The following is a 96,198-nucleotide window of genomic DNA, read 5'->3' as shown; positions in this document are numbered from 1 at the left end:
TCCGGAATTCCTTGAAGATTATCTTCCTTGGAGTCTGGAGGTTCAGGAAGCCTGCAAATAGGGCAAAAACTCAGTTTACACTGGTTTTTGCTTTTTTTCTATACACTTTGTTATTTGGCGCTTACGGAGTAGCGGACTTTACAGGCCTTTCCCAGGGCCTCTTTAATACTGTCATCGGCACTCATATAAAAGATTTCTGTTCTTGGAACCATGACTTGGCGCACAACCTGATCTCCAAAATCAAAAACAGCTTCAATCAGACGTTTTTCTTCTTCAGGAAGGGTCCTGTGTTCCGTTATATAGAGTCGGATTTCCTCTTCTGTTATTTCTTTTTCCCGGTGCTGGGGGTTGCCTCCCAGCAACCTTACAACTATATTTGTGGAAAAAGTTAAGAAACGTGTTAACGGGGTGGTAACTTTGGCGATTAAATTTATTGGTCTGGCTGCTGTTAACGCTATTTTTTCGGACCACTGCATGGCCAGTCGCTTAGGCGCCAGTTCCCCAAAGACCAATGTGATATAAGAGATTATTATAGTAATGATTAATACTCCCAGAGTGTTGGATATACCTGCTGGAATACCCATTTCTCTAAATATGTGCGCGATGGCTGCTGACAAACCAACCGCGGCGGTAGCACTGGCTAAAAATCCGGCTAATGTTATACCGACCTGAATTGTTGCCAAAAAAAGGCTGGGGTTATCCATTAGTCCGATAAGTACTTGCGCCGATTTGTTTCCGTCATCCTTCAATCTTTCTATTTTTAACCGGCGGGAGGTTATTACCGCTATTTCACTTGCTGCGAAAAAGGCGTTAATTAAAACAAGTACAAGTATAATAAATATGCCTGTCCAATTAATTTCCAAAGTTAAACACCCTTCATAAAAAATTCTGGTCTTTTTGAGTAGCATGTATGTATTTATTGATACATATGCGAAGAAACGTGTTTTTCACAGTGTGCCCCGAACCCAAGTCAGCTGCAGTCAAATTCATCTTGTGGTCTGATGGGCAGGCCACTAACGAATATACCGTTCCACAGTATACATACAGTTCGTAACTATAACGGTTCATTACGCTTGCGAATCTCCGTTATCCTGCCTTTTTCCATCATGGCCAGCTCATCGGAGATTTCCAGGGCCTCATTAATGTCATGGGTCACATAAACCATGGTTATTTTTGTTTTTTCATGTATCCTTATTAATTCCTTCTGCAACTGCATCTTTAATCCCGGATCCAGGCTGGACAAAGGTTCATCTAATAAAAGCAGGTCCGGCTCCCTGATCAGCGCGCGGGCCAGGGCCACTCGCTGCTGCTGCCCGCCGCTCAGCTTATCGGGAAACCTGCTGCCATAACCGCTTAATTGGACCATGTCCAGCATCGACATGACTTTTTCCCGTATATACCGGGCCGAGTAACCGTACTGCCTGCGGACGACCTTTAAGGGAAAAGCGACATTCTCGTAAACATTAAAATGCGGCCAGAGGGCGCATGACTGAAAAACCATCCCGATACCTCGCTTGTTAGGGGGGATATTGATTTTCCCGCCGAAATGATACACAATCTGATCCCCGATGCGGATGTTTCCCCGGTCAGGGTTCTCCAGGCCTGCAATAAGCCGCAGTAATGTGGTCTTGCCGCAGCCGGAGGGGCCAAAAAGGGCCAGTACGCGACCCGGCCGGACCGTCAGGTTGATATTGTCAACAGTGTTGATACGGTCATTTCTCAGGATAAATTGTTTGCTAAGCCCTTCTATCAATAACATCTGCTCCACCACTCCTGTAATCAACCGCGCCGAACCCCGGTATGTCCAGTTTCCCGGCCAGAACGGCCAGTAAGAGAAGGATTATAATCAACAGGGACCCGAGCGCGCTGAGGGTGACATAACCCCCTGTATTCCAGAGGTCCCATACCGCCACGGACAAAACCTCGCTGCCCGGTTTATACAGCAGCAGGGCTATAGAAAGGTTGCGCATGGTCAGGACAACGATATAGAGAAAGCCGCTGACCAGGCTGGCCCTTAAAAGCGGCAGCGTGATTCTGCATACCTGCTGCAGTTTGGTGGCCCCGCACACCAGGGCGGCTTCTTCCAGTTCCGGGTGAATTTGGACCAGCGCGGCACTGGTATAACGGACGCCGTAGGGCAGCCCGTGGGTGACATAACCGATTAACAGCAGCAGGACTGTTCCGTAAACCGGCAGCGGCAGCCTCAGATAAACCAGGATGATGGCCGTCCCCAGGACAATTCCGGGAAAAATCATCGGCAGCGTTACCAGCCCGTCGAGCAAGTTGCGGCCCGGCAGCCTTGACCTGACCGTATACATGCCGGTCATAACGGACAGCGCTATCACGATGGCGCCCGCGGTTATGGAAAGCCAGAAACTGCGCAGGAAGGCGCCGCTTATGTTGGGATAACGAAACAGGGTGACATAGTTGGCAAAAGTGAGGTTTTTCAAGGACTCTGTCCCCGGCAGCCCGTAGTAAGGCTGCAGGGACGACCACAACAGAATTAAAAAAGGCATGACCGTGCTTACAAATAAATAAAGAAGGACAGCAATTAGAGCCAGGCGGGTCCGGAGGCCTCTCTCCCCGGCCTGCGGCCGGAAGCCCCCGCCTTTGATGGTGGCATAGCGCAGGGACTCTCTGAAAATGCCTTTATTTAACCAGACCGCCAGGATGATGATAATTACCAGCAGCATGGAGAAGGCGCTGGCCAACCCGTAATCCACTGGATAATTGCGCAGCAGCGTATAGATGTGGGAGGTAATGACCCGGTATCCCGCCGGGAGGCCGATCACAGCAGGGACGTCAAACTCGGTAAACCCCTTGATAAAAACCAGCAGCCAGGCTGAGAAAAGCGCCGGTTTGGCCAGGGGCAGGTTGATGAAATAAAACACCTGTCTTTTACTGGCGCCCGAGAGATACGCTGTTTCCTCCCAGGACCGGTTGAAGGCGGAGAATACTCCCTTCATTAGTAAGAAGACAAGCGGGGTATTGGTGAGCCCTTCCACCCAGATCATGCCGCCGAAGGAATAAATATTAAAAGGCGGGCCTGGCAGCCCGGCCGCTGACACCAGGAAATGGTTGATAATACCCGTTTTGGGGCTCAGCAAAAAGACCCAGGATATTGTAAAGAGAAGGCCGGGGACAACCAGGGGGATCAGGACCAGGGAAAAGATCAGGAACTTGTAGGGCAGGCCGGCCCTTTCATACAGCCACGCCAGGGTAATCCCGGTGGCACAGGCCAGGCAGGCTGAACCACAGGCGAAGAGCAGTGAATTTGCCAGGAGAGCAGTTATTTCAGGGTGGTGCAGCACCTGGATGTAGTTGCCCGGGGTCAATCCACCCGGGAAAAGAGCGCCGCCGGAATTTGTGAAACTATTTATGAACAGGTAGACGGGCGGCAGCAGCACTAAAAAAAACAGCCCCGCCGTCACGGCCGCCGGCAGGATGTATCCGGGTATTCTCTTCATCTGAAACCACTTTTGCTTCACTCCAGGCCCAACTGACCCCTGCGTATGCATTTGTGGCACTTTTGGCAGGGAGGATAGAGCGCGCAGGAATAGGTGTGTTTTAGTTCGTCGTGCCCAATTCCCAGCGAGGCCATAAAGCCCGCGGTGTCCTGCAGGCGAAAAACCGGGAGAAGCAATTCAAAGTGCCGGCCTGTGGTGATGTCCTCCCTTTTGGCCAGGCCGGCCTGGACGGCCTTATCGTTCTTTCCGTAATAATGGGCTTTAAAAAGAGTGTTTATGGCCTGGAAGTAGTCCTCTTCATAGTGATTTACTTTATCAAAGTACATGTGCCCGGAGGCGACGTACCGGCATCCTTTGTTATAGGCATAGGCCCCGGCAATGGCGTAATACATGGTTGAGCTGCAGCATGGCCTGTGGGGCAGCTTGTTGTATTCCCCAAACAGGCTGTCCCCTGCCAGGGGGAAAATAGTATGAGAAACGGCATGGATGCGGTCGGAGGTTTCCAGGGCGGCCTGCTCAACAAGGGGATTGTACACTGTTCCCCCGACAGTCCAGTGTATATAAAGGCTGTGGATTATGTAGCCGTTGGCGTCAAGCCATTTCCCGGCCAGAAAGCTGTCCAGCCCGCCGCTGTTTAACAGTACCGCCTTTTTCTCATCCATGAATAAATCTCCTTTATTCAAACCGGGGGACAACAGTTTTAAACCCTGTGTCAAGGGGAGATTCCAGATCCGTATCCACGGGTACGCCCTTCCCGGTTTCCAGGGCCAGGCGCTGTCCTTCTTCCGACAGGAGAAAATCAATAAATTTGCCGGCGTCCGGATTGCCGGTTAGGAGGGCGGCCTCCTCGGAACAGGCCACAACGGGCTCCAGGGCGACCCAGTCAACCGGGGCGCCCTTTGCTTTGGCCCGTTCCATATAATTGTTGCCCAGGTTTATGGCCATGGGGATCTCCCCGGAAACAACCATTTCGGACAGGAGGCTGCGGCCGTCCACCCCCCGTATTTCCCTTGTTATGAGCTTCTGGTGCAAAAGGGTAAAATAATCTTCACCAAGAATACCGGCCAGGCCGGTTTCCCACTCGGGCGTATCAATCTCAAGCGCTGTTTTGCCTGCGTATTCCGGGCTGAAGATATCCCAATAGGTTCTGGGCGGGTTTTTCACCTCGTTGGTGTTGTATGCCAGGGTAATCATCTCTATCAAATAAGGGTGCCTGGTTTTTTCATGGTAAGGGACCAGGATTCCTTCCTGGTCGGCTACCCACATCTTCCGGGCATTTAGCAGCACAACGTCCGCCTGGATTTTACCGGCCCGGCACTCTTCCAGGGCTCGTGTCAGCACTTCCGTAGCCGAGCCCTTCCAGATCAATGCTTTAACCCCGTACAGTTCTTCAAACCGTTCGGCATAGCAGGTAGCGTCTTTCAGGCTGACGGAAGAATAGATGCGGATGGTTGGTTTTGAGTCCCTGGCGCCGCAGCTGACCGCAAGAAAACAGGCCAGCACAATAAAAAGCCAGCATAGCAGACGTTTCATAATCGCCCGTCTTCTCATAAATGTCACCCCGTCACACGCGCAGTTATGTCTGCCATCGTAATTTATTCTATTCCTGAAAGATTTTCTTGTTACACCACAGTTTGGCCATTAGCCTCCCGGGATTCAGCTGGTTACAGCGGGTGCGGGTTTACCGCCACTTTTCATTTTTACCTGCCGGGCACTGGGGCGGGAATAAGTCCGGCGGGCAAACAAGGGGGGGAGCGGGTGAAACCTGCTCGCATAACTCCGGCGTGCAGAAACCGAAGCTGGGTACGAGTATTTTGACTATGGCCAGGGACTGGAATACCGTGCAGAGGTCGAAGGTGCAGCAGATTTGGGCGCCGAGGATCATGCAGGTACATGCGGAATTGACGACTGTGCAGTTGGTAAAGGTCCCTTCCGGCGCGCAAAGAGATATTGTTTTAGTAAAGCTGAAGATCAGGTCCCTGGCCCTGCAAACGACCTGGCCGGTGGTACTGACAACTTCAAGCGTATAGTTTATTGCAAAGGCGAAAGTAACGTCGGCCCGCCCCGCCGCATCCGGCTCGCCGCGGCTTACTTCGCTGCAGGTGGCGGAGTTGATGGTGCACCTTACCACGGCGCCCTCCGGAGGACTGCATTTGCCCAGGGGAGTACAGACGTTTTCGCGGGTATCGCGCTCAAAACAGAAATCATAGACTTTGGGCACTTCGATACAGATGGTTTCACACGCCTGTGACAGGGCAGTAAATTTTGCGCTCATTAAAACAGCCTCCATATATATGGTTTTGTATGTAGAATATGTTAGGCATCATACTTTTGTTACATATAATGGAAGGCCATGAAGTAAAAGCCGTAGAAGGGGAAGCAAGTGGAAACAAAAGGACGTTTTTTGCTTAATGGATAGTTTTCTGAAAAGAATTGGCATCTTGTGGTCTGATGGGCAGGCCAATGGTCAGGGGTTCTCTTGTGCTGGGATGGGTAATGCTGTAGAATGTGGTAATAGCGGAAGGGCTGTAAGGCTAAAGCCTCACCTACAGTTCTCAGGCCCCGTTCATTTTAAAAAAGTGACTTATCAGAAGTCTCGAATGTCCCCTGGATACTGCGGAGGAATTTAAATGGCCATACCATCTTTTGACCAGTTCGCTGACATGCTCGATCAAGCCGTAGACCGCATCCCGGATTGTTTCCTCCGGGACTTGACCGGCGGTTTTAACTTGCGGAAGGGCAATAAGCGTGAAGGCGAGTACTACATATTGGGTGAGTACATTGAGGACGGCATCGGTGGCTGTTTCATCATGTTTTATTATGGATCTTTTGTGGAACTGCTGGAAGATGAATCTGAAGAGTGCTGGGAAGCTGAGATTGTAGATACGGTGCTGCATGAAATGCAGCATCACCTGGAGTCGCTGGCCGGCTGTGACGATTTGGCACGAAAGGAAATGGAGGAATTGGCAAAAGCCCTTCAGGACAGATCATTATAAAAGGAGAAAATATGTCATTTGATAAACTGAATCTCATTTCACCTATTCGAGAGGCGTTAAAGACAGAAGGATATACGGAACCCACTCTCATCCAGGAACAGGCTATTCCGCCCTTGCTGGAAGGAAAAGACTTGATCGGGTGTGCTCAGACGGGGACCGGGAAGACAGCCGCGTTTGCCATTCCCATACTGCAGCTCCTTTCTGAAGAACAAAGGAATTTAAAGGCTCCAAGAATAATTAAGGCTTTAATAATCACTCCTACACGGGAATTGGCGATTCAAATCGGAGAAAGTTTTACGGCTTACGGGCAATATTTAGGCCTTAAAAATACTGTTATCTTTGGTGGTGTGACCCAAAAACCCCAGACGGATGCCTTGAAAGCGGGGGTGGATATTCTGGTTGCCACTCCGGGCAGGTTGCTTGACCTGATCAACCAGAAATTTATATGCCTCCGTCAAGTAAAGTTCTTTGTGCTTGATGAGGCGGACCGGATGCTTGATATGGGGTTTATAAACGACGTGAAAAAAATCATATCGCATTTGCCTAAAACAAGGCAAACGATGTTATTTTCTGCAACCATGCCGCCGGAGATTACAAAGCTGGTAAATTCAATTACAATAGATCCTGTAAGAGTGGCAGTCACTCCTATTTCATCTACCGTTGACATTATTGAGCAGGCAGTGTATTTTGTCGGGAAAAAAGATAAGAAACTGCTGCTTATTCACTTGCTGCAAGACAAGGCGATTGCTTCGGCGCTGGTGTTTTCAAGGACAAAGCATGGAGCCAATAAAATCATTAAAGACCTGGCCAAAGCAGATATACAGGCGGCAGCTATTCATGGGAATAAATCGCAGGGGGCCAGGCAGCTGGCCTTGAATAATTTCAAGGCTAAAAAGACCAGGGTCCTGGTAGCGACAGACATAGCTGCAAGAGGCATAGACGTGGAAGAATTGTCACATGTCATTAATTATGACCTGCCCAATATCCCGGAAACATACGTCCACCGGATTGGACGTACTGGAAGAGCCGGACTCGGAGGAGTGGCGCTTTCGTTTTGTGATACGGAAGAAAAGCCGTATCTGAAAGATATTCAAAAACTCATCGCCAAGTCAATACCTGTAATCGAAGATCATCCCTATCCCTTAATTGAGACAGAACCGGCAGATAGCAAGGCTGCAACAAAGAAAGCGCCTGTCGGAAAACCCGGTCCGGTTGGTTATTTCAGGCGAAGAACGAGACATTAGCCAGTTGTATTTTAAGGAAACTTACTGGAACCGTTCCCCCTGTGGAACGGGAATTTCACATTATAGTCCAGGGCATAAACCAGCCCTTGCTTGACTATAGTTCGACGTCTAACTATAATATAAGTATGAAAAAAGGAAACGCGCTTTCTTTAATAAGCAGAATAAGAGAAAAAGCAAACAAGTTTATCGTCAGGGAACTCGAAAACCACGGCATTAAAGGGATTGTTCCTTCTCATGGCGATATTTTAGTGGTCCTTTTTAAAGGGGATAAATACACTATGAGGGAGTTGGCTGACATGATCAACAGGACCAAGCCAACGGTTACTGTATTAGTAGACAAGCTTGTGGAGTACGGTTTTGTCGAAAGGGAAAAAAGCTGCACGGACAGCAGGGTAACTTATATAAAATTAACCGGTAAAGGAAACGAACTGAAACCGGTTTTTGATGATATTTCTAAAAAGATCGACGCATTGCTTTACGGTGATTTAACTGACGGCGAAGCAGAGGATTTCGAAATGTTATTGCACAAGGTAAACGCAAACCTGGATTAAAAAATAGGGAATGCCGGTGACATTTAATAATGTGTGTATAGAATTGCTAAAATCACTGTTCAAGGAGGCAAAAAAGATGATCAAATTAGAGATTACCAAAGAAGCCAGGGACTATATTCTAAGCAAGTTTGACGCCATAACCGTGGAGTCGGTAGGTATGGCCAGCTGCTGCGGCTACAGCAACGAGCCCCTTGTGTTTGAATATAAACCTTCCGAGCCAGAAAGTTATGAAGAAGTTGTTGTTGATGGGATTAAGGTCTACGTTTTTAAGGACGGAGCTGTCGTTGCTCCGGGTGGGGCCGTGATATGCCTGGCGGATAACAACTCCCCATACAAATCTCTGAATATAGAGGGGCTGAGATACAGAGATTTTTTCACTCCTAATTACGCCGGTCAGTAGGTAACAGAAACCACTCGATTGGATTCGAGTGGTTTTTCTTTTCCATGTCCGGCATTACTTAATATTGCCTGAGTATTTGACGATATTGAAATAGAGCCATTTTTGAATTTAAGAATAAGGTTGGAAGAGAGCGGCAGTGATGGATGTATTCTTAAGAGTAGACATAAACATTATGGCCATGGTTTTATTGGGTTTGGTATCTTTGAACGCTTATAAGCGTCTTGACAGGCAGGATTCATTAAACAGAGTCTTCTTAATAGTATCATTGATAATTATAGTCCAGCTTTTTTTTGAGACGGTAACATGCATTATCAATAAGCGTCCGGAGCAATGGCTGGTTCCAATGTCCGTTTTTTTGCATATATGCTTATTTGCAGTTGCTCCAATATTGACTTACTATTGGTATTTCCTTATAAAAAATTTGGTTGTCTCCGACGAAGCTGCCGTAAAAAAAAGCAATATTATATTGTTGGTTCCTGTTGTGATAAGCATTTTATTCACGCTGTTATCTCCGGTTTACAATTTTGTGTTTTTTATCGATAGTTCAAACGTATATCACCGGGGACCGTTTTTTAACATAAATGCGGCCATAACATATTTTTACATACTTTATGGCTTCATATTGATTGTTATAAACAGAAGTAAAATTGTAAAACAGGAGTTTGTTCCACTGTGTATGTTCAGCGTATTACCGTTAATTGGAGGACTTGTCCAAACGTTATTTTATGGTACTCTGCTTATGTGGAGCGGTACCGCGTATTCACTCGTTATCGTATATATTTTTTTGCAGCAGAGGATGGTGCATCTAGACGCTTTAACCGGCGTCTGGAACAGGGGCTCTTTTGATTACTATATTTCTCAAAGATTAAAACAGAAAAACAACGATAAATTTGGGGTTATTTATTTTGATATAGACGGGCTCAAAAATATTAACGATAGTTATGGTCATGTTGAAGGCGACCTGGCCATAAAAACCTCAATCGCAATAATTCAAAGGGTAATAAGGAAAAATGATATTATTGTCCGTATGGGCGGGGATGAATTTTTAATAATTTTGGATTGTGAGTCAAATGTAGACTTAGAAAAAACAATTAACAGAATAAACGCGTCTTTTTCGGAACACAACAAAAATTCCGGGAAAAGCTACAAACTTGAGTGCAGCTTTGGAGCTGATATTTATAGTTCGGAATATAGTAGTATAGAGCAGTTTTTACGCCACGTCGACAACCTCATGTATGAGAATAAAAGAGAAAAAATGCTCGCATCATGTTGAGACAGTTCAGGCATCTCCGTTCATAGGGAAGCATGGGGACGGTTCTCGTGCTTCCTTTGTCTGGTTCATAAAACCAGAGTCTTACCACTTTGAGTATAGATGCTGAACAACTGTCATGATGAAAAAGAGATGCCAGGAGGTTTTATAAAAAACCCTGGTCCTTTTATTTAACAAGCAATATAAAAACTGCTGGCCTGTTTTTGTTTCAATAAAAAGCGTGTCAAAAGAACCGTCCCCCTGACACGATCGTGTCAAGAGAACCGTCCCCCTGACACGGTTTAATGTTTAGGGACAGTAAAGTAAAACGTGCTGCCTTCCCCGGGTTTACTTGCGACGTCGATGGTGCCGCCGTGAGCTTCAACTATCTCTTTCACGATGGCCAGCCCCAGGCCTGTCCCCCCGCCCTTTCTGGCCCGGGATTTGTCGACTTTGTAAAAACGTTCCCATATTTGAGGCTGTTCCTCCAAAGGTATGCCGGGGCCGGTGTCGCTTACGGAAACCATCATTTTATCACCCAAGTCCTTAACCGATACCATTACTTTGCCCCCGTCAGGCGTATACCGTATGGCGTTGTCCAGCAAATTGATTAAAACCTGTTCCAACTGGTCCCGGTTGCCCCGGACTGTGGAATGGATAGCGGGATAGGTCTGGGAAACTAATATCTTTTTCTCTCCGGCCAGAGGCTGAAACTTTTCCACTACCTGCGCTGCAAGTTCATTCAGGGGAACTAAGCCCATCTCCATTTCACGGCCGCCCGCCTCTATCCGGCGCAGGTCAAGTATATCTGTAACCAGCCTGCGCAGGCGGAGGATCTCTTCATGGATATTCCCCAGGTACTTCCGCCTGTCGGCGTCAGAACCGGCCATTCCATCAATCAGGGCCTCGGTGTATCCCTGGATGATGGAAAGAGGCGTGCGCAGTTCGTGCGATACGTTGGCGACGAATTTGCGCCGGTTCCGGTCCAGCTGCTCAAGGGTTTCTATCTTTTTCTGAAGCTCTGTGGCCAGCGAGTTCAGTGATTCCGCCAGGACACCCACCTCGTCATTTGACCTTACCTCTACCCTGCGCGAGTAATCACCTTTAACCATCGCCCGGGCGGCCTGATTCATGTTAAGCAGGGGGCGGGAGAGTGTCCGGGATAACAGCAGGGCCAAAAATGTTGCCAGCACAATACCGACTATGCCGGCGTAGATTGTGATTTTTTGCAGCTCCGCTATCCGCTCCTCGACCGGGGCGAGCGGGGCGCTGAATATTACCGAGCCTTTTATTTGGCTGTTTTCATAGACGGGCACGGCTACGGTCAACACTTCAGTGTTCAGAAAATGATAGGGGCCCCTGCGGAAGATCTCATTCCCCTGCATCACAGATTGCAGGTCTCGCTCAACAAAAGGTATGTCGTGAAGCTCAAAGACATTTATTTTCTCTGCCTGGACACCCCTCAGGTCCATGCCCATTCCAATGCAGTGCTCAATATATAAATCAGCATTTGTTACCATTATATTGCTGTCGAGCGCGTCAGCCAGTACCGCCAGCAAGTGGGGATCGGGATTATTAAAAAGCTCTTCGCTGGCCGCCACATGCTGTGCTTCCTTTATCATCTGTGTCAGCTGCTGGTTGTAGTAGATATCTTTTAATTTGTGTGTTTGTACAAGGCCCGTTGAGTATAGGACCACTAAAAACAAGGCCACCATTACCAGCCAGAGTTTTACCAGTATGCTTTTATTGAGATAATTCATTTTTTACCTCAAACTTGTAGCCGACACCCCAAACCGTGGCAATAAAAGAGGTGCGGCCTGATATTTTCACCAGTTTGTCCCGCAGGCGGTTTATATGGGTATCAACGGTCCGGGCGTCCCCGAAATAGTCATAACCCCATACCGTACTGAGCAGTTCCTCCCTGGTAAAGGTCCGGTTGGGTGATTTGGCCAGCTGGTAGAGCAGTTCATATTCCTTGGGCGTAAGATATACTGACTTGCCGTCTACAAGCACCAGCCTGGAATCCGGATTAATGGACAATCCGGGATAGCTGAGAGACGCCTGGTCAGCTTCACCGGGATCCTTCTGTCCATCCCGGGTGCGGCGAAGGACGGCTTTCACCCTCGCTACCAGCTCCCTGGGGCTGAAAGGTTTAACCACATAGTCGTCGGCCCCCAGTTCCAGCCCGACGATGCGGTCCACCTCCGCATCCCTGGCGGTCAGCATTATTATAGGTAAAGACGCCGTTTTTCTGATCTCTCTGCATACCGCCCACCCGTCAACACCGGGCATCATTAAATCCAGCACTACCAGGTCCCATTTGCCGGCTGAGATTTTATTCAAGGCTTCCCGTCCGTCTGCCGCTTCCCCAACGGAAAAGCCCTCCTTTTCAAGATACATGCGCACAACTTCACGGATTTTATGTTCATCATCAACAACCAAAACGTCAGCTTTTTTCATTTGAATGCCTCTATTCTGTAATAATGTATATCCTTTCTTAAAAATAAAACTGCATACGGGGCCTGCCAATAATCCTGATCTGAAATTATAACTTTCTAATGTAACAAAATTGTTACAAAAGCCTTACAAAACCGTTAAGACACTTCATCTCCCTGTCCCTCGTTGACAAATATAAGTGCGATAAGATAGACTATAAAAAAAACAGCATTAATTTAGTAGGGATTATAGACAAGAAGTATGATAGGTTTAATTTATTTTAAATGAGGGGGTATATTGATTGAAATTTTCTACGCGGGCGCGGTACGGTCTGCGGGCCATGTTGGAACTTGCGTTGAACTATGATCCAAACGTACCGACACCTCTTTTTCAGATCGCGGAAAAGCAGTTAATCTCGGAAGGCTACCTGGAGCAGATGATGACCGTGCTGCGCAAAGGGGGATTGGTACGCAGCGTGCGGGGCGCCCAGGGCGGCTACCTGCTGAGCCGGGAACCCGCCAGGATCACAGCCGGTGAAATCGTCAGGTGCCTGGAGGGACCGCTTGGCCCCACAGATTGTGTAAGTGAAGAAGACCCGGAAAACTGTATAAGATCGGAATTTTGCGTCACGAGGACGATGTGGGGAAGAGTCAGGGAAGCGATTGCATCCGTATTGGACAACACCACCCTGGCGGACCTGTGCAAGGAAGATGAGAAGTTACGCCGCTCCAGGGACGCGGATATGTATTACATTTGATATAAAAGGTGGAGAAAAAGCATGCTGGAAGAGAACGATAAAATTGTTAAACTGCCGGTTTCATTCTACAAAAACGGGAGCTTCACGGAAGGTGAGGACGTTGTGGTCAGGGAAGCGCCCGTGACACTCTACCTGAACGACCAGGAATTTGTGACTCTCGTCTGCTCGCCGGGCGAACTCAAAGAACTGGCGGTGGGTTTCCTGTGTTCGGAGGGAGTGCTCCTCAAGCGGGAAAACCTGAAGAGCATACTGATAAACGAGGATGACGGGCTCATCTGGGTTGAAACAGCCGGTGAATCCACGTCGCAGGAGATGTTTTTAAAACGGTTTGTTACTTCCTGCTGCGGCAGGGGGCGGGCTTCTTTTTACTTTATAAACGATACCAGGGGGGTCGCCCAGGTAGATTCGGATTTACATATTGCCCCCCGGGATATTTTTTACTTAACAGACCAGCTTGAAAAGCTTTCCGGGGTGTTTAAAACAACCGGCGGCGCCCACAGCGCGGCTCTCTGCACCCGTGACGGTGTTGTCTTTTTTTATGAGGATATCGGGCGCCACAACGCCGTTGACAAAATATTCGGCAGGTGTTTTCTGGACGGTATTCCCTACGCTGATAAAATCTTAGTTTTCAGCGGCCGCATTTCTTCAGAGATACTAATAAAGGTCGCCAAAATGGGCATACCTGTAATTGTCTCCCGCTCAGCACCGACCGAGCTCGCGGTAAAACTGGCGGACCAGCTGGGAATAACCGTCGTCGGTTTTGCCCGGGAAGGCAGGCTCAGCTTATACACCCACCATAAACGTGTTGCAGATTAAAACAGCCTGCACATCCGGCTCACTCGAACCTTCACACGTGCTGACTGCAATGGGAGTGCCGCCCAAGGAAGCCCACGGCTCGCTGCGCATAACCCTGGGCAAAGATACAAGAAGTTTTATATTGCGTCAGAAAGCGCTTAAAATATTTATACCCGCGCACACACAGTAATTACGCCTAAAATTTTTGTTGACAAAGGGGATACCTTTAAATATAATTCTACTAAACCAATAAGATTAATATAAATAAATAATATTACTTTCTTATCCAGAGAAGGGGAGGGACGGACCCGATGAACCTTCGGCAACCTCAAGCGCAGCTTGAAAGGTGCCAATTTCCTCCGGAATACCGGATAGATAAGAAGAGAGTTTATAAACCTCTTCTTAGTGAAGGGGTTTTTAAATTTAAAGACATTTAAAAAAGGAGAGATGCAATCATGACAATTGGAGCAAAAGGATTTGAAACCCTGGCTGTTCACGCCGGCCAAAAAGCAGACCCGGCAACCGGCTCGCGGGCGGTGCCCATCTACCAGACGACATCTTATGTATTCAGGGATTCCGATCACGCGGCGAACCTTTTTGCGCTGCAGGAGAACGGAAATATTTATACCCGGATCATGAACCCGACCAACGATGTCCTGGAACAGCGGGTAGCTGCGCTGGAAAACGGTGTGGGCGCCCTGGCGACCGCCTCGGGACAGGCGGCGGAGTTTCTGGCTGTAGCCAACCTGGCCGGCGCGGGTGACCATATCGTGTCAGCCAACAGCCTGTACGGCGGCACTTATAACCTCTTCAAAGCAACACTGAGCCGTTTCGGGATCGATGTTTCGTTTGTAGAGCCGGAAGAACCGGATAATTTCCGCCGGGCGATTACGCCGCGCACAAAGGCGCTGTACGCCGAGACCAGCGGCAACCCGAAGCTGGATGTTATCGATTTTCAGGCGGTGGCGGACATAGCCCACGCAGCCGGCATCCCGTTTATCGTGGATAACACCGTAACCACGCCCTGCCTCTGCCGCCCGCTCGAGCACGGCGCGGATATTGTTATCCACTCTGCCACCAAGTTTATCGGCGGGCACGGCACTTCCATCGGCGGAATTATTGTGGACGGGGGTAAATTTGACTGGGGCAGCGGTAAGTTCCCGCAGTTTACCGAGCCCGACCCCACCTATCACGGCGTGGTCTATACCGAGGCCTTCGGGCCGGCGGCTTTTATAGGCAAGGCGAGGGTGCACCTGCTGCGTGACCTGGGTCCGTGCCTGAGCCCGTTTAACGCCTTCCTGCTGCTGCAGGGTCTGGAAACCCTGCCGCTAAGGATGGAGCGGCACAGCCGCAACGCGCTGGCCGTGGCAAAATTTTTGGAGCAGCACCCTCAGGTATCATGGGTAAATTATCCAGGCCTGCCCAGCCACCCGTCGCACAATCTGGCTAAAAAATACTACCGCGGCGGCTTCGGCGCGCTGCTGACCTTCGGGATCAAGGGAGGCCAGGGGCCGGCCAGGCGCTTTATCGACTCGCTGGAGATCTTCTCGCTGCTGGCGAATATCGGGGATGCCAAGTCGCTCGTCATTCACCCGGCCTCAACGACCCACCAGCAGCTGACAGCGGCAGAACAGCTGGAAACCGGTGTAACCGAGGATTTAATTCGCCTGTCCGTTGGGATTGAGACTATCGACGACTTGCTGGAAGATTTGGACCAGGCCCTGAAAAAAGCCTAAAAGGTTATCGTGCGACAACGGGGACGGTACTCTCTGTCGCAAAACGTTCGACAAGGCGGGAATCTCAGGGACGTACCTGGTGATTCCTTCAGGTGATCGAAGGTTGAAAATCAACGGAACGGTTCCGTGTCTGGGGGACGGTTTTCGTGACACGCCTCCGGTTGTAAAACAGTGTCATGGGAGCGTGTCTTGGGGACGGTTTTGTTGACACGATTACTTATATTGAATCTTAAGACAAAAGCGTGTCAACAGAACTGTCCTCATGACACGGTCCACGGAACACTCCCCTTGATACGATCCTGAGAAGAACCGTGTCAAGAGAACCGTCCCCTTGACACGCTTGAAATATGGAGGTAATAAAGATGAGTGATGCGCTCAACCTGCTCACAGAAAAAGCGCCAAAACATGTCGACGGCCCCGAGTCCCCTTTTTCCGTGGGCTATGTAGCCCCGCGGAAAGTCAGGCTTGCCGGTGAGGCAAACCCGCTTCCTCTTGAGTGCGGAAGGGAGATCTGGCCGGTCGAGGTTGAGTATGAAATTTACGGGGAGCTGAATGAGAATAAGGACAACGCCATCCTTATCCTCCACGCCCTTTCCGGCGACGCCCACGCGGCCGGCTGGTATCATGACGCTGAAGAATTGGGGAGACCCTGGCTGGCGAAGCGGCCCGGCTGGTGGGACAGCATGATCGGGCCGGGAAAGGCCTTTGACACGAAAAAATACTGTATCATTTGTTCAAATATACTGGGCGGCTGTTATGGCACCACCGGGCCTTCCTCAATTGATCCGGGAACAGGCGGGCCGTACGGCCTTCGTTTCCCTTTTGTTACGGTGGGGGACTGGGTGCGGCTGCAGGAGCGGCTGATCAGCCACCTGGGCATTGAGCGGCTGGTTGCCGTGGCCGGCGGTTCCCTGGGCGGGCAGCAGGCGCTGGAGTGGGCCCTGGCTTACCCTGACCGGGTGGCATCGGCCATCGTCATCGCTTCAACAGCGTGGCTTACCGACCAGGGTCTGGCCTTCAACGCCGTGTCTCGCAAGGCGATTACAGCAGACCCCGAATTTAGAGACGGCGACTATTATGACTGTGCCTCGCCCGACCAGGGGCTGGCGGTCGCCCGGATGCTGGCCCACATCACTTACCTGTCCGAGATCTCCATGCAACGCAAATTCGGCCGCAGGTTCCGCAGCGGCAGCGGGCCCGGGTTCCAGTTTGAAGCGGACTTCGAGGTCGAGGGCTACCTGCGGCACCAGGCGGAATCATTTGTGGAGCGCTTTGACGCTAACAGTTATTTATATATTACGAGGGCCGCCGACTATTTTGACGCGTCTGCCTGGGGCAGCGGAGACCTGGATAAAGCATGCGAAAGGATTAATAGCAAAATTTTACTGGTGTCATTTTCCTCAGACTGGCTTTACCTGCCGGAACACATGAAAAACCTGTCGCTGACCCTGGGCCGGAACAGAAAACAGGTGAGCTACGCCAATATTCAATCCTCGTACGGCCATGACGCCTTTCTGCTTGAGGTTGATAAGCTGACGCTTTTGGTGCGGAATTTCCTGGGGGGAGGTGGGCAGTTTGACAATAAATAAAAACTGCCGTTTTGACCATAAGGTTATTTGCGGCCTTGTCCCGGCAGGGAGCTCGGTGCTTGACCTCGGCTGCGGCAGCGGCGAACTCCTGTCTAAGCTGATTAATTATAAGGATGTGCAGGGGCTGGGCATTGAAAAGGAATTTGACCAGGTGGCTGAAACAATTGCCAGGGGTGTGCCGGTCATTCACGCCGACCTGGACGAGGGGCTGGCCGGTCTGCCCGACCGTTTTTTCGATTACGTTATCCTGGAGAAAACCCTGCAGGCGGTAAAAAGGCCGCTTTTCGTGCTGGAGGAGATGTTACGGGTAGGGTCCGCCGGCATTGTCAGCTTTCCTAATTTCGGGCACAGGCAGGTTGTTTTTTCGCTTTTATCAACGGGGAAGATGCCGGTGACATCAAACCTGCCCTATCAATGGTACGACACGCCCAATATCCACCTCTTCACGGCGAAAGACTTCCTGGAATGGGCCGATGCGAATAATGTCAGGATTGAAAAGGGGTTTTCCTGGACCGGCCGTGAGATTGTGCCGTTCAAGGAGGAGGAGTCGGCTTTCGCGCAGGAAATTCTGTTTGTCGTCTCAAAAATTAACGTAACGCCGCACACTGCCCCGATGATGAAGATGTAAGTTTATTTGCCCCGTATACAGAAAGCAAGAAGAAGACTGCCCGACATAAGTAGATGTGGGCAAATTTTTCTTGATCAAAGCGCCGGTTGACACCTGAATTAAACAGTGTCAGCACGCTCTTATTAAAGTGAAGTAAAGCGTGTCAAGAGAACCGTCCCCTTGACACGAAGTGAAGTAAAGCGTGTCAGGAGAACCGTCCCCTTGACACGCTGCGAAGACGCGGGACAAAGGCCGGTGTGGAAGCGGCGTAGAGCGCGTACTTTTCACCGAAACGCTCCAGTGATTCGCTTTCCTCACGCTGGGCGAGACTGCTGTAAATCGTCAACAGGATGGGGAACATTACCAGGGTTAGAACAGTGGGCCATTCCAGGACAAATCCAAACATAAAAACCATCAGCGCCGCGTACTGGGGGTGGCGCACAACCCCGTAAGGGCCGGTGTTGGCCAGACGGTTCTCTTTTTTAGCTTCGTGCAGCATTCTCGCTGAGTAATAGAGTATCAGCATGCCGGTGAAAATTACTATGCCGCTGAGTGAATGGAGCGGCTGCGCGAACGGATTAACCTGCAAGCCCAGCAAAGCGGACCAGATACCTCCCGATAGCTGTGAGAAAAAGTCCAATCCGGGGTAAAAAACGCCCGCCAGCCCTGAAACAAGGTAAGCAGTCAGGGGAAACCCGTACTTTTCCGTGAATAAAGCAATTAGAAACCCGACCAGGGCAGCAAAGGAAGCGCGCTCGCGCGTTGTGCGCGGACGGATCAGGATGAAACAGAAGGTGATTAACATTAAAGAATTAATCAAAACAAGCAGCCACAAGCCGTAGCTTGAAAGATTGAACATTTTGCCCCTCCTTCAAATATTATTCTAAAGCGGTTAATTGGCTGAGCGATCTGGTATTTTTTCAATAATTGTAAGGTTGAGGTTTTACGAAATCTTTACGGAAAACTAACAAATTTTTAAATTCGCATGACCCGCGCAAAGTCATGCCAACAAATTTGTGAACGTTTGACTTGAATGCCAAACAAAACACAAAAGAAAATCTGCTGTGAGGAAATATCTTGCAACAGATTTTTATTTTTCTCTAGAAAAAAATAACAGAATATAATTTATATTAAACCTATTGATTTAGTATTTATTTAAAGTATACTATAACTAACATGTTTCCTGTGAATTATGTAATTTCCCCGTACTGCGGGGGAGTAATTGTTCCAGGCGCCACAGCTGAGGCCTCTCTAATAAATAAATTATTTATATCCAATATGAAAGGGTGAGATAAGTGAGTAAGGCTGAAAAAGAAACCTTTAGTAAAAACCCGTTGCTTAAGAGTGAAGACTGGTGGGCCGTGTGGCTGGGGTTGTTTATTTTTGTTTTAGGGCTGGGACCTATTTTGGGTATTGACCTGTTGGGTTGGGTGGTAAAACAGAATGTTTGGGTAGACATATCCAAGTCAATTGCACCCATGTCAAAGGCTTATCAGGGTTTATCAGGCGTTGTTTCCGCACTTTTAACTTATCTTTTTTTGTTGGTCATTACTACCGCCGGTGCAAGGGCAATGGGATCTAACGTAAAAAAGTTTATTCTTGGTTTCACAATTATTTACTGGGTTACTTTCGGAAGCATAATTCTGGGCAATAACGCTTACATAGCCGCCACACCTGACAAACAAGCAGGTTTAAAAATACCCTGGTCTTTGAGCCTTGGCGAAATGGGGTTCGTTTTTGCCTTAATTATTGGGCTAATTATTGGAAACTTTTTCACCGGGTTGGCCAGGTTTCTGGAAGAGGCAGCTAAACCGGAATGGTTTATTAAAACAGGCATTGTTATCCTTGGCGCTGCTATTGCAATCAAGACTGTGGGTGCTTTGGGACTTGCAGGTACAGTAATAACCCGGGGAATTGCGGCAGTCCTTGAGGCTTATCTGATTTACTGGCCGGTAGTTTATTTTATATCCCGCAAATATTTTAAATTTACTCCGGAATGGGCGGCTCCCCTGGCGTCCGGCATCTCTATCTGTGGTGTTTCAGCAGCCATAGCCACCAGTGGGGCTATTCGATCCCGTCCGCATGTTCCGGCTGTTATCGCATCTGTAATTATTGTATTTGTGGCACTGGAGCTGCTCTTTTTACCCTGGCTTGCACAATCCATGCTTTTTCAGGAACCAATGGTAGCCGGAGCCTGGATGGGCCTGGCGGTTAAGAGTGACGGCGGGGCAATGGCTAGCGGTGCTATCACCGATTCACTGGTCAGGGCAAAAGCGCTTAAAGAACTGGGAATCAATTGGGAAGACGGGTGGATTTTAATGGCAACCACCACCGCAAAACTATTTATTGACATTTTTATTGGTATATGGGCCTTTATCCTGGCAGTAATATGGTCTGTCTTCCGAATCGACAAGCGCGGCGGCAGCAGCAATGAACCAAGTGCTAAGATTTCAATCAGAGAAATATGGGACCGCTTCCCCAAATTCATCATTGGTTTTGCTTTAACCTTCCTAATCCTCCTTGTAGTGGGCTTAATTAACCCGGGAGTTGTTAAAAGCGCCCAGGCGGGTTCGGATCAAGCCAACGTTTTGAGGACAATTTTCTTCGCCCTGTGTTTTTTCTCAATTGGGTTGATTACCAATGTCCGAAAGCTCCTGGCTGCAGGTATGGGACGTATTGTTTTGACGTATGCCGTAAGCCTGTTTTTCTTTATCCTTTGGGTTGGATTGTTTATCTCCTGGGTTTTCTACCACGGCGTTACACCACCGGTAATAGGCTAGGTTAGACTTTTAAGAAGGGGAGGAATTGATATGGCACAAGCCGGGTTTGGTACAACTGAAAATAAAATAATTAAACAACAGGCGGCACGGGAAGATGAATGGCAGGCGGTACAGGAGGATGAATGGTATGACCTGCTTCCAATCGAGAAAAAACTGATTTCCTATACATTGGGTTTAGGCGTATTCCTGCTGGTTATTTTTCTGTTTGTATTTGGCGTGAAATAATGTCAATAGTTATAATATGGGCGAGGAGCCAACAAAAGCACCTTGCCAAATTGAATCTGACAACATTATGCCTGAATGGAGATTATATTATGAAACTAAACGAATCCCAGATTGAGCGCTACAGCAGGCAGATCATTTTAAAGGAAGTTGGCGGAAAAGGCCAGGAAAAGCTGTTAAACGGCAGGGTTTTGATTATCGGAGCGGGCGGACTCGGTTCCCCCTGCGCGCTTTATCTGGCAGCGGCAGGCGTCGGCACTATCGGCATAGCCGACGGGGATAAAGCGGACCTTTCCAACCTGCAGAGACAGATAATCCACTTTACAGAAGATGTGGGAAGAGAAAAAGTAATTTCCGCCGGGGAAAAAATGGCTGCGCTGAATCCTGATATCAAAGTGGAAACATACCCTTACAGGGTTACGGCCGCCAATATCAGGGAATTAGTTGACCAGTACGATTTTATAGTTGACGGTACTGATAATTTTGCAGCCAAGTTTTTGATAAACGACGCCTGCGTACTTGCCAACAAGGCTTTCTCCCATGCGGGGATATTGAGGTTTAACGGGCAGACCCTGACCTATATACCCGGCAGCACCTGCTACAGGTGTATTATTGAGGCGCCTCCGCCTGCGGGAGCTGCTCCAACATGCAGCCAGGCGGGTATTCTGGGGTCAGTCGCCGGCGTTATGGGGACCATACAGGCCTCAGAAGCGTTAAAATATATCATGGGTATAGGAGATTTACTTACTGGAAAACTCCTGGTGTTTGATATTTTCACCATGAATTTTAGAGTGGTTGAGGTAAAAAGAAACGAAAGATGCGCAGTATGCGGCGACAACCGGACAATCACTGAACCACAGGATGAAAAGCAAATTATCTGCGACTTAAGGAGATAGGTGTATAATCAATATTGAAGCCTGAACGAGGGGTGTTATCCCTCTCAAATTTAACTTTTAACAGGGAGTAGTCTATGAATATCAACGAAATAAGTGATTTAAGCAAAATAGGTGTTATCAAACAAAAGCAGAAAGATTTTTATCTAATCCGTATCAAGACTGTCGCCGGGGATATGACCGCTGAGCGTTTAAAAGCTGTCGCGGTGATAGCTGAAATATATGCGGACGGGAAAGTCCATTTTACCGCCAGGCAGGGTATCGAAATACACAATATCCATGTAAATAAGGTTATAGAGGCCAGGGAGGAACTGGAGAGGGCGGGTATTGAGCTGGGGGCGTGCGGCCCGCGGGTAAGAGGCATTATGGCGTGCCCCGGCGCCAAAACCTGCCGGTACGGGATTATCGATACAAAGGAACTGGCAGGCGAGCTGGACCGGAAATATTTCGGGGAGAAGGCCCCGGGCAAGTTTAAAATTGGGGTTTCAGGATGTCCCAACGACTGTTCCAAGCCCATTGAAAATGATGTCGGTATAATGGGAGGCGTGTTGCCCGGTTGGGATAAGGAAAGATGCACTGATTGCGGCCTTTGTGTGAATATCTGCCCGACCGGGGCAATTACCAGTGATGCTGATGGTTCTTACTTTTTGCAGGTGGATGAATGTATATTATGCGGGATTTGCATTATCAATTGCAGCGGGGAAGCATGGAGGGTTGATAAAAAGGGTTATACCTTATACCTGGGCGGTACGATGGGCAAGAAACCCAGGTTGGGGACCAGGGCCAAAACGATGATCCAGAATAGTGAAGATCTTTTCAGATATATAGACAGGGCGCTTGAATTTTACAAAAAGAACGGGAGAAAAAAAGAAAGGTTCGGCTATACCATGGAAAGAGCGGGTGTTGCAAAATCCTTAAAGGAGATACTTGATGGAGATTAAAAAATCTATTGATTTGAGGGGAGTCTGCTGCCCCATTAATTTTGTAAAAGCAAAGCTGGCCCTGGAAGATATCGGGAATGGAGAAATCCTGGAGATCATACTGGATGAAGGTGAACCCATCCTTAATGTTCCACGCAGCTTAAAAGAAGAAGGACATGTTATAAAAAAGGTATTTCAGGCAGATAAATATTTTAGAGTCCATGTCGTCAAAGGATAAATCTATTATTCTTGGTGTAAAAAGCAGTAAGATAACATTGTGGTAAAAGGTAAAGGCCGGTTTTGTTTTCAGAAAACAAAACCGGCCTTTTTTTTACGTTACATTCTGTGCGCCATGGGCAGCGTGAACAGGTAGAGGTTTACGAAAGTCAGTACCAGGATCAGGCCGGCAACGGGCAACAGTGATGAGATAACCTTGTTGGCCGGGTTGTTTGAACGGGATAGCCTGTATGCCGTGTATATGGATATTATAGCGCCCAGGCAGACCAGAACAAACTGCAGGATTTGGATTGTTTCAGTATTTGTAATAGCCGCCGAATCTTGAATATTTGCGCCGAACAGGGCTAACCAGGTATATAGCACCGATTTGCCTTCCGCCAGAAGGTGGAACAGGTTATGCGCCATATGCCCGGCCAGGTCGAGGGGGATAAGCGCGTAGCCAAATCGTGTAAAGTTTACCACCGCGGACTTACCATTGGATATCCCCGCCAGCCAGCCGGTAAGAAAAAGCGCCGCTGCCGGTATCGTCATGGCAATGATAAAGGTAATTGTGAATGTAAGGGGGTAGCTGTTAATCCCGGTAATACTTTGAATAAAAGCCTGCAGCTTGGTCCCGACATCCAGCATGGTAATGTTCTGGACCAGCACTATACCCATGATCACAATTGCCAGGAAGGATTCTTCAAAGCGCGGGTTCTTGATAAACCACAACTCTCTTGAAGGCGGCCTTAATGACAGCCGGATCGAGTCATTGGGGCATGATTTTACACAGTTGCCGCAGAGATTGCACAAAGCGTTGCTGTCCATTTTTTTCGGTACTTCAAACATCGGGCAGCCCGCGGCCTTGTCACTGCCTTTATAACACGCCATGGTCCTGCACCTGGAGCATTTATCAGGAGTGGCTCGCAATTCCAGGATACCGGCACGGGAATAGTTACCGGAGAGCCCTCCGAGAAAGCAGAGGTACCGGCACCAGGCACGCCTTTCGAAGAAAGCCCCGGCGGCGATAACACCTGTCGTCAGAAACAGCAGCAAAAAGGCTGAACCACGAGGTGATTCGACGACGCCCCAGATATGGTCCCCCCAGGTGATCAGGATAAAAAGGGCATCTATGATCCAGATCCCGTATTTCTTCAGGAAAACCGGTACAGGACGGTTGTTGCCGACCCATTTCTGGATTATGTCGCTAAGTGTCGCAAATGGGCAGACTGCACACCAGAAACGTCCCAACAGCAAAAACACCAGTGGTATTAAAGGCCACCAAAGGACCCAGGTCATGGCGCTGCCGAAATTTTTTCCCGGTGACAGAGGGCCAAAAAGAAGCTCGTAGATGATCAGCGCAAAGACAAGCGCGGTAGGATACTGAAAAACCCCGGGAAACCATTTCTTGGCCATAACACTTTTAATGATATTACTTTTGAACTGTTTATCTTTCATTCCTGCCGCCTCCTTCAACAGGTGCTGCTTTCTTTCTCAAGAAGACGGCTGACATAATAATTAGCCCGTTGAGAAGACCGAAGCCACCCAACAGGCCCGCGCGATTAACTTCGGTCTTTTCAGAACCGGTGCCGGAATTACTGTTTGCGTGACCGCCGTGACCTGGTTCTTCGATACCTGCGCCCGGGGTGTCACTATCTGGCTTGGGCTCAGCCGGCATATCCATATTGTGTCCGGACATATCGGGCATCTCAGGGGTAGTCGTTTCATCCATGTTGTGATCAGTCATATCCATACTGTGGTTGTGCCCGGCAGACCCGGACATGTGTAAAGGATCATGGTTATTACCGGCTGCAAACGATGTGGCCGGTGGGAAAATTAAAGCCGACATAGTAAAAGCGAACAAAAGAAATAGCTTAATTTTCATCATATCCTCCATTCATATTAGATTTTTACAAAAACTCAAAGCAAAACAAAAAAGTATAGGTTATATGTCTTAACAGACTAATAACATTTTTTATCATATAAAAAATAGTTTACAAAACTATTGCAAACATATTACAAATATATCTCAGCCCGGCAGGGGGTCTGCCATTAGTTCCCTAAAATTTGATCCTTACCAGGCTTGACCGTAAGTAGGCTTACTTATATAATCATAGTAAGTTAATTAAATTACTATGCTTTAAATTTAAGGAGGCGTATATAATGAGCCTGGAAAAAAAATACGACCGTTTAATTAAAAATTTGAAGGATTGTGAAAGTGTTATCGTCGCGTTTTCAGGCGGGGTCGACAGCACTTTTTTACTTAAAGCGGCGTTTGAAGCATTAAAGGGAAAAGCGTTAGCTGTGACCATTACCGGGGAGTTATACCCGCCCGGTGAAATGGAGGAAGCTATTAAACTGGCCAATTCCATCGGCGCAGAGCATATAATGGTTGAAAACCAGGATCTGGACAACCCTGTTTTTGCCAGCAATCCCCCTAACCGCTGCTACCACTGCAAGAAAAATGAATACGGAGAAATACTCGAGGTGGCCCGTGCCCGGGGTATTAAAGTCGTTGTAGACGGACTTAACGCCGATGACCTCAGCGATTACAGGCCAGGCATCCGTGCCGGCGAGGAACTGGGTGTTCGGAGCCCCCTGAAAGATGTAGGCCTGACCAAAGATGAGATAAGGTCTCTTTCGAGAGAATTCGGGCTGCCCACTGCTGATAAGCCGGCCAACCCATGCCTGGCCTCACGCTTTCCCTACGGGACAAAGATAACCTTGGAAGGCTTAAAACAGGTGGGAGCGGCGGAAGAAGTGATCCGGAAGGCCGGGGTGCCGCTGGTAAGGGTAAGGCATCACGGTAACCTGGCCAGAATTGAAGTGCCGGCGGAGTACATCCGACTGGTAATGGAAAAATCTGCTGAGATTGAAAAAAGTATCAGAGACATAGGGTACAATTATATCACCCTTGATCTGCGCGGTTACCGCATGGGAAGCATGAATGAAACTCTGGAACTATAGGAAAAATATTAGCAATACTTACCTTTAATAAGAAACCTCTCAGGAAAGTGCACCCCAAATGGTTAGACTGATCTAACCTTTGGGGTTGCACTTTTTATGGCTGAAGTATGCATTTTTTATTTTTTATATTGACAAAATAATTACTGAAATATAATATTTAATAAACCAATTGATTTAGTATGTTTTAAAGTAATGCATAGATACTGTCCTATGTTCGGAGGGAGGGTTTTAAAATAAGCAGCTTTGCATGTCAGGCTTATTAAAAGAGAAGATAATGGAAAGTATTTATTAGACTTTAATTTAACAAAAACCAGGGAGGTAATACCAATGGCCAAAATTGCAGACAACCTTACTGACTTAATCGGAAAAACTCCTCTGCTTAAATTGAACCGGGTAACAGAGGGATTGGAAGCGGAGGTTGTTGCCAAACTTGAATCCTTCAACCCCGCCGGCAGTGTTAAAGACCGGATTGGCTACAGTATGATCAAGGAGGCGGAAGAGAAGGGGCTGCTTAATAAGGACAGTGTCATTATTGAGCCAACAAGCGGCAATACCGGCATCGCCCTGTCTTTCGTGGCCGCGGCCAGGGGTTACAAGCTGATCCTGACCATGCCCGACACCATGAGTGTTGAGCGCCGGAACCTTTTAAAAGCTTATGGCGCCGAACTTGTGTTAACTCCGGGCGCTGATGGAATGAAAGGCGCCATCCGGAAAGCGGAAGAAATGGTATCTCAGATTCCCAATGCCTTTTTGCCCCAGCAGTTTAAAAACCCGGCCAACCCGGAGATACACAGGCTCACAACTGCTGAAGAGATCTGGTCGGATACCGACGGCAGGGTGGATATTGTGGTAGGCGGTGTCGGTACCGGCGGCACTATTACTGGTATTAGTGAAGTAATCAAGAAACGCAAACCGGAATTTAAGGCAATAGCCGTGGAGCCGCTGGATTCCCCGGTGCTGTCCGGAGGCAAGCCAGGCCCCCACAAAATCCAGGGTATTGGCGCCGGCTTTGTGCCTGACGTGCTGAACATGGGCATAGTCGACGAGATTTTCAAAGTTAAAAATGAAGAGGCTTTTGAAACCGGGCGGAGGCTGGCCAGGGAGGAAGGCCTGTTGGTGGGTATTTCATCCGGAGCGGCGGCGTTTGCTGCACTGCAGGTCGCCAGGCGGCTCGAAAACAAAGGCAAACTGATCGTAGTGATACTCCCGGATACCGGGGAAAGATATTTAAGCACTGCATTGTTCCAGGAACTGAAATAATCCGCTGACATCAGCCTCTCAGGAAGTGCACCCCAAATAGTTAGATACGTCTAACTTTTGAGGTGCACTTTTTATTGATAAATATCGGATGTTATAAAGAATCATAACTTGACTAAGACTATACTAATAAAGGCAAGGGGGTATTGAAATAGCATATATCTTCCTATTAATTTCAATTGTAGTTTTTAATCTTATTGCGTTTCTAACCCCCAAAAAAATGACGAATCACGAAATTTACACTACCTCAATCTTTGCTGTACTCCTTAACTTGCTTACTGACTTGTATTTAGACGTGAAATATGATTGGTATAGTTACTTTGAAAAGGGGGTTCAGTGGGTATATATCCCCTTAATATTTGGTATCTTCCCTGCCCTATCCATCATTTTCCTCAGCTACTATCCTTTTTCGAGGAAAATACGTTACAAGGTTTATTACATTTTGGCTTGGACATTATTTGGAGTTATTTATGAGTGGGCTTCAATCAAAACAGGAATGCTTTATTATAATGGGTGGGGATTTTGGTATTCTGGAATAGCATACCCGATTATTTTCATAATACTTGTATATAATTTACAAATTATAAGAAGATTTAAAGGGTAGAAAAGCGTGTCAAAAGAGCCGTCCCCTTGACGCGTTTCCTTAGAATGCATAATTAGTTATATCCTGGGCAAAATTAAAATAAAATTCGTTAAGAGAGGGGTCTTTATGTCTAAGAGAGGTGTGGGGTTTGGGTTTATTGCTTTGGCTGTTGTAACATTCTGCGTCAGGTATCTAAGCGCGGCGATCTTTGTCTCAGAAACTGAAATAGAAACTTTAAGCGGTATGCAGAATCTAGTACAGGATTCATTAAAATTTGTAAACACGCCTCTGACTGAAATCAGTTTATCTCTGGGTGTGATTGGTCTGGTCTATTTGTTTTGGTCTGAAGTAGAGCAGCGCCAGCAGAAGAAAGCGTAAAAAAGGGGCGAAAAAGCGTGTCAAGAGAACCGTCCCCTTGACACGATCCAGGCCGTTCTCTTGTGTGAACATGAGTAATACGGTAGAATGTGGTAAAGGCAGAAGGCCTGGTGATATAAATCTTTCGGATAAAGGTGTTATAAATGGGAAACGCATGGCCGGAGACTGTAGTATTATGGGGAGCGGGTGCTACAAAAAGCGCCGGCCTTCTTACCAACAGCGACATTGCCCGGGCACTGACTCATATTTTAGAGCAGCCATACCCGGACTTCAGGTTGGATTACTCCAGGCTTTTCCCGGGAATTTCTGTTTCAGACCGGCTTAAGGAAGGGTTCAATAAGCTGTTGTCTCAATTATGCAGCGATGATAAGTTATACAGGGCCTATGATCTTGAAGCGCTCAGGTATATCGCAAAAAGCAGCCCAAAGTCCCTGGATCTTGTTACCGGCCTTAAGGCCAACTTAAAACTGCAGGAATTGTTTACGCTGATTGACCAGCTGATTGATAACAACCTTGGGATTGAAACACTCAATGATAAAGGAGAAGAATTCTTCATCGAGCAGCCCAGGATCAGTGCGGCGAAAAACTGCCTGAAATTATTGACGGAAGAATTACAAAGAGTGGCCGTCCAGGGCGATACCCAGGCCAGGATCAGTAAAGCTCAGTTTTATCATGACTTTGCCGATACTCTTTCGGAATTGATGATCAGGGAAGCATGCGAGTATGAGAAAATGGGTTTTAAAGAAGACACGCGGGATTTTTACCTTTTTTCCTACGCCATAGTTTCATTCAACTGGGATCCTTTGATCATATGGGCCCTGTTCAACGCCCACAAAAACAGAAATGATAACCCTCCATATATACGAAACCTGCCTCTGCGCCTGTTTATGGACCTGGGGACAACAATTGCCACCCGTAAAATTGATAAAAACAACAATATAATTTTGTATTCCGCCAATGAGACCCAAGCTATAAAAATAAACGACAGCGACTATCCATCAAGGATCATGAGGATGGGCAAGCTGCTTTATCCACACGGTATTTTCGGTTCGAGGCAGTGTCCTCAATGCGGAAAGCTGGTAATTTCATTCGGGCATGTATGGGACAGGCACTCTGCTCTTGTTTTCGGCCCCTCGCTAATTAAAGAATTGCAGCAGGGCTGGCATTATAACGAGGGTGAGGAAAACGACCCGGGAGTAATAAAATGCCCGTTTTGTGATCAAAAGACCCATCCCTACGATATGCCGCTGGAATTGCAAACTGTAATAAAAAAGAGACCCATAGCTCCGCTCGAGGAGATTAAAAAGGAAATGGGCCTTTTAATAAAGCATGCGAAGCATATAATATTCGCCGGTTACAGCATGCCCATGGACGATATCTCTGAAAAAGTGTTTATTGCTTCGTCGCTTTCCGGTAAAAAAATCGAAGAGAAGAAATGTACAATTATTGAATACGACCCGCATTATTACACGGAGCTGGATTGGCTGGAAGGGGCCGACATACTGGCATATCTAAGGACCCGGACAGATTGTAAAACGGTAAGAGCAGTCAACAATATTTTGTCAATATTTGATTTGAGCCAAACCAGGCTTACGTTAAAAGGTATACCCGAGATTTTCAACTGTTATGGAAATATGGAACAGGCTGTAATTGAAATTTTTTACGGGGGTAATTTCCCCCCGGTGCGCACAGGGGGACAGTTCTCGTGTGCGCAGAATAGTTAACATATTGACTACAGGTTATTTCCCCATATGTGAAAGCGGCTGATGCCAGCCGCTTCACTGCATAAAAAGCGTGTCAAAAGAACCGTCCCCCTGACACGATCGTGTCAAGAGAACCGTCCCCTTGACACGCTTTTGGCGGCAAAAAACTTTTTCAGGTTATCCGGCAGTTCTGCCGGGCGGGGTGGCGCCGGGGCATCTTCACCCGGTTCCTTGTACACTTCCCGCAGGATCGCCTCGATGATCAGCCCCTTGGGGGGCACAGAGTATTCCTTGCCGCGGTAAACCCAGACGCGGCAGTCCACGTCGTCACCGCAGAGGTCGCCGCAGGACTCGCACAAACTTTCCCTTACCTCAAGCTGTATATCGCGGCCGTTTATGCGGATGGTGGGGGAACTGACAAAACCCAGCGCCAGGGCTTGCTCCTCAGTCTGCACGTGAATTTTTTGCACATTAACCTCGATGCCGGTTGCTTCCAGGACACTTGAGACCTCCGCGACGGCTTCCTCGATGCTGGAGTCTGTACCCCGGCAGGGGACGCAGACGTTAAGGTCCAGAAACAAAAATTCAATGTCCAGATGCCTTTTTTCAGACCCGGCTGCCGGTGACACCGCACTCTGGGGAGTGCAGCAGGACGATTGGGCACCGGTCACCTGGGGAGTGCAGCAGGTCGATTGGGCGCCGGTCACCCGGGGAGCGCAGCAGATTGTATCAGTTTTGATAACCTCGAATTTTGAGGGTGGAGGGCAGCAACTGCTGCTGTTGCAGCCGCAGCCTGCATTTTGCGCCGGCGCTTTTGCTTCCTCTATGCCGAGCGCTTTGAACGCCGCCTGGCGGATGGCCTTGGCGGGGATATCTTCGTACTCGCTGCCTTCAAATATAACCGTACGGCAGTAAGTATCGGTACCCAGCAAATTTGTACAGGAATCACAGTAGTTCTCTGACACCTCGATATTCAAAATATCTTCGATGGGGATCCCGTTAAAGAGGATGGTATTTGATTGAGGAATGCTGGTGTCATCAAGCTTGGTCTCGGTCAGCTCTACATTGATGCCGCGCGGCTGCAGAGCCCTGTTCAGTCTTTTAACTTCATTGGCGAGGTTTTCCCCCGTGTCGTAACAGCGGTCGCAGGTATCACCTGCCACATCGAGGTGTCTCCATTCAATTTTTAGCGTTCTCACTGACTAGTCCCCCTTGGTTTTAGAGATCTTTATACTTTACCTATAAAGACGGAGGTTTTGCAAAAAGGACGCAAAAATTTAAAATTAATCTGCCTCGCAGTGGGGGCAGTTTTTTCTTTTATGCCGGTAGTCAAGTATGTTGCCCAACCGGTCAAACTCAAACTGGCAGCAGTCCGTAAGGAGCCCTTTCAGCTCTTTCCTGGCTCTCTGGACCCTTGATTTTGCGCCGGACAGCGACAGGCCGAGTTTTTCGGCCAGTTCACGCTGAGTCAGGCCCTCGAATTCGGACAGCATAATGGCCTGCCTGTATTTATCGGGCAGGTAATTAATCATGGAGCGAAGGCACTTAACAATATCATGGTCCCCGTCAGTTATCTCCGCGGGTTCATGCATTATATCCCCGGGAATCAAGGATACCTGAGAGCCGGATTTGCGTCGGCGGTAATAGTCTGCTACTGAGTTGCGGGCAATTTGAAATATCCAGGATTGTAATTTGTCCTCGTCTTTAAGACTGCCGATATGGCTGTGAATTTTAAAAAATATTTCCTGCAGGATATCTTCCGCGTCGTACTCGTTTTGGACGCGGCCGGCGATAAAATGCTTCAATGGTTCTTTAAAATCTTCCCAGATTTTACTTATGCTAACCAATTTTTCTCACCACCGTTTCAGGCCTTCGTGTGTTTCTTGCTCTTATTTCTATTGATCAACCGCGCGATAATTGGATGGTGCAATTGTAACATGCAATATTTTGATAATACAACTATGCTTTTACACATAAGTACTTCCCTTAAATAAAAGCAAACGGTCATAAAACTATAAAAAACAATTCTATAAAAACTATTTACATAAGCTTGCTCTACGTCTTATAATTTATATGCACATATGTGAATATGTGAAACCGGCGATTGACTGTTCTTTCAGATAAAAAATGTTTATAAATACAAGCGTTTGATTTAAAAAATTAAGAAGGAGGAGAAAAAATTAATGAGAATGCTGGCGGAATTTTTCCCGGAGTTTGCAGAGAAGCTGGATGAACTGGATGCTCTATACCAGGAGAAAAGGTTTATTGATGAAAAGACTTACCAGTTTATCTGCTTTGCCCTCTCCATTAAAGGCAGGTCCAAACCTTGTGTCCTCAAGCATTTTAAGGGGGCACTGGAGGCCGGCGCCACCGTGCAGGAGTTAACCTACATCCTGGCGCTGACCATGCGTGAGGCAGCAGGCGCTGACGACTGCTGGACTCATGACGTAATAGCCGATTGGAAGGATATCCTGGCAGGCAATGTCTCCTGCGATTGCCAGAAGTAGCAACTAAAGGGCCAGCTTTATGCTGGCCCCTGCTCTTTATTAATTAATTAGTATGTTATATTGAAAACGTCCTAACACAAAATTTTTAGGCTAAATTACCATTTTATATAAAACCAATTTAATTTAGAACAAGAATATTATCGAGTCATAGATTTCAAATGAGGAGAGTCTGTAATGGATACTTTCACAGCCCTTATACAAAGCGGTCTGGGTAATTTGGCGTCCTATCTTGCCGCACATGTCCTGTTATGTCTGCTGCCGGCCTTTTTTATCGCCGGCGCAATGACAGCGCTGATTCCCAAAGAATCCATAACGCGATTTCTCGGGCGAAACAGCCCCAAATATGTTTCCTATCCGGCGGCAGTGGCCTCAGGCTCATTATTGGCAGTCTGTTCATGTACCATTGTGCCTCTGTTTGCCGGGATTTATAAAAAAGGCGCCGGCATCGGCCCGGCGATTGCATTTTTGTTCTTTGCGCCGGCAGCCAATATCCTTGCCTTAATTTACACAGGTGGCATCATCGGGACTGATTTGGCTTTCGCCAGGTTTTTCCTTTCTCTGCTGTTTGGTATCGGCATTGGCATGATTATGGCGCTTATTTTCCGCAAAGAAGATATTGCCCATGATGAAGCAACGGACGAAATGTTTTCAGGCATGGGTGTTATGAGCAATGCGGCGAAGGTCTTTTTAGGCATATTAGTTGCCCTGCTGCTCTCAGGCACGCTTAAAATCGGGCTTCTTACCAATACTTACGCCACTTTAACGTTGCCAATCTCCGGAGTTGAGCATTTTCAGGAGTTTCTATTCCAGCTTATACCTTTTGATGCGGCAAAAGGAGAGGAGGGCGTCTCCGTCCAGGGCGCTGTTTTGATCTTCTTTTTACTGCTTATCGGGGGGGCCGCATGGAAGGGGTTTGAAAACATTTTTGACGGGATCAGCCGCTGGACCTATATCTGCCTGTCCCTTGTCGCCCTTACGCTCCTTGTTGCCGCCGTAGGTATGGCGCCGCATGCCAACGGGCTGGACATTCTGATTAACGGTAAATTTATAGGCGTTGCTATTTGTCTGGCCATTGTTTTCTGGTTGCTTAAAAAACGTTTTACAGAAGATGAAACAATCAACTTTCTCTGGGAGTCCTGGAAATTTGTAAAACAAATTTTCCCTCTTCTTGTCATTGGTGTATTTGCGGTAGGAGTAATCAGGGAGTTGATAAGGCCGGAATGGATTGAAGCGATTGCTGGTGAAAACTCTCTGCTGGGAAACCTGGCCGGTGTTGTTTTCGGCATATTCATGTATTTCCCAACGTTGGTGGAAGTGCCTATTGCCAAGATGTTCCTCAGCCTTGGAATGCACAAAGGACCGTTGCTTGCCTACCTGATGGCAGACCCGGAGCTTAGCTTGCAGAGCGTTCTTATTACCGCGACAATTATCGGGCGGCTGAGGACGATGGTCTATGTTGTGTTTGTAGCTATTTTCAGCACTATTTCCGGCTTAATTTACGGTATGTGGATAGACGGCGCAGGCGTAGCAATGCTGATATTGTTTTTGCTGGCAGCGCTTGCAGTACTGGCGGCTGTACTTTGGTTTATAAATCGCTGCACGGGTACTTGTTCGAAATGATATAATAAAACTTAACGCAGGGGGATGTTTAACTGCAATTGAATCTAGTGTTGTATACATTCGGCACCGGAAAGGGAGGCGGTTATGAACCAGTCGATCAAAATTTTTAAAATATTATCTGATGAAACAAGACTGAGGGTCGTTATACTTCTGGCGCAGCAAGAACTTTGTGTTTGTCAGCTTAGCGGCATCATGGACGTTTTGCAGCCGAAGGTTTCTCAAATTCTGGCCAAACTAAGAGATACCGGCCTTGTTATGGATAAGAGAAAAGAAAAGTTTGTCTTCTATTCACTGAAGAATGAAAATAAATTGTTAATGAGCATTATCAACAACATTTTAGAAAATCTAGATGATTATCCGCTGTTGTGTAAAGATCAAAACGGAATTGCTGACAAAGAAAAGTATTTGAGGCAATGCCGTGTAAACTGCAGTTGAATAAAAATTAAAAGGAGGGTCCCCAATGCATATTAAAGTATTAGGTCCAGGCTGTGCGAATTGCAGGAAGTTGGAAGCCAATGTAAAAACCGCCTTAAAGGAATTAAATATCGAAGCAACAGTGGAAAAGGTTGAAAATGTTAAGGATATTATATCCTATGGTGTGATGAAGACGCCCACCCTGGTTGTCGACGATCAGGTTAAAGTCGTGGGCAGGGTAATGGGAGTTGAAGAAATAAAGAAGTATTTAGTGTAGCCGGCAGTCGGTTCGAATAGTTTGACAGGTAAATTGTGTGTATGAACAACAAAAGATTATTAAAATGCTAACCCATCTTGGTGTAAAAACAAGATGGGTTATTTTCATCACGGATAGCAGGGGTTTAGCCCTTTTTCTCAGGCATCTTTGGCAGCTGCTTTAGTAAGCAAGGCAACCAGGTCCTGTACTTTCGGCACTCTGCCGCTGGCAACTACCCGGCTGCCAATTTTTATAGCAGGCGTCGAGATTATGCCGGCTCTCGCTATTTCGGCAAAATCCTTCACAGCCTCAACCTGTGCGTTGATCCCGGACAAGCGGACGGCTTCATTAACTGTGTCCAGGACCTTGTCTCCTCCGCAGCACGACATGAACACTTTTACCAGCATGCTATACCTCCTCAACATGATTTTTAAGAAGACCTCATTTTTTTATATTAATGCGTTAAACACATAACCGACTACCACGCTGCCCAGTGCCACAATAGCAATAAAGATCAAAATGAGCGGGAATTTAATAACCTTCCGAAGCATCACCAGCTCCGGTATGGAGATGCCGATAACGGACATCATGAAAGCGAGTGTGGTTCCAAGGGCGGCTCCTTTAATCATAAATGCCTGTATAATGGGAATGACGCCAACGGCACTGGCGTAAAGCGGTACACCTAGCAGCACTGCCACAGGCACATTCCACCACGCTCCTTTGCCCATGTACTCACTTACAAAATCGACGGGCATATAGCCATAAATAGCCGCTCCAAGCGCGATGCCGCCGACCAGGTAATGCCATACGCCGGCAAGTATCTCGCGCACAGCCTTAAAGCCGTCAGCTATCCTGTCTCCCCATGTCAGGGCCGATAGCTCGCTATAGCCTTCATCCAACCCGTTATTTGACTCTTCGGCCAGAAGTTTTGCCACCCATGGTTCCAGGTAGCGTTCGGGGTGAATTCTGGCTATAACTAACCCTCCGATTACCGCCTTCACCATTCCCAGCAAACCATAGAGAACAGCGATCTTCCAACCGTACAGGCCAAAGAGAAGGGCCAGCGCCACCTCATTGACCACAGGACAGGAGATCAGGAAGGCCATCGCAACGCCGATCGGTATTCCTGACTGTAGAAAGCCCAGAAACAGGGGAATTGCAGAACAGGAACAAAACGGCGTTGGAATGCCGACGAGCGCAGCGAGAATACTGCCAATGACCTCTCCCCGCCCGGATAATATCGATCGTATGCGCTCAGGCGAGAGATAGGTGCGGATAATCCCAACGATAAACGTGATCAGGATCAGAAGTATCAAAACCTTGGGGGCGTCAGCTATAAAGAAGGCAATGGCGCCTCCCAGGTGGCTGCCGCTGGGAAAGCCAAGCAATTCATAGGCAAACCAGTTGGCAAACCGGTCTAATTGGCTGTAGACCAAACAGAAAAGCAAACCGTACAACAATGCTCTGACAGGCAGCGCAAAACTGTTTGATTGTTTTTCGGGTATTTCCGGCGCCGGACCATTTTTTTCAACATTCATTTATATTCCATATCTCCAATCAATTAATTGATGTTTTCTAAAACTTGTTCAAGCGTTATTGTTTTTTTATAGCTCTCAAAATATGATCCGCCACTTCGCCCCAGGCCTGGGAAGCCACCTGCCAGGCTTCCTCCCCTTTGGGGGTGAGGGTGTATACCTTGCGCTCCCGTCCGGACACAACTTCGGCCAGCAGGCTTACCAGCCCGGCGTCCGTAAATTCCTTTAATACCGGGTAAAGGCTGCCTTCCGTCGGAGCGCAGCAGCCATTTGTAAGCCCTGCCACCTGTTTGGCGATTTCATAGCCGTGCAGGGGCTGCCTGTGCAGGACATGAAGGATAAAAAAACGGGAAAGGCTCATTTTAATCAAGCCGGCCCAGTATTCTTGCGATTCGTACTTTATTATTGAAACTCCCTCCCATCAACACATAGAAGTTATATACATAGACCATATATACATTATATGGCTATATATAAATTATGTCAATTGATGAAATTACTTATAATAAGTATGTATAAATCAATGTCAATAAATTTATTGACAAATAAAATTTTCATACACTATCATATATTTAAGTATTTAAATATGTATAGAAGAAGAGGCGTATCGTTTTAAATGAAAAGAATAGTAAATCTCATTTCTTCTTTCGGTTCATCTTGTCCATATACAATGTTGTTTAAAAAAGCAATCCGTCTGCTTCGGGGTGAGCCGGTCATTGACAAGGCGAGACTGAGCGATCGGGAGCGTGATTTACTATTCCGGATTAAGCTTGGGCAAAGTATTGTGCTCGTCGGTCTCTTTTGTCCGATTTTCTGGATTTCTTTCTTTTCAGGCGCAAGGGGTGAGGTATTGTATTATAACGCCTTCCACTCCGGTCTTGTGATTTTGTTTGGGCTGGGGTTTATATTAAAATACCGTATCCACCTGGATAAAGAGAGGAGCAAAAATAACGTAAAAAACGTGTAAAACTTAAGAATAAAGACCCAATCTGCGGAGAAAGGAGATTGCCATGATAAACAGCTTAAGAGCACTGGGAGACTTGCAAAGGCAAAGTATACTAAGGCTGTTGGCCAGCCAGGAAATGGGGGCCTGCGAGATTATCCAGGCTATCGGCCTGTCGCAGCCTGCCATCGCGTACCATTTAAAAATCCTGGTGAATGCAAAACTTATAAACAGCCATAAGGAGGGGAAAAATGTATTTTACACCTTGAATAAGGAAGGATTAAAAGAATGTTTAAATCAAATGAACAACTTCCTTGAGGACCTTTCTTGTTTTTCCTGTTCTTCGCCAAAACCTTCCCGGCTCAGGCAAAATCCTAACCTTTGCGCGGAACTGGGTTGCGCGCCTGAAATTTGCGAAACGGAAATTCATGAAAAGAAATTTTAAATTTTACTGGAGGTTTTTGAGTAAATGTCAGAAAAAGCTTCGGCTAAATTGTCCCTTCTTGACCGCTACTTGACGTTATGGATCTTTTTGGCCATGTTTTTTGGCGTGGGGCTGGGCTATGTTGTTCCGGAAGTAGCCGACCTCCTAAAAAGATTCCAGGTAGGGACCACCTCGATCCCCATTGCCATCGGCCTGATCGTGATGATGTACCCGCCGCTGGCCAGGGTCAAGTATGAAGAGATCGGCAAGGTTTTCAGAAACGTCAAGGTCCTGGTGCTCTCCCTGGTCCAGAACTGGATTATCGGACCTGTTTTAATGTTCTTTCTGGCTATAGCACTTTTACAAAATTACCCCGAATATATGGTGGGCATAATTATCATCGGCCTGGCCCGCTGCATCGCCATGGTCATAGTATGGAACTCCCTGGCCAAAGGAGACTCGGAATACGCGGCGGCGCTGGTGGCCCTGAACTCAATTTTCCAGGTGCTCTTCTTTTCAGTATACGCCTACTTTTTTGTCACCCTCTTTCCCCAGTGGCTGGGCATGAAGTCGATGGCCATCCATATCTCCATGGCTGAAGTGGCTAAAAGCGTGGCCATTTACCTGGGCATTCCCTTCCTTGCCGGTATTATCACCAGGTTTACCCTGATGCCGGCCAGGGGCAGAGAGTGGTATGAAAAAAAATTCATCCCCAAGATCAGCCCCCTCGCGCTGGTCGCCCTTTTATTCACCATCGTCGTGATGTTCTCCTTAAAAGGCAATTATATTATCGCCCTGCCGGGTGACGTGGTCAGGATCGCCATACCGCTGCTGATATACTTTGTAATCATGTTCTTCCTGTCCTTCTTCCTCAGCAAGTCGTTCGGCGTCAATTACGGCCAGAGCACGACGCTCGCTTTCACCGCCGCCAGCAACAACTTCGAGCTGGCCATCGCGGTGGCCGTGGCGGTATTCGGTATTGAGTCTGGCCAGGCCTTCGCCGCGGTAATCGGTCCCCTGATCGAAGTGCCGGTGATGATCGGCCTTGTCAACGTGGCCCTGAGCTTCAAGCGAAAATATTTTAACCATGAATTGCAGGGAGCCGGCTGATAAGCACATTTGAAAAAATATGGCATATTTATTGCAAGATAAAAAATTCAAGTCTTAAATATAACGCTAATAGAACAGCAGCTTAATGGGGTGTTAATAGTGAAAGAAAAATTGCGCAATTTAGCCACAAACCTTTTTGACGCCGGGGAAAAACTCAAGGTTTCCAAAGACGGCCGTGTCAAACTGCCTGTTTCTTTTGACCATGAGCAGGAAGTCTTATTCTTCAATACGGAAAACGGGTATAAAATGGTCCCCCTGGTACCGGATGTAAAAAAAGTATACCTGGAGGTCACTACACAATGTAATTTTTCATGTGTTACCTGTATCAGAAATTCCTGGAACGAGGACCTCGGACAAATGGAGTGGGGGACTTTTGAGAAATTTCTGGACAGTCTGCGGGGGCTGCCGTACCTGGAGACAGTACACTTCGGAGGGTTTGGCGAGCCTTTCAGCCACCTGAAGATACTGGACATGCTCAAGGCAGTTAAGGGCCGGGGACTCAGGGTGGAAATCATCACTAACGGATCTTTATTGACTGACGATGTGATTAAAGAACTAATCAGTTTGGGGCTTGACAGAATTTATGTGTCATTGGACGGGCCGGATGAAGAAGAATACAATGAAATACGCCAGGGGGCTGATTTTAATAGTGTCTTAGGCAATGTACAAAGCTTGAACAGGATTAAGAAAGAGCTCGGTGTGAAGAAACCGGAGCTGGGCATAGAATTTGTAGCCATGAAGAGCAATTTTCATAAATTGCCCAAACTGGTCAGGATGGCCTGGGAAATGAAAGTGCGCAAGGTGATTGTCACAAACCTACTGCCTTACCACGAGTCGCTTAAGGATGAAATTGTTTATGATATTGACGATACGGGAAATATTTTTGACACTGAGTTATTGCTGATGAACCTGCAGGCCCAGATGCCTTTTATGAAGCTCAGGACCGAACGGTACTGTAAATTTATTGAGGATAAATCCTTCAGCGTTAATTTTAATGGCAATGTCAGTCCCTGTTACGCCCTTATGCACTCGTACCGGTGTTTCATATACGGCAGGGAGAAAGAAATGATCCCCTGTTACCTTGGCAACATAAACGACAAAACTTTAAAAGATATATGGGCAGATTCAGGCTATATTAGTTTCAGCCATGCTGTTAAGAATTTTAAATTTCCGTCCTGTACCGATTGCAAGTTCCTGGAAGGTTGTACAATGGCCGACAGCAATGAAATGGACTGCTGGGGGAACAGCCCTTCCTGTGCCGAATGCCTGTGGTCCAGGTCAATCGTTGCCTGCCCATAGACCTTTTTCTGAGACGTTTGTTACTTTTACGGTGTGGGCGGGTGATCTTCACCCGCCTGATTATTGTTCCAAGAAGCGTAAAACGGCTACCTGTTAGTCCTATTCACATAGGACCTGAGAACTATGGACATAGCCAGGACAAAAGTTTAAAGGAAAAAGGCTGCTAATTGTCGTATTTACACCAATAGAGGCTAGTATTGCCAATTATTCCCTAATGAGCGTTTTAGTAAAGGCACAGGGGGAATTAAGCCGGATGACAAAAATACACAAAGGTTTCTACCTTGGATCATGGACTGCCGGCGGCGCCTTAATTATTATCATGCTGTTTTCCGGCTGGGTCGCTCTTTTAAAAGGCAACCGGGATTTGTCGGCAGATTTATATATTTACGCCATAATTCCTTATACTTATTTAGGTATTGTTTGGCTCGTCCTTCTCTATAAGGCATGGGCGGCCATCCAGGATGGTCATGCTTCAGTCACCCCTGTAAAAGCAGTGGTGTTTATGTTAATACCTTTCTATAGATATTATTGGATCTTTCGAACTTTCCGGAATTATGCGGGAGAGTTCAACGCCTATATCGCCCGTCACTGTCTTGCAGTCCCTAACCTATCAGATGGCCTTTTCACGGCCTTCTCCATCTTATGGATTACCTATGGAATACTGCAAAGCGCTCTTAAAGGAACTGGCCTGCAGGTCTTATTGGCGGGGGCCTACCTTGTCATTGGAGCCATGACCCTTAATACCCTCTGCAACGGCTTGATCGGGCTTGCCGGCGCACTACGGGACAAAGGGTAATAGGCTGAGGGTGGTGTTATATTTTGCGAAAGGCAGCGTTATTAACGTTATTAACTCTGATCATACCGGCAGCCTTTATATCATTGCTTGTTTCAGGTTATTTTGCGCATTACGGCCTGACCAGCCAATCCCTCAACAGGCTCGACCAATATACCGCGCTTTATAACCCTGTTATATGCGGGGAGATCTCATATCTCCACGACCAACTGGCGATGTATCTTACTGATACAATCAAAACCGGAACTCTTTCAGAGCAAGCCGGCCTCGAAGGGAACCAGGACAATAGAGCAAATGAAGACATAAACAACTTCAACCCGCCCGCTTTAAAAAACAGCTCCCGGTTTGCCGAAATAGCTTACTTCTATCTCGCCGACGACGACATTAATATTGTTCTGTGCGGTTTCAGATCAGGAAAATAGGGCAGCCGGATCATAAGCTTTAGAAAACTACCGCAGATTCCTGTTATGGCAATTATTTTCAAGTACCTGAGGTGATCTGATGTCCTATAAAGTAAATTGTTACAAGGAAAGAAGCAAAAAATATTTCGATAAAAAGGCGTCAAACTTTTTTGATACTTTTGACGGAAAATTCTGCAGGTTAATGTATGAAGGAGTGATGCAAAGAATTAAAATGCAGCCGTTCAGGTCAATACTGGATATCGGCTGCGGGACTGGCGCCATGCTTTCGCTGGTGATCAGTGAATATAAAGATATTCAGGCCTGTGGAATAGATCTCTCAGAGAATATGATAGAGAAAGCCGCTGGACTATTGGACAGTCGTGTTCAACTTGTTGTCGGGGATTCTGATTATTTGCCATGGGCGGATAATTCCTTTGACCTGGCGGTATGTAACTCATCTTTCCACCATTTTCCTGAGCCAACCAAGGTGCTTAATGAGATCAGGCGTGTTTTAACGCCGGGTGGAAGAATGATAATCGCTGACCCGTGGTGGCCAAATCCAAAAAGGTATTTCATAAATCTGTTTTTAGACTCCCCCTTAAATTATTTAGGAGATGTAAGGATTTATTCAGAAACAGAAACTCGCGAAATTCTGGCAGAGTGTGGCTTTATAACCGCGAACTGGGAGATAGTTAATAAAAAGTATAGTATTGCTATTGCGGTAGTCAAAAATTAGAACAATGGGCGATGATCATTGTCAGAAATTATGATATACTCGTTTTTCAAGCGGGGTATATTTTTTTATACATAAGCCATGGCAAATAATGTAAATGCGTGAAATATATATTTTGATACTTAAGAATGCAGGAATTCTTTCTATCTATATGAAATAATACCAATATCTATTAGCAGGTGTATAATATGATTTTTATAATTACCGGCTGCCTGGCATTTATATTTTTTTACATTTTCGACCTTAATAAAGCTAAGTTTCGAAAGAAAGGTCTTAACCTAAGTTTTGCCGCCGGCATTGCTTTTTTGTCTGCCTCCACAGCGGGTATTTTGCTGGGAGATTATGAGGGTTTTGAACCTACAATCACTCTAAAAGTCCTTTTTGGATTGCTGTCGGTTGCATCGCTTTTTATGCTCCTCTATTCATTATTTGCCGCACTGCCCTTTGGTGAAACTTACAGGGAGGCTGAACGGGGAAACACTGTTGTTGACCGGGGGCTATACGCTCTCTGCCGGCATCCGGGTGTGATCTGGTTTTTCTTTTTCTATCTTTTTCTCTGGCTTGCGTGTGGTAAAGCCATAATGATGTGGGCGGGAATCGTCTGGACGATCATGGATATAATTTACGTTTATGTTGAGGACCGCTGGTTTTTCCCCTCGGCTATTAATGGATATGAACAGTATAAAAGCAAGGTCCCGTTTCTAATTCCCAACCCTGCCAGTATTAAAAAGTGCTTCACCTTTAAACAGGGGGATCTGCGATGACTTTGGAGCAAAAGTTTCGTAAAAAACAATACGATCAGATCTGGCAGCGGTATTGCGGGTTTTTAGATCTTTCAGTGCCTGAATTCATGGAAATCCAAAACCGTCTTATGCTGGAGCAGCTTGAGCTGTATGCCGGTTGTGAACTTGGCAGGCGTATTATGAAAGGCAAAAGACCAGCCAGTGTGGCTGAATACAGGCAGGTGGTCCCCCTTACCGGGTATGAAGACTACGCTGATATTTTACTGCCCAAAGTGGATTCGGCTTTACCGTCAAAGCCCGTGCTGTGGATAGAGACCACCTGGGAAGGCGGCAAAAAACCGGTAAAAGTGGCTCCATATACCGAGAATATGCTAAAAACCCACAAGGTCAACACTATAGCATGTATGATCCTGGCCACCAGTAATAAAAAAGGCCGCTTTACGTTAAGGGGAGGAGAGAATTTTCTCTACGGCATGGCCCAGCTGCCTTACCTTACAGGCTTGGTGCCCCATCTCATATCCAGTGAAATGTGGATGAACTTCATGCCGCCAACCAAAGACGCGGCGGCCATGAGATTTTCACAGAGAAATAAAATTGGTTTTAAAATGGGCCTGCAGAAAGGTGTCGACCTTTTTTTCGGCCTTAGCAGCGTTATCGCAAAAATTAGCGATACCTTCACATTGGGAAGCGGCTCCGGTGAAAAATTTAATATTTTAAAGGTTACTCCTAAAATGAGTTACCGCTTGTTGAAAGCCTGGATAAACAGCAAACAGAATAAAGTCCCAATCATGCCAAAGGATATCTGGACTCTTAAAGGGCTGATTTGCGCGGGCACTGATACCGCGGCCATAAGAAAAAAGATAGAAAACTACTGGGGGGTCAGGCCCCTGGAGATCTTCGGCGGCACGGAACCCACCTGTATTGCCACGGAAACGTGGAGTAAGGACGGCATGGTCTTTTTCCCCGATGCCTGTTTTTATGAGTTTATTCCAAAGTCAGAGTTGGAAAAGAATATCGACGATGAATCTTATGTCCCCAATACGTACCTCTTGGATGAATTGGTGGCGGGGAATGAATATGAGCTGGTGATTTCAAGTTTTAAAGGGGGAGCGTTTGCCCGTTACAGGATGGGTGATATTTTTAAGTGCCTGTCGCTGAGTAAAGAAGATGACGGTGTTAACCTGCCGCACTTCGCCTATGTTGACCGCCACCCGGGTATTATAGATTTGGCAGGCTTCACCCGTATTACGGAGGGAACCATAAACGAGGCTTTAACTCTCTCCAAACTTGATATTGCTGATTGGTTTGCATTAAAAGAATTTGATGAGTGTAACAGAGCTTTTTTGCACCTTTATGTCGAGGTGGGTTTTAACGGACTGCACAGCGCTGTGGCCAAAGACATTATCAAAGAGCACCTTTCAATATATTTCCGGTATGTTGACACCGATTATAATGATTTAAAATACCTGCTGGGTATCGACCCCCTGGTTATAACCATCATACCTGCCGGCACAATCAGCAGGTTTGCTGACACATTTGGCCGGAGATTAAGAAAAATGAACCCTTCGCATTTTGATGTGATAGAGGTATTAAAAATCGCACGCGGCGAAAATGGAAATGGGCAAGGTGTGTTTTAGTGCCGTTTTTAGAAATATTCTTCTGGGCAGTGCCAATAATATCGTTAACCAGCTACTGTATATTGATGCTGTTTTTATCCCTTTCCAAGAAGGATAAATTCATCCGCTTATTTATGCTGGTATTAGCCGCTCTGATTTTATGGACAGCTGCTTCATTGTTTATGGGGCTGCAGCTTTACCCTGGAGTGCTGTTTTGGGACAGGGTCATGGTTATGGGCATGATTGCTGTTCCGTTTTTGCTGTACTACTTTATTTCAGTATTTACAAACTCTCTCAATCTTTTTCAAATGGTTTTCTGGGGTATCCTGACAGTTACCGCAATCATATTAAACTTGTTGGGCTATGTAGTCATAGACGCCAGCGTGATTACAACAACCGTGACCTATAACGGCAGACAGTACACGTCCATCGAATATTACTACGTGTTAGGCAAGATGGCGACACCTATCTACGTATTTACATCCATCCTCATTACTTCCATGATCTTAAAAGCGCGCAAAAATGTAAGCGAGGGGAAAACTACCTACGGACGTGTCGGCCCTATTATTGCCGGCATATCGGTCCTGTTCATAGGTGTACTTTTAAATATTTTTTCAGCTGTAGGAAAGTACCCGGTGGACATACTGGCATGTTTCATTAACGCCGTCCTCATTATGTACGCCATTTACAAACACCGTATGCTGGAATTGCGTTTAATGGTGACAAAGGGCATTGTTTATTCAGTGTTTGCTATACTCCTTACCTGTGTATATGTCTACGCAGTATTTTTTGTTGAAAGGAAATTGGGTAATTCATACCAGAATATCACACCATATTTTGTTACTTTATCAGCCCTGTTAGTGGCTGTCGTTTTCCAGCCGTTGTACAGGTTCACCTGCAGCCTGGTAGATAAGATGTTTTATAAAGCCGAGTATTCCAAGCGGCAGGCGCTGAAAAATTTCAGTCTCAGCATTTCAAATAAGCTGGACCTGCAGGATATGGCCTCAGAGTTAATCGAGGCTGTTCAGCTTGCTATCCACGCGAGAGAAATACTCCTTATGTTAAAACATGAGGAAAAATCCCATTATTACGTATTCAGCACGTCTTCTCAAATATTCAAGCCCGATTTTGTAATCTCTTTTGACAACCCAATTGCTAAATGGCTCATATGCAATAACACCAGCCTTTCCAGGGAAGAGCTGTATTTCCATCCTTCTTTTAAATCCATGTGGGACAAAGAGAGAAAAGTTATCAGTGATCTGGATATTGAAGTGATCATACCGATTAAGAGCAGAAACGATTTAATCGGTATGCTGATGCTAACCAGGAAGAATAATAGTACAGCGTACACGCTGGACGACCTGGATTTGCTCACCTATCTGGGCGTCTCCAGCGCTGTTGCATTCGATAACGCCAGGCTTTTCAGCCGCGCCCAGTCAGAAGCGCTGACCGACAGCCTGACCAAGCTTTATAACCACAGGTATTTCCGCAAGGCGTTGTCGGAGCAGGTGAAAAAAGTCGGTTCGGCGGAGCTGTCCCTGCTGCTGCTTGATTTGGATTTGTTCAAGCTTTATAACGACCTGTACGGTCATTTGGAAGGGGATAAAGCGCTGGAGATGGTTGCCGCCATCATGATGAGAATTGTAGGCCAAAAGGGCACTGTCTGCCGTTACGGCGGTGAGGAATTTGCCATTCTACTGCCTTATTATGATTCGAAAAGGGCTTTTGACATGGCTGAAACCATACGGATTGAGATACAGAGGACCTTTTTTAACACTACTGACGTTACCCAGCGGTTCTTAACGGCCAGCATTGGTGTATGCACCTATCCCCATGCAGCCGCCAATGCCGAAGAACTTCTAAAACGTGTTGACCTGGCTATGTATACCGCGAAAAGAAACGGTAAGAACCAGACTGTTATATATACTCCGAACTACGCTTCGGCCGGTAACTTATTTGGTGATGACAATGATTCAGCTTCCAATAAACATGCTTTCTCCGCAACCATATACGCGCTGACGGCGGCAATTGACGCCAAGGACCATTATACCTTCGGCCACTCTCAAAGAGTTGCTGATTACGCCACTGTCCTGGCAGGCGCGCTGGGACTGGACAAATCGCACCTGGAGATTGTCAGGGAGGCAGCCCTGCTGCATGACGTCGGTAAAATAGGCATACCGGAAAATATATTGACCAAGAGAGGCAGGCTGACTAACGAGGAATATGACATAGTTAAAAAACATGTGGAAATGTCCATAACCATTATCAAGCACCTGCCCTCCATGAACCATGTGATACCTGCTGTTATCGGTCACCATGAAAGATGGGACGGAGAAGGATATCCAAGAGGACTGAGAGGTGAAAATATTCCCCTGCTGGCGAGGTGCCTGGCGATTACCGACGCGTTTGACGCTATGACTTCCAACCGCCCGTATAAAGCCAGCTTAAGTGTTATTTCAGCTCTGAACGAGATAGACAGTAACGCCGGGACACAATTCGACCCCGCCATCGCCCACCTGTTTATCAAACTGGTACGGGAAGGCGCCATCGAAATCGACCAGAACCTGAAGATGAAAAATGTTTTATAGTGGTACCGGGTACCTAAGTTATTAAGTTATTGAAAATTTTGCGCCAACCGAGAACCTCCCTCTGCAGCAAATGTACTAAGTTTAGAACCACCTTGCCGGGTGGTTTAGTGTTTTTATGAAAAGTTTATATTTTAAAATTAATTTTTAATAGTTTGTTAATAGTTTAGAAAATATTTGCCGGTATTATATGAACTAATGATAACGCTTTAAAATAGAGGTGATGTTCATGTTGGAAATCAAGGGCCTCAGAGTATCCCTGGAAGGGAAAAACGGGACGGTTGAAATCCTGCGAGATATCAATTTAAAATTGGAAGACCATAAACTGTATGTTTTAACGGGGCCGAACGGCGGCGGCAAGTCAACCCTGGCCAAGGCGATCATGGGCATTTACCCGGCTGCTTCCGGCGAGGTCCTGTTGAACGGCCGGGATATATCATCACACAGTATTACCGAGCGGGCTCTTGCGGGTATAGGCTACGCGTTTCAGCAGCCGCCCCGTTTCAAAGGCCTGACTGTGGGTAAAATGCTTGAAATAGCGTCCGGAAAAGACAGGACATGCAACGACTGCAATTTCCTTTACAAAGTGGGGCTTTGTCCCCAGGATTATATCGCCAGGGAAGTCGACACCAGCCTTTCCGGCGGCGAGGTGAAGAGGATAGAGATTGCCACGCTTTTGGCCAGGGACCTGAAGGTCGCCATCTACGACGAGCCAGAGGCAGGCATCGACCTGTGGAGCTTCAGCAGGCTGATCGAGACTTTCAACGACCTGCACGAGCAGTATGACACAACCATTATTTTAATATCCCACCAGGAGAGGATCATTAACCTGGCAGACGAGATTATCCTGGTTGCCGACGGTGTTATAAAGCATAAGGGCACAAAGGATGAGATCTGGCCCCTGATTATGCAGGATTCGGCATGCTCATGCCGCACGGGCTGCGACGAAAGGGTGGTTGAAAATGCTTAACAGTATCGACAAACACATATTAGAAATGGTCGCTGACATGCACGGCACTCCGAAAGGGGCTTATAATATCCGTAAAAACGGGGTCGGTGTTGACCGCAGCGTCACTCCCAATATCGAGATCAGGACAAAAATAGACAAGCCCGGGATCGATATTATTGTCAAGCCCGGCACCAAAGGGGAGAGCGTGCACATCCCGGTGATCCTGACAGCTGAAGGACTGCACGACCTTGTTTATAATACCTTTGATATCGGTGAGGGCGCGGATGTAACCATTATCGCCGGATGCGGCATCCATAACCCGGGTGATAAAAACGCCCAGCACGATGGCGTGCATAATTTCATCGTCCGTAAGGGCGCCAGGATGCGTTACGTGGAAAAGCACTATGGCGAGGGGAAAGGCGGCGGCAAAAAAATCCTTAACCCCAGGACCATAGTTGAAGTTGAAGAAGACGGCCACGCTGAGATGGAGCTGGTCCAGATCAGCGGTGTGGACAATACGATGCGCGAAACAGAGGCGAGGGTGCACGATAACGGTCACCTGTATGTAACCGAGCGGATGCTTACCGACGGGGACCAGTTTGCCGAGTCTAGAATAACGGTTGAACTGGCGGGACTGGATGCCTCCACGCAGATTATATCCCGCTCGGTGGCCAGGGATAATTCACAGCAGATTTTCTACCCGCGGGTAATCGGGCTGAACCGCTGCCGCGGCCATGTGCAGTGCGACGCGATTATCATGCAGGAGGCTAAAATCCGCTCCATCCCGGAAATATCGGCTCAGCATGCCGATTCCCAGCTGGTGCATGAGGCCGCCATCGGTAAAATCGCCGGTGAACAGCTGATCAAGCTGATGACGATGGGCCTTTCAGAAAAAGAAGCCGAGGACACCATTTTAGAGGGCTTTTTGAAATAAGATAATTTTATTTGCCGTACCCGGTACCAAAGTTATTAAGTTATTGACAATAACTTAATAACTTTGGTACCGGGTACATTATTATTATAAAGCTTCACCGATTCAGGCATACTTCTAGTATATCCGGAGGTTGCATTATGAAGGAATATGTTACATTGGTAGATGAAAATGATAATGCGGTCGGGGCGGCTGAAAAAATTGACGCCCACAGGGATGCGAAGCTGCACCGGGCGTTTTCAATCTTTATTTTCAACTCCAGGGGTGAGCTGTTAATACAGCAGCGTGCCAAGGGGAAGTATCATTGTCCGGGGCTGTGGGCGAACACCTGCTGCGGCCACCCGCGACCGGGCGAATCCCTGGAGGAAGCCGCGCACAGAAGGCTGTGGGAAGAAATGGGCTTCGATACCAGGATGGTGGAAGCTTTTTCATTTATCTATAAATGCGAGTTTGAAAATGGCTTAACAGAAAATGAATATGACCATGTTTTCGTAGGTAAATGGGATGGGGAACCCCAAAAGAATGCGGATGAGGCAGCTGATTACAGGTGGGTCTCAAAAGATATTTTAGAGAAAGACATGAAGGAAAATCCGGATATCTATACGGTATGGTTTAAGATTGCCTGGGAAAAGTTAAAAGCAAATTCTTAATTGAAAGGAGCAAAGCTCGATGTCCAAAGTTATTAGTCCCGAAAAGGCCGCCGAGCTGATTCCGGACGGCGCGTGTGTGGCTTGGACTACAGCAGGCTTGTGCGGCTTTGCCGAAGAAATGGCCATAGCCATGCAGAAGCGCTTTCTGGAAACCGGGCATCCAAGGGATTTATTTATCACGCACAGCTGCGGCTGCGGCGACCACAAGGAGAGGGGTTTCAACCATTTTGCCCATGAGGGTATGGTCAGAAAGCACATCGGGGGACATATAGGCGAGTCTCCCAAGTACGGCAAACTTGTGCTTGAAAATAAAATTGAGTGCCACCTGTTTCCCCAGGGAGTTTTGACCCATTTATGGCGGCAGATGGCCGGGAAAAAAATAGGCGTGATCACCAAAGTGGGGTTGGGCACATATGCCGACCCGCGTTTGGAGGGCGGCAAAGTCAATGAAATCACCAAGGACGATATGGTGAAAGTGATTGAATTTGAAGGGGAAGAGTACTTGTATTACAAAACGTTCCCCATCGATGTAGCCGTTATCCGGGGCACCACCTGCGACGAAAACGGCTATTTTACAATGGATAAGGAGTGTTTGTTCCTGGAAGCGCTGCAACTGGCCACGGCGGTAAAAAACAACGGCGGTTTTGTCATTGCCCAGGTACAATATGTGAGCAAACCCGGCACACTTCATCCGAAGAGTGTGAAAGTGCCGGGAGTCCTGGTGGATTACGTTGTCGTCGCCAAACCTGAAAACCACCTGCAAACGAAAGTAACCTACCTCAACCCCGCCCTCTCCGGCGATATCAGGACGCCCCTGGGCAGCGTACCTCCCCTGCCTCTTGACGAGCGCAAGATTATCGGCCGCAGGGCGGCTATGGAGCTGCGCCCCGGCGCGGTGGTGAACATGGGCATCGGCATGCCTGACGGAGTGGCCAGTGTTGCCGCCGAGGAAGGCGTGACCGAAATGATGACACTCACCACAGAGTTAGGCAACTTTGGCGGCATGCCGGCCAAAGGACCTGATTTCCCGGCTACCTGGAACTCGGAATGTACAATTGAGCACCCGAGCATGTTTGACTTTTATGACGGCGGCGGGCTTGACATATGTTTTCTGGGAACCGCCCAGATTGATCAGGAAGGCAACACCAACGTCAGTAAGTTTGGCACCAGGGTTGTAGGGCCTGGCGGCTATGTCAATATCTCCTCGACCGCCAAGAAGGTGGTCTTTGTCGGCACCATGACCGCCGGCGCGGAATACGAGGTGAAAGACGGCCAGATCCATATTTTGAAAGAGGGCGATATTAAAAAATTCGTGCAGAAAGTGACCCAGGTTACCTTCAGCGGCAAGAATTCTCAGAAAAACCGGCAGAAAGTATTCTATGTCACCGAGCGCGCCGTCTTCACCCTGGAAAACGGAGAGGTGACTCTAATCGAGATCGCGCCTGGCCTCGACCTGGAAAAAGACGTCCTGGCTGTTATGGATTTCAAACCCAGGATTTCTCCCAATTTAAAAGAAATGCAGAAGGAAATATTTGAGCCGAAATGGGGAAAACTCAGGCAAATTGTTCAATCGCATTAGCATTGCATTAGGTACCCGGTACCTAAGTTATTAAGTTATTGCGGTGTATTAAAGGAGGATTGCTAGTGCCGGTAATCACTTTTGAAGCAGGCAAGATGGATAAAAATCAGAAGGAGGCCCTTATAGCGGAGTTTACCAGGGTCGCCAGTGATATTTTGAAAATCTCTCCTGACGCTTTTGTTGTTTACCTGAAAGAAAACCAGTTTGACAACATTGGCGTCGGGGGGAAATCATTGAGCAAGTCTATTGGTGGTAAAGATTAAACAGCCAGGCAAGGGCAAACAAAGGACGTCCTTATTGTTTCCAAGGGAAACAGGGTGACGTCCTTTTTTCTTCACCATTTTTGCCCAACTCCGCAAAATACTACACTGTGTTAATAGTAAATAAATGTTTACTATCGAGCTTATTCATAATATACTATTTCTATTGGTAAAAGTACATGTCAGGGAGGTGTTAAAATTAGCGACTTAGAAAACGTTGCCGGCAGTTTTTTTACGCTTCTGGCTTATATGAGGGACAAATTTTTCAGGCCGTTGGAACAGAAAACACGCTCCCACCTGAGCCATGTTCAACATTTTGCGGTTTCAACCTTGTACCGTAAGGGCTCCCTGTCGATGTCGGAGCTGGCTCATGAGATGCAGATATCAAAACAGCAGCTGACTCCCCTTGTTAATAAACTGATCAACCAGGGCCTGCTGGCCAAAAAAGAGGATGAAAACGACCGGCGCATTGTGCGTATAGAGGTAACTGAACAGGGCAGAAACATGCTTAGAGAAATATTTGCGGAAATAAGAATTGACCTGATGGAAAAGCTCAGGCTGCTTCCGGACGGAGAACTGGCAGAGCTGGATTACATGCTGAGAAGAATTATCGAGATCTTAAAAAATGCAGAGTAGGTGCGACTTCAGTCGCATATGGTCGGCTGAAGCCGACCCTACAAGGGGACTGACATGGGGGGCGGTCCTATTGTCCCCACCTCAAACAGCAGTGTCCGAAAAGGCTTGACTCGCCGGGCCGGGCGTTTATCCGGAGCGAACGGAGCACTGGGTGCGGTTTATAGCGCGTGCAGGCATGCAGAAAAGCTTAAATAGCCGCGTATGCAACGTATGGCAGTCTGCTGCAGCGGTGGATAAAAGTACGCTTTTTCGGCAGCATGAAAATTGCGAAGAGAGCGGAGGAAAAACCCGGGCCAACTACCCCAAATGCTTTTCGGACACGGTCGTACTTTATCTGCAACCTGAGTAAATCTGTAGAACAAAAGGTGGTCAATGTATGAAAAACCTGAAAAAAATTCTCATTATACTGGCCGTAATCGTCCTCGCCGGCGGAGCGGCCGGGCTCTCGTACTACGTTTATGAAAGTATCAACTATTTCTCCACAGAAAACGCCCAGATCACATCAGACTACATCACGCTGACCCCGGAGGTAACGGGCAAAATTAAAAACTGGGACGTCAGGGAGGGGGACTACGTCAAGATCGGGCAGGTGCTTGGAAAGCAGGACGTCAGCATGATGGTGACCAGCACCGCCATGAACCCCCAGGCGCTGGCCAGCTCGGCTGACGCCATCATCTCAAAGGCAGACATCAAATCACCGATCGACGGCAAAGTCATACTTTCAAATGTGGTCCAGGGCCAGGTGGTTTCGCCGGGTATGGAGATCGCGACTATAGCTGATACCTCCCATATATACATCAAGGCCAACATCGAAGAGACCGATATTATCAAGATCAAGCCGGGCCAGGAAGTAAATATCAAAATTGACGCGTACTCCAACAAACACTTCACAGGTTATGTCGAGAGCATCGGGCAGGCCACGCAGTCGGCATTCAGCCAGTTTCCGTCACTCAACACCAGCGGGACTTACTCCAAGGTCACCCAGCTGATCCCGGTGAAAATTGCCATCACCGGCGCCGACAACCTGACCCTCATGCTCGGCATGAACGCGACCGTGAAAATCCATATCAATCAGTGAAAGAAGGTTTGTATATGAGTAAGCGAACAAAAAAAATCCTGGCGTCGCTCCTGGCTGTAATCCTATTGTTATCCGCCGCCGGCTGCGGCCGGAACGGGGGCGGGGCGGTGGCGGTGACAGCGGCAGCCGCCGAAAACCAGGAACTTGAAACAACGCTGGAACTGAGCGGTGTCCTGGTGCCGGTCCATTCTGTCGACATTGCAAGTAAAATATCGGGCAAAGTGGTCAGCCTGGGCTTCAGTGTCGGCAGCGCGGTAAAGGCCGGCGACATCCTCATGCAGCTGGATACTGATACACTGAGCGCCCAGCTGGCGCAGGCCGAAGCCGGCTTGCAGTCGGCCGGGGCGGCGGCGGAGGCGGCTGTCAACCAGGCTTCACTGGCCGGAATAAACCTGGACGCGGCCCAGAAACTATATGACCGGACCAAGGTCCTCTACGAGTCCGGCGCGGTATCGCAAAGCCAGATGGACGATATCACGGATAAGCTGAATATCGCGCGGAACCAGTATGAAAACGCTTCCGGCCCTGCTCAGGCCCAGGCCCAGGCCGCGATCAGCACCGCCAGGGCCAACATCAGAAACATCCAGGTGCAGATCGACAACGCTGCGGTCAGGAGCCCTTTAGACGGGATCGTGACCGTCCAGAACGTGAACGCCGGCCAGGTGGTTACGCCAAACGTTGCAGTGATTTCAATTGTCGACACTTCGACCCTGAAATTAAAAAGCACTGTCTCACAGGACCTGCTGCCGCTTTTGTCGGTCGGCCGGGAAATGGACGTTACCATTGACAGCTACCCGGACAGCAGGCTCAAAGGGACCATATCCGGCATCGGGCCTATCGCGGTCAGCACCGGCGAGGTGTTCCCCCTGGAAATCGCCGTTAACAACAGCGGCGGCCTTACAGCCGGGTTGTCTGCCCGCGCCGCGACGAGTATTAAGGTAAAAGGAATTGTGGTCCCGGCGTCAGCGGTAGTGCAGGGCGGCGGGGAAAGCTGCGTGTTTGTGATTAACAGCGATACCGCTGTAAAGCGGGTTGTCAAAGTAGGGCTGAAGAATGATCAGAACGCCCAAATTTTAAACGGGCTGAGCGCGGGTGAGAAAGTCGCGGTAACCAATGTGGGCGCTCTTTCCGACAATAAGCCGGTTGTTATCAACTAGTTGAACTAAGCGGAGATTGATATAGATGGTAAAATTATTCCGGTTTTTACGGCCATATCTCTGGCCATTGTTCTGGGTCATGCTGGTCCTTTTCGCCCAGTCCATAGCGGAACTGTACCTTCCCACGCTGATGGGGGAAGTCGTCAACAACGGCATGATGAAGGGCGATACCGGCTACATCTGGAAATACGGGAGCTACATGCTGATAGTGGCGCTGGTGAGCAGCATTTGCTCCATTATCGGCAGCTACCTGTCTTCAATAATAGGGATGGGCTTCGGCAGGGATATCCGCGACGGTGTTTTTTCACGCGTGGAGAGCTATTCCCTGCATGAATTCGACAAGATTGGGACCGCTTCCCTGATCACCAGGACCACCAACGACATTATCCAGGTGCAGACCCTGGTGATCATGGGGCTGCGCTTTATGGTTTTTGCCCCGATTATGTGCGTGGGCGGCATCATCATGGCCTATTCCAAGGACACTCAGCTGACTATTATCCTGGCCGTGGTGCTGCCGGTCATGCTGCTCCTGATCGGCGGCCTGGCCACGGTTATCGTCCCCCTGTTTAAAGCAATGCAGGTCAAGCTGGACAAGGTTAACCTGGTCTTGCGCGAAAACCTTACCGGGATCAGGGTGATCCGGGCTTTCAACAGGCTGGCGAGCGAGAACAAACGGTTTGAGGCGGCCAACCGCGACCTCACCGACAACGCTATCAGGGTCAACAAAATAATGGCTCTGGTCCAGCCGGTGATGATGGTCATTATGAATTTAACCACTGTCGCCATCATCTGGTTTGGCGGCCACCGCATCAGCCAGAACATGATGCAGGTGGGGGACATGATGGCGTTTATGCAGTACGCGATGCAGGTCATGTTCTCCATCATCATGGTGACGATTATGTTTGTCATGGTGCCGCGGGCCCAGGCCTCGGCTGCCCGGGTGAACGAAGTGCTGGACATGGTGCCGGGCATAGCCGACCCGCCGCGGAGTATGGAAAGCAGCGGGAAGAAAGGTTACGTTGAGTTTCAGGACGTCACCTTCAGCTATCCCGGCGCCGAGCTGCCCGCCATCAGCAATATATCTTTCGCCGCATCACCGGGAGAGGTGACCGCCATCATTGGCGGCACTGGCTCGGGCAAGTCCACCCTGATTAACCTGATCCCCCGCTTTTATGATGTTGACAGCGGCGCAGTCCTGGTAGACGGCGTGGATGTCCGGCAGGTAAGCCAAAAAGAGCTCAGGGCCAAGATCGGGTTTGTGCCCCAGACGCCGGTCCTTTTCAGCGGGACCGTGTCAGAAAACATCCGCTACGGCAAGGCTGACGCGACACCTGAAGAGATCGCCCGCGCGGCGGAGATCGCCCAGGCCAGCGAATTCATTGCCGGGATGAAGGATGGATACGAATCTGAAGTCGCCCAGGGCGGGACAAATTTATCCGGGGGGCAGAAGCAGCGGCTTTCCATCGCCCGCGCCCTGGTCCGGAAGCCCGGGATATATATTCTGGACGACAGTTTTTCAGCCCTCGACTTTAAGACTGACGCCAGGCTGCGCGCCGCGCTCAGAAAAGAGACCGCCGCTTCCACCGTAATTATTGTCGCCCAGAGGGTGGGAACGGTGATGGACGCCGACCGGATTATCGTACTGGACGAAGGGCGGGTTGCAGGCATGGGCAAACACAGGGAACTTATGGATTCATGCCTGGTTTACCGTGAAATTGTATCCTCCCAGCTGTCAGAAGAGGAGATTGCGTGACGCTATGAGCGAACAAAATACACAAAGGCCCGCCCGCCGGGGTCCGGGAGGACCAAGGGGACCTGGCGGCCACATGATGGGGCCGGTACAAAAAGCGAAGGATTTCAAGGGCACCCTGAAGAGGCTGGCCGAGTACCTGAAGCCTGAAAAGTACAGCTTTATCACAGTATTTTTCCTGGCTGTCGCCAGCACCATTTTTTCGATTGTCGGCCCCAAAATTTTGGGGAAGGCCACGACCAAGCTGGCTGACGGGGTGCTGGCCAAGTATGCCTATTTCATGCGGCTCTATACCGCTATGCAGGAAAATATGCCGCCCGCGGTGATCAACAACCTGAAAAAGCAGCCCATCCCTGGGTTTGATTTTGAGTACGTAGGGAAGATCCTCCTCCTGCTGGTGGCGCTCTATATTATCAGCGCCCTGTGCAGCTACGTGATGGGCTACATCATGTCCAGCGTGTCCCAGAACACTGTTTACAGGATGCGCAACGACGTCAAGGACAAGCTGGACCGGCTGCCGCTTAAATATTTCGACCAACGCGCCTACGGCGAGATCCTGAGCAGGGTCACCAACGACATGGACAACATTGCGACGACGCTGCAGCAGAGCCTGACTCAGCTGATCACTTCTTTGGTCACTGTGATCGGGATCCTGGTCATGATGCTGTCCATCAGTCCCCTGATGACCCTGATCGCTCTGGTTTCACTGCCCCTGAGCATGCTGATAACCGTGCAGATCACGAAGCGGTCCCAGAAGTATTTCGCGGAACAGCAGAAATGCGTCGGGGAGATTAACGGCCACGTCGAGGAGATGTACGCCGGGCATAAAATAGTCAAGGCATTCGGCCAGGAGGAAGAATCCATAGAAAAGTTCAGGGAGATCAACGAAAGGCTGTACAAGGTGGGCTGGAAAGCGCAGTTTATGTCCGGCGTCATCTTCCCGGCGCTGAACTTTGTCAGCAATATCGGGTACGTTTTAATCTGCGTCGTGGGCGGCTTGCTGGTGGCGCAGAAGAAAATCGAAATCGGCGATATCCAGGCCTTTATCCAGTACACCAGGCAATTTACCCACCCGATTATCCAGGTGGCCAACATAGCCAACGTGCTGCAGTCTACCGTCGCCTCCGCGGAGCGGGTATTCGAGGTCCTGGACGAGGAGGAGCAGGAACCGGACAGGGAAGACGCACAGGTGATCGAGTTCCCGCGGGGCAGGGTCAGGTTCCAACATGTGAAATTCGGCTACAAAGAGGGCGAACCTCTCATGGAAGACCTCAGTATAGATGTTAAGGAAGGAAACACCATCGCTATTGTCGGCCCCACCGGAGCGGGCAAGACCACCCTGGTCAACCTGATTATGCGCTTCTACGAGGTGCAGGGCGGCCGTATTACAGTCGACGGCGTGGATATAAGGGATATGAAGCGCGGGGACCTGCGCACGATGTTCGGCATGGTGCTGCAGGACACCTGGCTGTTCAACGGGACCATCAGGGACAACATCGCTTACGGCCGGGAAGGGGCGTCAGAGGAGGAGGTTATCAGCGCGGCTAAAGCCGCCAACGCCGACCACTTCATCAGGGCGCTGCCGGACGGCTACGACACCGTCCTGAACGAGGAGGCCTCCAATATATCACAGGGCCAGAAGCAGCTTCTGACCATTGCCCGGGCCATCCTGGCCGACCCGGCCATCCTGATCCTGGACGAGGCTACCAGCAACATCGACACCAGGACCGAGATACTGATCAAGAGGGCAATGATAAACCTGATGAAAGGCAGGACCAGTTTTGTGATCGCCCACAGGCTTTCCACGATCCGCGACGCCGACCTGATCCTGGTGATGAACCACGGGGCCATCATCGAGCAGGGAACCCACAGCGAGCTCCTGGCCAGGGGCGGCTTCTACGCCGAGCTCTACAACAGCCAGTTTGCGGACGCCAGCGCCTGATAAAAAATTTTACAGGATTTACAAGATTATTAAGATTTACAGGATTAAAGAATTGAAATAATTGTTTTAATTTATTCTAAATCCTGTTAATCATGTGATATGTTTAATTCTTATAATGGGCGCCGGCTTATGGAACAGCCGGCGCCTGGTATTTTCCGTTAAGCCATTTGTACATATCTTCGTAAATGGAACGTATTTTGTAATTATCGCTGCGCCAGGCGCGTACCAGGATTTTTGAACCCGCGTAGTAGGCAATGGACATCTCTTTATCCATATTTAGCTGTTTCGCTTTGTTGAGCTGCTTGTAAAAAAGGTTGTAGTATTTAGAGTTATAAAAAAGTATGCCCTCGTCGCATTCTATCTCAAGGCCAAGGTTATAACGTTTTGCCAGTTCGGCGGCATTATCCATGCGCTCGTCCGGAGGGACATTGCCGGCGTAATAATTGGGCTGCAAAAAAGCATGGTTAAAACCGTATGATTTCCAAACGTCATAGCCCTGCGCTCCAAAGAACGGGATCCAGAAAAATTTCAGGCCGTCGTTGCGCACAAGCCGGGCAGTGTCCTGCACCAGTTCGACGTCACCGGGTGTGGTCGGGTCCATATTCTCCCTGTACCAGTAAATGCCGGCTAGGTTGAGGTGTTTAAATCCCGCCCGGTCCCAACTGTCCATCAGGTTGTTGTAAAACCAGCGTACAGCCAGCAGGCGATCTTCGGCCGCCTTAACCTTGCCGGCTTTCTTTTCACTGAAACAAAGATTGCTGCCGCCGCTTTCCAGGATGCCGAAGCTTTCCTGCTGCCCGTCGGGATAGGGAACGGTAAGAATGACGTTTACTTTACCCTGGTATTCAGGTATTTTATTCAAACGGGCCATGGTTTCCTCCAAGGCTGACAGCTGCGCTCCGGGGGCGAAGAGATCTTCCGCGTAGGCGTCCCAACCTTCCCTGGTGCAGGCCAGGTCGGGATAGGGGAGAAAGAGTATGGTGTCAAACATTTTTCCCTCTATGCTGTAACTCTTGTCAACGTAGGCCAGCATGGGCAAAAAATCCCCGGAGGTCCATGTGCCCAGGTCACCGTGGCTGCCTGAAAAAGCCAGTAAAATGTGTTTGATGTCCGGTATCTGCAAGTAGGTGTCGGCGCTCGGCCCGGGCTGTTTTTCACGGGCCAGGACCTCCGGTTTTTGCGGCTGGCCTTGTACTCCTCCTATGGCCAGGTGCCTGGCGAATACAAAGACGTCCACTGGAAAGCTTAGCTTAACGTAGCGGGCGGTCACCGGCGGAAAGGCCAGGGTGAATTCCTTGATTTGGACTGCCGGTTCGGCCGGGGAGACGCTGTGAGCGACCCGCCCCAGGTGGTACCACGCCCTGCCGTCCGCCGACAGCGAACAGTCCATATATTGGGGAAGGTATATGCCGGACCCGGCTTCCTGCATAAAATCCAGAGAGATTTTTGTAACAGCGCAGGGCTTCTTTAAATCAACCAAAATATCCCGCCCCTGCTGGCGATAAAAGCCCGTCCATGTTTCTTCCCGGGAAGTGAGGCCTCCTTCTGGCCCCGGGTAACCCTTTTCTTCAGCTTGCCGGAATCCCTGGTCGGGCGAATGCGCTTCCACCAAGTAGGTTGCCCTTTTGGTCAGGTCTTCTTCGGGCAAACTAACAGGAGCAACAGGATTTGTTTTTCCTGACCTGCCGGCGGAAGTAATACTGGTATGGACCAGGTAAGAGTTGTATCCCGCGTTAACCGTGATGGCGGCTTTGCCGGGTTCCGGACCGGCCGAAAAAGCGCCGTCCGGGGAAATGGAGCCGGCAGTCGGGTCGTCAAGCCCGTACACTGTTGTGAAAGGCAGTGGATTTTGGGACTGGTCCGTTTCAATTTTCCTGGTTTCTCCAGTTCTTATCTGCATCTGCCGGGAGGATACAACCGGTAAAGCGGTCAGGGCTTGTCCTTTCCTGATCTTCAATAAACGGCCGGCGATCACGGCTGCTTCCGCCCTGGTCAACTCCTCCCGCGGGTGAAAAAGGTTGTCGCTGCCGTTCATCAGGTACTTCAGGGTTACATAAGCCACGCTTTTTACTGCATATGGGGAAATCTGGCTGTCATCAAGGTACCTGCCGCTTGGCAAAGGCGTCTCAATATTCTCCCCCGGCAGCACGCGGGTCAGCAAAACAGCCGCATCCTGACGTTTGATCGGATCATCCGCCCCCATGATCTTGTTTCCGGTACCCGCTAACAGGCCGAGTTTGACCATGGCTTCCACGTATCCGGATTCCGGCGCCGAAAGGGGCAGGTCTGAAAAGGCAGGCGCGTCCGGATAATAGGGCTGGACTCCAAGCACCCTGGCCACAAGAACAACAAAATGGCCGCGGCTGATATCCTGTTCGGGGCCAAATTCACCTGGTCCCAGTCCGCTTATGATTCCCTGCCCAGTCAAATTAAGAATAGCGTCTTTGGCAAAAGAGCCTTCAATATCCTGAAAGGCAGGCGGATCAGGAGCGGCCTGAGCGCCCGCTGTAAACATTAAAAGTACAATTAGGGCAAACACCAAATACTTTGCTTTCATTTTTTACCTCAACATTTTTTATAAAAATGCGACAGTGGGGACGGTTCTCCGCTGTCGCATACCGAATACAATAACTTAATAACTTAGGTACCGGGTACCAATGTGTCCTTTACATATCGATTGCTGGAGCAGTGATTGTAACTGGCTTGCCGACGTTGAAATAATCGATATCGCCAGTTGCGTTAATGTCGAAATTAGTTTGAAGGTCCGGTATGGTACCGCTCATTTCTGCCTGGACCTGTTGTTTAACAATATGGTCCTGATCGTCAATGTAAATTATTATGAGGTAATCTATTGCCGATATGGATGGCAGGTTATTCATCGTGTTGAACTGACCGCTTGCTGAAAACAGATTGTTAATAACCGAGGTCAGCAGTTCTTCATCTGTTTTTAACGTATACTTCGTGGTTGACTTTCCGTTTATTGAAACATTGTTTTCCTGTTTTACTGCGCTTTCCTTGAGGATTTCTGTGAGCATGGCCTCTGAAAGCAACTCATAGTCCAGGGTGGCCTGGGACAAATCTATACTTGAAGTGGTCCAGGGAGTATCGCCTATCTTCATATAGATATTTCCGCCTTTTATGATCAGCTCCATCGCCATTGTGCCGCCCAGCTCCGGCATGGAAAGGTTTAATTTGATATGCCCGTCGTTATTATTTACTTCCCCGCTGCCTGAACCGGTGGCGTTTAAGGTCTGGCCCATCAGTGATATATTTTCTTTGATCGTGAATTTAAATTCAGCCTGCCGGGAACTCATGAATGCGTTATACAATTTTTTATAGTCTATGGATTTGGCGCCTGCGTCCCGGATGAGCACGGTGGAGCTGCCGCTGTCCCAGCCAACCGTGGCCCCGAGACTTTCCGAAATGAACCTTACCGGTACCAGGGTGCTGCCGTTCACGATTTTAGCGGGGACATCCAGCGGTATCACCTGGTCATTAACATAAGCGTTGGCATTGCCAATCTGCAGCTTCACTTGCGTGTCGCCCCTGGTGGCCAGGACTGTGCTTGTTTGCGCAATCCACTGCACGTCAGCGCCCAGATTTTCAAAGATACCGCGAACAGGTACCAGGGTCCTGCCGTTGTCGATGATGGGGTTGACATCAAAGTAAAGGACCTGATCATTGATTTTTACCTTAATATTGCTTTGATCTGCCGCAAAAGCGCCAAGGGGGAGAATCAGGAGCGCCAGGATAACGGCCAGGGGTAACAGAAATTTTCTCATGTTCTAAATCACCTCATTAAAAATTGTTACTCTGATTGAAACCATACTTGAGGAGTGCTGGATGTCCTCCTTCCATATTTTAATTAGTCAACGGATGACAAAAACCAGTAAATAAAGTATTTGCCAGCAATATTTTTAATCCTCCACATATCCATAATTTTTTAAAAATGTATACTTTGGTCCCCTGTGGGTGTATACTTTGGTGGTGTCAGGGGGGCGGGGTTGTTGACGCCCTCCGCTGCCACTGAATTAAGTGTTTTATTTTTCATACAAAGTAATTGTAATTTGCCGTGTTTAGTTATATAATACCTGCTAAATTTAAAGTGCAGTTGCTTTCATGGACAGAGGGGGTTTTTAGTTTTATGGCGAGAGTAAACGAGAATTATCTTAAACTGCCCGGAAGTTACCTCTTTTCGGAAATAGCCCGGAGAGTCAACCATTTCAAAAAGGATAACCCGGACGTGGATATTATCAGGCTGGGCATAGGTGATGTCACCCAACCCCTGCCGCCTGCCGTGATAGAGGCCATGAAAAAGGCCGTGGAGGAGATGGGCCGGCAGGAAACCTTCAGGGGTTACGGACCGGAGCAGGGGTACGAGTTCCTGAGCGAAAAAATAATAGAAAACGACTTCAGGCCGAGGGGAGTCGAACTGGCGGTTGACGAGGTGTTTATAAGCGACGGCGCTAAAAGCGACACTGCCAACTTCCAGGAGATTTTCGGCATCGATAACGTGCTGGCGGTAAGCGACCCGGTCTATCCGGTTTATGTCGACAGCAACGTCATGGCCGGGCGGACCGGCACGGTAAACGGCCAGGGGCAGTTTGAGAAAATAGTATACCTGCCCTGTACCGAGGAAAACGGCATGAAGCCGCCCCTCCCCGGCGCCAGGGTGGATATGATCTACCTCTGCTTCCCCAACAACCCCACCGGGATGACCATTTCCAGGGATGAACTGAAGGTCTGGGTGGATTACGCCAGGGAAAACAGGTCGGTCATACTGTTCGACGCCGCCTACGAGGCCTACATACGGGAAGATGGGGTGCCGCACAGCATCTTTGAAATCGAGGGCGCCCGCGAGGTGGCGGTGGAGTTCAGGAGCTTTTCCAAGACCGCAGGTTTTACCGGCACCAGGTGCGCTTACACCATAGTGCCCAAAGAGGTAAAGGCATATGACGGCAGCGGCCGGGCGCACAGCCTCAACCCCCTGTGGCTGAGAAGGCAGACCACCAAGTTTAACGGGGTTTCCTACCCCGTGCAGGCCGGCGCGGCCGCAGTCTTTACAGACGAGGGCAAAAAACAGGTCCGGGAAACCATCGACTACTACATGGAAAACGCCAGGATTATCAGGAAGGGACTGGAAGAAGCCGGCTACAAGGTATTCGGCGGAGTAAACGCCCCCTACATCTGGCTTAAGACCCCCGGCAATATGAAGTCCTGGGATTTCTTTGACAAGCTCATGCGGGAAGTTAACGTGGTCGGTACCCCCGGCGCCGGTTTCGGTAGCCACGGCGAGGGATATTTCAGGCTGACCGCTTTCGCCACCAGGGCTAACACGGAAAGGGCCATCGAACGGATCAGGACCGGGTTGTAGCCTGCATCTTTAAACATATTGACAGGATTAACATGATTTAAATCGTTTTACAGATTTTTTTATAGCTTGTTTATATATCTCATATCAAGCACGATTGGGAGTATAAACAAGTTTTTATTTTATAAATAAGCCATGTGAAAATTTTTTATGCTTTATCCTGTAAATCCCTTTTATCTAAAGTCTTGGGTATACCTAAGAAATAGCCCTGAGCACAATCAACTTTAAGTTTTAGCAAGGTCTCTAAAACATTTTCATTCTCCACATACTCCGCAATCGTCTTTTTTCCCAGAGTATGGGCTACGGTGTTCATAGCCTTTACCAGAGCGCGGTGGGATGGATCCTTGTCCAGGTTAACAATAAACGCACCGTCGATTTTTATATAATCAACCGGAAGCATTTGAAGGTATGAAAAAGATGAAAAACCTATCCCAAAGTCATCAAGTGCAAACCGGCACCCTATTTTTTTCAGCCTTTCGATCCAGCGACGGGCTAATGACATATCCTTCACAGCCGCTGTTTCTGTTATCTCGAAACCTATTCTCGAAGGTTCCATACCGCACTGCGTGATCATTTCTTCGATGTATCCCAGCAAGGATTCATCGCTCAAACTTAACCCCGATATGTTGACAAATAAACATAGACCTGGGTTTTGCCGCATGATATTCAATGATTCGCCGACCACCCAGCGGTCAATTTGAGGCATCAAACCGAATCGTTCGGCTACCGGTATAAAATCCCCTGGTGAAATCAATTTATCTTCTTCTCCCAGCAAACGCAGGAGAGCCTCGTGGTACAGAGTTTTTCCATTGTCCACCTGTACCACCGGCTGAAAGTGCAGCACGAATTTATCTTCCTTGATAGCCATATTAACCTGGGCGACCAATTGGTTGATTGCCGATAACCTGGTGGTTGTTTCCTCGTTTGGATCCAGCAAGACTATCCGGTTGCGGCCTTTTTCCTTGGCCGCATAGAGTGCGGTGTCCGCAAGAGTTAAAAGCTTCTGAGAATTCAGGGACCCGTCTATCATTACAATACCGATACAGATGCTCAGGTTAAAGCATCCGTAATTAGTGAAACAAAAATCGTTGTCCTCTACTTTTTTGCGAAGTTTTTCTGCTACGAGCCTGGCCTCATCAACGGTTGTCTCTTCCAACAGCACGCCGAACTCGTCTCCTCCCAGACGCGCCAGGGTATCGCTTTTGCGGATGTTTTCCTTGATAATCCTGGCTGCATTGATTAATAAATGGTCTCCAGCGATATGGCCCTTTGTATCGTTGACCAGCTTGAAATTATCAATATCTATAAAAAGGAGGGAACCATCCTTGCCGCACTTTGCTTTTGCCACGGTGTTCTTCAGGGATTCCTCGAAAGAAAACCTGTTGGGTATTCCGGTTAAATAGTCATGTGTGGCTAGATGTTTCAGCTGAGCTTCGGCCTGCTTGCGCTCGGCAATTTCCTGTTGAAGTTGTTCGTTAGCGGTTTTTAGTTCGGTTGTGCGTTCATCCACTATTTCCTCAAGGTGGTCCCGGTGTTCCCTTAATTCATCTTCCATCTGTTTGCGTCCGCTAATATCCACCAAGACACCGGTAAGTCCTACCAGTTGGTTTTCTATCAATAACGGGCGGCTGGAAGTACGGACGAAGTGAACTTCGCCGTTCTTATCAATTACGCGAAACTCGCTTGGCAATGCATCTCCGGCCAAAACACGTTCGAGTCTGCTTAGAACCAGGGTCAGGTCGTCGGGGTGTATGAAGAAATCGAAAGGCTTGCCTGTGACTTCGTCAGCCTTGTATAGGAACAGCTTCTCAATAGCAGTACTGACGTACGTAATGGTGCCCTGCGTATTTAAGGTGAAAATTACGTCGTTGATATTCTCCACCAGGTTGCGATATCTTTTTTCGGATTCCCGAAGCATCTTCTCAGCCTGTTCACGTTCAGCAATTTCTTGTTTAAGCTGCTCGTTGATAACTTTCAAACTTTCTTGAAATTCAATTTTTAAACTTTGTTTTTCTAGCTGTGTTAAGTACTCTCCCGCCTTTTTATGTTCTTTTTTGTAACTGTTAAGAACCAAGGAAAACAACAATGTGTTGGTCACAATAACAACTGTTAATCCACCTAAAATGTCAATAAATCTATATAAGTCCGCACTGAAGCCTCTGATTAAATCAGGATGGTTGTACTCGAAAATAATAAGCACAATAGTTACTATTATTAGGCAACATATAAAGATAACTCTCCTCGAACCTGAGAGCAAGATTGCTATTGCAGAAGATAATAATATTATGAAATATGGATAGCTGCCCTGGGTTCCTGCAACAACAAACCACATAATTGGATTAATAACAAATATAAATATGGGCAAGCCCAGGAACAGTGGTATAACGTATTGTTGTTTGACAATAGATAAATAATAAAGATATGCGAATACAATGCCGCTAAAAATTGCAATTGTTGTATTTAAACTAATGAAGTAATTAACAAAGCCGCTTAGAAAGCAAATAACAGAGCTAAATAACAAAGTTATATTAAGGATCCTGTGTTCCAATGGAAACCTTGATTCATCCCCGATTATCGCATTAATATTAAGAAACAAATCAGTAACCTTCTCTCAATAAAGAGTTTTATAATAATTTTGTTTATTATGTATTTTTCGACAATATTCAGCAAAACCCTTCCACGGAGGCATTATTACGGTTGCATGTAAATTAATGTAAAACATTTGGTGCCGGCAGTATAGAAATTATTCATGAGCTATTGTCGATATCATTTTAATTACGCATGGGCATTTCCACATCGCTTGTAAGACCTCCGATGCAGAAACCATAATCTAAAAACTGGCCATACCGGAAAGGCGGCTGGTGATCCTTTGAAAGCTAATTTACTGCGGGCATTGACTGCTGTGATAAAATAAATCAGGAAGACCTCAATACAGGAGGTGATCGGAAACCATGACTCCAGCTTTAGTCAATTGGCTGGCCTTTCTTGCGTTATTGCTGGGTATAATAGCATTTGTGCTGGAAGCTCTCGTTTTCACCGGTTTTGGGGTGGCCGGTATCGTTGGGCTCATCCTGGTGGGCTGGGGGGTGCTGCTGCTCGCGGTGGACGTCACCCAGGCAACGGCGGCCCTCGTCCTGGCTCTCATAGCGACTATCGTTATTTTTATTCTGGGGCTGCGTTTGATGTCCCGCTATAACATGTGGTACAAGTTAACTCTGCAAAACAAGCAGGATAGCAAAGAGGGGTATGTGGCCCCCGCGCCGGAACTGAGGCTTTTTGCCGGAAAGGAAGGTATTGCTGTAACCCCTCTCAGGCCCGCGGGTTCAGCGGATATAGAAGGAAGCCGCCTGGATGTGGTCACTGAAGGTGAATTTATCAGCACCGGCAAGCGGGTAAAGGTGATCAAGGTGGAGGGCACGCGGGTTGTGGTGAAGGAGATAGCTGCTTTTGAATAACCCGACTAATAAAAATTTAAAGGAGTGATGTAAGTGGGTGCTGGAGCCATTGCAACCCTATTAATGATTTTTTTGGTCCTGATCGGCGTTGTTGTAATTTTTAGCTTTATTCCTGTAGGTTTGTGGATTTCAGCCCTGGCAGCCGGGGTCAGGGTGGGCATAATTACCCTTATCGGCATGCGCTTGCGGAGGGTGCCGCCGGCCAGGATCGTCAACCCGCTGATTAAATCGATCAAGGCCGGTCTTAATATCAGTGTGAACGAGCTTGAGGCTCATTACCTGGCCGGAGGCAATGTGGACAGGGTGGTCAACGCTCTGATTGCCGCTGAGCGGGCGGCTATACCATTGCTTTTCGAGCGGGCGGCGGCTATAGACCTGGCCGGCAGAGAAGTATTTCAGGCCGTGCAGATGAGCGTGAATCCCAAGGTGATTGAGACCCCGTTGGTATCGGCGGTGGCCAAAGACGGTATCGAGGTCAAAGTTATCGCCAGGGTGACCGTAAGGGCCAATATCGACCGTCTGGTCGGCGGCGCAGGGGAAGAAACTATACTGGCCAGGGTTGGCGAGGGCGTGGTCACGACCGTGGGAAGCGCGGAAAGCCACAAGCACGTTCTGGAGAATCCCGACTTGATTTCCCGGACTGTTTTGAGCAAAGGCCTTGACGCCGGAACAGCCTTTGAGATCCTGTCAATCGATATCGCGGACGTAGACGTTGGGCGCAATATCGGGGCGCAGCTTCAAACCGACCAGGCTGAGGCAGACAAGCAAATCGCCCAGGCCAAGGCTGAGGAAAGAAGAGCTATGGCGGTGGCCAGGGAGCAGGAGATGAAAGCGTCCGTTCAGGAAATGCGCGCCAAGGTGGTTGAAGCGGAAGCCCAGGTACCACTGGCCATGGCCGATGCCCTGCGCGAGGGCAAGCTTGGAGTGATGGATTATTACAACCTGCAAAACATCCTGGCGGACACCCAGATGCGCGACTCGCTTTCGAAGATGGGCCAGGGCAAGGGAGAAAGCAGCCCGTTAATGCCTGACAATAAAAAGTAATACTAAGGTCGTGTTGCTGTGAAATATATATGGCTGATTATTATGGTGGTAATTATTCTAAGGAGCGTCGGGCGCCTGATGGAGCGTTCAGGATACCGGGGCAAGTTTGAGTTGCCCCGGAAGGAACTGCCCTACGACGAGGATGACCTGTTTCTGGAAAGTGCTCCCGCCGGCGAGCCGGGCGAAGGCGGGTCGGAGGCGGACCTGCCGGGATTTCCGGCCGGACGCGGCGGTGGCGGTGATTTAACTGCGGCGGGCGATGTTCCCAGAACTGTAGGAATGCTGAAAGAGCCGGCCGGGCAGAGCCCACCCGAGCGCGGCAGGGACGTTGGCTCCCGCCGGGAGCTTGACGGGCGCTGCGGCGCGGCGGAACTGTTTGAAGGTGGGATAAGCCAGCGGGAATTTATCAAGGGAATGGTCTGGTCTCAAATCCTGGGACCCCGCGGCGGGATACAGGCAAGCAAACGATTTAAGTATAGATAATAATTCGGGGAGATAACTTAGTAACCGGTACCTGGTACCGAGTTACTAAGTTATTTTTTTGATGTTACGACAGGCGGGACGCCGCTTCCGCCAGCATCCGCCGTATGGGCAGGTCATAAGGGCACTTTGCTTCACACTCGCCGCAGTCGTTGCACGCGTCCACTTTGGTTTTTAAGCCCTGGTAGCGGTCCCTGGCCCAGTCCTGCAAATTATACCTGGTATAATAGCCGTCCAGCAAAAATACCGTCGGGATGTCGATCCGCTCGCTGCAGGGCTTGCAGTATTCACAGCGCCTGCAGAATTCCCCGCCGAGGGTATTGACTTCCACGTCCAGTGTTTTCTTTTCGTCCGTGGTCAGTGCCAGCGGGCCGCTTCCCGCCCCGGCGTTTTCTCCCACCTGTTTCAGCGAGTCCATACCCGGTATCACAGTAGTCACTGTATGATCCAGGATGTACCGCAGGGCGAGGCTGCTGTTTCTTAAAGCGCCCCCGGCCAGGGGTTTCATCACAATGACGCCCGTCCCTTTTTCCGCGGCCCGTTCCAGCAGCGCCGGCACACCCATGGTTTCCACCGCGTTGAAAGGGAACTGTACCGTTTCAATTTCTTCCACTTGCAGCGTTTCCGCCAAAAAATCTTTGAGGTGCCCCGTGATGCCGATGTGCCCGACCAGCCCTTCTTTTTTTGCCTCTAACAGAGCGGCCAGCGCGCCGTCCGGGCTTAAAATTCTGTCCATCTCTTTTTTGCTCTTTACATTGTGCAGTTGGTACAGGTCGATGTATTCCAGGCCCATCGTTTCAAGGCTTTTATTGATGTCCGCGGCCATTGCCTCCCTGGTCCTGGCCATGGACTTTGTGGCGACCACGGCCTCGCCTCTCCTCAGTTTTATAACGGCGCCCAGTTTTTCTTCGCTGTCATTATATCCCCGGGCAGTGTCAAAAAAATTGATGCCCAGGTCCAGGGCCTTGTTTACAATGGCAGCGGCTTCACCGGCTGAAACCCGCTGGATAGGTATGCCGCCGAACCCGACCACGGAGACCTTCAACCCTGTTTTCCCCAGTGTCCTGTACCGCATATGTTCCTCCTGTATGAAAAAAGCTCCGATCCAGGTTATTTTACCAGTTTCGCAGCCAAAAGAGAAACACATGGAAGTATTTGCTGAAAAAATAATTATCAGATGAGATGTTATATTTTATTAAAACACGTCATCGCTTGATTCCTTCAGTTTGGTAAAAAACTAGCCGGGCTCTTTTTTGTTTAAACAATCCCCGCTGCCCTGATTTCCTCCATCAAGGCGCGAAACCGTCGGTATTCCGTCATTATTTTACTGTGAAAAGCTGTCCAAGTTTCCTCGTTTCCGGATAACCCGCATACTTCTCTTAAATCCTTCATCCACCTGGCTGCCCTGGCGTATGCCGAGCGGTTCTTGTTGCTGATATTATTTAACGCTAACTCACGGTAAACAGGAATCAGCTTTGCCGGCGCATCGCTTTTCATCGTCTTGAAAAGTTTGAGTATTACCGGCTCGTCCACCCGGAGCAAGACCTTGTGTTTGAGATATACGGACCAGGCTTTATCGATGTCAACCAGGTGGTTAAGATAAATACTGATTAAAAGTATAAATTCTCTGTTTTGCTCCAAATGTTCCAGCCATCTTTGGATTTTAGCTTCTTTATCAGCGTCATTTTCTATGAGAGCGACGCTTTGTTTAAACAGGTCAAAGTTGGGGTAGGACAGGAACCATTTTTCGTACCAGTCTTTCATTCCCTGGGCGTTGCCGGTTTTTTCATACAAACGGATAATCCGCTGGTAATCGTGGGGATTAATCTTGGAGCCAGTATTCAAAATGGTTTGCATTGCCACAATCGCCTCTGGCCAGCGTTCTAATCCTTCATAATATCGTATAAAACTATACGCTATGGAAGCCTCAGACTGGGATGAGCCTTCCAGAATGCCCGCAGTTTGTTTCGCCTCTTCTTCCAGCCCCAAGGATAAACACAATTCCACCCACCAGGATACTAGAATACTGCGATGCTTTTCATCATCAAGGCGGGCGCTCTGTAAGAAATCCCTGTCGAGCTTAATGATCCTTTCCTTTAGATGCCAGAGATACCTATTATCCGGGATGCAATTATTCAAAACTGAGGTCCAGACAGGTAAATCGTCCAGCTTTTTGCATTGAAGCATAACCCAATCTATGAGTTCCTTTAAGAATGTTTGAGCTTGCCGGTCATGAAGCTGGTAATCACGCACGCGTTCCAGCGCTTCCCAAAGGTAATCCTCAAATTCCGAACAGAAATCTACAAGATCGCTTTCGCCATATTCATCTTCGTAGTTGGCGCTCCAATCTTCGAGCTCAGTCACCGCGGCCAGCAGTCCCATAATGCCGGGTATGTAATGTTCTGCGGTAACCATTTTCAATAATTCCTGACCATAACGGTGCAAAATCTCTAAACCTTTGGTAAAGTCCCATACGGTTATATAATCATAGTCATCATCACAGTATCCATATCTGTCGAAGCTGTCTTCATCCGCAGTGTCAATTTTGGTAAACAGGGACTCACACTCTTTTAAAATGGATGGAAATCTTTTTTGATGGTAAGCGAGTGAGCTATACAGACCCAACTGGCGAACCTTATCAGAATGCAAATCTGCGTTCCGTTCACGCTCAGTGAGGATAAGACGAAGTGTTTCTTCTGTTGATGGCTCGATTTCCACCAACCTGGTTATGGTTTCTAGTAAGTAGTCTTTATCCATGTCTTTCAGGTGTTGTTGAAGATCGTTGCCTGGTTGACGGACTGGCTGTTGTTCAAGGGTTTCGGAAGTGCCTGCCTTATCGGATGCTCCCGCACGGGAAAACACGGCAGGTTCATTGCGAGCCGGCTGATCAGCGTATCCACGGGTAACGTAAAAAACAACTGCCGCCATATGTTTGCAGTAATCATCATAAGGGCAGCCGCACCGGCTTTTGCTGAAATCGGTCATATGAACCTGAACTTCATAATCCCCGTAATTGCCCAGGACGGTGGCATGAATCCATGGTTCCTTGATTCGCACATTTTCAACCAGCCCTTGTTCATAATATGCGAGCCCACGGTCTGCTATGTAATCACGGATATACTTGTTCATTTCGTTCAATAGCAGCTTGAAATCATGGTATTCTTTCATCATTCTTCATCCTCGTCTTCCTCTGGCCATTCCGGATCGATTCCCATGTTACGCAACCACTTTTTCTCCCGGCAGGACTCACACCGTTTTGGTTCCTGCCAGCCCCGCTTTGCAAAAAATTTTTGCTCCGAAGCTTCAAAAATGAATCTATTCCCACATTCCCGGCAGATCAAGCGGATCGCTTCATAAGATTTGACTTGAGATTTTCTCAAGTTTAGTTCCCTGCGCCAGGAGAGCAGGATGCTCTCTTCATTCCTGCTCCAAAGAATCTGCAATTGGGGGGAAAGAAACAGCGCCGGCTTAAAACGAAACCCCCGTACATTGTGCAAATGAGGAATTTTACCACAATCGGGTGCATCGCAATACCGCAGTCCCGGACATTCCCGTTTATGACATATTCGACCCAGGTACTCCCGGCCGGTATTGAACACAAATACCTCCCATGCGTGAGTGACGGAAGAAATTTGCCTGCAAAACCTGGCCAGTTGTGAAAGCTCGTGCAAACCATCTAAAACGACAGCCAAATCGATGTCCAGCGGATATGGATCGTCACTGGCCATGGAGCCGCACAGAACAACCTCCTGTACTGACGCTAAATTTTTTGCTTTATTGGTAAAGTTTTGGGCAGCCTGACAAAAACGGATTTTCTGTTGACGGCCTCTTATCGTATCATCCAAATTAATTTATCCCTCTCCTGTTTAATACATAGTGAGTGGAGTACTTTTCTTCCACAGAAGGGTTTCTGTACTTGGAAAAGCGCAACCTCTGCTTCGGTCCTTTACCCCATGACATATAAGCGGTTAAAGATGGTTTCAGTTCCGCAGACCGGGCAAATTCCCGAAGGGCCAGCAAAATCGTATTCATCTTGCTTAAATTGCCTTTGGCTACACGCTCTAGATACGGGATGCGCCGGAAACGCCAGTCTTCCACTTGTTGCGGCGTTAACCGTTCCATTCTTACCAGAAGGTCTACCGGGCTGACGTACCCTTTTTCCGCTATTAGCTCACCCGCCCGTACCCATACTTTTTTGCGAAGATCATACCGGTTCACACTATTCCCCACCATATTAAACTGATTAATGTATATATTTCTTTTACAATAAAAAATAACCCTTCACTAATGAAAGGTTATTTGTCGGTTACTTTACTTTTTTTCTATAGACTTCGCAGGGATAAAGGTCAACGTGTGACGCTACTTTTTCGTACAATAATATTGAATGGCATCATTATAATACGAGGCCAGGCCGGGGGCAAACTTATCGTAATACGCGGCAAACCTTTCGTCGGTAACATACATCTGTCCCATACATCTGAAAGCTTCCGGCGGACAATCATAAAAATTATCGCTGATGAATTTCCTTGACCTGTCGACTACTTCCTGTACCCGCGGGTCGTCATGAGGCACTTTTGCGTTGTACAGTTCGCAAAGGTCTTTGAGGTTCTGCATTTGCACCTCGTTTATCCGTTCCCAGTCTTCTTTGGTGTACTTTGCGGTTTTTGCCATCGACTCTTTATACGCGTCAGTATTTCCCCAGCGCTCTTTTACTTCGTCCTCGTACTGCTTTTGCTCCTCCAGCATCTGATCATAGTCAAAGCCTTTGAACATATCCTTTTTATTCATTTTATTACCTCCTTCTAAATTGCTTAATGTTTCTCTGGCAAGCTGAGATAATTTGAGGTACCTGGCCGCTCTCTTTTCCAGGTAATCAGACTGCATTTTCAAAGCATCCCGCCTGTCAAACAGGGGATTATCCAGTATTTCACGGATCCTGGCCAGGGGGAAATCAAGTTCCTTGAAAAAGAGGACCTGCTGAAGCTTATCCACATCTTCCTGAGAATAAATTCTGTAACCCGCTTCCGTCCGTGTATGCGGGGTTAACAGCCCGATTTTGTCGTAGTAACGCAAAGTCCTAAGCGTTACGCCTGCCAGTTTTGCGACCTGGTTAACCGTATAACCCACGGGCTCGCCTCCCTTCATAGTCCATCATAAACCATTACCCAAGGTCAAGGTCAAGCAGCGGTTTGTTGTTTTTTATTCCCAGGGTAAGAAGCAGGGGGACAGTATTAATATAGACATATTGATTAAAATTTTACAGGTGTACTATAATAATTTTATCCAGCCAGAAATATTTTCTGAGAATATTTGATAAGCATGTCAGACCATAGTCTTTGCCGGACGTTTAATTAATTTTCAGGTATATAGCCGAACGGTCAGATTGGAGGTTAATACATGAAGACAATCGGGTTGATAGGCGGGATGAGCTGGGAGTCGTCAGCCTTATATTACCGGATTATCAATGAAGAAGTTAAGGCCAGGCTGGGCGAACTGCATTCCGCAGAATGCATCCTTTACAGTGTAGACTTTGAGGAAATAGAGAATTTTCAAAGGAACAGCGAGTGGGAAAAGGCGGGAAACGTTCTGGTTCAGGCAGCCCGTGGCCTTGAAGCGGCCGGAGCGGACTTTATCCTGCTCTGCACCAACACAATGCACAAAACCGCCGGACAGATCGAGGCAAACATTGGCATCCCGTTACTGCACATTGCGGATATTACTGCGGCTGAGGTGTTGGCAAGGGGGATTAAAACCGCGGGGCTCCTGGGGACAAGGTACACTATGGAGCAGGAGTTTTATAAATCCCGCCTGGAGAGAAGAGGGATCAGGGTCCTGGTTCCCGGCAGTGAAGACAGGGAATTTGTCAACAGGGTAATTTACCGGGAGCTGTGCCTTGGACGCATCAAGCAGGATTCCAGGGACCGCTATAAAAATATAATTCAGAGTTTAACAAAAGCCGGGGCGGAGGGAATTATCCTGGGTTGTACCGAAATCGGTCTGCTGGTAAGGCAAGAGGATTCAGCTGTTCCGCTCTTTGATACCACGGTAATCCATGCCAAAGGGGCTGTTGAACGTGCCCTTGAGTGATTTTGGGCGTTTCTTGGCCAGTCGTCGCCTCACGGTGCAATACCGTTTGCTTTACTCAAGGATCTCCACAAAGCCCCGGGTGCCGTCCACTCGTATCAACTGCCCGTCCCGGATTTTACGGGTCGCGTTGTCCAGCCCCACCACCGCCGGAATGCCGTATTCCCTCGCCACCACCGCGCCGTGGGTCATCAGGCCGCCGACTTCCGTCACCAGGCCGGCCGCCAGCGGGAACAGCGGCGTCCAGGCCGGGTCGGTGTAAGGCGCTACCAGTATATCTCCTTTTTCCATTTTAGCCTCTGCCAGTTTTAGTATCACCCGGGCCCGGCCCTCAGCCTTTCCTGCCGAAACCGGGCTCCCGCTCAGCGTGCCCGGCGGCACGTGGGCCCCTGGTTTGGCTGTGATGATTTCTCCCTCGCTGGTTATAGCCCGGGGAGGGGCAAGTTTCTCATCGCGCTGGAATTTTTCTTTACGCCGGTTGATTAAATCGCGGTCCAGCCGCCGTGTTTCTAACACTTCTTTAATTTCCTGCAGCGACAGCCAGAAAACATCTTCCGGCTGTTCAAGGACTCCGGCCGCGGCCAGGCCGTCGCCCTCCTGCAAAATAGCCTGCTTGATCAGATCGAAATTCTGCACAATGAAATACTTGGGATGTTCCCTGATCCCGATCAGAGAGCGGTGGACCTTAATCAGCCGCCGCATGATCCTGCCCTTGATGAAGCCCAAAGGTTTTTTTCTCAGTCGTTCCAGCAGCCTTTCGACAGCAAGATCAGCTTCCTTTTTACCCGCCAGAAAATCAAGGCGGTGCTGCCCGGGCCTGACACCTCTAATATGGCCCATTATAGCGGGGACCAGCTGGGTCGGGACCTCGCGCCAACGCGGGCGGGTCACGTCTATTTCCCCCGTCCCCCGCATCCCGTAACGTTCGAAGAATCCCAGAAAAACCGGCAGGACCTCTTCTCCGCCGGGAACAGCCTTTAAATTCTCAAAAAAGCTTTCATCAGACGCATGCTCCAGGTATTCGATCACTGCCGGATGGCTTCTCACCGCGTCGGCTACATCCCCCAGCGCCAGCCCCATTTCAGTTGTCACATTACCCGGCGGGGATTTGCTGATGCCGCCCATCTCGGCCGTGTCGCCGAGCCACCGGCGGGACAGGTTTTCAATGAGCTTGTACGTGATAAGCGCGGTCGGCAAATATTGGGCTACTTTGGCAACAGCCATCGACAGTATCGTGTTCAGCATTTCCTGTATCCGTGTGATCCTGGCCGAGCCGGATACTTCCAGCAGCAGTTTCCTGTTTTCATCGACTTTTTCGGCGATAAACCGGTTCATCATATCAATAGCCTGGTCATTTTCCCGGTGCAGGATATTTTTTAGGATGGCGAGCACCGTGGGGAAGGCCTTTCTTACCAAAGTGAATTTGATTCTTTTACCGGGCCGCGCCGCTGCCTGAAACTCTTCTCTTTCTATGAATTCCCGCACCGCCCGGCTGAACATTTCATCGACGTTGAGCAGTAATTCGGGCAGCCGCTTCTTTAAAAACGGATATTCAAGCAGCCGGGTGATCACGTCTGAATACAGCCTGCTGCCGGCTTCCACCAGGAGGTCGCTCTCTCCCGGCGGCGAACTTTTGCCCAGGGGAATAAAAGTCCGCAGAACCGATATCCCCAGGGGCTTGATGGCCTCGGTCATCATTTGCACGTGGCCGAATGACAGGAAAAGGCGGACTTGATTATCTTCAGCCGGCGGAACGGGGTAGAGCGTGGTAATAGGCCGGCTCTGCAAAACATATATTTCACCGTCAGACAGGCACCACTCGATATCCTGCGGGCTGCCGAAATGTCCTTCGATGCTTCGTCCCATCAAGGCCAGCTTGACCGCCTGTTCTTCAGACAAAGACGGGGCTGTTTGCATTTCTTCCGCCAGTTCCACGTTGTCCGTGCCGCCCTCGGGCCTGGCATAGATGGCGATTTCTTTTCTGGCGATCTTCTTTTTGATCAATTTCTCCGCTTTGACCTGGTATAAATCGGCTGAGACGATGCCCGAGACCAGCGCTTCCCCCAGGCCGAAGCTCGCGTCAATGGACACGACCCTCCGGTTGCCGGTTACCGGGTCGGCCGTAAACATGATCCCCGACACTTCGGGAAAGACCATTTGCTGTACGACAACAGACAAAAAAACGTCCCGGTGGTCAAATCCGTTCCGGGCTCGGTATGCAATAGCCCGGTCGGTAAACAGAGAAGCCCAGCATTTTTGTACGGCCTTCAGCAATTGATCGGGGCCTTTCACATTCAAATAGGTCTCCTGCTGGCCGGCAAAGGAAGCCGTGGGCAGGTCCTCCGCCGTGGCGCTGGACCGGACGGCAAACTCCCGGTTTTCCCCGTACTTCTGCCACCCTTCGATAACTGCCGATTTAACCGTTTCGGGGACGGCAACTGACATCAGGTGGTCCCGGATCCGCTGCCCCAGCCTGCCGATTTCGTCCAGTTGATCCGGCTGCAGCCGGTCCAGCGAATCCAGCAGCCCGTCCATCTCAGTGCTGGCCGCGATAAACTCCTTATAAGCGCGTGTGCTAATGCAAAATCCCCGGGGAACTGGAAATCCTGCTCTGCTCATTTCACCCAGGTTGGCGCCTTTGCCTCCCACATCAGGCAAACGGGTGTTGTCTATCTGATCAAAGTAAAATACGTATGGGTTCATATGACCCACCCCTTTGGAGAATATGATATGTTACATTTCATATGTTTTCTTAATAGGCGAACTATATTCTTTGGAATTCTCTAACGCACCGTTAATTTTTTAACCGTCCAATTCCCGCGCTTCATTTTACTTTTTATGGTATAATTTTACTATATCTACAGTGAGTAAGAGTCTCATATAATATCAGGCTCAATTAACAGGAAGCAGTTGCTTTTTCCCGTAAAAAACCGGTGACTTTAAACAACTAATCTATATAAGGGAGTTTTTTATTTGTTACCAAGACAAATTAACCTAATTTTTGTAATTTTAGGTTCTTTGTGGTTACTGTGGGTGTTTTTCACCAGATATAGTTCTGCGTGGACAACATCTGATTGGGTATATATCGGTTTTATTGGTTTTATTGTTATTGTCTCGGCATATGGTTTAATAAAAGAAAAAAAGGGCTAAAAGAGGAAGCAATTAAGGGGGGTAAGGGAAAAATGAAAAAGGTAATAATCATCGGTGCGGGTATAGGCGGTCTGATTGCCGGCAACCTCCTGGCAAAGAAAGGACATAAAGTAACCATATTTGAGTCCCACAGCATGCCTGGCGGATATACTGCCGGGTTTTACAGGAAGGGTTATTATTTTGAGAGCGGCACCCTTACCTTTGAAGCTTCATCATCTGTATTCAAGGCAATGAAGGACATCGGAGTATTGGAAAAGATAGACTTTGTAAAAATGAGAGTGCGGTTCGTTTCAGAGCATTACGACGGAACTCCGGATAATTACGATGATTATAAAAAAATGATTTACTCAGGTTTTCCGTCCGACAAAGAAAAGCTGGACAAGGCTTTTTCAGAGCTGGACAAAATACTCGCCGCAATGAAGTACGTGGATGAACCCATGCCCTTTTTATACAGTGGTTTGGCAATGTTAAAATCAATGCTTCCCTATATCCTGAGCGCCCCCAGGCAAATGAAAATATCAAAGCAGTATGGCGACATGACGTCATCGGAGTTTGCCGCCAGGTTTTTCGAGAAAGACTCAAAGCTGTTCCATCTGTTCAGCGAAATCAGTTATCCGGATATGCCGGCCATGGTCGTAGGAGCCGCATTGGTAACGATGTTTACCGACCTTTGGACTGTGAAAAGCGGTATGCAGTCCTGGGCTGACGTCCTCGCGGAAAATTTCAGGAAACTGGGCGGGGATTTGAAGCTGTTATCCTATGTCGATAAAATAATCACCAAAAACGGGGCCGCGGTTGGAGTCTCCTGCAATAATACCGTTTATAAGGCGGATTATGTTATTTCTGCCGGGGATTATAAGAAAACGTTCCAGAAGCTTTTAGACGACAAGAGCCTTATTCCTAAAACGCTCCAGGATAATATCAACAGTGCTGCTGTTTCTGAGGGGTTCTTCACTGTATATCTGGGGTTGGATATGTCCAACGAAGAAATTGGCAAATATATGAAGGTCCCTCATGTGTTTCCTCTTGGCTATAAACCCGGTTACGACATTTACAATTCCGGAGACGGAGAGTTTTTCAGCAAGACATCTGTCTCACTTTATTCGCCGTCAATGCTTAATCCCAAACTTGCTCCCGCGGGGAAATCCTCGTTGATGCTGCAGACCATGGTGCCTTACCGCTGGATGAACAACTGGGGCGGCGGAGACAAGGGGGTATATGGACAATTAAAGGAAAAAGCGATGGAAGCCATGATAGACAGCGCGTCCAGGATGATTCCCGGCTTGCGGGGATATATTGAATACAAAGACGCCGCCACGCCGCTGACTTATGAAAGGTACACCCATAACACGGATGGAGCTACCTCCGCATGGAGTTGGAACCCCAGGAAGAAGTTTTATAAAAGCCCAATGAGCGTGAATGTGGAAACACCGGTGAAAAACCTTTATATCGGCTCCTGCTGGGCGATGCAGATCGGCGGTGTGCCCGGCGCCCTGGCAGCGGCTTACCAGTGTGCCGGTAATATAAAGTGAACCGTATTCATTAATAAAGTTAGGAGCAAGAGTATCTCAAACTCTTGCTCCTTTTGTATTTATGCTTATAAGTTAAACCCACCTGCGTCCAAACAGGTGGGTTTTATATGGTAAAAGCACAATTAAAACAACAGATCTTTTACAGCCTTTCGCCGCATTCCGGGCAAAACTTTGCTTTCGTCGTGATCTTAGAGCCGCAACCGGGGCAATTACTTGCAGTCTTGAGTTTTGCGCCGCATTCCGGGCAGAATTTTGCATTATTGGCCAGTGGCGCTTCGCACTCGGGGCAAGAAGCCCGCACGGTCTCTCTCCAATTGCTTTCGCTTAATTTTTTATCTTCTTCCGACATTTTGGCATGTGCCCAGACTTCTTCAACAGAACGGCTTGCTTGCGCCGCGGACATCTCCACACCTAAATCCGGAGCGCATTCCTTGCAGAGCCCCCGCTTGGTGTTCCAGCAGCTTTTTCGGCAGACCCAGGAAGAGCAGCGCGGGCATTGAATGAAGTCCGGCTTTAATTCATTAACGGCCTCCTCAAAAGCCCCATCGTGCGCTTTCTCCCAAGCCGCCGAATGAACACGATCGCTGAGGTTAGAGGCCCTACCCAGTATGCCGCCAAAAAGACTACCGGCCGCATCAATAGCACTGGATATAGTACCGGTAACCGAGGCCTTAAAGCGGGTGCGGTACCCGGTTCCACACCTGTCACAACAAAACTCGAATTGGAAACCCTTGTCGGTACTTAAATCATTATAGTTTCTGACAAACTCAATCTTATTGGACATAGAAAATCCCCCCGAGAAATATTATCCGTTTTATATAAATTCTACAAAATCTGTAGTATCCCCTCTCTATAATTTAGAAATCTGTGAAAGGAAGGCATAAAATTATTTTAAAATGAGTCAATGAACAATATTCTTGTGTAAAAAATTTCCGTGTGATTGTCAGGGATTTTAATGTAAACTTTAAATAGTACATAAAGCACAACTATTCATATAGTTGCAAGGAGAAATGAATATATGGACAAGCAAGACTTAATAAAAGCTGCAGAGTACTTTGTTGAAAATTCAGAAGAAAATTATATAACCAGGGAAATAGCCATTTCGGAAAACGTTGTTGAATTGAAAATTTACGAGGCGCCAATCTTTGCCTTTGGCGCTGCAGATGATGAGTGCTTTGCATTATTGAAACAGCAGTCAGTAATCGGGGAACATTTCCTGCTTCCAAAAGAATGGCTGCCACAAGCGAAAACTGTTATATCCTTTTTCCTGCCGTTTACCGAAGCGGTCAAAAAAGGGAATAAAAGGGATATGGCATGGCCTTCCGAAGAATGGCTTCATGGACGTATTGAAGGGCAGGTTTTTATAAACAAGTTATGTGCTCATCTGAATTCTGAATTATTGAAGGCGGGATATAAAAGTCTTGTGCCTGCACTGGACGAAAGGTTCTGGTGCAATACCGAATCATCTTATACAAGCAACTGGTCGGAAAGACATGTTGCATTTGTATGTGGACTTGGGACATTCAGTCTTTCCAAAGGGTTAATAACACAAAAAGGAATGGCCGGGAGAATTGGCAGTTTAATCACGGAATTATATTTAACACCTGACAGGAGAGAGTACGAAGACTTAAATGAGTACTGCTCAATGTGCGGCAAATGTGTAAAAAATTGTCCAGTCGGGGCAATATCATTGGAAAACGGAAAAGATCACAGTATATGCTCTAAATTTATAGATAAAACAGCTGTTATGTACAAGCCAAGGTACGGTTGTGGAAAATGTCAGGTCAGTGTGCCCTGTGAATCAAAGATACCAAAGAAAACAAAATAAGCGGAACATATCGCAGGGTCGATCATCCGCCAGATTTGTAATAAATATAATATTCTTGTTTTAAATTTTATCCCTTCTCGTCGATTGTATCAGCGATAAAAGCGTTTGCTTCCGGCAGCAGCTGCTTCCTCGTCTCCATGAAGAGCAGGACCGCCTGTAACCCCGACCAGTCGGGTGGCAGCAGCTGCAGCGGCAGTTGGGGGTCTTCCTGCATGATGCCAAAAATCTGCAGACCGTACTTGTGCAAAAACGGAAGGACCGCGCCACCCCTGGGAGGTCCTGTATCCAATTCACCGACAGCATGCTTTAGGCCGGCAATATAATCTTTATACTTCTTGTTCAACTCCTCAACCGGCCACATTTCCGTGACAATTTCCGCCAACCGCCTGCCGCCGGCCAGTTCGCCCAGGAACAGGTACAGGGATTCGGCCATCCCAATTTCCGCCGCCAGAGCTGATACCTGACCGGAAGCGTCATACGGGGAAATCCACATGTGCCTTTCAACAGATCCGTAGCCGAGCTTCCTTAGAGATAGTGCCAGTTCTTCCGCGGCGCCGGCAGGAAAATATACGGCATTCCATTTGCCGTTCCACTCCTCACGCTGCAGGGCAGCTCTCTGCTGAAATATCCGTATTGTATTCCACCAGTACCGGAGGGCATTTCGGCCCTGGTCCGTCAGCCGGTAATATACCTCATTTTCTTTCTTGAAATTGATCAGAAGTCCGTTTTGAACTCCTCTCGACAGCCCCATCCTGACCGCGGTTTCATTTTTATTGAAGGGCGCCAGTATTCTTAATATTGTTTTCAGAGGCAATTCATCAACCTGTTTTTCAGTTAAGAAAGCATTAAAAATAAATAACAGGATGCTGGTAATGCCTTCATTTCTCCTAACCTTCAAATACATCTTTAACATACACCGCTTCTTGAAGGGCCATCTTTACCATGATTTCCAGGCAAGCCGGCTCTTTTTTTAATTAGCAGCATTATTGAACCCAGGATTCCTGCCGCCAGGAGTCCCGTATCCTCCAAAATGCCAAGGCTGAACGCCGCGCTAAAGCCAAACAGCGACCAGAGCAAGGGTATTATTATTATTCCCCTGGGCAGTGTTTTAACCGCCAGCAGCATCATCCCAAAGGTAAAAATAGTAGTGGGGCAGGGGGCAAGGCCGAAAGAAGGAGAAAAGGGATAGCCGTGGCCCAGCCAATAGCCCGCCAAAGGGTAAATCAGCATGGCGTACAGAATAAACAGGATGCCCGTTACAGAGACGACGCTTGGGGTGAATTCGTATGAGATTTTATTTTTTAACATACCCGCCACAATAAACAGCAACCCCTGTATCACAAAAAATGACCCAAAAACGTAAGCTGCTTTATTGATGGAGCTAAAATAGGTGATATGGTAAAGCGCGCCGTTCCAGACCCAAAATATCCCCAGGATAAGATTAACCAGCCGGTCTGAATAGGACCTTTTCCTAATGACACAAAAAACCGCCGCCAAGCCTAAAGTGTACGCAACCAGGTGAGCCGGCCACATGGCGAGGTTGTAATTTTGAAAGACGCCTAAAAACTGGTCGACGGTAAAGGGTAAAGCCATCTAAAACACTCCTTCTAATGGTTTTAATTTTTATCAGTCAATCAGCAAGCCGGTACAATGCGGCCCTCCTCCCGTATAACGTATGATTTTGTATATTATTATTATGTTATAACACATATATTATGTCAATATGATTTTTGTTATAACATAATAAAAGCGACAAGGGATCATCCCTTGCCGCGTTGTTTTTACTGCCACCAATCGTTATCAGTTACGCCGGGGTCTTCGCCAAAATAAAACAGCGGCAAATCTTCCGGGTCCATGGCCACGTCGCATCTCCTGATACCCTCCATAAGGTGCGGGTCATCATTTTTAGAAATTTTTATTTTGAACACCTCCTTAGGATTTATCATGGCCAAAACAGCCGCAAGCTAAATAACCTATTGCTGGATTATTTAAAACAAGCATTTTTCAGGACGGGATGGGTAAGGAATCACTATGAGAAGAGAAAATATAATTTTAATGGGGCTTCAAAAGGTATTGAGATAAAAAATGCAGAACATACGAATAATAAATTCATTTTACAGGGCAGGATTTTTTTATAATAAAGCCTGATGCTTTCCAACTGCAAGGCAATGTTACAGCCTCAGAGTAAGAGAGATCGGAGGACAGCTTTTTGGCTAATTTAACCGGTAAAGAGGGTAAAACGAAGTACGTTCAGGAAACGTTTAATTCCATAGCGAAGAGCTACGACTTGATGAATACGCTTATGACTTTTGGTCTGGACAAGTCCTGGCGCAGGCTGGCAGTGAAACGCTCGGAACTAAAAGAAGGCGGGACAGGGCTGGATGTCTGCTGCGGCACCGGGATGCTGACCATGGAGCAGGCGCGGGCGGCAGGGCAGGCGGGCAGAATAACCGGGCTGGACTTTTCGGAAAACATGATCGACGTGGCGCGGCAGAACATAAGGGACTTTGAATTTAAGGACAATATACGGCTGGTCCAGGGAGACGCCATGGACCTGCCCTTTGAAAATAACGTGTTTGACTGTGCCACCGTGGGGTGGGGGTTGCGCAATGTCCCTGACATTTTTAAAGTAGTCCGGGAGATGGCGCGTGTTGTTAAACCGGGAGGAAAGGTTGTATCTCTGGACATGGCCCAGCCGGTGACACCGGTTTTCAAGGAACTGTACTGGCTGTGTTTCGATAGGGCGATTCCCGCTATGGGGAAGCTGTTTTCCGGCAATAAAAAGGCATACAAGTACTTATACAGCTCAGCAAAGGGTTTTGTGCACCAAAAAGACCTGGCTGAAATATTTGCGCAAGCCGGATTAGTCGAAACCCGTTATCTTAACTTGTGCGGCGGAGTAGTGGCGATAGTGGAAGGCAGAAAACCTTAATAATTTTCCTTGCAGGAGGCCGTTTATGGCCAATGATATTAAGCTTTTTTACGACCTGACAGCGCAAGAAACAGCTGATCAGTGGTATGGGGAAGAGATATTAAAACCCACGGTTCTGGATTTTGTCTCTCTGCTTCCGGCGAAACCAAGGGTACTCGACCTTGGCTGCGGCCCCGGGCATGAAAGCATGCGGATTGCTCAAACGGGCGCGGAAGTCCTTGGGGTGGATTTTAGCGGGGAGTGTATTTCCATAGCCCGGGCCAGGTGCCCCCAGTGCCGGTTTGAGGTGATGGATTTTCGGGACCTTGATGGGAGGTACGGCAGTTTTGACGGTGTATTTGCCGCCGGATCGATGCCGCACCTGGCTCCTGGCGAGATCGGCACGGTCCTTAAAAAAATCAGGAGTATTCTGACCGGGAACGGTTATGCCGCAATCATAGTCGTTGACGGTGAAGGAATAAGTGAAAAATTCAGCAACCTTGAGGTGGACGGCAGAGTCCTTAACCGGACGTTTTACCTGTATACAAGAAAATACATAACTGAAGAAGCAAAAAAAGCCGGGCTTAAATTTGTGCGGGAAGGGTATTTGGACCCCATTTTTCACAAATACGGCTGGAGGAATTATATCTTCAGGTAAGCACACGAGAACCGTCCCCGTGTGCTAATTTTTGAAAAGAAAGAGGGAAGGCCATGTTCCAGGTAGTTCTGACACCGGCGGCGGGCAAAAGGTTAATCGCCAGGGCGGTGGCTGCTCACCCCGCGGTCCAGGTGGCTCTCCGCTCCGGTACCATTGTCATCATCGCGGGAACCACCAACGGCTTTGTCGCCGAGGAGGTTCTGGCGCAAGCCGGACAAGCAAAAGAATTCAGCCGGAGGCGGTTTTTTCGCGGCATAACCCTTCCTCCCCACATGCCGGCGACTGAAACAGGCAGGCTTCCGGACGAAACCGGGTTTCCCGGCGACGTGGTCATAGTTAAGGGTGAATGGCGGCAGGGGAAGACCATTTTCGATGTTGTCGACGATCTAAGGGAAGGCGACATTATTTTGAAAGGCGCCAATTCTTTAGACCTGTCGCAAAAGAGGGCTGCCGTCCTCATCGGTGACCGCCGGGCCGGCACAATTGGAGCTTCTTTGCAGGCTGTTGCCGGAAGGAGGGTGCGTTTGCTGCTGCCGGTTGGATTGGAGAAGCGGATTTCCGGCAACCTTGACCAGCTGGCCGCGAAACTCAATGCGCCCGGTGCTCACGGGGCAAGGCTGCTGCCGGTTCCGGGCGAAGTTATCAGCGAAATCGAGGCTGTTTCCATCCTTTCCGGCGCGGCCGCCGAGCTTGTCGCGGCAGGCGGCGTTTGTGGGGCGGAAGGCTCGGTGTGGCTCGCTGTCAGTGGGAGACCAGAGGAGGAAAAACTGGCCGGGGAGATTATCGCGTCAGTGGCAAAAGAACCTCCTTTTACATTTTAGGGAGGTAACATATATGTACGGGCTGCTTGAACTGGAAACAGATCGGTTTACCCTTCGAAAAATAGAAGATGGCGACCTCGAAACGCTGCACAGTTATTGGTCGGATGAAGTGGTAACAGAATACATGAATGCTACTTTTAAAAGTATCGAAGAAACTCAGCAAATGGTTGAATTATTAAACATTCTTCCGGAAATAGGGGAGGGCAGGCGCTGGGCCATTGTAGATAAAAGAAGCGGGTCTGTTCTGGGAACCTGTGGTTACCACAATATGAAAGCGGAACACCGGCGTGCTGAGATTGGATTTGAGTTAGGCCGGGAATATTGGGGACGGGGTATCATGCAGGAAGTAATGAATATAGTTATTCCTCATTGCTTCGAGGACCTTGGCCTTAACCGGATTGAAGCCTTTGTTACAGTGGGTAACTACAGGTCCCTTAAAGCTCTTGAGAAATTAGGCTTCAAACAGGAAGGGGTACTGAGAGAATATGAATTTACCCAGGGGAACTTCCGTGACCAGGTGGTCCTGGCCATACTGAGGAGTGATTGGGGCAACCAAATTTAGAATTTTCCAAAACTTAGGTACCCGGTACCAAAGTTATTGAATATTCCATAACTTAGGTACCGGGTACCTAAGTTATTACTTTACTCTCCCAGATAGGCCTTTCTGACTTCGGGGTTGTTAGCCATATCCCCGGCGGGGCCTGAGAGCGCTATTTCCCCTGTTTCCAGCACGTAAGCGCTGTCGGCGACGGAGAGGGCCATATGGGCATTTTGTTCGACCAGCAGTATGGTTGTCCCGGTGTTGTTTATTTCCCTGATGATCGAGAATATCTCTTCCACCAGCATAGGGGCCAGGCCCATGGACGGTTCGTCCATCAGGAGCAGCTGCGGCCTCGACATCAGCGCCCGGCCCATGGCCAGCATCTGCTGTTCGCCGCCGCTAAGAGTCCCGGCAAGCTGGCTCTTTCTTTCCTGGAGCCGGGGAAATCTCTTGAAAACGTTTGCCAGGGATTCTTTGACCTCCTGGGAACTGCTGCGGGAATAAGCCCCCATTTCCAGGTTTTCCAGCACGGTCAGCCTGGTAAACACCCTCCGCCCTTCGGGGACCAGGGAAATCCCCATGCTTACGATTTTGTAAGGGGGTACTTTGTTGATAACAGCCCCTTTGTATTCAATCCGTCCGTCCTGAGGGCGCACCAGGCCGCAGACGGTCCTCAGGGTGGTGCTCTTGCCGGCCCCGTTGGCGCCGATCAGGGCGACAATTTTCCCTTCCGCGACTTCGAATGAAATACCTTTTAAAGCCCGGATGCCGCCATAAGAGACATGCAGGTTTTCAACCGCCAAAAGCATGATCAGACCACTTCCTTCCCGAGGTAGGCAGTGATAACCGCCGGGTCCCGCTGTACCACCGCGGGGGTGCCCGAAGCGATTTTACACCCGTAATCAAGGACGTCAACACAGTCGGAAATGTTCATGACAAACTTCATATCGTGTTCCACAAGCAAGATGGTCACGCCGGTTTGCCTGATATTTAAGATCATCTGCATCAGGGTTTGTTTTTCCTGCGGGTTCATGCCGGCGGCCGGTTCGTCCAGGAGTAAAAGCACCGGCTCCGCGGCAAGCGCCCTGGCTATTTCCAGGCGCCTTTGCTCTCCGTAGGCCAGGTTCCTGGCCAGCTCGTTCTTTTTTGAGGCAAGCCCGACCAGGTCAAGGGCGGCAATGGACTTTTCCACTATTGATTTTTCCTCCCGCTTTACCCCCGGATGGCGGGTCAGCGCCCCGAAAATACCGGCGCCGGCGCGGCTGTGGCGTCCGATCCTGACATTATCAAGCACCGAAAGGTTTTTAAACAATCGTATGTTCTGAAAGGTCCGCGCGATGCCCTGGGATGTGATCGCGTATGGCTTCAGGCCGGTTATATTTTTGCCTTTAAAGGTAACCGTGCCCTGGGTGGGAGTGTAAATACCGGTGATAACGTTAAAAACCGTGCTCTTGCCGGCGCCGTTGGGCCCTATCAGTGACCCGATTTTTCCTTCTTCCACTTTCATGTTTAACTCACTAACCGCGGTCAGGCCGCCAAATCTGATTGTCATCTGATCAAGTTCAAGCAAAACAGGCATATGCACACCTCTGGTTATTGTTTGTCACCGGATACAGTACCTTTGCCGGTCCTGCGCAGCCAGATATTTTTGAAGAGCCGCACCAGGTCAACATTGCCCAGCAAACCGTACGGGCGGAAAATCATCATCAGGATCATCAGGGCGCCGTAGATCAGCATGCGGTATTCCTTGACGAAGCGCAGAAATTCGGGCGCCAGGCTGAGCACCGCTGTGCCCAGGATGGTCCCGGGGATACTGCCAAGGCCGCCCAGCACCACGAAGTTCAATATGTCAAATGACCTGGCGAAGCCGAAGTCTGAAGGGTTTAGGTACTGCATCATGTGGGCGAAAAGAGCCCCGCTGACCCCGGCAAAAAAGGTGCCTACCGCGAAAGCCTTGATTTTGTACCAGTAAACGTTGATGCCCATGGTCTCGGCCGCAATTTCGTCCTCCCGGATTGCCACCAGCGCCCGGCCAAAACGTGAATTTTGGATACGGTAAAGGCTGAAGACTGTCAGTACGACCAGGAGGTAAACAAGGGCGATATTGGTTTCTTTGGGTATGCCCCCAAGACCCATGGCACCGCCGGTAATTTTCGTGTTTATAAAAACAATTCTTACGATTTCACCAAAACCGAGGGTAGTAATGCCCAAATAGTCCCCCGTCAGGCGCATGCTCGGGATCCCCAGCAAAATTCCAAAAAGGGCGGCCATCAGACCTCCCGCGAGCATGTTCAGGAGAAACGGGGTGTGCAGGTAGATGCTCATTAAGGCGGAAGAATAAGCTCCGATACTCAGAAATGCTGCGTGGCCGAAGGAAAACTGACCTGTAACACCGGTAATAAGGTGCAGACCCAAAGCGGCAATAAGGAAAATTCCCATCGTGGTCAGGACCTGGTTGTAATAAGGGTTGGTAAAAATGCTTAAAATACCTTCCATTTGCCTACACCTTCCTCTGAATGGGATGCCCCAGAAGGCCGGTAGGCCTGAAAAGTAGAACAATAATCAAGAGGCCGAAAGAGATTGCTTCCTTGTATGTGTCAAATCCCAGGGCCACGCCGAAAACCTCCGCTATACCCAACAGCAGGCCACCCAGCATCGCCCCGGGGATGCTGCCGATCCCCCCTACAACCGCAGCGCAAAAAGATTTAAGGCCTACGCTGACACCCATAAAAGGGTTGATGGAATTAAAATACATGCCCACCAGCACCCCGCCGGCTGCAGCCAGGGCGGCGCCCGCGGCAAAGGTGAAAGACACCACGTGGTTAACGTTGATGCCCATCAAGTTCGCGGTTTCATAGTCCTCGGAGGTAGCCCGCATGGCTTTGCCGATTTTAGTGTACTTGATTGTGACCTCGAGAAAAACCATCATCAGGCTGGCGACGACAAGTATTATAACCTGGACCAGGGAAAACTTGACCGGGCCAAGGGTATAGAGTGTATCCTGGATCACTTGGGGGAAGCCCAGCGGGTTGGGGTCCCCTTTGATCAGGGTGACCAGGGTTTGCAGGAATATGGAAACGCCCAGGGCGGAGATAAGGGGAGCGAGCCTGGGGGAGTTCCGGAGCGGGCGGTAGGCCACCCTTTCTATCAGCACCGCCAGGGGAACACAGACCGCCATTGCCGCCAGCAGGGCAATAAAGAAATTGACTTTATATACGGCAACCATGATCAGGCCCACAAAAGCGCCTATCATGTAGACTTCACCGTGGGCAAAATTTATCAGCTGGATGATGCCGTAGACCATGGTGTAACCCAGGGCGATCAGGGCATAAGTAGAGCCGAGGGTTACCCCGTTTACTAACTGCTGAAAAAACATTTATAAACCTCCTGATTTAAGCCGCAGCAAGCGGCAGAGGACGTAAAAAAGGCGCCGGTAAAGCGGGCGAAAGCCCGGACAACAGGTTTTTTGCTTGTCAACAGGTACCCGGGCAGCCTTTGGCAGGCTGCCCGGCTCTGAATCAGACTAAATACGAAAACTAGGCTGTCGGTATCACAGTTTTAACAATGAATTGCGAGTCTTTAACTTCCTGCAGGTAGACAGGGCTCTTGATCGGTTCGCGGTTAGCGTCAAAAGTGATCGTGCCTGTCACGCCTTTAAAATCTTTGGTCTTGGCCAGCGCTTCTTTAAACACGGCCGGGTCGCTGCTGTTGGCCTTCTTCATGGCCTCGGCCAGCATCAGCACGGCGTCGTAGCCCTGGGCCGCGAACATATCCGGTTTGTTGTTGTTGTTCTGGGCCTGGTACTTTTCAATAAACTCCTTGGTGATACCGGCGGTGTTTTTGGGGTCTACCGCAAAACCGGCGTAAACCATGCTGCCTTCAACAGCTTTATCTCCTAATTCATAAAGTTCCTTGCCGAGGAGCCCGTCACCGCCGGCCATAACCTGGTTCAGGCCCTGCTTGCGCATTTCTTTCATGAACAACGCGCCCTCATTGTAGTAACCGGTAAATATAACACCGTCAAAACTCTTCTGGCTCAGTGAGGTAACCTGGGCGCTGAAGTTGGTGTCCTTTTCCATAATGCTTTGTTCCGCCACAATTTCAACGCCGTATTTAGCCAGCGCCGGTTTGAAAATAGCAGTCAGGCTTTCGCTGTAGGACAGGCCGGTGGTGGTTACCAGGGCCACCTTTTTCCACCCGAGTTCTTCTGTCAGGTACTTGGTGACAGCCGGGGCTGCTACAGCGTCCAGCAGCGTGTCACGGTAAATATAGTCGCCGATTTCAACAACACCGGTGCCAACGGCTCCCGCTGAAAGGAGCACCACCTTGGCCGGCTGGCAGATTTGTGCTGCCGTCTTGGTTATGCCTGTGGTCGGGTCGCCTACTATGGCGGAAACTTTCTGGGTAATCATTTTCTGGGTTACATTGGCGGCCTCGCTGCTGTTGCTGCCGTGGTCGCCTTCAACAATTTCCAGTTTTTTGCCCAGGACACCGCCGGCTTTGTTGATATCCTCCACCGCCATCTGCATACCCTTGAGGGTCTCAATGCCGTAGTGGGCGTGGGCGCCGGTTTTTCCTCCCAGGAAACCTATCTTGATAGTGTCTCCCCCCGCGGCATTGGGAGCGTCTTTAGAGCCTCCGCAGCCAACTGCCAGCAGCGCCACTGCCAGCAGCGCGACCAGCGCGAACAAGTAAATCCTTTTCCTCAATTCTCCGATCTCCTCCTTTATTAAAATTGTTAATAAAATTAGTTACAATTTCGACATTTTTACCGGCAATACCTTTTTTTCAACATAAGGAGAAACCTTGTTTTAAGAACCGAACTAATCGAACCTACTGTTCATCCTTAGTGGTGTTGCTTTTAGCGGTCTGAGGATCTAAAACCTGATTTTTCACAGAGGAAATGAAGAGGCAAAGGCCGAAAATAACGGTAATGCCGCCGGCCATCTGCAGCAAGCCGGGTATCTCCCGAAAAATAAAATATGCCAGCACGGTCGCCCCCACCGGCTCGCCGAGTATACTGACCGAAACAACCGCGGCTTTGACATAGCGGAGCGCCCAGTTAAAAACGGTATGGCCAAAAATTGTAGGCACTACGGCCAGGGCGAAAAACCAGAGCCAGTCCAAAGCGGGGTAGGGGTAAAGCCGGGTCCCGGATGCCAGGTTGAATATGAGCAGGACGGCCGCGGCAGAGCCGAATACCACAAAAACATAAGGAAAAAGTGAGAGCCCTGACCTCAGTTTGCGGCCGATCATCATGTACACGGCCACAAAAAAAGCCCCGCTGAAAGCCAGTATGTCTCCTTTCAATGCCGTGCCGCCCAACTGGAAATCGTTGATGCCGATCAATACGCTGCCGGCCAGGGCTATGGCTGCTCCCGCCATCCCTCTCGCGCTGATCTTCTCCTGCAAAAATAAAACCCCGCCTGTGAAGACGAAGAGGGGCTGCATCGTAACCAGCACTGTGGAACTGGCAACGGAAGTATAATTAAGGGATGTTATCCAAACTGAAAAATGCAGGGCCAAAAAAGCGCCGGCAAGGACTGCCATACCGAGATCGCTCCTCTTGATGACCCTTAGTTCCCGGCGGCCGGCGGAATTTAAAGCCAGCGGGGTAAGCAGGCCAACCGTGAAGGCCAGCCTGTAAAACGCTATCACCAGCGGAGGGGCGGTGGCGAGCTTGGTAAAAATGGAGGAAAACGCGACGGCCGCCACACCCAGTAAGACAGCCGCAAGAGGGTTAAATAATGTGTCTTTTCTTTCCACAGATATCTCCGTTTATCGTTTTATTATCAAATTCTCTGCCTGCCGGCCGGTTTCCTTTAGAAAATCCTGGTGGAAACATAAACCCGGCTCAAAGGTAAACATATTGACAGGATTTACAGGATTAATAAAGATTTACAAGATTAAATAATTCTTTTTAGTTAAAACAAAATAAATTTATTTTAAATCCTGTTAATCCTATTTAAATCTTGTTAATCCTGTCTATTTGTTTTTATCTTTTCCATTTATCGGCGCCGCGTCAGCGGTATGGATGTCTAATAAATAAAAACGTTTAAAAATTTAATAATAACCGGGGGGTTTTCATGAAAGCATTAATTAATGATGTGTTATGCAAAACAATATCAGAAAACGGGAGGCAAGGCCTCTACCGCGACCCGCTTATTGGATTTGCCCGGGCGGACGACTCTCTTTTCGGTGAATTAAAAAGGGCGGTCGGGACCAGCCACCTGCTGCCTTCAGACATCCTCGCCGGAGCGAAATCGGTGGCGGCCTTTTTCATACCATTCAGCAAAGAGCTGGTCGAGGTAAATAAAAAGCACCCCTACGTCGCCAGGGAATGGGCGGGGGCGTATATTGAAACGAACCGGCTGATCAGCCTTTGTTGTGAGAGGCTGGCCGAAGCGCTAACGTCTGAGGGAGTAAAGGCAAACTGGCAGCAGCCCACACATAACTTTGACCCGGATAAGCTCGTCTCTTTCTGGTCCCACAAGCATGTGGCCTATATCTGCGGCCTGGGCACCTTCGGCCTGCACCACATGCTGATAACGGCCGCCGGCTGCGCGGGACGCGTCGGCAGCATCGTCCTGGACCGGGCGCTTGACCCGACGCCCCGCCCGGAAACGCAAAAATGCCTTTTTCACAGCGCCGGCAAATGCCTCGCCTGCGTCCGGAACTGTCCCACCGGCGCCCTGACGCGGGACGGGCTGGACAAGCATAAATGCTATGGGCGCTGCCTGGAAGTGGACGCTTATTACAGCGACCTGGGCCTCTGCGACGTCTGCGGCAAATGCGCCACCGGGCCGTGCGCCGTAAGAGAACTGTAGGTTTTTTATACATCAAAACTTCAAAACTTAGGTACCCGGTACCTAAGTTTTGTAATTTTCTAAAACTTAATAACTTAGGTACCCGGTACAGGCACATAACTCGACTTGTTCCAGACCATATTAAGGGCATGGATACAAAAACAAAAGCCGGCCTTTCAGCCTGGCAGCTGACAATGCTGGCTCTCGGAACGGTGGTGGGAGGTTCCTTTTTTCTAGGGTCTTCCATTGCGATCAGGGCGGCCGGCCCGGCCATATTTCTGGCATTTATTTTGGGAGGCGTCCTCGTCTATTTTATTCTGTCCGCCCTTTCCGAGATGGCGGTGGCAAACCCGCGCCCCGGCTCTTTTCAGGCGTACTCCCAGGAGGCCTTTGGCCCGTGGCTGGGGTTTGTTGTCGGCTGGGTCTACTGGACCGGGCTTGTGCTGGCCATGTCCAGTGAGGCAACGGCTGCTTCAGTATTTATACAGGCATGGATACCCCGCGTGTCGCTGCCGGCGCTGGCAACGATCATTGTGGCCGGGGTTACCCTCCTCAACCTGCTCGGGGCCAGGACTTTAAGCCACCTGGAAAGCAGCCTGGCCGCTGTGAAACTGGCAGCCCTGGCAGGCTTTGCCGGACTGGCCCTGGCTCTGATCATAGGGATCTTTCCGGGAAAAGCGCCGGTGGGGTTGGGAGCGCTGGCATTAGAACCGGTTTTCCCCGGGGGCATCAGGGGTGTTGCCGGGAGCATGCTGATCGTCCTGTTCAGTTACGCCGGTTTTGAAATAATCGGCCTGGCCTCTTCTGAAGCGCGGGACCCCCATAAAACAATCCCGAGAGCAATTATTTACACGGTAATAGTGCTTATAGGGCTGTACTGTTCTGTGATTGCGGTCCTGCTGCCTCTCGTCCCGACAGCCGGCCTGTCCCAGGAAGTCAGCCCGCTGGTGGCGGCGTTGACCAGCGGAGGGCTGAGCCGCGCGGCCGGCTCCATTAATGTTATTATGATCACGGCGATCATTTCTACCATGCTGGCGGCCACCTTCGGCCTGGGCAGGATGGTCCGTTCCCTGGCGGACGCCGGGCATGCTCCTGCTTTTTTAGTGGATAAGGGGGATGTCCCCCTGCGCGGCATCCTCTTCTCGGGAGCCGCCATGCTGGCCTCGGTGAGTTTAGGGTACCTGCTGCCCAGGCAGATATACCTGTTTCTGGTCAGTTCCGGCGGATTTTCCCTGCTTTTTGTTTACGCCATCATTCTAATCACCCATAACAAACACAGAAGAATATATGGCTGTCCTCCCAAAGGCCACTGCCAGCTCGCGGGCTTTCCGTACACTTCCTGGTTCGCCATTGCCGGACTGGTCGCCGTCATCGCAACCATGCCGTTAATCCCAGGCCAGGGATCGGGCCTGTACGTGGGCCTGTTGCTGACAGGTTTCTACCTGATGGTTTATACCATTTTTAAAAGTAACCCGCGCAGGCTTTTCAGCAGGGGTTTGGCACTGGCCAAACCCTTACCTCCCAATTTATTGAATACAAAAGAACACCCAAATCAAATTAACAAAGAACCAGGGCGCAAGTAGCATGTTGTCTCCATGGTGTTGAGCCCCTTGGCATTTGAGCCGTGGGACATGAGTGGTGAGTCGTGGGTACATTCTGCATTTCGGAGCTCCTTTTTCGATGTAGGGTTGGCAACTAATATTTCGCACTTATTAAACTTTAATGCCTTAAAATATCTAGTTCTTTTACTTATGAATAGAAAAACCACCCTTTTGTTCTGGTAAAATAGAAGGTGAACAAAGCCATAAAAACCAGGAAGAAAAGATGCTTCTGTGGCTTCTATTTGCTATTTGAGAGCAATATTATGTTTTCCATAGTTAAGTAGGTAACTTAGACATCAATGCCCACTAACGCGGTACCAGCAGTAAGGAATTAAAGAAAAGCGAAGTATGCACAAGGGAGTGGTATCAATGGAGGAAAACAGCCTGCGGGGATTTTTGGAGAAACTGGAGAAAGCGGGGCAGCTGGTGCATTATACTGATGAGGTTATGCCCGAGCCGGACATACGGCGTATTTGCAGGGCGGCTTTGGATATAGCGGCGGGAAATACAGGCCCGGCTGTGCTGCTCGAAAATATCAAGGGCTATAAGGGCAAGCGCCTTGTGGTGAATGTACTTGGCACATGGGCAAACAATGCCGTCATGCTGGGGATGGACAAGGACACTCCGCTCAAAGATCAGTTTTTTGAATTTGTAAAACGCTGGGCGGGCGGCAGCGACGGCGAGCTTCAATGGGTTAAGGAAGCACCCTGCCAGGAAGTAAAAATCACCAAAGACATTAATCTTTATGAAATTTTGCCTTTATTCCGTATCAATAAATATGACGGCGGCTTTTACCTTTCCAAGGCTTCAATAGTTACCAGGGACCCGGAGGATCCCGACAGTGTGGATAAACAGAACGTGGGGATATACCGTGTCCAGATCCAGGGCCCCGACACCCTGGGAATACAGGTGCTGCCGTTCCATGACGGCGGAATCCACCTGCGCAAGGCTGAAGAAATGGGAAAAGCGCTCCCTGTCGCGATATGCCTGGGAGTACACCCTGTGGTCAGCCTTATGGCCAGCGCGCCCCTGCAATACGACCAGTCTGAGTACAAATACGCGGCATCCTTCATGGGGGCGCCCCTGGTTTTGGCCAAAGCACTCACATCTGGTTTGGATGTCCCGGCCTATACCGAGGTCGTGCTCGAGGGTGAGTTCGTACCAAGGCAGCGCTTCGTTGAAGGACCCTTTGGCGAATTTCCGGGGAGCTATTCAGGATCCCAGCGCCAGTTCCGGATCAAGTTGAATACCGTTACCACCCGGAAGGACCCGATCTTTGAAAATCTGTATATTGGCCGTCCGTGGACGGAGAATGATACCCTGCTCGGGCTTAACACCAGCACGACCCTCTACTTCCAACTAAGGGAAACCATGCCGGAGGTAAAAGCCGTCAATGCGATTTATCAGCACGGCCTTACCGTCATCGTCGCCACAGACAACCGTTTTGGCGGTTATGCCAAGACGGTGGCCATGAGGCTGGCTTCGACCCCGCATGGCACTAATTATGCCAAGAATATCATCCTGGTGGACGGGGATGTGGACCCCTTTAACCTGGTGCAGGTGATGTGGGCGTTGTCTACACGGGTACGGCCTCAAAAAGACGTAATTATAATTCCCAACACACCGGGGATGCCTCTGGACCCGTGCTCCGAACCTCCGGGCATGGGCGGCAAGCTGATCATTGACGCGACTACCCCGGCCGCTCCGGAAACCGCCAGGGAGGTACGGATGGTGGAGCGGATGCCCGAGGCGGACCCGTATCAAAAGATCTTGTTGGACTTGCAGAAGGCTGCCAGATAGGCGTGAAAGGAGATTCTCACAATGAAATGTGTTCGCTGTTTAAAAGATAACGCCGCCAAAGTGGCGGAAGCGCCGGACGGGAGCAAGGCCTGGGAGGTATACGTCTGCGGCGGGTGTAATTTTGTGTGGCGGTCAACCGAAGAACCTGAAGTCATTGATCCTGAAAAGAGGGATCCCTGGTTCCAGATGGCCGGCGTGGATGTTGAAAATATCCCGGTGTTTTCACCGGTCCCTCCTCTCAGGAAGTAACAGGTGTGTCAGGGGGGTGTCAGGGGGACGGGGTTGTTGACACTTTTTTTTGGTGTCAACAACCCCGTCCCCCTGACACACAGATTATACTTCAGTAAGTTCTCCTGGCATGGTTTTAGCCAGGAGAACAAAAAACCGCCCGCTATGCGGGTGGGATTCAATGCTTAAGCAAAGCAACACCCTTCTGCTTTCTGTTAAAATGATGAGTGT

At 48.8% G+C, this 96,198-nt stretch carries 95 protein-coding genes and 1 riboswitch; of the genes, 60 read left to right on the top strand and 35 right to left on the bottom strand.

Annotated elements, in window-relative coordinates; genetic code table 11:
* Positions 1–110: 110 nt before the first annotated feature.
* From ACOBQJ_RS15245 to ACOBQJ_RS15220, 6 genes are all read right to left on the bottom strand, one after another.
* On the bottom strand, positions 111–863 hold the full coding sequence (locus ACOBQJ_RS15245) for a hemolysin family protein (protein WP_421072626.1): 753 nt from the start codon (positions 861–863) through the stop codon (positions 111–113).
* Positions 864–1,054: 191 nt separating this feature from the next.
* Entirely contained in the window at positions 1,055–1,759 is a 705-nt protein-coding gene (locus tag ACOBQJ_RS15240; RefSeq protein WP_421072625.1) for an ABC transporter ATP-binding protein, read from the bottom strand.
* Positions 1,737–3,488 carry an ABC transporter permease gene (locus ACOBQJ_RS15235; RefSeq protein WP_421072624.1) on the bottom strand — a complete coding sequence of 584 codons (1,752 nt, stop codon included), beginning with the start codon at positions 3,486–3,488 and terminating at the stop codon, positions 1,737–1,739. Before ACOBQJ_RS15235 ends, ACOBQJ_RS15240 begins: the two co-directional genes overlap by 23 nt.
* Positions 3,485–4,129, bottom strand: a complete 645-nt coding sequence (locus ACOBQJ_RS15230) for a 7-cyano-7-deazaguanine synthase (RefSeq protein ID WP_421072623.1) — start codon at positions 4,127–4,129, stop codon at positions 3,485–3,487. Before ACOBQJ_RS15230 ends, ACOBQJ_RS15235 begins: the two co-directional genes overlap by 4 nt.
* Positions 4,130–4,142: 13 nt before the next feature.
* Entirely contained in the window at positions 4,143–5,000 is an 858-nt protein-coding gene (locus ACOBQJ_RS15225) for an ABC transporter substrate-binding protein (RefSeq protein WP_421072622.1), read from the bottom strand.
* Positions 5,001–5,148: 148 nt separating this feature from the next.
* A complete protein-coding gene (locus ACOBQJ_RS15220) occupies positions 5,149–5,742 on the bottom strand; it encodes a hypothetical protein (RefSeq protein ID WP_421072621.1) in 594 nt (197 codons plus the stop codon).
* 355 nt (positions 5,743–6,097) lie between these two features.
* On the opposite strand from ACOBQJ_RS15220, the gene ACOBQJ_RS15215 reads away from it, so the two are divergent.
* From ACOBQJ_RS15215 to ACOBQJ_RS15195, 5 genes are all read left to right on the top strand, one after another.
* Positions 6,098–6,463 (top strand): metallopeptidase family protein, encoded by a 366-nt coding sequence (locus tag ACOBQJ_RS15215; protein ID WP_421072620.1) that lies wholly within the window; start codon positions 6,098–6,100, stop codon positions 6,461–6,463.
* Between the two features lie 11 nt (positions 6,464–6,474).
* Complete coding sequence (locus ACOBQJ_RS15210) at positions 6,475–7,707, top strand: DEAD/DEAH box helicase (RefSeq protein ID WP_421072619.1); 1,233 nt, start codon at positions 6,475–6,477, stop codon at positions 7,705–7,707.
* A gap of 41 nt (positions 7,708–7,748) precedes the next feature.
* Complete coding sequence (locus ACOBQJ_RS15205) at positions 7,749–8,258, top strand: MarR family winged helix-turn-helix transcriptional regulator (RefSeq protein ID WP_421072618.1); 510 nt, start codon at positions 7,749–7,751, stop codon at positions 8,256–8,258.
* Positions 8,259–8,334: 76 nt separating this feature from the next.
* Entirely contained in the window at positions 8,335–8,658 is a 324-nt protein-coding gene (locus ACOBQJ_RS15200; RefSeq protein WP_421072617.1) for a CC/Se motif family (seleno)protein, read from the top strand.
* A 139-nt stretch (positions 8,659–8,797) separates the two neighbouring features.
* Positions 8,798–9,931 carry a diguanylate cyclase domain-containing protein gene (locus tag ACOBQJ_RS15195; protein ID WP_421072629.1) on the top strand — a complete coding sequence of 378 codons (1,134 nt, stop codon included), beginning with the start codon at positions 8,798–8,800 and terminating at the stop codon, positions 9,929–9,931.
* A 278-nt stretch (positions 9,932–10,209) separates the two neighbouring features.
* Here the strand turns inward: ACOBQJ_RS15195 and ACOBQJ_RS15190 are convergent, their stop codons facing one another.
* Both ACOBQJ_RS15190 and ACOBQJ_RS15185 read right to left on the bottom strand, forming a co-directional pair.
* Positions 10,210–11,667 (bottom strand): ATP-binding protein, encoded by a 1,458-nt coding sequence (locus ACOBQJ_RS15190; RefSeq protein ID WP_421072616.1) that lies wholly within the window; start codon positions 11,665–11,667, stop codon positions 10,210–10,212.
* Entirely contained in the window at positions 11,651–12,367 is a 717-nt protein-coding gene (locus ACOBQJ_RS15185) for a response regulator transcription factor (RefSeq protein ID WP_421072615.1), read from the bottom strand. The genes ACOBQJ_RS15190 and ACOBQJ_RS15185 overlap by 17 nt, the downstream gene beginning before the upstream one ends.
* A gap of 277 nt (positions 12,368–12,644) precedes the next feature.
* On the opposite strand from ACOBQJ_RS15185, the gene ACOBQJ_RS15180 reads away from it, so the two are divergent.
* The 6 genes from ACOBQJ_RS15180 (at position 12,645) to metW (ending at position 17,848) form a co-directional block, all read left to right on the top strand.
* Positions 12,645–13,100 carry an RrF2 family transcriptional regulator gene (locus ACOBQJ_RS15180; RefSeq protein WP_421072614.1) on the top strand — a complete coding sequence of 152 codons (456 nt, stop codon included), beginning with the start codon at positions 12,645–12,647 and terminating at the stop codon, positions 13,098–13,100.
* Between the two features lie 21 nt (positions 13,101–13,121).
* Positions 13,122–13,916, top strand: coding sequence for a formate dehydrogenase accessory sulfurtransferase FdhD (fdhD, locus tag ACOBQJ_RS15175; RefSeq protein WP_421072613.1), 795 nt, complete (start codon positions 13,122–13,124; stop codon positions 13,914–13,916).
* On the top strand, positions 13,903–14,085 hold the full coding sequence (locus tag ACOBQJ_RS15170) for a hypothetical protein (protein ID WP_421072630.1): 183 nt from the start codon (positions 13,903–13,905) through the stop codon (positions 14,083–14,085). The genes fdhD and ACOBQJ_RS15170 overlap by 14 nt, the downstream gene beginning before the upstream one ends.
* Positions 14,086–14,174: 89 nt before the next feature.
* Positions 14,175–14,277: riboswitch (SAM riboswitch) on the top strand.
* A 73-nt stretch (positions 14,278–14,350) separates the two neighbouring features.
* The gene (locus ACOBQJ_RS15165) at positions 14,351–15,631 is read left to right on the top strand and encodes a homocysteine synthase (RefSeq protein WP_421072612.1); all 1,281 of its coding nucleotides are present in this window, start codon (positions 14,351–14,353) and stop codon (positions 15,629–15,631) included.
* 362 nt (positions 15,632–15,993) lie between these two features.
* A complete protein-coding gene (metX, locus tag ACOBQJ_RS15160; protein WP_421072611.1) occupies positions 15,994–17,220 on the top strand; it encodes a homoserine O-acetyltransferase MetX in 1,227 nt (408 codons plus the stop codon).
* Complete coding sequence (metW, locus tag ACOBQJ_RS15155; RefSeq protein WP_421072610.1) at positions 17,207–17,848, top strand: methionine biosynthesis protein MetW; 642 nt, start codon at positions 17,207–17,209, stop codon at positions 17,846–17,848. The genes metX and metW overlap by 14 nt, the downstream gene beginning before the upstream one ends.
* A 184-nt stretch (positions 17,849–18,032) precedes the next feature.
* Here the strand turns inward: metW and ACOBQJ_RS15150 are convergent, their stop codons facing one another.
* Positions 18,033–18,686, bottom strand: a complete 654-nt coding sequence (locus tag ACOBQJ_RS15150; RefSeq protein WP_421072609.1) for a methyltransferase family protein — start codon at positions 18,684–18,686, stop codon at positions 18,033–18,035.
* Between the two features lie 436 nt (positions 18,687–19,122).
* On the opposite strand from ACOBQJ_RS15150, the gene ACOBQJ_RS15145 reads away from it, so the two are divergent.
* The 5 genes from ACOBQJ_RS15145 to ACOBQJ_RS15125 all read left to right on the top strand — a co-directional run bounded on the left by ACOBQJ_RS15145 (position 19,123) and on the right by ACOBQJ_RS15125 (position 22,880).
* Positions 19,123–20,607, top strand: coding sequence for a putative sulfate exporter family transporter (locus ACOBQJ_RS15145; RefSeq protein ID WP_421072608.1), 1,485 nt, complete (start codon positions 19,123–19,125; stop codon positions 20,605–20,607).
* Between the two features lie 30 nt (positions 20,608–20,637).
* Positions 20,638–20,832 (top strand): hypothetical protein, encoded by a 195-nt coding sequence (locus tag ACOBQJ_RS15140; RefSeq protein WP_421072607.1) that lies wholly within the window; start codon positions 20,638–20,640, stop codon positions 20,830–20,832.
* A gap of 89 nt (positions 20,833–20,921) precedes the next feature.
* Positions 20,922–21,725, top strand: coding sequence for a HesA/MoeB/ThiF family protein (locus ACOBQJ_RS15135; RefSeq protein WP_421072606.1), 804 nt, complete (start codon positions 20,922–20,924; stop codon positions 21,723–21,725).
* Between the two features lie 74 nt (positions 21,726–21,799).
* Positions 21,800–22,663, top strand: a complete 864-nt coding sequence (locus tag ACOBQJ_RS15130; protein WP_421072605.1) for a 4Fe-4S binding protein — start codon at positions 21,800–21,802, stop codon at positions 22,661–22,663.
* Positions 22,653–22,880: a sulfurtransferase TusA family protein gene (locus ACOBQJ_RS15125; protein WP_421072604.1), complete on the top strand. Its 228-nt coding sequence runs from the start codon at positions 22,653–22,655 to the stop codon at positions 22,878–22,880. The genes ACOBQJ_RS15130 and ACOBQJ_RS15125 overlap by 11 nt, the downstream gene beginning before the upstream one ends.
* Positions 22,881–22,978: 98 nt before the next feature.
* On the opposite strand, the gene ACOBQJ_RS15120 is transcribed toward ACOBQJ_RS15125, so the two are convergent.
* Positions 22,979–24,316: a 4Fe-4S binding protein gene (locus ACOBQJ_RS15120; RefSeq protein WP_421072603.1), complete on the bottom strand. Its 1,338-nt coding sequence runs from the start codon at positions 24,314–24,316 to the stop codon at positions 22,979–22,981.
* Positions 24,306–24,722 carry a hypothetical protein gene (locus ACOBQJ_RS15115; RefSeq protein WP_421072602.1) on the bottom strand — a complete coding sequence of 139 codons (417 nt, stop codon included), beginning with the start codon at positions 24,720–24,722 and terminating at the stop codon, positions 24,306–24,308. The genes ACOBQJ_RS15120 and ACOBQJ_RS15115 overlap by 11 nt, the downstream gene beginning before the upstream one ends.
* Positions 24,723–25,021: 299 nt before the next feature.
* On the opposite strand from ACOBQJ_RS15115, the gene larE reads away from it, so the two are divergent.
* The 5 genes from larE (at position 25,022) to ACOBQJ_RS15090 (ending at position 29,767) form a co-directional block, all read left to right on the top strand.
* On the top strand, positions 25,022–25,825 hold the full coding sequence (larE, locus tag ACOBQJ_RS15110) for an ATP-dependent sacrificial sulfur transferase LarE (RefSeq protein ID WP_421072601.1): 804 nt from the start codon (positions 25,022–25,024) through the stop codon (positions 25,823–25,825).
* Positions 25,826–26,152: 327 nt separating this feature from the next.
* Positions 26,153–27,085 carry a cysteine synthase A gene (cysK, locus tag ACOBQJ_RS15105; RefSeq protein WP_421072600.1) on the top strand — a complete coding sequence of 311 codons (933 nt, stop codon included), beginning with the start codon at positions 26,153–26,155 and terminating at the stop codon, positions 27,083–27,085.
* A 217-nt stretch (positions 27,086–27,302) separates the two neighbouring features.
* The gene (locus ACOBQJ_RS15100) at positions 27,303–27,686 is read left to right on the top strand and encodes a CBO0543 family protein (RefSeq protein ID WP_421072599.1); all 384 of its coding nucleotides are present in this window, start codon (positions 27,303–27,305) and stop codon (positions 27,684–27,686) included.
* Positions 27,687–27,791: 105 nt separating this feature from the next.
* Entirely contained in the window at positions 27,792–28,043 is a 252-nt protein-coding gene (locus ACOBQJ_RS15095) for a hypothetical protein (protein ID WP_421072598.1), read from the top strand.
* 143 nt (positions 28,044–28,186) lie between these two features.
* Positions 28,187–29,767, top strand: coding sequence for a hypothetical protein (locus ACOBQJ_RS15090; RefSeq protein ID WP_421072597.1), 1,581 nt, complete (start codon positions 28,187–28,189; stop codon positions 29,765–29,767).
* Positions 29,768–29,871: 104 nt separating this feature from the next.
* Here the strand turns inward: ACOBQJ_RS15090 and ACOBQJ_RS15085 are convergent, their stop codons facing one another.
* Together ACOBQJ_RS15085 and sigZ are read right to left on the bottom strand one after the other, a co-directional pair.
* Complete coding sequence (locus ACOBQJ_RS15085) at positions 29,872–30,945, bottom strand: DUF2703 domain-containing protein (protein WP_421072596.1); 1,074 nt, start codon at positions 30,943–30,945, stop codon at positions 29,872–29,874.
* Between the two features lie 84 nt (positions 30,946–31,029).
* Positions 31,030–31,593, bottom strand: coding sequence for an RNA polymerase sigma factor SigZ (sigZ, locus tag ACOBQJ_RS15080; RefSeq protein WP_421072595.1), 564 nt, complete (start codon positions 31,591–31,593; stop codon positions 31,030–31,032).
* 336 nt (positions 31,594–31,929) lie between these two features.
* Here sigZ and ACOBQJ_RS15075 point away from each other — a divergent pair, with 336 nt between their 5' ends.
* The 4 genes from ACOBQJ_RS15075 to ACOBQJ_RS15060 all read left to right on the top strand — a co-directional run bounded on the left by ACOBQJ_RS15075 (position 31,930) and on the right by ACOBQJ_RS15060 (position 34,564).
* The gene (locus tag ACOBQJ_RS15075; RefSeq protein ID WP_421072594.1) at positions 31,930–32,253 is read left to right on the top strand and encodes a carboxymuconolactone decarboxylase family protein; all 324 of its coding nucleotides are present in this window, start codon (positions 31,930–31,932) and stop codon (positions 32,251–32,253) included.
* Between the two features lie 174 nt (positions 32,254–32,427).
* Positions 32,428–33,873 carry a permease gene (locus ACOBQJ_RS15070; RefSeq protein WP_421072593.1) on the top strand — a complete coding sequence of 482 codons (1,446 nt, stop codon included), beginning with the start codon at positions 32,428–32,430 and terminating at the stop codon, positions 33,871–33,873.
* Positions 33,874–33,957: 84 nt separating this feature from the next.
* Entirely contained in the window at positions 33,958–34,308 is a 351-nt protein-coding gene (locus tag ACOBQJ_RS15065) for an ArsR/SmtB family transcription factor (RefSeq protein WP_421072592.1), read from the top strand.
* Positions 34,309–34,333: 25 nt separating this feature from the next.
* Complete coding sequence (locus tag ACOBQJ_RS15060) at positions 34,334–34,564, top strand: thioredoxin family protein (RefSeq protein WP_421072591.1); 231 nt, start codon at positions 34,334–34,336, stop codon at positions 34,562–34,564.
* A gap of 137 nt (positions 34,565–34,701) precedes the next feature.
* On the opposite strand, the gene ACOBQJ_RS15055 is transcribed toward ACOBQJ_RS15060, so the two are convergent.
* From ACOBQJ_RS15055 to ACOBQJ_RS15045, 3 genes are read right to left on the bottom strand one after another with little or no spacing between them, the layout of a single operon-like run.
* Positions 34,702–34,950 (bottom strand): thioredoxin family protein, encoded by a 249-nt coding sequence (locus ACOBQJ_RS15055; RefSeq protein WP_421072590.1) that lies wholly within the window; start codon positions 34,948–34,950, stop codon positions 34,702–34,704.
* A 42-nt stretch (positions 34,951–34,992) separates the two neighbouring features.
* Entirely contained in the window at positions 34,993–36,081 is a 1,089-nt protein-coding gene (locus ACOBQJ_RS15050; protein ID WP_421072589.1) for a permease, read from the bottom strand.
* A 55-nt stretch (positions 36,082–36,136) separates the two neighbouring features.
* Positions 36,137–36,439, bottom strand: coding sequence for a PadR family transcriptional regulator (locus ACOBQJ_RS15045; RefSeq protein ID WP_421072628.1), 303 nt, complete (start codon positions 36,437–36,439; stop codon positions 36,137–36,139).
* A 255-nt stretch (positions 36,440–36,694) separates the two neighbouring features.
* Here ACOBQJ_RS15045 and ACOBQJ_RS15040 point away from each other — a divergent pair, with 255 nt between their 5' ends.
* From ACOBQJ_RS15040 to ACOBQJ_RS14945, 20 genes are all read left to right on the top strand, one after another.
* Positions 36,695–37,045 carry a hypothetical protein gene (locus tag ACOBQJ_RS15040; RefSeq protein WP_421072588.1) on the top strand — a complete coding sequence of 117 codons (351 nt, stop codon included), beginning with the start codon at positions 36,695–36,697 and terminating at the stop codon, positions 37,043–37,045.
* A gap of 43 nt (positions 37,046–37,088) precedes the next feature.
* Positions 37,089–37,466, top strand: a complete 378-nt coding sequence (locus ACOBQJ_RS15035; protein WP_421072587.1) for an ArsR/SmtB family transcription factor — start codon at positions 37,089–37,091, stop codon at positions 37,464–37,466.
* A gap of 24 nt (positions 37,467–37,490) precedes the next feature.
* Positions 37,491–38,555, top strand: coding sequence for an ACR3 family arsenite efflux transporter (gene arsB, locus ACOBQJ_RS15030; RefSeq protein ID WP_421072586.1), 1,065 nt, complete (start codon positions 37,491–37,493; stop codon positions 38,553–38,555).
* Between the two features lie 99 nt (positions 38,556–38,654).
* Positions 38,655–39,854, top strand: coding sequence for a tungsten cofactor oxidoreductase radical SAM maturase (locus ACOBQJ_RS15025; protein WP_421072585.1), 1,200 nt, complete (start codon positions 38,655–38,657; stop codon positions 39,852–39,854).
* Positions 39,855–40,107: 253 nt separating this feature from the next.
* Positions 40,108–40,650 carry a hypothetical protein gene (locus ACOBQJ_RS15020; protein WP_421072584.1) on the top strand — a complete coding sequence of 181 codons (543 nt, stop codon included), beginning with the start codon at positions 40,108–40,110 and terminating at the stop codon, positions 40,648–40,650.
* Positions 40,651–40,673: 23 nt separating this feature from the next.
* Positions 40,674–41,069: a hypothetical protein gene (locus ACOBQJ_RS15015; protein WP_421072583.1), complete on the top strand. Its 396-nt coding sequence runs from the start codon at positions 40,674–40,676 to the stop codon at positions 41,067–41,069.
* 79 nt (positions 41,070–41,148) lie between these two features.
* Entirely contained in the window at positions 41,149–41,784 is a 636-nt protein-coding gene (locus ACOBQJ_RS15010; protein WP_421072582.1) for a class I SAM-dependent methyltransferase, read from the top strand.
* 185 nt (positions 41,785–41,969) lie between these two features.
* Positions 41,970–42,545, top strand: a complete 576-nt coding sequence (locus ACOBQJ_RS15005) for a hypothetical protein (protein ID WP_421072581.1) — start codon at positions 41,970–41,972, stop codon at positions 42,543–42,545.
* A complete protein-coding gene (locus tag ACOBQJ_RS15000) occupies positions 42,542–44,161 on the top strand; it encodes a GH3 family domain-containing protein (protein WP_421072580.1) in 1,620 nt (539 codons plus the stop codon). The genes ACOBQJ_RS15005 and ACOBQJ_RS15000 overlap by 4 nt, the downstream gene beginning before the upstream one ends.
* Positions 44,161–46,728: an HD domain-containing phosphohydrolase gene (locus ACOBQJ_RS14995; protein WP_421072579.1), complete on the top strand. Its 2,568-nt coding sequence runs from the start codon at positions 44,161–44,163 to the stop codon at positions 46,726–46,728. Before ACOBQJ_RS15000 ends, ACOBQJ_RS14995 begins: the two co-directional genes overlap by 1 nt.
* Before the next feature lie 226 nt (positions 46,729–46,954).
* Positions 46,955–47,695, top strand: coding sequence for an ABC transporter ATP-binding protein (locus ACOBQJ_RS14990; RefSeq protein WP_421072578.1), 741 nt, complete (start codon positions 46,955–46,957; stop codon positions 47,693–47,695).
* Positions 47,688–48,608, top strand: coding sequence for a SufB/SufD family protein (locus ACOBQJ_RS14985; RefSeq protein ID WP_421072577.1), 921 nt, complete (start codon positions 47,688–47,690; stop codon positions 48,606–48,608). The genes ACOBQJ_RS14990 and ACOBQJ_RS14985 overlap by 8 nt, the downstream gene beginning before the upstream one ends.
* A gap of 137 nt (positions 48,609–48,745) precedes the next feature.
* Complete coding sequence (gene idi, locus ACOBQJ_RS14980) at positions 48,746–49,255, top strand: isopentenyl-diphosphate Delta-isomerase (RefSeq protein WP_421072576.1); 510 nt, start codon at positions 48,746–48,748, stop codon at positions 49,253–49,255.
* 19 nt (positions 49,256–49,274) lie between these two features.
* Entirely contained in the window at positions 49,275–50,834 is a 1,560-nt protein-coding gene (locus ACOBQJ_RS14975) for an acyl CoA:acetate/3-ketoacid CoA transferase (protein ID WP_421072575.1), read from the top strand.
* A 65-nt stretch (positions 50,835–50,899) separates the two neighbouring features.
* Positions 50,900–51,097 (top strand): 4-oxalocrotonate tautomerase DmpI, encoded by a 198-nt coding sequence (gene dmpI, locus ACOBQJ_RS14970; RefSeq protein WP_421072574.1) that lies wholly within the window; start codon positions 50,900–50,902, stop codon positions 51,095–51,097.
* A 270-nt stretch (positions 51,098–51,367) separates the two neighbouring features.
* Positions 51,368–51,730 carry a MarR family winged helix-turn-helix transcriptional regulator gene (locus tag ACOBQJ_RS14965; RefSeq protein ID WP_421072573.1) on the top strand — a complete coding sequence of 121 codons (363 nt, stop codon included), beginning with the start codon at positions 51,368–51,370 and terminating at the stop codon, positions 51,728–51,730.
* A 376-nt stretch (positions 51,731–52,106) separates the two neighbouring features.
* Positions 52,107–52,808: an HlyD family secretion protein gene (locus ACOBQJ_RS14960; protein ID WP_421072572.1), complete on the top strand. Its 702-nt coding sequence runs from the start codon at positions 52,107–52,109 to the stop codon at positions 52,806–52,808.
* A gap of 14 nt (positions 52,809–52,822) precedes the next feature.
* Entirely contained in the window at positions 52,823–53,965 is a 1,143-nt protein-coding gene (locus ACOBQJ_RS14955; RefSeq protein WP_421072571.1) for an efflux RND transporter periplasmic adaptor subunit, read from the top strand.
* 25 nt (positions 53,966–53,990) lie between these two features.
* Positions 53,991–55,718 carry an ABC transporter ATP-binding protein gene (locus ACOBQJ_RS14950; RefSeq protein ID WP_421072570.1) on the top strand — a complete coding sequence of 576 codons (1,728 nt, stop codon included), beginning with the start codon at positions 53,991–53,993 and terminating at the stop codon, positions 55,716–55,718.
* A gap of 4 nt (positions 55,719–55,722) precedes the next feature.
* Complete coding sequence (locus tag ACOBQJ_RS14945; protein ID WP_421072569.1) at positions 55,723–57,657, top strand: ABC transporter ATP-binding protein; 1,935 nt, start codon at positions 55,723–55,725, stop codon at positions 57,655–57,657.
* 127 nt (positions 57,658–57,784) lie between these two features.
* On the opposite strand, the gene ACOBQJ_RS14940 is transcribed toward ACOBQJ_RS14945, so the two are convergent.
* Complete coding sequence (locus ACOBQJ_RS14940) at positions 57,785–60,214, bottom strand: DUF4855 domain-containing protein (RefSeq protein ID WP_421072568.1); 2,430 nt, start codon at positions 60,212–60,214, stop codon at positions 57,785–57,787.
* Between the two features lie 109 nt (positions 60,215–60,323).
* Complete coding sequence (locus ACOBQJ_RS14935) at positions 60,324–61,439, bottom strand: copper amine oxidase N-terminal domain-containing protein (protein WP_421072567.1); 1,116 nt, start codon at positions 61,437–61,439, stop codon at positions 60,324–60,326.
* 362 nt (positions 61,440–61,801) lie between these two features.
* Here ACOBQJ_RS14935 and ACOBQJ_RS14930 point away from each other — a divergent pair, with 362 nt between their 5' ends.
* Positions 61,802–63,031, top strand: coding sequence for an LL-diaminopimelate aminotransferase (locus ACOBQJ_RS14930; RefSeq protein WP_421072566.1), 1,230 nt, complete (start codon positions 61,802–61,804; stop codon positions 63,029–63,031).
* A 145-nt stretch (positions 63,032–63,176) separates the two neighbouring features.
* On the opposite strand, the gene ACOBQJ_RS14925 is transcribed toward ACOBQJ_RS14930, so the two are convergent.
* On the bottom strand, positions 63,177–65,006 hold the full coding sequence (locus ACOBQJ_RS14925; protein ID WP_421072565.1) for an EAL and GGDEF domain-containing protein: 1,830 nt from the start codon (positions 65,004–65,006) through the stop codon (positions 63,177–63,179).
* 973 nt (positions 65,007–65,979) lie between these two features.
* Here ACOBQJ_RS14925 and ACOBQJ_RS14920 point away from each other — a divergent pair.
* From ACOBQJ_RS14920 to ACOBQJ_RS14910, 3 genes are read left to right on the top strand one after another with little or no spacing between them, the layout of a single operon-like run.
* Positions 65,980–66,483, top strand: coding sequence for an NfeD family protein (locus ACOBQJ_RS14920; protein WP_421072564.1), 504 nt, complete (start codon positions 65,980–65,982; stop codon positions 66,481–66,483).
* 48 nt (positions 66,484–66,531) lie between these two features.
* The gene (gene floA / locus ACOBQJ_RS14915; RefSeq protein ID WP_421072627.1) at positions 66,532–67,527 is read left to right on the top strand and encodes a flotillin-like protein FloA; all 996 of its coding nucleotides are present in this window, start codon (positions 66,532–66,534) and stop codon (positions 67,525–67,527) included.
* An 18-nt stretch (positions 67,528–67,545) separates the two neighbouring features.
* The gene (locus ACOBQJ_RS14910; RefSeq protein ID WP_421072563.1) at positions 67,546–68,010 is read left to right on the top strand and encodes a hypothetical protein; all 465 of its coding nucleotides are present in this window, start codon (positions 67,546–67,548) and stop codon (positions 68,008–68,010) included.
* 64 nt (positions 68,011–68,074) lie between these two features.
* Here ACOBQJ_RS14910 and ACOBQJ_RS14905 read toward each other — a convergent pair whose 3' ends face one another.
* From ACOBQJ_RS14905 to ACOBQJ_RS14885, 5 genes are all read right to left on the bottom strand, one after another.
* Positions 68,075–69,082: an aldo/keto reductase gene (locus ACOBQJ_RS14905; RefSeq protein ID WP_421072562.1), complete on the bottom strand. Its 1,008-nt coding sequence runs from the start codon at positions 69,080–69,082 to the stop codon at positions 68,075–68,077.
* Between the two features lie 182 nt (positions 69,083–69,264).
* Positions 69,265–71,178 (bottom strand): SWIM zinc finger family protein, encoded by a 1,914-nt coding sequence (locus tag ACOBQJ_RS14900; protein WP_421072561.1) that lies wholly within the window; start codon positions 71,176–71,178, stop codon positions 69,265–69,267.
* Positions 71,175–71,852: a zinc-ribbon domain containing protein gene (locus ACOBQJ_RS14895; RefSeq protein WP_421072560.1), complete on the bottom strand. Its 678-nt coding sequence runs from the start codon at positions 71,850–71,852 to the stop codon at positions 71,175–71,177. The genes ACOBQJ_RS14900 and ACOBQJ_RS14895 overlap by 4 nt, the downstream gene beginning before the upstream one ends.
* A gap of 1 nt (position 71,853) precedes the next feature.
* The gene (locus tag ACOBQJ_RS14890) at positions 71,854–72,225 is read right to left on the bottom strand and encodes a hypothetical protein (RefSeq protein WP_421072559.1); all 372 of its coding nucleotides are present in this window, start codon (positions 72,223–72,225) and stop codon (positions 71,854–71,856) included.
* A gap of 141 nt (positions 72,226–72,366) precedes the next feature.
* Complete coding sequence (locus tag ACOBQJ_RS14885; protein WP_421072558.1) at positions 72,367–73,134, bottom strand: MerR family transcriptional regulator; 768 nt, start codon at positions 73,132–73,134, stop codon at positions 72,367–72,369.
* A 270-nt stretch (positions 73,135–73,404) separates the two neighbouring features.
* Here ACOBQJ_RS14885 and ACOBQJ_RS14880 point away from each other — a divergent pair, with 270 nt between their 5' ends.
* Positions 73,405–74,094, top strand: a complete 690-nt coding sequence (locus ACOBQJ_RS14880) for an aspartate/glutamate racemase family protein (protein WP_421072557.1) — start codon at positions 73,405–73,407, stop codon at positions 74,092–74,094.
* Positions 74,095–74,145: 51 nt separating this feature from the next.
* On the opposite strand, the gene ACOBQJ_RS14875 is transcribed toward ACOBQJ_RS14880, so the two are convergent.
* Positions 74,146–76,794 carry a phosphoenolpyruvate synthase gene (locus ACOBQJ_RS14875; protein WP_421072556.1) on the bottom strand — a complete coding sequence of 883 codons (2,649 nt, stop codon included), beginning with the start codon at positions 76,792–76,794 and terminating at the stop codon, positions 74,146–74,148.
* A 479-nt stretch (positions 76,795–77,273) separates the two neighbouring features.
* Between ACOBQJ_RS14875 and ACOBQJ_RS14870 the strand changes: the two genes are divergently transcribed.
* Positions 77,274–78,773: a phytoene desaturase family protein gene (locus ACOBQJ_RS14870; protein WP_421072555.1), complete on the top strand. Its 1,500-nt coding sequence runs from the start codon at positions 77,274–77,276 to the stop codon at positions 78,771–78,773.
* A 139-nt stretch (positions 78,774–78,912) separates the two neighbouring features.
* Here ACOBQJ_RS14870 and ACOBQJ_RS14865 read toward each other — a convergent pair whose 3' ends face one another.
* On the bottom strand, positions 78,913–79,557 hold the full coding sequence (locus ACOBQJ_RS14865; RefSeq protein ID WP_421072554.1) for a zinc ribbon domain-containing protein: 645 nt from the start codon (positions 79,555–79,557) through the stop codon (positions 78,913–78,915).
* Positions 79,558–79,791: 234 nt separating this feature from the next.
* Between ACOBQJ_RS14865 and ACOBQJ_RS14860 the strand changes: the two genes are divergently transcribed.
* Positions 79,792–80,601 (top strand): 4Fe-4S binding protein, encoded by an 810-nt coding sequence (locus tag ACOBQJ_RS14860; RefSeq protein ID WP_421072553.1) that lies wholly within the window; start codon positions 79,792–79,794, stop codon positions 80,599–80,601.
* Positions 80,602–80,668: 67 nt separating this feature from the next.
* Here the strand turns inward: ACOBQJ_RS14860 and ACOBQJ_RS14855 are convergent, their stop codons facing one another.
* The 3 genes from ACOBQJ_RS14855 to ACOBQJ_RS14845 form a co-directional block, all read right to left on the bottom strand.
* Positions 80,669–81,505, bottom strand: a complete 837-nt coding sequence (locus tag ACOBQJ_RS14855; protein ID WP_421072552.1) for a PaaX family transcriptional regulator C-terminal domain-containing protein — start codon at positions 81,503–81,505, stop codon at positions 80,669–80,671.
* A gap of 2 nt (positions 81,506–81,507) precedes the next feature.
* On the bottom strand, positions 81,508–82,194 hold the full coding sequence (locus ACOBQJ_RS14850; RefSeq protein ID WP_421072551.1) for a DUF6064 family protein: 687 nt from the start codon (positions 82,192–82,194) through the stop codon (positions 81,508–81,510).
* A gap of 188 nt (positions 82,195–82,382) precedes the next feature.
* On the bottom strand, positions 82,383–82,529 hold the full coding sequence (locus ACOBQJ_RS14845) for a hypothetical protein (protein WP_421072550.1): 147 nt from the start codon (positions 82,527–82,529) through the stop codon (positions 82,383–82,385).
* Positions 82,530–82,810: 281 nt separating this feature from the next.
* Between ACOBQJ_RS14845 and ACOBQJ_RS14840 the strand changes: the two genes are divergently transcribed.
* From ACOBQJ_RS14840 to ACOBQJ_RS14825, 4 genes are read left to right on the top strand one after another with little or no spacing between them, the layout of a single operon-like run.
* Entirely contained in the window at positions 82,811–83,533 is a 723-nt protein-coding gene (locus ACOBQJ_RS14840; protein WP_421072549.1) for a demethylmenaquinone methyltransferase, read from the top strand.
* A 25-nt stretch (positions 83,534–83,558) separates the two neighbouring features.
* Positions 83,559–84,170, top strand: a complete 612-nt coding sequence (locus tag ACOBQJ_RS14835; RefSeq protein ID WP_421072548.1) for a class I SAM-dependent methyltransferase — start codon at positions 83,559–83,561, stop codon at positions 84,168–84,170.
* 53 nt (positions 84,171–84,223) lie between these two features.
* Positions 84,224–84,991, top strand: a complete 768-nt coding sequence (locus ACOBQJ_RS14830) for a hypothetical protein (protein ID WP_421072547.1) — start codon at positions 84,224–84,226, stop codon at positions 84,989–84,991.
* 13 nt (positions 84,992–85,004) lie between these two features.
* Positions 85,005–85,553 carry a GNAT family N-acetyltransferase gene (locus ACOBQJ_RS14825; RefSeq protein ID WP_421072546.1) on the top strand — a complete coding sequence of 183 codons (549 nt, stop codon included), beginning with the start codon at positions 85,005–85,007 and terminating at the stop codon, positions 85,551–85,553.
* Between the two features lie 80 nt (positions 85,554–85,633).
* On the opposite strand, the gene ACOBQJ_RS14820 is transcribed toward ACOBQJ_RS14825, so the two are convergent.
* The 6 genes from ACOBQJ_RS14820 to ACOBQJ_RS14795 all read right to left on the bottom strand — a co-directional run bounded on the left by ACOBQJ_RS14820 (position 85,634) and on the right by ACOBQJ_RS14795 (position 91,298).
* Positions 85,634–86,341, bottom strand: a complete 708-nt coding sequence (locus ACOBQJ_RS14820; RefSeq protein ID WP_421072545.1) for an ABC transporter ATP-binding protein — start codon at positions 86,339–86,341, stop codon at positions 85,634–85,636.
* A gap of 2 nt (positions 86,342–86,343) precedes the next feature.
* On the bottom strand, positions 86,344–87,111 hold the full coding sequence (locus tag ACOBQJ_RS14815) for an ABC transporter ATP-binding protein (protein ID WP_421072544.1): 768 nt from the start codon (positions 87,109–87,111) through the stop codon (positions 86,344–86,346).
* Positions 87,112–87,125: 14 nt separating this feature from the next.
* Positions 87,126–88,028: a branched-chain amino acid ABC transporter permease gene (locus ACOBQJ_RS14810; RefSeq protein ID WP_421072543.1), complete on the bottom strand. Its 903-nt coding sequence runs from the start codon at positions 88,026–88,028 to the stop codon at positions 87,126–87,128.
* Between the two features lie 4 nt (positions 88,029–88,032).
* Positions 88,033–88,908 carry a branched-chain amino acid ABC transporter permease gene (locus ACOBQJ_RS14805; RefSeq protein ID WP_421072542.1) on the bottom strand — a complete coding sequence of 292 codons (876 nt, stop codon included), beginning with the start codon at positions 88,906–88,908 and terminating at the stop codon, positions 88,033–88,035.
* A 160-nt stretch (positions 88,909–89,068) separates the two neighbouring features.
* Positions 89,069–90,241 carry an ABC transporter substrate-binding protein gene (locus tag ACOBQJ_RS14800; protein WP_421072541.1) on the bottom strand — a complete coding sequence of 391 codons (1,173 nt, stop codon included), beginning with the start codon at positions 90,239–90,241 and terminating at the stop codon, positions 89,069–89,071.
* 124 nt (positions 90,242–90,365) lie between these two features.
* Positions 90,366–91,298 (bottom strand): DMT family transporter, encoded by a 933-nt coding sequence (locus ACOBQJ_RS14795; RefSeq protein WP_421072540.1) that lies wholly within the window; start codon positions 91,296–91,298, stop codon positions 90,366–90,368.
* A 320-nt stretch (positions 91,299–91,618) separates the two neighbouring features.
* Here ACOBQJ_RS14795 and ACOBQJ_RS14790 point away from each other — a divergent pair, with 320 nt between their 5' ends.
* The 4 genes from ACOBQJ_RS14790 (at position 91,619) to ACOBQJ_RS14775 (ending at position 95,988) form a co-directional block, all read left to right on the top strand.
* The gene (locus tag ACOBQJ_RS14790; protein ID WP_421072539.1) at positions 91,619–92,359 is read left to right on the top strand and encodes an epoxyqueuosine reductase; all 741 of its coding nucleotides are present in this window, start codon (positions 91,619–91,621) and stop codon (positions 92,357–92,359) included.
* Positions 92,360–92,487: 128 nt separating this feature from the next.
* A complete protein-coding gene (locus ACOBQJ_RS14785; RefSeq protein ID WP_421072538.1) occupies positions 92,488–93,921 on the top strand; it encodes an amino acid permease in 1,434 nt (477 codons plus the stop codon).
* 387 nt (positions 93,922–94,308) lie between these two features.
* Positions 94,309–95,739, top strand: coding sequence for a non-oxidative hydroxyarylic acid decarboxylases subunit C (locus ACOBQJ_RS14780; protein WP_421072537.1), 1,431 nt, complete (start codon positions 94,309–94,311; stop codon positions 95,737–95,739).
* A gap of 21 nt (positions 95,740–95,760) precedes the next feature.
* Positions 95,761–95,988 (top strand): non-oxidative hydroxyarylic acid decarboxylases subunit D, encoded by a 228-nt coding sequence (locus ACOBQJ_RS14775; RefSeq protein ID WP_421072536.1) that lies wholly within the window; start codon positions 95,761–95,763, stop codon positions 95,986–95,988.
* The last annotated feature ends 210 nt before the right edge of the window (positions 95,989–96,198 follow it).

Source organism: Pelotomaculum propionicicum (assembly GCF_048984525.1).
GTDB lineage: Bacteria > Bacillota > Desulfotomaculia > Desulfotomaculales > Pelotomaculaceae > Syntrophopropionicum > Syntrophopropionicum propionicicum_A.
This window is presented reverse-complemented; position numbering and strand designations above follow the sequence as displayed.

What these genes read in the sequence shown, in the direction of transcription:
- ACOBQJ_RS14835 (WP_421072548.1), top strand. Translation starts at nt 83,559, where the DNA reads ATGGCCAATGATATTAAGCTTTTTTACGACCTGACAGCGCAAGAAACA.
- ACOBQJ_RS15010 (WP_421072582.1), top strand. Translation starts at nt 41,149, where the DNA reads ATGTCCTATAAAGTAAATTGTTACAAGGAAAGAAGCAAAAAATATTTC.
- ACOBQJ_RS15060 (WP_421072591.1), top strand. Translation starts at nt 34,334, where the DNA reads ATGCATATTAAAGTATTAGGTCCAGGCTGTGCGAATTGCAGGAAGTTG.
- ACOBQJ_RS15045 (WP_421072628.1), bottom strand. Translation starts at nt 36,439, where the DNA reads ATGAGCCTTTCCCGTTTTTTTATCCTTCATGTCCTGCACAGGCAGCCC.
- ACOBQJ_RS14815 (WP_421072544.1), bottom strand. Translation starts at nt 87,111, where the DNA reads ATGCCTGTTTTGCTTGAACTTGATCAGATGACAATCAGATTTGGCGGC.
- ACOBQJ_RS15095 (WP_421072598.1), top strand. Translation starts at nt 27,792, where the DNA reads ATGTCTAAGAGAGGTGTGGGGTTTGGGTTTATTGCTTTGGCTGTTGTA.
- ACOBQJ_RS15135 (WP_421072606.1), top strand. Translation starts at nt 20,922, where the DNA reads ATGAAACTAAACGAATCCCAGATTGAGCGCTACAGCAGGCAGATCATT.
- cysK (WP_421072600.1), top strand. Translation starts at nt 26,153, where the DNA reads ATGGCCAAAATTGCAGACAACCTTACTGACTTAATCGGAAAAACTCCT.
- ACOBQJ_RS15065 (WP_421072592.1), top strand. Translation starts at nt 33,958, where the DNA reads ATGAACCAGTCGATCAAAATTTTTAAAATATTATCTGATGAAACAAGA.
- ACOBQJ_RS15020 (WP_421072584.1), top strand. Translation starts at nt 40,108, where the DNA reads ATGACAAAAATACACAAAGGTTTCTACCTTGGATCATGGACTGCCGGC.
- ACOBQJ_RS14850 (WP_421072551.1), bottom strand. Translation starts at nt 82,194, where the DNA reads ATGGCTTTACCCTTTACCGTCGACCAGTTTTTAGGCGTCTTTCAAAAT.
- ACOBQJ_RS14820 (WP_421072545.1), bottom strand. Translation starts at nt 86,341, where the DNA reads ATGCTTTTGGCGGTTGAAAACCTGCATGTCTCTTATGGCGGCATCCGG.
- ACOBQJ_RS15000 (WP_421072580.1), top strand. Translation starts at nt 42,542, where the DNA reads ATGACTTTGGAGCAAAAGTTTCGTAAAAAACAATACGATCAGATCTGG.
- ACOBQJ_RS14810 (WP_421072543.1), bottom strand. Translation starts at nt 88,028, where the DNA reads ATGGAAGGTATTTTAAGCATTTTTACCAACCCTTATTACAACCAGGTC.
- ACOBQJ_RS14960 (WP_421072572.1), top strand. Translation starts at nt 52,107, where the DNA reads ATGAAAAACCTGAAAAAAATTCTCATTATACTGGCCGTAATCGTCCTC.
- larE (WP_421072601.1), top strand. Translation starts at nt 25,022, where the DNA reads ATGAGCCTGGAAAAAAAATACGACCGTTTAATTAAAAATTTGAAGGAT.
- ACOBQJ_RS15100 (WP_421072599.1), top strand. Translation starts at nt 27,303, where the DNA reads ATGACGAATCACGAAATTTACACTACCTCAATCTTTGCTGTACTCCTT.
- ACOBQJ_RS15040 (WP_421072588.1), top strand. Translation starts at nt 36,695, where the DNA reads ATGAAAAGAATAGTAAATCTCATTTCTTCTTTCGGTTCATCTTGTCCA.
- ACOBQJ_RS14825 (WP_421072546.1), top strand. Translation starts at nt 85,005, where the DNA reads ATGTACGGGCTGCTTGAACTGGAAACAGATCGGTTTACCCTTCGAAAA.
- ACOBQJ_RS15200 (WP_421072617.1), top strand. Translation starts at nt 8,335, where the DNA reads ATGATCAAATTAGAGATTACCAAAGAAGCCAGGGACTATATTCTAAGC.
- ACOBQJ_RS14990 (WP_421072578.1), top strand. Translation starts at nt 46,955, where the DNA reads ATGTTGGAAATCAAGGGCCTCAGAGTATCCCTGGAAGGGAAAAACGGG.
- ACOBQJ_RS14905 (WP_421072562.1), bottom strand. Translation starts at nt 69,082, where the DNA reads ATGCGGTACAGGACACTGGGGAAAACAGGGTTGAAGGTCTCCGTGGTC.
- idi (WP_421072576.1), top strand. Translation starts at nt 48,746, where the DNA reads ATGAAGGAATATGTTACATTGGTAGATGAAAATGATAATGCGGTCGGG.
- ACOBQJ_RS15050 (WP_421072589.1), bottom strand. Translation starts at nt 36,081, where the DNA reads ATGAATGTTGAAAAAAATGGTCCGGCGCCGGAAATACCCGAAAAACAA.
- arsB (WP_421072586.1), top strand. Translation starts at nt 37,491, where the DNA reads ATGTCAGAAAAAGCTTCGGCTAAATTGTCCCTTCTTGACCGCTACTTG.
- ACOBQJ_RS15075 (WP_421072594.1), top strand. Translation starts at nt 31,930, where the DNA reads ATGAGAATGCTGGCGGAATTTTTCCCGGAGTTTGCAGAGAAGCTGGAT.
- ACOBQJ_RS14930 (WP_421072566.1), top strand. Translation starts at nt 61,802, where the DNA reads ATGGCGAGAGTAAACGAGAATTATCTTAAACTGCCCGGAAGTTACCTC.
- ACOBQJ_RS15125 (WP_421072604.1), top strand. Translation starts at nt 22,653, where the DNA reads ATGGAGATTAAAAAATCTATTGATTTGAGGGGAGTCTGCTGCCCCATT.
- ACOBQJ_RS14935 (WP_421072567.1), bottom strand. Translation starts at nt 61,439, where the DNA reads ATGAGAAAATTTCTGTTACCCCTGGCCGTTATCCTGGCGCTCCTGATT.
- ACOBQJ_RS15140 (WP_421072607.1), top strand. Translation starts at nt 20,638, where the DNA reads ATGGCACAAGCCGGGTTTGGTACAACTGAAAATAAAATAATTAAACAA.
- ACOBQJ_RS15220 (WP_421072621.1), bottom strand. Translation starts at nt 5,742, where the DNA reads ATGAGCGCAAAATTTACTGCCCTGTCACAGGCGTGTGAAACCATCTGT.
- ACOBQJ_RS15130 (WP_421072605.1), top strand. Translation starts at nt 21,800, where the DNA reads ATGAATATCAACGAAATAAGTGATTTAAGCAAAATAGGTGTTATCAAA.
- ACOBQJ_RS15230 (WP_421072623.1), bottom strand. Translation starts at nt 4,129, where the DNA reads ATGGATGAGAAAAAGGCGGTACTGTTAAACAGCGGCGGGCTGGACAGC.
- ACOBQJ_RS15090 (WP_421072597.1), top strand. Translation starts at nt 28,187, where the DNA reads ATGGGAAACGCATGGCCGGAGACTGTAGTATTATGGGGAGCGGGTGCT.
- ACOBQJ_RS14985 (WP_421072577.1), top strand. Translation starts at nt 47,688, where the DNA reads ATGCTTAACAGTATCGACAAACACATATTAGAAATGGTCGCTGACATG.
- ACOBQJ_RS14955 (WP_421072571.1), top strand. Translation starts at nt 52,823, where the DNA reads ATGAGTAAGCGAACAAAAAAAATCCTGGCGTCGCTCCTGGCTGTAATC.
- ACOBQJ_RS15120 (WP_421072603.1), bottom strand. Translation starts at nt 24,316, where the DNA reads ATGAAAGATAAACAGTTCAAAAGTAATATCATTAAAAGTGTTATGGCC.
- ACOBQJ_RS15225 (WP_421072622.1), bottom strand. Translation starts at nt 5,000, where the DNA reads ATGAAACGTCTGCTATGCTGGCTTTTTATTGTGCTGGCCTGTTTTCTT.
- ACOBQJ_RS14830 (WP_421072547.1), top strand. Translation starts at nt 84,224, where the DNA reads ATGTTCCAGGTAGTTCTGACACCGGCGGCGGGCAAAAGGTTAATCGCC.
- ACOBQJ_RS14860 (WP_421072553.1), top strand. Translation starts at nt 79,792, where the DNA reads ATGGACAAGCAAGACTTAATAAAAGCTGCAGAGTACTTTGTTGAAAAT.
- ACOBQJ_RS15055 (WP_421072590.1), bottom strand. Translation starts at nt 34,950, where the DNA reads ATGCTGGTAAAAGTGTTCATGTCGTGCTGCGGAGGAGACAAGGTCCTG.
- ACOBQJ_RS14920 (WP_421072564.1), top strand. Translation starts at nt 65,980, where the DNA reads ATGACTCCAGCTTTAGTCAATTGGCTGGCCTTTCTTGCGTTATTGCTG.
- ACOBQJ_RS14875 (WP_421072556.1), bottom strand. Translation starts at nt 76,794, where the DNA reads ATGAACCCATACGTATTTTACTTTGATCAGATAGACAACACCCGTTTG.
- ACOBQJ_RS14975 (WP_421072575.1), top strand. Translation starts at nt 49,275, where the DNA reads ATGTCCAAAGTTATTAGTCCCGAAAAGGCCGCCGAGCTGATTCCGGAC.
- ACOBQJ_RS15070 (WP_421072593.1), top strand. Translation starts at nt 32,428, where the DNA reads ATGGATACTTTCACAGCCCTTATACAAAGCGGTCTGGGTAATTTGGCG.
- ACOBQJ_RS15185 (WP_421072615.1), bottom strand. Translation starts at nt 12,367, where the DNA reads ATGAAAAAAGCTGACGTTTTGGTTGTTGATGATGAACATAAAATCCGT.
- ACOBQJ_RS15035 (WP_421072587.1), top strand. Translation starts at nt 37,089, where the DNA reads ATGATAAACAGCTTAAGAGCACTGGGAGACTTGCAAAGGCAAAGTATA.
- ACOBQJ_RS14950 (WP_421072570.1), top strand. Translation starts at nt 53,991, where the DNA reads ATGGTAAAATTATTCCGGTTTTTACGGCCATATCTCTGGCCATTGTTC.
- ACOBQJ_RS15240 (WP_421072625.1), bottom strand. Translation starts at nt 1,759, where the DNA reads ATGTTATTGATAGAAGGGCTTAGCAAACAATTTATCCTGAGAAATGAC.
- ACOBQJ_RS15190 (WP_421072616.1), bottom strand. Translation starts at nt 11,667, where the DNA reads ATGAATTATCTCAATAAAAGCATACTGGTAAAACTCTGGCTGGTAATG.
- ACOBQJ_RS14940 (WP_421072568.1), bottom strand. Translation starts at nt 60,214, where the DNA reads ATGAAAGCAAAGTATTTGGTGTTTGCCCTAATTGTACTTTTAATGTTT.
- ACOBQJ_RS14900 (WP_421072561.1), bottom strand. Translation starts at nt 71,178, where the DNA reads ATGATGAAAGAATACCATGATTTCAAGCTGCTATTGAACGAAATGAAC.
- ACOBQJ_RS15005 (WP_421072581.1), top strand. Translation starts at nt 41,970, where the DNA reads ATGATTTTTATAATTACCGGCTGCCTGGCATTTATATTTTTTTACATT.
- ACOBQJ_RS14790 (WP_421072539.1), top strand. Translation starts at nt 91,619, where the DNA reads ATGAAAGCATTAATTAATGATGTGTTATGCAAAACAATATCAGAAAAC.
- ACOBQJ_RS14870 (WP_421072555.1), top strand. Translation starts at nt 77,274, where the DNA reads ATGAAAAAGGTAATAATCATCGGTGCGGGTATAGGCGGTCTGATTGCC.
- ACOBQJ_RS14945 (WP_421072569.1), top strand. Translation starts at nt 55,723, where the DNA reads ATGAGCGAACAAAATACACAAAGGCCCGCCCGCCGGGGTCCGGGAGGA.
- ACOBQJ_RS14855 (WP_421072552.1), bottom strand. Translation starts at nt 81,505, where the DNA reads ATGTATTTGAAGGTTAGGAGAAATGAAGGCATTACCAGCATCCTGTTA.
- ACOBQJ_RS14775 (WP_421072536.1), top strand. Translation starts at nt 95,761, where the DNA reads ATGAAATGTGTTCGCTGTTTAAAAGATAACGCCGCCAAAGTGGCGGAA.
- ACOBQJ_RS14780 (WP_421072537.1), top strand. Translation starts at nt 94,309, where the DNA reads ATGGAGGAAAACAGCCTGCGGGGATTTTTGGAGAAACTGGAGAAAGCG.
- ACOBQJ_RS15215 (WP_421072620.1), top strand. Translation starts at nt 6,098, where the DNA reads ATGGCCATACCATCTTTTGACCAGTTCGCTGACATGCTCGATCAAGCC.
- fdhD (WP_421072613.1), top strand. Translation starts at nt 13,122, where the DNA reads ATGCTGGAAGAGAACGATAAAATTGTTAAACTGCCGGTTTCATTCTAC.
- ACOBQJ_RS14880 (WP_421072557.1), top strand. Translation starts at nt 73,405, where the DNA reads ATGAAGACAATCGGGTTGATAGGCGGGATGAGCTGGGAGTCGTCAGCC.
- ACOBQJ_RS15165 (WP_421072612.1), top strand. Translation starts at nt 14,351, where the DNA reads ATGACAATTGGAGCAAAAGGATTTGAAACCCTGGCTGTTCACGCCGGC.
- metX (WP_421072611.1), top strand. Translation starts at nt 15,994, where the DNA reads ATGAGTGATGCGCTCAACCTGCTCACAGAAAAAGCGCCAAAACATGTC.
- ACOBQJ_RS14785 (WP_421072538.1), top strand. Translation starts at nt 92,488, where the DNA reads ATGGATACAAAAACAAAAGCCGGCCTTTCAGCCTGGCAGCTGACAATG.
- ACOBQJ_RS15210 (WP_421072619.1), top strand. Translation starts at nt 6,475, where the DNA reads ATGTCATTTGATAAACTGAATCTCATTTCACCTATTCGAGAGGCGTTA.
- ACOBQJ_RS14805 (WP_421072542.1), bottom strand. Translation starts at nt 88,908, where the DNA reads ATGTTTTTTCAGCAGTTAGTAAACGGGGTAACCCTCGGCTCTACTTAT.
- ACOBQJ_RS15150 (WP_421072609.1), bottom strand. Translation starts at nt 18,686, where the DNA reads ATGTTCAATCTTTCAAGCTACGGCTTGTGGCTGCTTGTTTTGATTAAT.
- ACOBQJ_RS14865 (WP_421072554.1), bottom strand. Translation starts at nt 79,557, where the DNA reads ATGTCCAATAAGATTGAGTTTGTCAGAAACTATAATGATTTAAGTACC.
- ACOBQJ_RS15195 (WP_421072629.1), top strand. Translation starts at nt 8,798, where the DNA reads ATGGATGTATTCTTAAGAGTAGACATAAACATTATGGCCATGGTTTTA.